Origin of the sequence: Amycolatopsis saalfeldensis, from assembly GCF_900110575.1 — a bacterium.
Taxonomy (GTDB): Bacteria; Actinomycetota; Actinomycetes; order Mycobacteriales; family Pseudonocardiaceae; genus Amycolatopsis; species Amycolatopsis saalfeldensis.
The window spans coordinates 1-113,100 of the sequence record NZ_FOEF01000003.1 but is presented as its reverse complement, the minus strand read 5'-3'; the positions used below and the strand labels follow the sequence as shown (position 1 = coordinate 113,100).

The following is a 113,100-nucleotide window of genomic DNA, read 5'->3' as shown; positions in this document are numbered from 1 at the left end:
TCCCGTGCGGCGCCCCTCCTTGCCGGAGTGATCAGCCGTAGATCTGGAACCCGAACGTCACAGAACCGTGGGCTCCGTTGGCCTCGGTCGCGGTGGCGGTCACCGAGTAGGCGCCGGCCTTGGTCGGTGTGCCGGTGATGGTGCCCGAAGCGCTGATCGACAGGCCCGGGGGCAGGCCGGTCGCCGAGAAGGTGACCGGGCCGTTGTCACTGGCGGTGGCGGTCAGCTGGACCGTCTGGAACAGCGGGAAGTTCACAAAACCCCACTGGCTGCCGGGGTCGGCGACCGAGACGGTGCCGGTCGGCGGGGTGCCGACCGTCCACTTGAACGCGGTGTTCCCGGACGCCTTGGTGTCGTCGGTGGCCGTCACGGTCACGTTCGAAACCGCTTGGGTGGTCGGCTTCCCGGTGATCACGCCGGTGGCCGGGTCGATGGCCAGCCCGGCGGGCAGCCCGGAGGCGGCGTAGGTCAGCTTGGCCGACGCGGCCGAGTCGGTCGCCTTGATCGGCAGACTGACCGTGTCGCCCGGCTGGCTCGACTGGTCACCCGGGTTGGTCACCGAAACCGTGTCGCCGGTGGGCGGGGTGCTGTTGCCGAGCGCGGTGAACAGGCCGTTGCCGTCGTAGGTGCCCCAGCCGGTCACCTGGTCGTAGCCGGTCTTCGCGGAGAAGTCGCCGTTGCTGCCGGAGGTGATGTCGTGGAACGCCGAGGCGTACGAGCTGCCGTTGCCGACGCCGTAGATCGCCGCGTCCGGGTTGCCGAGCTTGGCACTGGCCTTCTGGTTGTACAGCGTCGCCCAGCCCGCCCACATCGGCGCGGCGCAGCTGGTGCCGCCGTACTGCGCCCAGCCGCCGTTGGTGTAGACCGCGTAGCCGGTCTGCGGGTCGGCGTCGAGGGCCACGTCCGGTTCGGTGCGCTTGCCGCCGACGCCGGTCTGCCAGCTCGGCGCCGGGAACTGCGTGGACGTGCCGCCGCCGGAGCCGCTCCAGCCGCGCTCGGAGCCGTAGGTGTTGTTGCTGCCCACGGTGAGCGTGGTGCCGCCGACGCCGGTGACGTTCGGCGACGTGCCCGGCCAGCCCGCGGAGACGACCCCCGAGCCCGACGTGCTGCGGGTGCAGCCGCGCGAGCCGTCGTCGCCGGTGGCCACGAAGAAGCTCTGGCCCTGCGCCGCGCCCTGCTTGTAGCCGTTGTCCACATTGGTCATCTGCGAGCTGGAGATGTCCTTTTCGCAGATGCCCCAGGAGATCGACACGACCGGCGCCTTGTTCTCCTGCACGATCTGGTTGACCATGTTCAGCTCGCCGCCGTCGTCGTTGGCGGCCTCGTACACCAGGGTGGCGGCCTTCGGCGCCATCGCCTGCACCAGCTCGATGTCGAGGTCGACCTCGGCCTCGCCGCCGCCCGGGTTCGAGTCGTAGTTCTGGCCGTTGACCGGCACCGTCACCGGCGCCGACGAGCCGAGGTTGTAATTCTGGTCATAAGCGGCGATATCGGACTTCTTGTACCCGTCGAATTCGTACAAAGCGACCGTCTGCCCGGTTCCGTCGGCGCCGATCGGGTTCGTGTTGTAGATCGACCGCAACGCCGTCGGCCCGAGGCCGGAAATGTTCGGATTCGCCTTCGGCACGGAAACCGCGTCGTGCTGCCGGACGGCATAATTGTCCAGCCCGGAAATACCCTGGACGACGCCGGCGACCACGGCGGGCAGCGAGGGCGCGCCGTCGTTCGCGAAGAACCGGCGGTGCTGGGCCGGGTCGTCGTAGACTCCGATGGACGTCGAGAACGCGCTCGCCAGCTGCGCCTCGGTGCCGGTCGCGTCGACCACCTGGCCGGACACCCCGGTGACCCGCAGCCCCTTGCCCCGCAGGTAGGTGGTGACGCGGTCCTGGTCGGTCTTCGTCGGGCCGTAGGCGGCGCCGAACTGCTGCGGCGTCAGGTAATGGCCGTACGCCGGCGACGCCGGGTTCGCGACGTCGGCGAGGAACTTGTCCAGCCCCGCGGAGTTGTGGAGCTTCAGCGCCACGGCGACCGGAACCTGCTGGGCGGCGGGCAGGTCGCCGACGCGCTGGCTGTGCGCGAGGGCGGGGCTGACGCTGCCGGGCAGCGCGACCTGCGCGTCCGCGGCATAGGCCGTTCCGGTGAAGGCGGCGGCCAATATGGGTAATGGCGCGATTCCGAGCCCGAGCGCGCGGAGTCTTTTGTTCATGGTGGTCTCTCCCGATGGGGTTGAACGGGCACAACGCATTCCCCGCCGAGCTGGTCCGCGACGGGAAGGGGTGTTCGGGGAGTAGCGCATCATTCGAGTTGACTAGTGTTAACCAACTTGATGCATACGCAGTAAAGGTCATACCGGCCGAAGCCGTCAACAGACCTTCGGAGGGTTCCGGTCAGGCGCGGGTCTGCGAGGCCACGCTGCGGGCGCCGCGGCGCAGCACCTCCAGGGCCTCGGCCGTCTTTCCGTTGCGCAGCAGCAGATCGCCGTACAGCCGGCAGGTCCGGCCGAGGTCGTAGACGATCCCGGCCCGGGCGTAGCGCTCGAGGGCGCGCTCCAGCAGGCGCCCCGCCTCGGTCAGGTCGCCGTCCGCCCCGGCCTGCAGGCCCAGGATCCGGTCCGCCTCGGCCATCCCCGCGGGCAGGTCGAACCGGGCGTACGCTGCACCCGCGCGGGTGGCCAGCGCGACCGCGCGGTCCCGGTCCCCGCGGCGGCGGCAGACGTCGGCCAGCTCGAGCGCGACCCCGGCCGCGTCGTGGAGCCGGCCCACCGCGTCGAAGATCTCCAGCGCCAGGCCCAGCTCGGTGCCGGCCTCGTCGAGGCGCTCGGCCTGGCTCAGCGCATACCCCCGCGACCAGTGCACGCTGCCGGACTCGCTGTCGAGGCCGAGTTCGGCGAAGGTGCGCCGCGCGATCCCCCACCAGCGGTCGACCTCGGCGAACCCCTTGGTCTCCAGCACCCGCTGCCCGGCTAGGTCGTAGAAGGTCGCGATCCACTCGCGCCGCGACGCCCGCCGCGCGACCGCGAGCCCCTCCTCGATGGTCTCGTGCATCCGGCCGAGCGCGCCCAGCTCGTGGTACGGCGTGATCAGGCCGGCCAGCAGCCACAGCTCGGCGTCGGGGTCGGCCGGCGTCTCGGCGCGGACCTCGGCGAGCCCCTCTTCGAGGTGCGTGATCGCGGCGGCCGCGGACTCGACGTTGAGCAGGCACTGCGCCCGCCGCCGGACGATCCAGGCCCGCACGGATGCCGGGGCGCCGCCGGCGAGTTCGCCCGCGCGCTCGTACGCGAGCTGCGCCGCCCGCATCCGGCCCTGGTGCAGCTCGACCTCGCCGAGGCAGATCCGCGCGCGGCATTCGACGATCGGCAGCCGGTAGCGCCGCGCCGTGCGCTCGACCGTCGCGAACACCTCGACCGCCGCGTCGACCTCCCCCCGCGACAGCGACCGGCGGCCGCGCTCGAGTTCGACCGTCAGCTCTTCGGCGGCGCCCGGGGGCCGCCCGTGGCGCAGATCGTCGGGCTCGACGCCGAGCCGGGTGGCGAAATAGCCCAGCGCCTCGGCCGACGGCTCCCGGCCGCCGGCCTCGACGGTCGCGAGGAATCCGCGGGTGTACCGGGGCGCGGCGAGCTGCTGCTGGGTGAGCCCCAGCTCGACCCGCAGTCGCTGGAGCCGCTGCCCCACGCCCTCCATGGTCATCACCGTTATCCTGGCCGCGGTCGGAAACACCAAGGCTAGCCGGGACGGGGCCGAAGATGGCGCAGCGGGACGAGGAGACGGTGGGCCGCCGGATCCACCGGCTGCGCACCGGGCTCGGCCTGACCCAGCGTGAACTCGCAACGCCCAGCTACACCCCCGGCTACGTCTCGGCGGTCGAGAGCGACCGCCGCAAGCCCTCGGCCGAAGCCATGCGGCACTTCGCCTTCCGGCTCGGGCTGGACCTGGAGGAGCTGGCCACCGGCCGCACCGCGGACCCCGTCGCCGGCCAGGAACTGGCCCTGCTGGAAGCCCTGATAGCCGGCGACCGGCAACGGCTCGCCGCACTCGCGACCGGCCCGGTGAAAGCGCGGGCCCTCACGGACCTCGCCACCCTGACCCCCGAGGCGGCCCCGCTGCGCGAAGGGGCCACCGCCCTACTCACCAACGAGCCGCCTCACCTGCGGGTCGAGGCAGCCCCACCACACGAAGAAACCACCACCCCGCTCACCAACGAACCACCCCGCCTACCGGTCGAGACAGCACCACCACACGAAGAAGCCGCAACCCAGCTCGCCGACGAACCACCCCAGCTACGGGCCGAGGCAGCCCCACCACACGAAGAAACCACCACCCCGCTCACCAACGAACCACCCCGCCTACCGGTCGAGACAGCACCACCACACGAAGAAGCCGCAACCCAGCTCGCCGACGAACCACCCCAGCTACGGGTCGAGGCAGCCCCGCTGCACGAAGAAACCACCGCCTCCCTCGCTGACGAACCACCCCACCTACCAGCCGAGACAGCCCCGCTGCACGAAGAAGCCACCACCCTCCTCGCCGACGAGCCGCCTCACCTGCGGGTCGAGGCGAGTGCGGGCCGGGCCGTGCGGTTGCGGCGGTCCGGGGAGTTCCGGTATGCGCGGCACCTGCTGCGCACGATTCGCGACGAGCTGCACGAGTCGGGCCATCCCGACCCGGCCGCGCTCGTTTTCGTCGACGCGCACCTCGCCGCCTGCGACGTCCAGGTCGGGGACGACAGTTCCCCGGCCGCGGCGGAGGCCCTCGCGCTGGCCCTGCCGAGCCCGGAGCTCAGCCGCGACCTGAACCTGCGGCTCGCGCGCACCCTCCTGGCGGCCGGCCGGTTCGACGACGCCCGCGTGGCCGTGGCGCAGGCACGCGCGGCCCACCGTCAGCTGGGCTTGCGAGCCGAACTCGCGCTGTGCCACCAGGCCAGGGCCCGCACCCGGCAGGCCGCGGGCGACCTTTCCGGCGCCGCCGCCGATCTCGGCCAGGCCCGCGCGATGCTCACTGCGGGCGGGGAGTACCAGGCGGCCGCCGACGTCGGCACGGAGCTGGCGGGGGTGCACCGCGAGCTGGGCAACCTCGCGGGCGCCCGGGCCCTGCTCGAAAACGTGCTCGCCACGGCGGAACCGGACACAAGCACAGCCGCGCGGGCACACCGTCAGCTCGGGCTGCTTTTGCTGCCGGGCGGAGAAAACACGGCCGCCGAACAGTCCCTCCGCACCGCAGTGTCGATCTTCGAACGGACCGGCCCCGGCCACGACCTGGCCCGGGCGCTGCTCGACCTGGCCGACGTACTGGCCGCCCACGGCGACCCCGGCGCCGCGGCCGAGGCGTTGAGCGCGGGCCTGCGCAGCGCGGAACGCATAGCCCGGTCCGCGACCGGCTGAACCGGATTCGACCACTGTGGACACTGGAATGCCCCGCGGTTTCAGGCTTCCGGCCTCAGCATCGACAGCAGCAGGTCGGCGAAGTGGTCCCCCACCTCACGGGCGCCCAGCGGCCCGCCGCGCCGGTACCAGCTGCCCAGGTGGTGCACGGAGCCGAAGAAGAAGTCCACCACCAGATCCGCCGGCTTGTCCGCCCGGAAGTCCCCGCCGGACTGGCCCTCTTCGATCAGGCGGCGGAAACGCTCGTGGTACCGGCGGCGTTCCGCCCGCACCGCCTTGCGCTTCTCCGTGCTCAGCTGGTGCATGGACTGCAGGAAAATCGTGTTGTCGTCCAGGTTTTCGATGCTGCTGACGACCACATCGGACGCCGCGGTGGCGAGGCGGGCGCGCAGCGGGGCGTCGCTGTCGGCGACCTTTTCCAGCTGGGCCGTCTGCTCGCGCAGCACGCGGGCGTAGATCTCGTAGAGCAGGTCGTCCTTGGAGCCGAAGTAGTGGTACATCGCGCCTTTGGTGACGCCCGCCGCCTCCACGATCTCCTGCACCGACGTGCGGTCGAAGCCCTTCTTCGCGAACAGTTTCGTCGCCTGCTGAAGGAGACGGCGCGGGACCGCGGCCTGCTCGCTCACCATCAGTAGCCGCTCCCCCGGGTCAGGAACCGCTGCGGGTTGTCGACCAGCATCTTGGTCAGATCGGCTTCGGCGACGCCGCGGGCGCGCAGGGCCGGCAGCACGTCGTTGACGATGTGCAGATAGTGCCAATTGGGTAGCACCGCCTCGCGCACCGGCGCCTCCAGCCAGTCCATGTAGCACGACGCGTCCTGCGAAAGCACCATGCTGCCCGCATAACCGCGCTCGCACAGCGCCGCGACCGTCGCCACGCGTTCCTCGAACGGCAGGAACGAGTCGATCCCGAACCGGTCCATGCCGAGCAGCGAGCCGCGGTCGGCCAGGGCCGTCAGGTAGTCCAGGTCCGTCGTGTCACCGCTGTGCCCGATCAGCACCTGAGCCAGATCGACGCCTTCGGACTCGAAGATCTCCTGCTGCTCCAGCCCGCGCCGGGTGCCCGCGTGGGTGTGCGTCATGATCGGCGCGCCGGTGGCCCGGTGCGCCTTCGCGACGGCCCGCAGCACCCGCTCGACGCCCGGTGTCACCCCCGGTTCGTCGGTGGCGCACTTGAGGATCCCGGCTTTCACCCCCGTGCCGGCGATGCCCTCGGTGAGGTCGCCGACGAACATCGCGACCATCGGGTCCTCGCCGCCCAGCATCGTGCCGGGCCCGCGCAGCGAGAGGTAGTGCGGCAGCTCGTTGTAGGTGTACAAACCCGTCGCCACCACGATGTTCAGCTCGACCTCGGCGGCGATCCGCTGCACCCGAGGGAGGTAGCGGCCCAGCCCGATCACCGTCGGGTCGACGATCGTGTCGATCCCCGCGGCCTTGAGCGCCCGCAGCTTCCCGATCGCCTCCGGCACGTGCACCGCCTCGTCGAACCCGTCGTGCTCGGGATAGTTGGCGACGAATTCCGGGCTCAGCACGAAGATGTGCTCGTGCATCAGCACCTTGCCCAGGTTCTCGGGCGCCACCTCGCCACGCACAGTGTCGACCACCGTCACGCTCCTTCCGCACCGCGGGCACGCAGTTCGCGCCGCAGGATCTTGCCGCTGGCGGTCTTCGGCAGCTCGGGCAGCACCTCGACCGTGCGCGGGTATTTGTAGGCGGCCAGCCGTTCCTTGCAGTACGCCACCAGCTCCGCGGGATCCGCCCGCTCGCCCGGCGCCGGGCTGACGTACGCCTTCACGGTCTCGCCGCGGTATTCGTCCGGCACGCCCACCACGGCGGCCTCGCGCACCGCGGGATGGCTGTACAGCACGTCTTCCACCTCACGCGGCCACACCTTGAACCCGGCCGCGTTGATCATGTCCTTCTTGCGGTCCACGACGTAGACCCAGCCGCGCTCGTCCATGAAGCCGATGTCGCCGGTGAGCAGGCGGCCACCGGGCAGCGCCGCGGCCGTGGCGTCCGGGGCGTTCCAGTAGCCGGGCACCACCATCGGCCCCTCGACGGCGATCTCGATCGGCCTGGCCCGGCGGCAGCTCGGCGCCGTCGTCGGTGAGGATCCGCACGATCGTGCCGGGCACGGGCAGGCCGATCGAGATGGTGCCGGACGCCGGGTCGACGGGCGCCTCCAGGCCGCGCGGCACGACGACGCAGCCCGCGGTGGTCTCGGTGAGGCCGTAGCCATTGTGGATATAGCGCCCGAAACGCGAACGGAACGCCTCCACCACCGCCGGCGGCAACGCCGCGCCACCGGAATACAGCGCATCGAACGACTCGAAGTGCGCGGGCGACGCCGCCGGGTGCGCCATCAACGCCATGTACGCGGTCGACGGGCCGACCATGTACACCGGCCGGTGCTCCAGCAGCGCGTCGAGGACCACGCCGGGCTCGAACCGGTAGGCGAGTGCGAGAGTCCCCGCGACCTCGATCGCGTACGCGACTTCGCACACCATGCCCGTGATGTGAAACAGCGGCGCCAACGCGAAGAGCGCCACGCCTGTTTCGCTCCCCGAGGAGCCGGCAAGCAGCGCCGCGTTGGTGCCGACGTTGCCGTGGGTGTTGGTGGCGCCCTTGGGTTTCCCGCTGGTGCCGGAGGTGTAGCTGATCAACGCGACGTCGTCGAGCGCGGGGCGGGCCTCCTCCACCGCGCCGGTCGCCGAGCGGGCGGCCACGAGCAGATCGGCCGCGCCGGGCGTCTCCTGCCGCGTGGCCCCGCCGAGCACCCGCTGGTCGTCCCGGGTCTGGAAGTCCAGCTCGCTGGTGGTCAACGCGATCTCGACCGGGCTGCCCGGGACCAGCGCGCCGATGTAGTCGTGCCAGCCGCGCTGCGAGCAGACGATCGCCTTGACGCCGGCGTCGGCGAGCACGTGGGTCAGCTCGCCCGAGCGGTACATCGGGTTGACCGGCACCACGATGCCGCCGGCCTTCCACGCGCCGAGCAGCGCGAGCACGAACTGCGGGATGTTCTGCAGCACCAGGGCGAGCCGGTCGCCGGGGCCGAAGCCGGCCGAGCGCAGGTGGCGGGCGACGCCGTCGGACAGCTCGTCCACCTCGCGATAGCTGAGGCGGGCGTCGAAGTACGCGATGGCCGTGGTGTCCGGCACCTGCGCGACGGTCCGCCGGAAGGTGCCGAGCAGCGTGGTCGGCGTGACCTCCGGGACGGGTTCGTCGCCGTAGCTCGCCAGCCACGGTTTCGTGTCGTACCAGCCCATCGCGTGACCTCCTTTGGACACCGACCAGTCGGTATGGAGACGCTAGAGAGCCGCCGGAGGTCCGTCAAGCACGGAAGTCAGTGGTGGCTCAGCACCATCAGCACCACGATGACGGCCAGCCCGGCCAGCATCGCCACGACCACCCGGCCCGAGCCGGGCGGGCCGCCACGACGGCGGCCGGTGGGGATGTAGCCGCCGTCCGCGGGCGTGTAGTGGTGATGGTGCCCGCCGCCGTGATGCCCGTGATGCCCGCCGCCGTAGTGTCCGCTAGCATGATGCCCGCCCCCGGGATGCCCGCCGCCGGCGCCGCCGTCGTGGCCCATCAGTCCTTCTCCGGCCAGGTGCCGTTCGCGGACGCCGCGACCAGCTCGCGCGCCTCTTCGTCGGTCTCCACCGTCGGGCCGGAGCCGGCCAGCGACCGGCGCGCGGTCTCCCGCATGAAGAACGTGCAGACCGCGCCGATCACCCCGGCGATGATCAGGTAGTAGGCGGGCCAGTTCAGGTCGCCGGTGCCGGAGACGAGCGCGCTCATCACCGTCGCGGTCGTGCCGCCGAACAGCGAAACCGAGATGTTGAACGCGATGGACAGCCCGCCCGCCCGGATGTGCGTCGGGAACAGCGCGGGCAGCGTGGACGGCAGCACCGCGGAGAACAGCACCAGCACCAGGCCCATCAGCAGCAGGCCGAAGAACGTGGCGACGTCGCCGCCGGCCCGCACCAGCAGCACGGACGGGAGCGAAAGCACCACCAGCCCGGCGCAACCGGCCATCACGACCGGGCGACGGCCCACCTTGTCCGACAGCCGTCCCACGAACGTGATCACCACCATCAGCACCACCAGCACGACGATCTGCAGGATCTCCGAAGACGTGGTGCCGACGCCGGCGCCGTGCGCGGGCAGGGCGTCGGTGAGGTAGGTCGGCATGTAGCTGGTCAGCATGTAGTTCGTGACGTTCCAGGTGAGCACCAGGCCGCCGCACAGCAGCATCGCGGGCCAGTACTTGGTGAACACCGCGCGCAGCTCGCTGCCCAGCGACTGCACCGGTTTGCGCTCTTCCGAGTTCTGCAGCTGGGCGAACGCGGGCGACTCCTCCAGCCGCTGCCGCAGGTACAGCCCGACCGCGCCGAGCGGCAGCGCGATCAGGAACGGGATCCGCCAGCCCCAGGTGAGCAGCTGCTGCTCGGTGAGCACCGCGCTCAGCACGGTCGCGATCGTCGCGCCGAAGGCGTAGCCGGTGAGCGTGCCGAACTCCAGCCAGCTGCCGAAGAACCCGCGGCGGCGGTCCGGCGCGTACTCCGCGATGAACGTCATCGCGTTGCCGTACTCGCCGCCGGTCGAGATGCCCTGCAGCAGCCGGGCCAGCAGCACCAGCATGGGCGCGGCGATGCCGATCGCGCCGTAGCTCGGGATGACGCCGAGCAGCAGCGTGCCCAGCGCCATCAGGATGACCGTGAGCGACAGCACGCGCTTGCGGCCGATCCGGTCCCCCAGCGGCCCGAAGATCAGCCCGCCGAACGGCCGGATCAGGAACGAGACCGCGAACACCCCGAACGTCGCGATCTGCCCGGTCGCGGGCGGCAGGTCGGTGAAGAAGACCTTCTGGATGGTCGTGGCCAGGTACCCGTAGACGCCGAAGTCGTACCACTCGGTGATGTTGCCGACCGCGGCCGCGCCGACGGCTCGTCTGATCACCGAGGGATCGGTGACGTGGACGTCCTCCACCGTCAGTTTTCCGGCTGTGTCTCCCGCGTCGGACATCAAGTCTGCCTTTCGGTACCGCTGATCGATTCGAAGATGACTACCCACGGTCCGCCCCGGTTACACCTTCGAATCCGATGACTTCGCAGCGTGATCTTGCCGGTACCGGACGGAACCCGCTGAGCCAGCTCGCCCGATTCACCCCTTTTATGGACTTATGCCGGGAAAGTCTGCCCGTTGTCACTCGGCCCGGAAGGCCGCCGCGCGTACGCTCGGCCGGGCCCGCGAACCGCCGGGAGCGCCGCGTCGAGGAGGCAGTGTTGCCCGCTGAAGAGTCCACTGTGGATGGTGTCCGGCACGGCACGGACGGGCCGGTCGCCACGATCACCTTCGACCGGCCGGAGCGCAGCAACGCGATGGACCGGGCCATGCAGGTGCGCTACGGCGCCCGGCTGCGCGAGGCCGACGCCGACCCGGCCGTCCGCGCGGTGGTGGTGACCGGGGCCGGGCGCGCCTTCTGCCCCGGCGCGGACCTCGGCCTGCTGGACAACACGCCCGATGCCCCGCCGGTGACCGAGGACGACCGGGAGGGCTACCGCGACGTGCTCGCCGCCGCGTTCGTGCGGGTCCCGGTCGTCGCCGCGATCAACGGCGGCTGCGCGGGCCTCGGTTTCGTCATCGCGTGCGCCGCCGACGTGCGCTTCGCCGCCGCGGGCGCGAAGTTCACCACGGCGTTCGCGCGCCGCGGGCTGATCGCCGAGTACGGCGTCGCGAAGCTGCTGCCGGAACTCGTCGGCCGCGGTCGCGCGCTGGACCTGCTGCTGTCGGCCCGCACGTTCACCGCCGAACAGGCGCTGGAGTACGGGCTGGTGCAGGAGGTCGTGCCCGCGGGCGAGCTGGCGTCGCGCGCGCACGCCTACGCCACCGAACTCGCCGCGTACAGCGCCCCGCGCTCGATGGCGACGATCAAGGACCAGGTCGCCCGCGAACCGGCGATGCCGCTGGAACGCTCCGCCGTGACGTCGACCAGCCTGATGCTGGAATCCTTTGCCCACCCGGAAGTCGTCGAGGGCGTGGCCAGCTGGAACGAACGGCGGCCGCCGCGGTTCCCGCCCTGCCCCGGAGCGTGAAAGTCCCCGTCACCCCGGAAAGCCCGGGGTGACGGGGACCGTTTCGGCGGCGGGGGTCAGCCGTGCGCCCAGCTCTGCGCCGCGGTGCCGTTGCAGGTGTGGATCTGCAGCTGGGTGCCGTCGACCGTGCTGGACTGCGGATCGTCGAGGCAGCGCCCGGAATTCGGGTTCACCAGCGAGCCGTTGGCCCCGGGCTGCCACACCTGCGCGACGCTGCCGTTGCAGTGCCACCGCTGGACCGGGGTGTCCTCGGCGGTGCCGCTGTTGGACACGTCGAGGCAGCCGCCCTCGGCCTGCAGGGAACCGTCCGGCGCGGCGTACCACTGCTGGGCGCCGGTGGGATTGCAGGTGTAGACCTGCACCTTGGTGGGACTCGCCGTGCCGCTGTTGGAAACGTCGGCGCACTTGCCGGCGATCCCGGACTTCAGCGTACCCAGGTGCGGCAGGCTCCCGCTCTCGTACGAGGGCGGCGGGCCGGAAGCCGCCCACCCCGTGTTGGCCGTGGTGCCCAAGGTGAACGCGAGCGTGCCGCCCGCCGTGATCGCCGAGGTCGGGACGTACGCGTTGTTCCACGCCCCGCCGTTCCAGGTGGCGCTTTGCACGTACGGCGCGTTGTCGGCGGCGGTCGGCGCGTTGACCGTCAGCGTTTTCCCGCTGGGCAGCGTGGTCACGGACTGCGTGAACAGCGGGCTGCCGAGCGCGAGGTCCGCCGTGCCCGGTGTCATCGGGTAGAACCCGAGCGCGGAGAAGACGTACCACGCGCTCATCGCGCCGAGGTCGTCATTGCCGGCCAGGCCACCGGGGGCGTCGGTCCAGATCTGGTCCTGGGCCTGGCGCACGACCTTCTGCGTTTTGTACGGCTGCCCGACGTAGTCGTACTCCCACGGCAGCTCCAGGCTCGGCTCGTTGCCGAGGTCGGACTTGCTGCCGTCGCCGTAGTGGAAGTCCGAGAGCACGCTGTCGAGGTAGCTGATCAGCGAAGCGTTGCCGCCGCGTGCTTTCGCGAGACCGGCCACGTCGAACGGCACCATGCCGGTGTACTGCCACGAGGTGCCCTCGACGAAGCCCGACTGGCTCTTCGGGTCGAATCCGCCGCTCCACGCGCCGCTGGAGTCCTTCGGCTGCATGAAACCGCTGGCCGGGTTGAAGGTGTTCTTCCAGTTCTGCGCGCGGCCGGCGTAGAACGCCTGGTTCGCCGTGTCCCCCAGCGCCCCGGCGAACGCCGAGACCGCGAAGTCCGCGGAGTCGTACTCCAGCTGGGTGGAGACCGGGCCGTAGGCATTGCAGCATTCGTAGTTGCTGTCGACGTTGCCCGGGATGTAGCCGGGCGAATTCAGGTCGGTGAGCCAGGGCCGGTCGTTGTTCGGCTCGCTCGCCTGGTGCTCCATCGCGGCCAGTGCCGCGGCGGTGTCGAACCCGCGGGCGCCGAACGCGTAGTAGTTCGCGAGGATCGGCGCGGCCGGGTCCCCGACCATCACGTCGGTCTCGCCGTTGTTCTGCGCCCACTTGGGCAGCGTGCCGCCCTGGTCGTAGTCGGTGATCATGGACTGCGCGATGTCGCCGGTCTCGGCCGGCGCGACCAGCGCCGAAAGCTGCGCCTGGGTCCGGTAGATGTCCCAGCCGGAGAAGTTGGCGTACTGCGCCTTGTGTCCACTCGCGACGGTGTGCACCTTGGTGTCGAAGCCGATGTACTGGCCGTTGGAGTCGGAGAACACGTTGGGGTGCAACAGGGAGTGGTACAGCGCGGTGTAGAAGATCCGCTGCTGCGCCGCCGTGCCGCCGCCCACCTGGATGCGCCCGAGCATCGAGTTCCACGACTCGTGCGCGGCCTGCTTGGTGCCGGCGAAGTCGAACGACGGGAGGTCGGCCGCCCGGTTCGCCACCGCGTTGGCCACCGACACGTAGGACACGCCGACCTGCGCCTGCACGGTGGGGTTGGAGGTGGTGTCGAACCGCACGTAGGAGCTGGCGGGCCCGGCCGCCGGAGCCGCGGGCTTCGCCGCCGCGGCCTGGCCGTGCAGCTTGCCCGGCTCGGCCTTCGGCGTGACGGCGGGCGCCGCGGCGGTGCCGCTGGTCGCGAACGGCCGGTCGAAGACCAGGTCGAAGTAGAGCGTGTAGGTGAAGCCGGCGCCGCAGAAGTGCCCGGAGGTCACCGAGCCGGACACCTCCGTCGGGCTGACGACGTTCCAGGTCTGGTCCGAGGTGCCGTTCTGGCTGCCGTTGAGCTTGAAGACCAGATTGGACTGGGTGCTCGACGGGAAGGTGAACTTGGCCATGCCGGACCGCAGCGCGGCAGTCAGCTCGGTTTTCACGCCATTGTCGAGTCCGACGGAGTAATACCCGGCGGTCCCGGACTCATTGGCGTGCGAAAACGAATCCTTGGCCCCGGCGTCCACGCCGCCGACGGTGGGCAGAATGGGGACATCGCCGTCCGCGCCACACCCCGGACCGGACAAATGCGTCAAACTGAATCCGGTGATGGAATTATCGTTGTATTCGTAGCCGCCGCCGCTGGGGCGGCTGGGGGTGTCCGGGCTCCACTGGACCATGCCGAACGGCACGTCCGCGCCCGGGAAGTCGTCCGCCTGGTTGGAAGTGCCGATGAACGGGTTCACCAGCGAAGCCGGATCGGAGACCAGGGTCGCGGCCCCGGCCGGGGCGGAAACGGGAATCGCGAGCGCGGCGGCCAGCAGGCCCGCGCCGGACAATCTCAGTAATAGTCGACGCTTGCCCATGTCTGCTCGTCCTTCGCTCCGGAGCCGAGTTGTTTCGCCGAAGTGCGATCGAAACGGTCCTCGGGGCGCGCGGGCGGTGTCAAGATCAGCCCGGTTTCCTGTCGTGTTCCGGACAGCAGTGGATCAACGCGTCTGCGCTGCCCGGCCGAAGGCGAAGGAATGAATTCCGGCAGCGGCCGGGAATCGGCCGGCGGGCGCCGTGAGACGCCCGCCGGCCGCCGTGATCAGCCGTGTTCGGGCAGCTCTTCCATCTTGCGCTGCAACTTGTTCATACCACCCAGCCAGCGGTCGGTCTGGGTGGCGCGCGCCGCGTAGTACTGGGCGACCTCCTCGTGCGGCAGCACCAGGAAACGCTCCTCGCCGATCGCGGTGAACAACGCGTCGGCCACCTGCGCCGGCTCGATCGCCGACGCCTCCATCAGCAGCTTGCCGCGCTCGCCGGTGCTCTCCAGCATCGCCGTGCGCACCCCCTGCGGGCAGATCGCCTGCACGGTCAGGCCACGATGGCGGTAGGTCGCGGAAAGCCATTCGGCGAAGGCCAGCGCGCCGTGCTTGGTCACCGAGTACGGCGCGGAGCCGAGGCTGGTCAGCAGGCCCGCGGCGGACACCGTCGCGATGAAGTGCCCCTTGCCGCGCTCAAGCCAGGCCGGCAGCAGCAGCCGGGCCGCGCGGACGTGCGACATCACGTTGACTTCCCAGGTGCGCGCCCAGTCCGCCTCGGTCGACTGCTCGCCGCCGAACGGCGCGATGCCCGCGTTCGCGCAGAAGACGTCGATCCCGCCCAGCGTCTCGCGCGCGGCGGCGATGAGCTTCGCGACGCCGTCCTCGCTCGCCACGTCACCGGCGAACGCGGTCCCGCCGACCTCGGCCGCCACTTCGGCGGCGGCGTCCCCGTTGAGGTCCGCGACCACGACCCGGGCGCCGTCGGCGGCGAACCGCCGGGCCAGCGCCGCACCGATCCCGCCGCCGCCACCGGTGACGACGACCCCGGCGCTCACAGGCCGCCGACCAGGGTCACGCCACCGTCGAGCACGATGGTCTGGCCGGTGATCCAGCCCGCGTCGGCGGACAGCAGGAACGCCACCGCGCCGGCGATGTCGGCGGGCACGCCGAGCCGTTTCATCGGGTACGCCGAGGCGACCTCCTCCTCGCGGCCCTCGTACAGGGCCGTCGCGAATTTGGTCTTGACCACTGCGGGCGCCACGGCGTTCACGCGGATCTTCGGCCCCAGCTCGGCGCCGAGCTCCTGGGTGAGCCGGATCAGCGCGGCCTTGCTGACGCCGTACATCCCGATGCCGGGCGAGGCCCGGATGCCGGCGATCGAGGCGATGTTGACCACCGAGCCGCCGTGCTCGCCCATCCAGGCGTCGCGGGCGTGCTTGATCCAGGACAGCGGCGCGAGCACGTTGACGCCGAGGATCTTGGCCGCGGCCGCCGGGTCGATGTCCAGGGTGGCGCCGAGGACGGGGTTGATCCCGGTGTTGTTGACCAGCATGTCGACCCGGCCGAACCGCTCGACGGTTTTCGCCACCGCCTCGCCCTGGTGCTCGACGTCGTCGGCCTTGCCGGGCACGGCGATGGCGAAGTCGCCGCCCCCCAGCTCCGCGACGGCCTCGGCCAGCGGCTCCGGCTTGCGCGCGGTGATGCACACCTTCGCACCCCGCTCGACCAGCTCCTTCGCGATGCCGAGCCCGATCCCCCGGCTGGCCCCGGTGACAATCGCCACGCGATCCTTGAACGAGTTCACAACACTGGTCTCCTGTCCTCTCGCGGCTGACGGCTAAGCGCTCGCTTAGGCGCCATTATGCAGGACGCGTCGTTTCTCGCTCCGCCAGTTCTCGTCACATTCAGGCGACACTGTAAGTGACTGTGAAAACTACGTAGGGTGTCCATTTTGCGGTGCGGCGAGCCCACTCAGCGTTCCGCCGCTCCCGTTTTCCGAGCTCGCACCGGTACCGCAGACGGCAACGCGGCAGCTTGGACCCATCACCGACCATTGTAGACAGTCATGAACGGCACCATGGTGCGCCGGCTGGTGTCGGGTGAGGTCGGACAAGACCTTGGGCTGACGTTCCGCCCCGGGTTCCGCGGCATTTTCGGAACTTGACAGCCACGTGTACGACGAACGCGGCGCTGAACACCGAGCCGAATCGGTTTTGGTGACGAATACCCGTTGACATCTCGGCCAGGACCACGCCGGGTCACGTGAGTCAAGGAGCTGAGAATGAAGCTGACACGACGAGGGGCCGCGCTGATCGCCGGCGCCGCGATCCTGACCCTGACCGGGCTCGGCAGTGGCATGGCGACGGCCTCCGCGGCGACGCCGGTGGCGACGATTCCGAGCCTGACCGGGGAGTCCACCTCGGTGGCGCTGGACGCCGGGTTCGTGAGCGCGTTGCAATCGCTGGGGGTCGCGCCGTCGCCTTCGGGCACCGCGAGCGTCAAGGGCGGGGTGGCGTCGTTCCCGATCACCGGCGGCAATGTGACCGTCTACAAGCCAGGCGAAGTGGACCCGTACGTCCAGGGCAGCATCGAGCACCAGGGCAGCGGGTTGAAGCTCACCAAGGGTGACACGGTGGTGCAGCTGGACAACTTCGTCGTCGACCCGGGCAAGCCGGCCACGCTGAGCGGCCGGGTGCAGGCGGGCGGGCAGGTCGTCGCGCCGAGCACGGTGCTGTTCGACCTGGACGGCTCGACGCTCAAGCCGATCACCACCGACGCGGCGGCCGGCACCGCGACCTTGACCGGCACCACGGTCAAGCTGTCCGACGGCGCCGCGAAGGCGTTGAACGGCGCGTTCAAGACCGACGCGTTGAAGGGCGGCATCACCATCGGGATCGCGACGATCGTGGTCGACCTGCCGGGCCACATGAAGCAGATGCCCGCCGGCAGCGTGGCCACCGGCGGCGGCAGCACGGCCGGGATGCAGCACACCGGACTGCTCGCCGGTGGCGCGGCGGCGGTGCTGATCGCGGGTGCGGTGGGGTTCGTGGCGATCCGGCGGCGTTCCGCTGTCAACGCCGGCAGTGACACCCGAAGTGACACCGAAACCCGCTGAGTCGCGCCTGAGGACTCCTGGTCCCGCGAGTCAGGTCAACGGCTGGCTCGCGGGGCCGCCCTACGCCCGGAACGAGTGTTCCCATGTCAGAGACGATCAGCAAAAGCCCCCGCGGCCGGAGACTGGCGGTGGTCGTGGCCGCCGCGGTCCTCGGCCTGGCGGGGGTGTCCGCCATCGGGTACGCGCTCGGCGACCAGCACAGCGCCCCCGAACCGTCACCGGCCATGGCCGCCCCGAACCCGGCGGCCCCCACAGCCGCGCCCCCGGTGGCCCCGGTGGCCCCGGCCGGCCTGTCCGCGTCCCCGCCGGTCTCCATCGACATCCCGGCGATCGGGGTGTCCTCGGTGGTCAACCAGGTCGGCCTCAACCCGGACGGCACCGTCGGAGTGCCCCAGGAGGGGCCGTTGTACGACCAGCCGGCCTGGTTCCGCGGCTCGCCCGCCCCCGGTGAGCCGGGGCCGTCGGTGATCCTCGGCCACATCGACTCCGCCCGTAACGGGCCTTCGGTGTTCTTCGACCTCGGCGGCCTGAAACCCGGCCAGCGAGTCCGGGTCTCCCGCGCCGACCACACGGCCGCCACCTTCGAGATCGACACGGTGCAGTCCTACCCGAAATCCGCCTTCCCGCAGCAGACCGTCTACGGCTACACCCCACAGCCATCCCTGCGGCTGATCACCTGCGGCGGCAGTTTCGACCACAGCACCCGGCAATACCGCGACAACACCGTCGTGTTCGCGCACCTGCTCACCAATGCCTGACCGGGCGGGCGTTCGCGGACCGTTCGACGAGGTGGCCGAATCCCCCGACGACCTGGAAGCCCGCCTGTGCTGCCCTGTGGTGCACGTCGATCCGGGTACCGTCCTGTCTCGGGCGCTCGATGACCACCTGGCGGCGGGGTTCGACATCGAGAGCGCTTCAGACGGCTGGGTGTTGCTGCGCAAGGCCGACGTCCGGTTCGTCCTCGCCATTACCGCACCTTTGGCGGGGAGTTCGCGGAAGACCTGACGCGGATTCGGCTTGGTCACCCGGTCTCGCCGGCTTGGGCGTGGTCCACTTCGCCTCGATGTGGCCGAAGTGCCATACGGCCAGCGCGCCGAGCCAGGTGGCGACGAAGAGCCCGGCGATGACGAAGCCGACGTGGTCCAGGCTGAGGCCGGCGATCGCTGCCAGCGGCCCGCTGGTGATGCCGGCTTCGTCGACGAGCAGGGCGACCAGTTCGATGGTGCCGACGATCAGCGCGATGGCGACGGACAGCGCGGTGATGGTGAGGTTGTAGAAGATCTTCCTGGCCGGTTTCGCGAACGCCCAGGCGTACGCGAAGTTCATGAAGAACCCGTCGGCGGCGTCGAACAGGGTCATGCCGGCGGCGAAGAGGATCGGCAGCACCAGGATGGCGTACCAGGGCAGGGCGAACGCCGCGGCACCGGCGGCGAGGACGAGCAGGCCGACCTCGGTCGCGGTGTCGAAGCCGAGTCCGAACAGGACACCGACCGGGTAGATGTGCCACGGCTCGCGGATCGCCTTGGTCGCTCCGCCCAGGACCCGGTTGAGCAGGCCGCGCTTGTCCAATTGCTGTTCCAGTGCCGTCTCGTCGAGCTTGCCCTCGCGCATTCCGTTGAGTGCCTTCAGGATTCCTTTCAGGACGACGAGGTTCAGGATCGCGATCAGGTACAGGAAGACGCCGGAGACCGAAGTGCCGATCAGGCCGGTTGTGCGGTGCAGGGCCGAGCCGCCGTCGGTCACCTGCCCGGCGAGCGCGCGGATGCCGAGCGACAACAGCAGGCACAGCAGGAAAACCACGGTGGAATGACCGAGGGAGAACCAGAACCCGACCGACAGCGGACGTTTTCCTTCGGCGATCAGCTTGCGCGTGGTGTTGTCGATGGCCGCGATGTGGTCGGCGTCGAAGGCGTGCCGCATGCCGAGGGTGAACGCGGTGACTCCGAGGCCGGTCCCGAAGAAGCCGGTCGCGCCGAGCGTGTAGTGCCGGGGCGCGACGACGAGCCCGAGCAGCCCCCAGCCGAGCAGGTTCAGCAGCAGGACGACGGCGGCCATGCCGGCGACGGAAGTCCGTTCCCGGCGGGAAAGCCGTTGCCGGGCAACGGTGTTCGGGATCGTGCTCATGGCCGCCTCGATTCCGTAAGGCCCAGGCGAGCGGAGAATGACTGCGACACTAGACAGATGAGCAGGCCAAGAGCAATAGCCCATTAAAGCATGTTCAGCTACGCAGATACGCAGTTAAAAACCGGGCAAAGCATTCACCGGTTCGGGGGTGAACCGGGCCGTGGTCGGCTCCGAATGCAATCGTGCTTGCCCGCCTTGCGGGCCCAGTGGCTGTTCCCGCGCATCAGCGGGAAGGGCCTTCAACGCCGCCGGTGACGGTGGTGTCGGCGAAAGGTCTGCAGCATGTCCGCACTGCTCCCGTCGCGGCGGTCCCGTCGCGTCGGACTCTCGCTCTTCGCCGTGGGGAGCGTCCTGCTCGCCAGCGCGCTCGCCGGCCTGGGAACAACCGGCCCCGCGGCCGCGTCGAGCCACCGCGAAGCGCCGTTGATCGCGGCCGACCCGCCGGTGGACAACACCGACGTGTACGCGTTCGTCAGCCCCGACAAGCCGGACACGGTCACGCTGGTCGCGAACTGGTACCCGTTCGAGGAGCCCAACGGCGGCCCGAACTTCTATCCCTGGGCGACCGACGCCCACTACGACATCAAGATCGACAGCGACGGCGACGGGAAACCGGACCTGACCTACCGCTGGACGTTCAAGACCGACGACCGCCGAGGGAAGTCGACGTTCCTCTACGACAACGGCCCGGTCACCTCGCTCACCGACGAGAACCTGCTGTTCCGCCAGACCTACAGCCTCGACGTGATCGACAGGTACGGCCGGTCCGAGAACCTGGTGCGCTCGGCCAACGCCGCGCCGTCGAACACCGGCGCCGCCTCGATGCCGAACTACGGCGCGCTGCGAGACCAGGCGATCACGAACCTCCCCGGCGGCGGCAAGACCTTCGCCGGCCAGGCCGACGACCCGTTCTTCCTCGACCTGCGGGTGTTCGACCTCCTCTACGGCGGGAACCTGTCGGAGGTCGGGCAGGACACGCTGCGCGGCTACAACGTCAACACGATCGCCTTGCAGGTGCCGAAGTCCGCGCTGGCGTTGAACCGCGATGCGACCCGCAATCCGGTCATCGGCGTGTGGAGCGACACCGAGCGGCAGTCGCTGACGATCAAGACCCCGGGCCGGCAGAACCAGCTCGGCCCGTACGTGCAGGTCTCAAGGCTGGGCAATCCGCTGGTCAACGAGGTCGTCGTGCCGGCCGGGCTGAAGGACAGGTTCAACTCCCTCACCCCCGACCAGGACCACACCATCCCGGACCTGGTCAACCGCGTCACCTCGCCCGAGGTACCCCGGCTGATCCAGAGCATCTACGGCCTGCCCGCCCCGGCGACCCCGCGCAACGACCTGGCCGAGATCTTCCTGACCGGCATCACCACGAAGGCGGGCGGCCCGATCAAGGCCGACCTGAACTCGCAGCTGAACAACGCCGACGTCAACGCGAAACGGTTCACCCCGTCGGAGATGCTGCGCCTGAACACCGCGGTCCCGGTCGCGGCGAACCCGAACCGCCTCGGCGTGCTGGCCGGTGACCTGCAAGGGTTCCCGAACGGGCGCAGGCTCACCGACGACGTGGTGGACATCGAAGTACAGGCGCTCGAAGGCGCCGCGCAGACCGGCGTCATCGTTCCCGCGCTCGCCGCGGGAGACAAGGTGAACGCCAACGACGTGCCGTTCGGGAGCGCCTTCCCGTACGTCGCGCTGCCGCACAACTCCGCGGTGAACGCGGGCTCGGCCGGCGGCGGTGCCACCGGTGGCGGGGCCGCGGCCGGTGGGGCCGGGACCGGGGCCGGCCCGAGCGCCGGCGGAACGCTCCCGGTCAAGCCGGCGCTCGGCGGCCTGACCGCCGCCGTGCTGCTGGGCTCCGGCGCGTGGCTGCTGCGCCGCCGCCCCCGGGCCGCGGCTGAATGAGTCCACCGGTGCCGGTGGCGGGTGTCCCCCACGTCCGAGGACACCCGCTGCCGGCACCCGGCCGTGAGGTGCTGCTCCATGCCTGAACGCTCCATCCGCCCGCGCCGGGTCCTGGCGGTCGTCGTCCTGGTCGCCGGTGCGGTGGCGCTCGTCGTCAGCGTGTCCGCGGGGGCTTCCGCGCCCGCGGTCGCCCCCGTCGCGAGTGTCCCGGCCGCTCACCCACCCGACACGCTCGCCCACAGCATCAGCGTCGCGCAGGACAAGCTCCGCCGGACGCCGCAGGATCCGCTGACGTGGGCCCAGCTCGGTTCCGCCTACGTCGAGCAGGCGCGGATCACCGCGGACCCCGCCTACTACCCGAAAGCCCAGGGCGCGCTGGAGAAGTCGCTGGCACAGCAGCCCCAGGGCAACGGCCCGGCCCTGATCGGCATGGGCGCGCTGGCGAACGCGCGCCACGACTTCGCCGGCGCGAAGACCTGGGGCGAACGCGCCGCGGCCGTGCTGCCCGACACCGCCGAGGTCTACGGCGTGCTCGCCGACGCGTTCACCCAGCTCGGCGACGCCGACGCCGCCACCGACGCGATCCAGCGGATGCTGGATCACAAGCCCGGCGTCTCCTCGTTCACCCGAGCCTCCTACGACTTCGAACTCCACGGCCGCGTCGACGACGCCCGGCAGGCCCTGCAACGCGCGCTCGCGGACTCCACCAGCTCGAGTGACATCGCGTTCTGCCGGTACTACCTCGGGGAACTGGCCTTCAATTCCGGCCAGGTCGACGAGGCCTCCGCCGAGTACGAGCAAGGCCTCGCGGCGGATCCGCAGAACGTCGCCCTGCTCGAGGGCCGGGCCAAGGTCGCGGCGGCGACCGGCCGGGTCGACGACGCGCTCGCGGGCTATCGCGACGTCGTCACGCGGGTGCCGCTGCCGCAGTACCTGCAGGAGTACGCCGAGTTGCTGCTCTCGGCCGGTCGCCAGGCCGAGGCGAACCAGCAATTCGCCGTGCTGGACGGGCAGCAGCGGCTCTTCGCGGCCGCCGGGGTCACCGACGACCTGACCGCTTCGTCGATCGCGGCCGACCGCGGCGATCGTGCCGGCGCGCTGAGCCACGCGCAGGCGGAGTGGGGCCGCCGCCAGAACGTCCTCGCCGCCGACGCGCTGGGCTGGGCCCTGCACCTCAACGGCCGCGACCCGGAAGCGCTCACCTACCTCGACCGTGCCGGCGCGCTGGGCTGGCGCAACGCGACCTTCGCCTACCACCGGGGAACGGTCCTCGCCGCGCTGGGCCGTCACGCCGAGGCCGTGACGGCACTTTCCGAGGCCTTGGCGACGAACCCGCACTTCTCGCCGCTGGCCGCGCCCGGCGCCCGCACGGCGCTGGACCGGCTCAAGGGGGGCCGGTGAAACGGCTGCTGGCGCTCGTCCCGATCGCGTTCGGGCTGATGCTGGCCACCCCGGCGACGGCGTCCGCGCACCCCCTCGGAAATTTCACGGTCAACCACTACGACGGGCTGACCCTGCACTCCGGCGCGCTCGATCTGCTGTCCGTTGTGGACGCCGCGGAGATCCCGACCGTCCAGGAAAAGCCTTTGGTCGACACGAATCACGATGGCGTGGTCAGTGCCGGCGAGGCCGCCGCCTATGCCGCGAGCGAGTGCGCCGCGCTCATGGCGGCCGTCCCGGCGACGGTCGACGGCCGGCCCGTGCCGTGGACGCTGCGGTCCGGCACGCTGGGGTTCCCGCCCGGTCAGGCCGGGCTGGCCACGAGCAGGCTCACCTGCTCGATGTCCGGTCCCGCGCGGCTCGACCGCGCCGCGACCCTGACGATCCGTGACGGCTTCCGCTCCGACCGCATCGGCTGGCACGAGATGACGGCCGTCGGCGACGGGGTTCGGCTGCCGGCGTCCGGGCTGCCGAGCACCAGCGTCAGCAACGAGCTGCGGGCCTATCCCGACGACCTGCTGGCCAACCCGCTCGACGTCCGCGAGGCCACGCTGCGGGTCGAGCCGGGAGCCGGCGGTGGTGGCGCCGCCGACGTCGCGCCGCACCTGGGCCCGCTGGACGCCGTGGTCGGCGCGGTCACGAGGACGTTCACCGACCTGGTCGGCAGCAAGGACCTGACGCTCACCGTGGGTGTGCTCGCCGTCCTGCTCTCGCTGGTGCTGGGCGCCTCGCATGCGGCGCTGCCGGGACACGGCAAGACGCTGATCGCCGCCTACCTGGCCGGGAAGCGCGGGTCCACGAGGGACGCGCTCGTCGTCGGAGCGACGGTCACGGTGACGCACACTGCCGGCGTCCTGGTGCTGGGGCTGGTCATCAGCGGGTCGAGTGCGCTGGCCGGCGAGAGCGTGCTGAGCTGGCTGGGGGTGGCGAGCGGATTGCTCGTGACCGGGATCGGCGCCTGGCTGCTGTGGTCCGCGCTGCGTAATCGGGCGCGCGCGGAGTCCGCGGAACGGGTCCTCGTCACGCCTGGGGGCGAGGTCGTCGAAACGCAACCCCACGGCCACGGCCACGGTCATGGGCACGGACATGGGCACGGGCACGGGCACGGTCATCCGCATGGCGGCGGTCGCGGGTTCGGGCGTGGTGGCCTCATCGGGATGGGCGTCGCGGGTGGCTTGGTGCCGAGTCCGTCGGCGCTCGTGGTCCTGCTCGGCGCGGTCGCGCTCGGGCGGACCTGGTTCGGCGTGCTGCTGGTGTTCGGCTACGGCTTCGGCATGGCCGCCACGCTGACAGCGGTGGGGTTGATCCTGGTGCGGCTGCGCGACCGGCTGGAGACGATGCGCCGCGTGGACCGGTTGCGCGCCCGCCTGGCCCGGCTCTCCGGCTGGATGCCGGTACTCACCGCGACACTGGTGCTGGTGGTCGGCCTCGGGCTGGCCGTCCGCGCCGCGACGGGAAGCGGATGACCATGCGTGCATTACCTGTCCTGGCGGCTGTCTGCTTACTGGCGGCCGGGTGCTCGGCCGCCCCGCCGGATCCCGGCCCGGTGTTCGACAACGAGGCCAGCCAAGCGGTCGGCTGCATGAAACACCAGACCACGGCGCCGGGGGCCCGGTACACCGACCCTTCGCAGGTCCGTACCGACGAAACCCTGCCGCTGCTCCGGTACTACACCGCCAACGGGCGCAAGCGGTACTGCGACGGCGCCGCACCGTCCGATGTGGACCGAGCGTGGGCGGGCCTGTACGTGCGCCTGGGTGCCCAGCGGGCGAACGTCGCCGGGATCCTCCGCTGAGCAGGACGTTTCACGGCGGCACCAGTGCCCGGAGCCGGGCGAGGGCCAGCCGGACGCGGGACTTGACCGTGTTGACCGGGATCCCCATGGCCGCGGCGATTTCGCGGTACGGGACGCCGCGGATGTACGCCTGGACCAGCAGTTCCCTTTGTTCCGCGGGAAGCGCGGCGAGCGCTGCCTGGATCTGGCGGGTTTCGGCATCGCCGAGCACGTACTCGATCGGGTCCGGCTCGGTCGGGATCGGTGCCTGGTGTGCGATGAGGTTGTCGCGCTCGCGCGCGGCCTGAGCCGCCCGGACCCGGTCGACCGCGCGCCGCCGCGCGATCATGATGACCCAGCCCGCACCGTTGCCCTGCGTTCTCTTGAAGCGGGACGCGGTCGACCACAGTTCCAGGAACGTCTCCTGGGCGACTTCCTCCGTCTGCGCGTGATCCTGCAGGACGGCGAACACCGTGTGGAACACCAGCCCGGAGAAGTCCCGGTACAGCCGTTCGAACGCGGCCGCATCCCCCTCGGCCACCCGCGCGAGCAAGTCCTCCATCGTCGTGTTTCCCAGCGTCCGCAGTGTCAGGGCGTGAAGCCGGTGCACGCAGCGGGATCTGGGCCGCGGGACCCATCGGGGATTCGTCGCCCGCGGACGTGCGGCTTGGTGTGGAGGGAAAACCGGCCGGGGTCAGGACGGGGGAATGACTTCGACGACGCCGTTCGCGGTGCCCGTGACGTACCGGGTGCCGGTCGCGGGGTCGACGGCGACGGTGTTCGGCTGCCGGACGGTCGGGATCGTCGAGATCACCCGGGGCGCGGGCCCGGTGAGATCGATGCCCACCAGCTGGTTCTTCGCGGTCAAGGTGACCCAGAGGCGGTCGCGGGTCGCGTCGTAGGCGACGCCGTACGGGGTTCCGGGCAGCGCGAGGCGGCCGAGGGCGTGCGCGGGGGCGGCCGGGTCGAAGGTCAGTACCCCGCCGCCGCGGGTGTCGATCACCACGAAGTGACCGCGCCGGTCGGCGACGACGTGCGTCGGGCCGGCGCCGGCGGGCAGGCGCGCGACGCGGGTCAGGGTGGCGGCGTCGTAGACAGAGAGGTCGTTCTGCCGCACGTCGACCAGCCCGACGAGGTTTCCGACGGGCGCGAGGCCGGCGGGCTGCGTGACGTCGGTGAAGGTGTGCAGCACCTTGCCGTTCTCGACGACGGCGACGCTGCCGCCGGCCTCGTTCGCGGCGAACACCCTGCCGTCGGCGGCCCGGGTGGCGTCGTGCGGAGAGGCGCCCGTCGGCACGGACGACGTGATCTTCCCGGACGGCAGCGCGACGGTGAGCAGCCGCCCGGAGTCCTCGTCCGGCACCAGCACCGGGCCGCCGGGCGCGGCGAGCTGGAGGTGCCGCAGGTGCCCGGGCAGCGGGACGGTGGTGACGACCGCGCCCGACGCGGCGTCCAGCAGCCCCAGCCGATCCGGGTTCCGCAGGCCCACGGCGACCCGCCGGCTGACGCCGTCGGCGACGATGCCCTCCGGCTCGTCGCCGACCTGGACGATCACCCCGGCCGGTGTCGCGGTAAGGCCCGGTGCGACGGCAGGCTCCGCCGCGGGCGGCAACTGCGGCGGCGGCTGCGGCGCGGGTGTGCTGCAGGCCGTCGCCAGAAGCCCGATGCCCAGCAGAGCGAACAGTCGTCGCATACACGTCCTCGGCCTCGAAATCAGTTTCCTGTGAACCCTAGTGCCGGAGCACTTCCAGACAGCGCTGCGTAAGAATTCCGTAAGACGATCAATTCACGGTCAGGGCATTGATAATCGAATGCCGGGCCGGTCCGCTCGATTTCGGTCAGATCGGGATGGTGAAGCCGGAGATCGGGCCGCGCAGCCAGGCGATGGCTTCGCCCCAGAGGCCGGTGGCCAGCGCGGTGCCGATGAGCATGACAGATCGGCGTGGGCATCACGGCCGCCGAAGGCCGGCTCGTGGTGCGCCTGGCCACGCCCCGCCGCGGTGACTACTACGCACCCCAGGACTACACCCTGTCCGGTCAGCTCGCCGCCGATCGGGCCGGCGCAACCCCGCTGGACTTCGCCGGCTGCGGAGACGGCTGCTTTGTGTCCACAGTGGACTGGACGCGCGGTGACAACGTCCTGTCCCTGCGCGCGGAAGCGCCCGGCTGCACGGTGGCACCGTCAGCCTGCTCGTCCCCTGGCCCGCCTCGCGCTCGGCTACCCCGCCACCGCTTCGTCCATCCCGGCCACGGGCAGTGGCGGAACTGCGCTAGTTTATAAACTGTATCGTACAGTATACAAACTCGGCGGAGGGTGTGACCAGTCATGACAGTGCTGATCGTCGGTGCGGGTCCGACCGGGCTGACCGCGGCCTGCGGGCTGCTGGCCCGCGGTGTCGCGGTGCGCGTGGTGGACAGCGCTTCGCGTCCCGCGACCTCGTCTCGCGCGCTCGGGTTGCAACCACGCGGGCAGGAGGTGCTGGAGCGGGCCGGGGCGCTCGGTGACCTGCGGGAGCGGGCGCTCGACGTGCGGGCGACCGGGATCCACGTGGACGGGCGGAAGGTCGTCGACGTGGGTGCGGCGCTGAAGCCCGGCGAACCGCGGATGATGTGGATCCCGCAGACGGAGATCGAGGCGCAGCTGCGGGCGCGGCTGGCCGCCCTCGGCGGCCGCATCGAGTGGGACACCCCGTTGCACGGGCTGACGCAGGACGCCGACCAGGTGCACGCCGAGTTCGACGGCGGTGAGCGGGCTTCCGCGGACTGGGTGATCGGCTGCGACGGCGCGCACAGCCAGGTCCGCAAGAGTGCCGGGATCGGGTTCCCCGGATCGCCGCTGCCCGAACGGTTCGTGCTCGCCGACGTGCACGCCGAACTGCCCGGCCCGGGCGCCGGCATCGGGATGTTCCTCAGCGCCAAGGGCCAGTTCGTGGTGATGCCGCTGCCGCACCCGGACGGTGACCTGTGGCGGCTGATGGCGCCGATTTCGGCCGAGCAGGACGGCGAGCTGAGCGAGGCCGAGATCCTGGAGCTGCTGCGCCGGTTCGCCGCGGAACGCGCGGGATTCACGGATCTGCGCGTCAAGAGCGCGGAGTGGACCTCGATGTTCCGGTTCAACCGCAGGCTGGGCGATTCCTATCGCAACGGGCGGATCCTGCTGGCCGGGGACGCCGTGCACATCCACTCGCCGCTGGGCGGACAGGGGCTGAACACCGGCATCGGGGACGCCGAGAACCTGGCGTTCAAACTGGCGCTGGTGAGCTCCGGGCGGGCCGGCGCGGCGCTGCTGGACACCTACGCCGGCGAGCGCCGGCCGGTCGCGGAATCCGTGCTGTCCGCGACCAGTTTCGGCACCAGGATCGGCTTCTCCGGGAGTTCTGTGGGCCGGCGGGTGTTCGCCGCACTGGCTCCGGCACTGGGCTTGCCCCCGGTGCAGCGGCTGCTGCTGCGCGCCACCTCACAACTCGACGTGAGCTACCGCGACGGGCCGCTGGCCGGCCCCGCGGCCCGGTGCCTCCCCCGGCACTCCGGCCCGCGGCCGGGCGATCGCGTGCCGAACATCCCCACTCGCGACGCCGAGGGCCGGCGCGCCCCGCTGCACAACCAGCTCGGTACCGGCTGGGCCGTCCTGACCAGCGGTTCTGCCGACAGCCACCTCCAGGAAGCGGCCAAACGGCTCGGCTCGGACGACGTCCGGGCGCTGAGCCCGGAGACCGGCGCGCTGCCGGGCGTCTTCCTGGTGCGCCCCGACGCCCACCTCGCCTGGCGGGGCACGGACGCCGAGGACCTGGGCCGCTGGTTGGACACAGCCTGGTTGAATACAGCACTGTGCCATCAGGAAAAAAGCCGCGGGTGAGCGAGCCGCCGGAGGCGGGACCGCGCGGACGCCCACGCGATCCCCGGGCGGACGAGGCGATCCTGCGCGCCGCCCTGGAACTGTTCATCGAGCACGGCCCGGACGGGATGAGCATCGAGCAGGTCACCGAACGCGCCGGCGTCGCGCGGCTGACCGTGTACCGGCGCTGGCCGAGCAAGAAGGAGCTGCTCATCGCCGCCCTCGACCAGGCGCGCGGGCTCGACGATGTCACGCTCTACCAGCCATTCCTCAACGCCGGCGCCGAGCCCACCGAGCGCGAACTGCGCGTGGCGGTCGCCCGGCTGTTCGAGACCATCGCCACGGTGGTCACCCGCAGCGACCTGCGCGGGCTGATGGCCCGGCTGATCGGCACCGCGTCCAGCCACCCCGAGCTGCTGAGCACGTTCTGGGACAGCTACCTGCGCCCGCGCCGGGAACTCGCGCATGCCGCCATCCGCCGGGCGGTCGAACTCGGCGGGCTGCCCGCCACCCTCGACCCCGAGCTGCTCATCGACACCGTCGTCGGCGCCACCCTCTTCCCGGCACTGCTCGACCCCACGCCGCCGAGCGAGGAGGAACTACGCGGCCGGATGCGCGCGGTGTGCCGCCAGATCGGCATCGAGATACCGGAACCCGGCGCGGGCACAAGCCCTGAGTGAGGTTGCCGGGGCTTTCGGCGGAGTCGCCGTCCGCCGAACCGGCACCGGAGTCGTTGCGGCGCAAGCCTGGTGAGCCGGCCTCGCCTGACCTCGGGATGGAACGGCGGCCGGTGCTCACCCTGCCGCCCGTCACGGCGCGGGTGAGCGCGCATCAGCTCATCGTGTGCCGCTGCGGGTGCGGGATCGTCACCCGATGCGGCGTCCCCACCGGCTCGCACTTCGGTGCCGAGCCGGCCGGCCCGGCACCGGGCGTGTCCGGCCCGGCCACCTGGACGTTGTCCGGCGCCGGCGTGCTCTGGACTGGAGCGGTGGCCGCAGCCGTGACCGCCACTGCCGACCCCACGCCCAGCGCCGCGATCAACACGGCCAGCGCGCCGCCTACGGCCAGTTTGGTCGTGAGCTTCATGTATTCAGCCCTCCGTCGCCGTGCCGGCCCGGTTGCCGGCGCGAGTCCCCCACCCTGCCCGGAGAACGCTTAAGGCTTGCTGAACGACGCTGTGTACCGCCTGAGACCCGCATGCGAATGACTCCGTCGCGAACCAGGACCACTGATCGAGCGGGTCGCATCAGGTCTCGCGGATGTGCGGTCACCCGCGCGAGCCGGCAGCCGGTTCTCGATCGCCGTCCGGTCCGGAACCGGCTTGCTCGAGGCGATAGCCGTAGCCCCGCACCGTGGTGATGACCGGCATCGCGGCGGAGCCTGCCGCGGCGGCGGCCAGCTTGCGGCGGAGCGCGACGATGTGCACGTCCAGCGTCTTCGTCGAACCGTGCCAGTGGGTGTCCCACACGTCCGCCATCAGCGCGTCCCTGCTGATCGCCGAGCCCGGTTCCCGCGCCATGCGCAGCAGCAGGTCGAACTCCTTGGGGCGCAGCGAAATCTCCTCACCCGCCAGCACCACGCGGCGAGCGGCGACCTGCACCACCAGCTCCCCCACCCGAAGCGGCCTCGGGCTCGGCGAATGCCCCCGGCGCAGGTGGGCGTCGAGCCGGGCCAGCAATTCCCGCAGCCGGATCGGCTTCGTCAGGTAGTCGTCGGCACCGATTTCCAGGCCCACGACGACGTCCATTTCCTGCGTCCGCGCCGTGATCATGATGATCACGGCACCCGGCGTGATCATCCGCGCCCGCCGGCACACCTCGACCCCGTCGAGGTCCGGCAGCCCCAGGTCGAGAAGCACCAGGTCGTACTCGTCGAGCTTCATCCGGCGAAGCGCTTCGCCACCGGTGTGGGACCACATCACGTCGTAGTCGTGCATTCGCAGGGCCGACTCGAGCAGGCTGCCGATGGTTTCGTCGTCCTCTACCAGCAGAACCGCCGCCATGGCCGAATGGTACCCCGATTCCGAACCCGCTGATTTTCCCGCGAGGACCGGCATTCGATCAGGCAATTAACCGAATTCGGGGTAACCGCTGGCCTCGGGCTAACCTTTTCCCTTCGCCGGCATTTCGCGATCAGCGGGTCGTCACGGCAGACTGCCATCATGCGCAGACGCATCATTCTGCTCGCCGCTGCCGCCGCGCTGCTGGCCACCAGTCTTTTCGGGATCCCGCTCGCGGTCGCCGTCGCGAACTACTTCACCCAGGACGAGCGCACCGAACTCGAACGCACCGCCGACGCCGCGGCGCTGTCGATCGCCGACGACGTGCTCGCGCACCGCAGCCTGCCGGAGTTTCCCGGGTCCGAAGAGGACACAACCGGCCTCTACGCCCCGGCCGGAGCGCTCCTGACCGGCGGCGGCCCGGCGAGCGCCGATCCCGTGGTTTCGCAGGCCCGCGACGGCCAGGTCGCCACCGGTGAGGTCGGCGCGGAACTCGTCGTCGCCGTGCCGATCCTGCAGGACGGCCGGCTGAGCGGCATCGTGCGCACCTCGGCTCCCCTGTCCGACGGGTACCAGAAGATCGCGATCTCCTGGCTGGCCATGGCCGGCCTCGCGACCGCCGCGATAGTCCTGACGGGTCTGCTCGCCGCGCGGCTGGCCGCTCGGATCGCCCGCCCGCTGGAGAAGCTGTCCGCGGCGGCCGGGCAGCTCGGGGACGGCGACTTCAGCGTCCGCGCCCCGGTCAGCGGCATCGCGGAGATCGACCGGCTGGGCGGGGCCTTGGACCGGTCCGCGGCCCGGATCGCCGACGCCTTGCACCGCCAGCGCGCACTGGCGGCGGACGCTTCGCACCAGCTGCGCACTCCGCTGGCCGGTCTGCGCCTCCAGCTGGAATCGGCCCTGGATCCGCCCGGGCAGAACCTGGCGGCGGCCGTCGAGGCCGCGATCACCACCACGGATCGGCTGGAGACGACGATCGACGACGTGGTCACCCTCGCCAACCGGCCGCCGGAGGATCGCGGGGTGATCGAGCCCGAGGCGCTGCTGCGGGACGTCGTGGCCAGCTGGCGGGACCTGCTCACGAACCAGGGCCGGCGACTGGTGATCTCCCCCGGGGCCGACGGGCGGCCCAGAGCCGCCGAAGCCGCGGTGCGGCAGATCATCGGCGTCCTGCTGGACAATGCCGTCGTCCACGGCGAAGGGAGGGTGACGATCACGACCCGCGACAGCGCGGACGCGTTCGCGATCGACGTGGCCGACGAGGGACACGGCACCGGGGACGGCCAGGACCTGTTCATCCGCGGGCACAGTGGCGCCGGGAGTACCGGAATAGGCTTGGCGCTGGCCCGGGAGCTCGCGGAGGCCGAGGGCGGCCGGCTGTGGCTGAGCCGGCCCGCGCCGACGACGTTCACCCTGGTGCTGCCGCCCGCGCGCGCCGGGCAGCAGATCGTGCGGTGACCGTGAAGTCCTTACGCGGCAATCATCTCAGGGCGTCGTGGCGTTGCCGCCCAAGTGTGCCAAGGCGCGCTCCCACAGCCGGGCCCGGTGCTTGTCCAGCAGGCGGCGGCTGACCAGGTAACCGCCGCCCAGCACGGCGAGAGCGGCAGATTCCGCCAGCGCCCCGCCGACGACGGCCGTGATGAACGCGTCGGAGCCACTCAACGGCGGGGCGACCCGGCGTCCCGACTGATCGGTCCACACGGGAACCTGCGTCGGGAGCGCCGGACCGCGCGCCACTTGCACGACACCACGGCGAGGCCGCCCGTCCGGCGCGCTCCAGTCCGCCGTCACCGACCTCAGGCCGGCAATCCCCGCTCCGCCACCCGGCGCCTCCCCGGGCGGTGCGGGGACGTCGGGCCGGAGTTTCGCGACCGTCAGGTGGTGCGAACGGGCTTCCGCGGCCGCCGTGGCCGCGAGCCTGCCGTACTCGGCCGCGCTGAGCACGCCGACCACCGCGATCGACACGGCCGCCAGCAGCCCCAGCAGAACGATCGCCCAGGCCTCGAGCCGGTCGGGAACGCGGCCGGAACGGGAAACGATCGGCTTCAGCAGCCGCAAGTGCCGCGGCAACGCACCTGAACTCCGCACAGCCTTCATGACCCCAGAGTGCGCCCTTGATCCAGTTCGGGAAATGCCTTTAACCAGGCCTTTGCCCGGCGCTGGCACACCACTGCCCGGCACCGGGAAAAACCGGCGAGGTTAACGAGGCTTAGCCCGCCGCGAACCGGTCGCTGACCGCGCTCCCCCTAGCTTGACCTCGAGTCCGCCGAGTCACACCGCTTCAGGACTTCCGGGCGGAGCAGAGAGGATGTCATGTCCACAACCACCACGGCCCGCCTCACCATCGCGGCGATCGCGGCGTCGGTGCTCACCGCCTGCTCCGGAAATCCGGCGCCCGCAACGAATCCGGCTTCGAGCCCGGTATCGGGAGGTGCACCGGCGACCGGCACCGCGGCGACGGAAGTCAACCCCGCGGGCGACATCCCCGACAACCAGGCCTACATCCCCTTCGCCCCACCGGGAGCCGGCTTCACCGTCAAAATCCCGGAGGGCTGGGCGTCGTCGGCGGCGGGCGCGACGACGACGTTCACCGACAAGCTGAACCAGGTGCAGGTGACCCCGTCGCGCGGCGCGGCTGCCCCGACGCCGGCGTCGGTGACCGCGACGGACGTCCCGGCGCTGAAGACCCGGACCCCGAACTTCGCCATGGGCCGGGTCTCCACCGTGTCCCGCCACGCGGGCCAGGCGATTCTCCTGACCTACCAGGGCGATTCCGCGCCGAGTCCCGTCACCGGAAAGGTGGTCCGCGACGCGTTCGAGCGCTACAGCTTCTTCCGAGCCGGGGTCCGCGTCGACCTGACGCTGTCCGGCCCGGCCAACGCCGACAACGTCGACCCATGGCGCACCGTCACCGACTCGCTGAGCTGGTCGTGATGACCACACCCGAGTGGTCCACGCCGGCGCTGCACGCTCGCGAGCTCTACCGCTTCTTCCGCACCGGTGACGACGAAACGCTGGCCCTGCGCGGTGTTTCCCTCACCGTCGCACGAGGCGAGACGGTCGCGGTCGTCGGGCCGTCGGGGTCGGGAAAATCGACGCTGCTGGCCTGCCTGGCCGGGCTGGACGAACCGGCGGGCGGCAGCGTCGAAGTCGGGGGCGAGCAGATCAGCCACCGCCCCGAAGCCGTCCGCGCGAAGATCCGCGCCCACCGCATCGGCGTCCTCCTGCAGTCCCGCAACCTCCTCCCCCACCTCGACGTACGGGCCAATATCCGGCTGGCCCGCAAAGCCTGGCGCCACAACGGAACCCGGCCCCCGGTGGACGAGCTGCTGGAACAGGTCGGCCTCGACCGCCGTGGCCGGGCGACGCCCGCGCAGCTCTCCGGCGGCGAACTTGCCCGAGCCGGTCTCGCCGTCGCACTGGCCAACAACCCCGACGTGCTGCTCGCCGACGAGCCGACCGGCGAACTCGACGGGTCCACCGAGCAGCACATCCTCGAACTGCTCCGCGCGCACGCCGGTCAGGGTGCGGGCCTGCTGATCGTCACCCACAGCTCCGAAGTCGTGGCGATCGCCGACCGGGTCGTCACGATCCAGGACGGCGAGGTGGCGGCATGACCGCCGAACCGCTGGTCGTGTGCGAGGACGTGGCCCGCACGTTCGGCACCGGGCCGGCGGCGGTCACCGCCGTCCGCGATTCCCGCTGTAGTGTCCACAGTGGAGCGAGGATCGCGATCGCCGGGCCGTCCGGCTCGGGGAAGTCGACGCTGCTGCACCTGATGGCCGGGATGGAGCAGCCGACCCGCGGCAGCGTCAGCTGGCCCGCGCTCGGCGCGCGCACCCGCGACATCGGCGTCGTCTTCCAGAGCCCCAGCCTGGTCCCGACGCTGGACGTCGGCGAGAACGCGGGCCTCCCCCTCGTCATCGCCGGCGTCGAAGAACCCGAGCTGGCCCAGCGCGTGGCTGAAGCACTGGCCCTGGTCGGAGTCGACGACCTGGCCGCCAAACTGCCCGAGGAGATCTCGGGCGGCCAGGCCCAGCGGGTGGCTGTCGCGCGGGTGCTCGCGCAACGGCCGCGGCTCCTGCTCGCGGACGAACCCACCGGCCAGCTCGACCGCGCCGCGGGACAGCGGTTGCTGGACGCGCTGCTCGACGCGACCGAGCACCTCGGCGCCGCGCTCGTCGTGACCTCCCACGACCGGGCCGTCATCGAGCGCCTGGACACGCACTGGACCATGCACGAAGGCACGCTCCGCACCACCGAATCCCGGGCGGTGACGTCGTGATCGGCCTCTGGCTCGGCGGTCTGCTCCGCCGGCGCACGGGAAGTCTGCTGGCGACCGCCGCCGGCATCGCGCTCGCGGTCGCGCTGATCGCGGCGCTCGGCTCGTTCCTGGCGTCTTCCCAAGCCACGATGACCGCCCGCGCACTGCGGTCGGTCGCCGTCGGCTGGCAGGTCGAGGTCCAGCCCGGCGGGGACCCCGCCGCCGTGCTGCATCAGCTGCAGAACCTGCCGGGCACCGCCGCGGTCCGCACCGTCCACATCGAACACACCGGCGGGCTGCTCGCCACCACCGGGGGCACCACGCAGACCACCGGCCCCGGCGTCGTGCTGGGCATGGCACCCGGCTACGCGGCCGCCTTCCCGGACCAGGTCCGGCAGCTCAGCGGATCCCCCGACGGTGCGCTCATCGCCCAGCAGACCGCTTCGAACCTGCACGTCCGACCGGGAGACCAGGTCTCGATCAGCCTGCCGGGCACCTCGCCGCAGCCGGTCACCATCGCCGGCGTCGTCGACCTGCCCCAAGCCAACTCCCTCTTCCAGAAGGTCGGCGCACCGGCACAGACCCAGCCTTCCGCACCGCCGGACAACGTGCTCCTGCTGCCCGAAACCGCTTTCACCGCACTGACCGGGACCGGTGGCCCGGCGCCGGTCACGCAGTTCCACGTGGCCCGGGCGGCACCCGCGTCCCACGACCCGGCGACCGCGTACCAAAGCGAAATCGCCGCCGCGCACAACTTCGAAGCCCAGGTCGCCGGCGCCGCGCTGGTCGGCAACAACGTCGGCGCCGCACTCGACGCGGCTCGCAGCGACGCCGCGTACGCCCAGATGCTGTTCCTGTTCCTCGGCCTTCCCGGAGTCGTGCTCGCCGCTCTGCTGACCAGCACGCTCGTGCAAGCCGGCGCCGACCGGCGACGCGCGGAGCAGGCGCTCCTGCGCACCCGCGGCCACACACCACGGACGGTCGCGTGGATCGCGGTCACCGAAGCCGCGTTCGTCGCGTTGGCCGGCGGAGCCGCGGGGCTGGCGATAGCCGTTTTGGCCGGCCGGCTCGCCTTCGGTCCCGCACCGGAAGGCCAGAGCACCGCGGCCACGGTGTGGTGGTTCGCGATCGCCTTCGCGGCCGGGCTGCTGATCACGACGCTCACGGTCCTCGTCCCGGCGGTCACGGGGCTGCGGAACCAGACCGTGGCCCAGACCCGGCAGCTGATCGGCGCCCACCGCACGCCGTGGTGGGCCAAGGCGGGGATCGACGTGCTGCTCATCGCGGCCGCGCTCGTCGTGTTCCTGGCCTCCGGCACCAACGACTACGCGCTGGTGCTGGCGCCGGAAGGCGTGCCGACCATCTCGGTGTCCTACTGGGCGTTCCTCGGCCCGGCCCTCCTCTGGCTCGGCGCCGCGGCCCTGCTGTGGCGGCTCGCCACGATCGCGCTCGGGCACGGCCGAGGTGCGCTGCGGCGGATCCTGCGGCCGCTGGCGGGCCGGCTGGCGCGCCCCGGCGCGGCCGGGATCGCCCGGCAACGCCGCCCGCTCGCCCGCGCGATCGTGCTCCTCGCGCTGGCGCTGTCGTTCGCCGCGTCGACGGCGGTGTTCAACAGCACCTACCAGCAGCAAGCCGAAGCCGACGCCCAGCTGACCAACGGCGCCGACGTCGCCGTCACCGAACCGCCCGCCGCCCAAGTCGCCCCGGCCGCCGGGGCACAGCTGCAGAGCGTCCCCGGTGTCCGGCACGTCGAGCCGATCCAGCACCGGTTCGCCTACGTCGGCGCCGACCTGCAGGACCTCTACGGCGTCCGGCCGGAAAGCATCAGGGACGTCACCGCGCTGCAGGACACCTACTTCCAAGGCGGCAGCGCGGCGGACCTGATGGCCACCCTCGCCCATCGCCCGGATGCCATCCTGGTCAGCGCCGAGACGGTCAAGGACTTCCAGCTCAACCCCGGTGACCTGATCAACCTCCGCGTGCAGGACGCCCGGACCAAGGCCCTGCGGACCGTGCCCTTCCACTACAGCGGAATCGTCAAGGAGTTCCCGACCGCGCCCAAGGACAGCTTCTTCGTGGCCAACGCCGCCTACCTCGCGCAAACCACCGGCTCCGACGCCGTCGGCGCGTTCCTGGTCGACACCGGCGGCGGCAACCAGCCCGCGGTCGCCGCCGACCTGCGAGCGCGGCTCGGCGCCGCGGCAGCCGTCACCGACATCACGCAGACCCGCGCGAACGTCGGCTCCAGCCTCACCTCGGTCAACCTCTCCGGGCTCACCCGCCTGGAACTGGCGTTCGCGGTGCTGATCGCCGCCGGCGCCGGCGGGATCGTGCTGGCGGTCGGACTGGCCGAACGACGCCGCGGCCTCGCGATCATGGCGGTGCTCGGCGCCGCCCGCCGGCACCTGCGCGGACTCGTCCTCGGCGAAGGCCTGGTGCTGATCGCCGGCGGCCTGCTCGGCGGCGGGCTCATCGCGTGGGGCGTCTCGCAGATGCTCGTCAAGGTCCTGACCGGTGTGTTCGACCCACCGCCGTCCTCGATCACCGTGCCATGGACCTACCTCGCCCTGACGGCCACAGCCTCGGCCGTCGCCGTGGCCCTCGCCGCCGTCACCAGCGCCCGCGCCTCCACCCGACCCGCGGTGGAGGAACTCCGCGACCTGTGACCCGGCCCGCTTGCGCTCGCACCACGCCCATCGCCAAGGCAGCGGTTCGCTCGTCGCATTGTCGATGGCCTCCCCGCCTCGGTCGGCCGACCGGCTTTCCTTCAGCGGACGGAGATCAGCCCGCCGTCGACCGGGAGCAGCTGGCCGGTGATGAAGCGGGAGGCGTCGCTGGCGAGGAAGACCAGGACGGGGGCGAGGTCTTCGGCCGGGTCGCCGAATTTTCCGCCCAGCGGGATCTGCGTCTTGGTCTCCTGGTCGTGGGTCGCGAGCTGCTCCGGTGAAAGCGCCTTCCGGAACGCGTCATACATGGGCGTCACGACATACGGCAGCACGGCGTTCACCCGGACCCCGGCCGGTCCCCAGTCGCGGGCCACGCTGCGGGTCCAGGTGTGCACCGCGCCCTTGGTGGCGCCGTAGAGCGAGTTGTTCGGTTCGGCGGTGAGCCCGGATTCGGAGCCGAAGTTGACGATCGCGCCGCCGCCGGTTTCGCGCATGATCCGGTAGGCCGCGGAGTTGGTGTGGATCGTGCCGAAGGTGTTGATCGCGAACAGCCGCTCGAGCAGGTCCTGCGGGATGTCCGCCACCGGCGAGTGCTGTTGCACCCCGGCCACGTTCACCAGCACGTCGAGCCCGCCCATCTCCCGGGCCGCCTCGGCGAACACCGACTCGACCTGCTCACGGTCGGACACGTCGCAGCGCCGGAACGCGGCCCCGGCCTCCCCGGCGACCTCCCGGCCCCGTGCCTCGTTCACGTCGAGCGAGGTGACCTTCGCTCCCGCGCCGACGTACGCCCGGACCACCGCCTCGCCGATGCCTTGGGCACCACCGGTGACGATGGCGCGCTTCCCGTTCAATTCCATGACTCTCCTCTGTTTCCACGACACAGCCAGGGCTCGTTCAGGCGAGGTCACGCAGGATGACCCGGCCGCTTCCGGTGCGGGGGAACTCCGCGTGCGTGCGGACGACGTCCGGGGTCCCGCGTTTGCCGGCGTTGTCGCGGCACCAGCGCAGAAAACCCGCCTCGGTGAATTCGGGCCGCGGGATCACGTGCGCGACGACAACGGTGTCGAGGGTGTCGTCGTCCTGTGCGGCGACCGCGACGTCGGTGATCAGCGGGCAGGAGCGCAGATCCGTCTCGAGCGTGTAAGTCGAGAGGTTCTCGCCGCCGCGGCGGATGATGTGCATGGCCCGCCCGCGGAACTCGAACCGGCCGGACGGGTGGCGGACCAGCTGGTCTCCGGTGCGCAGCCACCGCCCGTCGACCAGGGTTTCGGCGGTCGCGGCCGGGGCGTTGTGGTAGCCCCGCATGAGGGTGTGCCCCGGCTCGCCCCGGACCCACAGCTCGCCCGGCTCGCCGTCGGCGGCCTCGGCGCCGTCCGGCCGGACGAGCTTGACCCGGTCGACCCCGAGGAACGGGCGGCCGATGGTGACGCGGTCGTCCGCCTCCCACGGCGCGCCGCCGAGCACCCCGGTCACGGACTCGGTCTGCCCGTAGATCTGTCGCATGTGGACCTGCGGCACCAGGCGATCCCAGTCCTGCCAATCCTTCACCGACAGGGTCATGCCGTAGTGGACCGCGCGCAGCGGGCCAGGGTCGACGGTGCCGCCGCGCTCCAGTGCCCGGTGCAGCGCCATGCGCATCGGCGGGGCGACCATCGACGCGACCGTCGCCCCGAGCTCGCGGGCGTCGTCGAACCAGCGCGAGGCGCTGAAGCGGGGAACCAGGGCGATGGAGCCGCCGGTGACGAACGGCGGCGCGCACAGGTAGGCCTGGGCGTTGGTGTGGAACAACGGCGAGCACAGATAGTGCCGGTCGGACGGCAGGTAACCGCCGTTGCGGGCGAGCCGTTCGGCCGACGTGACGAAAGTGCGGTGGGTGAGTTCGACGAGCTTCGGCGCCCCGCTGGTGCCGGAGGTGGGCAGCAGGGCGGCGACCTGATCCGCGGACGCGTCGGAGGGAGTGGCGGGACGGCCGAGGGCGGGCAGCCGCAACGCCGTGGTGTCCTCGACCACGACCAGGCGCGCGGCGGCTCCGGTCCGCACGACGGCGTCCCGGTACAACGGCGCGCCGGCCTCGGTCGTGATCACCAGCCGCGGCCCGGTGGCCAGCAGCGCCCGCTCGACGGCCAGCGCGCCCGAGCCGGGGTCGAGGACCTGGACGATGGCACCGTTGGCGGGCACGGCCAGCCACAGGGCGATGGCCAGCGGCGAGTTGGGCAGGGCGACCGCCACGGTGACCCCGTGGGTCACCCCCGCGCCGGCCAGCCGGCGGCGCAGCGCGTCCACCTCGGTGGCCAGCCGCTCCCAGCTGATCGTTTCCTGGTGGCTGACCAGGACCGGGTGCGACGGGCGGGCTCCGGCCCACTGACCCAGCAGCGCGGCGAGGGTCCGGTCGCCGGTGACGTCGGTGCTCATCTGTTACCCCTGCTCCTCACCGAGGTGGGCGCCGCTCAGGCCGCCGATACCGTGACGTCCTTGATGTTCGGGACGACCTCTTCGGCGATCCGGTGCATCGACTCGACCCAGGGCGCGGGGTCGTCGGCGTAGTCGTGGGTGTTCATCACGATCTCGCCCATGCCGCCCACGGCGTCGTTCATCTTCTGCAGCTTCTCGATCACGGTCTCGGGCGAGCCGCAGATCCAGACGTGCTCGGCGATCCAGTCCATGTCGAGGTCGGCGAGGTCGACGCCGGTGCCGGAGTCGTCGATGTAGCCCTGCAGGATCTTGAACTGCTTGTAGACCGGGACCAGGTAGTTCTCCCAGCAGGTCCCGAGCCCGCCCCGCAGCGCGATCTTCTTGGCCTCGGCGTCGGTGTCGGCGACGACGATGTCGCGGCACATGCGGAAACGCATGCGGTCCGGGGTGTAGCCGTTCTCCTGCTGTCCCTCGACGTACTTGTCCCAGTGCGACCGGCCGACCTCCAGCCCGCCGAAGAAGGAGATCGGCGAGAAGTCGTTCGCACCGCAGTACTTCATCGAAGCCGAGCCGTAGGACAACGCGGTCATCGCGATCTCCAGGTTCTCCGCGCCCTGCCACGGCGAGAAGTCCGGCATCATGTGGTACTCGCCGCCGGCGTCGTCGGCCTCGGCCTCTTCCGGGAAGCCGCCCTTGAAGAACTCCCCCTCGTGGTGGAACGGCTTGCGCTCCCACACTTTCTGCATGATCTTCAGTGCTTCGTCACGGCGCGGCCGGGCCTCGGACAGGTCTTCCGGCTGGCCGCGGAGGATCGCGTCGCGGGGATAAGCACCCGGGCCGACACCGAGGAAGTAGCGGCCCTCCAGCACCTGCGACAGCCAGCCGGTCTGGATGGCCAGCGAGCCCGGGTTGTGCAGCCCCAGCAGGTGCGCCATCGGGGCGAACCGCAGCCGCTCGGTCTCCCGGGCGCACGCCCCGATCACGATCTCCGGGTTCGGCACGCTTTCCCAGGCCTGCGTCGCGTGCTCGCCGATCATGAAATCGGCGAATCCGGCCTGGTCCGCTTCCCGGGCGATCAGCACCGAATAGTCGAACACCTCCCGCGGCGAGCGGCTCGGCTTCATATAGGGGACGTGAAAGATTCCACTCTTCATGATATCGGGTCCTCCGGTGATCGTCGGTGCGGCGGGCGTATTTCGATTGCTAGACGAGCGTTCCGGCCTCGTCCTTGGTGGAGAAACGCGGGGCGACCTCCTCGGCGAACCGGATCAGCTCCTCGTTCTGCCGGCCGGGCTCGAGGTGGCCCTGGCCGAACATCAGGAAGCACTCGTCGAACCCGAGCCGGTCGTGGGCCTGCTCGATCTGCCGGGAGATGTCGTCGGGGGTCCCGATCAGCACGTTGGGGAACTGCTGGCCGTGCGGGATGAACCACTTGTCCCAGAACCAGCGGTGCTCGGCCTCCAGCGCCTGGGCCTCCTCCCGGGAGTTGGTCAGGATGAGGAATCCGCCCCAGGCGCCGACGTCCGCACGGGAAACGTCACGGCCCACCTTTCTGGCCGACTCGGTATAGCGATTCCACAGTGCTTCGCAGAAATCGAGGTCGTTGGCGAAGACGATCTGCTTGCCGCCCTCCCGGGCCCACATGTCCACGGTGCGCATGGAATAGGCGAAAGCCCCGTAGAGCTTGGGATGGGGATTCGTGTACGGCCGCGGGGCGATGCCGATCTCGCGCACGATCCCGTCTTCGTCCTGCCCGGCGCCGAACTCCGCGTACCCCGGGTGCCCGGCCGAACCACCCGCCGGCGGGTACTCCCAGTACTTCCCCTTGAAGGAGAAGGTCGAATGCTCCCAGGCCTTCTTCACGATCCGGACGGACTCCTCGAAGATCTCGCGGTTGACCGCGTCCTGCTCGTTCTTGGCCTTGGCGTGCCGCACGTTGGTCGCGCCGATGCCGCGGACGGCGGCGTAGGCGTCGACCCAGCGGGCGTGGTAGCCGCGGGTGAACCCGACGATCAGCCGGCCTTCCAGCATGTGGTCCAGGGTCGCGATCTCTTCGGCGACGCGCACCGGGTTGTGCGTCGGCAGCACGTATCCGAGCAGCCCGGCCTTGAGCCGCTTGGCGTGCAGGCCGACGTAGGCGCCGAGCATGCCGGGGTGGTTGGTGATCTCGAAGCCCTCGATCTGCAGGTGGTGCTCGGGAGAGCAGTAGGCGTCGTACCCCAGCTCGTCGGCGAGCTGGATGTAGCCCCGCATCTCTTCGAGGAACCGTTGGTAGAGCTCAGGTCGCTGGCCTGCCATACCAGCCTCGAGTTCGTGCCGGCGGCCGATGACACCGGTCTGCATGAGGCTGAATTTCACGAGAGGGACTCCTTGCTGGTTGGAGGTTCGGGCGCGGTGACCACTCAGGCGACCGCGCCGCGCGGTGCGGCGCCGGGCGCGGCCGCGAGCGCCGCGTCCAGGGCGCCGCGCGTGGCCGCCGGGTTGTGCAGGTGCCGGATCGAAGTCACCCCGAGGTCGGCCAGGATCGAGGCCGCGACGGCCGGGTCGGCCCGGCCGCAACCCGCGCCGGCGTCGCCGAGCAGGGCCCGCAGCGGGCTCCCCCCGGCGGGCCGCAGGTAGACGATCACCCCGCGGTGCGCGGCGTTGATCTCACGCAGGGCGGTCTCGAGGCGCCGGGCGCACCCGCACTGCCGCGAGCCGAAGACGTCGCCCGGCACGCATTCGACGTGCACGTGGACCGGCACGTCCGCGCCACGGGCCTCGCCGGCGACCAGCGCGACGTGCTCCGCTCCGTCCGGCACACCGCGGTAGCCGACGGTCCGGAGGGTGCCGCCCTCGGTCGGCAGCCGGACGCTGGCGACCCGCTCCGCGGCGGCCTCCGTGGCCCGGCGGTAAGCGATGAGATCTTCGATGGTGATCATCGCCAGGCCCCGTTCCCCCGCGAAGTCGGACAGTTCCGGGCGGCGCGCCATCCGGCTCGGCTCGCGGGCGCTGACGACCTCGCACAGCACGCCGGCCGGGCGAAGTCCGGCCAATCGGGTCAGGTCGACCGCGGCCTCGGTGTGACCGGCGCGTTCGAGCACGCCGCCCGGCCGGGCGGCCAGCGGGACCACGTGTCCCGGACGGTTCAGGTCGGCGGGCCGGGTCGTCGAAGCGGCCAGCAGCCGCGCCGTGCAGGCCCGGTCGCGCGCCGAGATACCGGTGCCGATCCCGGCGGCGGCGTCAACGGTGACCCGGTAGGCGGTGCCGAAACGGTCGTCGTTGCGGTGGTGCATCGGAGGCAGCGCCAGCCGCTCGCACTCCGGCTGGGGAAGCGCGACGCACACGAACCCGCTGCTGTGGCGGACGACGAAGGCCATCGTCGCCGGGGTGACCCGGTCCGCGGCGACGATCAGGTCGCCCTCGTTCTCCCGGTCCGGCCCGTCGAGGACCACGACCGGCCGCCCCGCGGCGATTTCGGCCAGTGCCTGTTCGACCGTGTCCACTTCAGACCACCGCCAGCCGGCGGAACCGGCTGCCGTGGAACACCAGTGGCGCGTCTTCGGGCGACGCGCGCAGGGCGTGGACCCACAGCAGGACGATCGCGTGGTCCCCCGCGGGGACCTCGGCGTGGACGGAGCAGTCCAGCCAGGCGACCGCGCCGTGCACGAGCACCCCGCCGTCGTCGGTGCGGGTCAGCCCGAGTTCCGCGAACCGGTCCCCGTCCTTGGCCGCCAGCCGCCGCGCGGCGGCGTTCTGGTCCTGGCCGAGCACGCTGACGCCCAGCCGGGGCAGCGGCCGCAGCCGCGGCCAGGTGGCCGAGGTGTTCTGCACACACAGCGAGACCAGCGGCGGGTCCATCGAAACGGGGGTGAAGGAACTCGCGGCGATCCCGACCGGCACGCCGTCCTCCAGCGCGCACACGGCCGTCACCCCGCTCGGGAAGCATCCGTAGGCCTGGCGCAGCTGCACCGGATCGCCGGTGACTGACTCCAGCTCGATCATGCGGGCCCCTCTCCGTCGCCTGAGCGGAGGCTCACGCTATCTACATGAACGTAAACTGTCAACGCTCGTGTAAACGAACCACTGGACGCAGACCTCGGCCCTGCGAAGAGCCGGTCGGCAACCGTTGACCGTTTACATTCATGTAGATACGATCCGGGTCGACTGCTCCCAGGGAGGTGGCGGCCGCACCGGCGCCCGCCCTCCCGCGACGAACCGGAGGAAACGCGTCGTGACGACGACCCAGGAATCGGCCAGCGCGGCGGTCGCGGAGCTGCTCGAGATCGAGCAGGTGCGCCGGCTGCTGTTCGACTACGCCTTCCACCTCGACATGAACCATCCGGACGAGATCGCCGCGCTGTTCACCGAGGACTGCTACGTCTCTTACGGCCCCGATTTCGGCGCCGAGGGCCGGCCGGCCTACCGCGAAACCCTCGGCGGGATCGGCAGCTTCTTCGCGGCCACCAGCCACCACGTGTCGAACATCGTGGTGGACTTCGGCCCGGATCTGGCCACCGCGAAGGTGCGTTCGGTGCTGTACGCCTGGCACAAGTACACAAAGGACCGTCCGGACGGGCACTTCTTCGGCCAGTACCACGACGAGCTGGTCAAGACCGCGGACGGCTGGCGGTTCGCCCGCCGTGAGCTGCGGGCCGCCGGCGTCGTGGACTTCCACGTCAAGAAGCAGATTCCGATCGGCCGGTCATGACCGCGACCGCGTACCGCGACGTCCGGGTCGAGCACCACGGCCCGATCTCGTGGATCGTGCTGGCCCGCCCGGACAAGGCGAACGCCCTGTCCGACGCCATGCTCGACGAGTTCTCCGACGCGCTGGCGGGGCTGGCCGGCACCGGCGGCCCGGTCATCGGGATCCGCGGCGAGGGGCGCGGTTTCTGCGCCGGTTACGACGTCGACCAGGTGGGCAGGCCCCAGGCGGCCGACCCCGTCGCCGATCGGGAACGGCTGGCCCGCAACGTCGGCCGGTACCTGGCGATCTGGGACCACCCCAAGCCGGTGATCGCGGCGGTGCACGGCTACTGCATCGCCGGGGCCACCCAGCTGTGCGTGTTCTGCGATCTGACGATCGTCGCCGAGGACGCCCGGATCGGCGAGCCGGCCCTGCCGCTGGGCGGCGGTTACATCGCCCCGCTGTGGGCCCCGCTCGTCGGCCCCAAGCGGGCCAAGGAACTCGCGTTCCTGCCCGGGAACGCCATCGACGGCCGCACCGCCGCGGAGTGGGGCTGGGCCAACCGCGCGGTGCCCGCCGGAGAAGTCGTGCGCACCGTCGAAGACCTGGCCGCGCGCATGGCGCGAATCCCCTCCGACGTGTTGCGGATCAAGAAGCTGGCGATCAACCGGACGATGGACGCGATGGGCGTGCGCACCGCCGCCGCGCAGGTCCCCGAGATGGACGCGCTGCTGCACCTGTCGCCCTCGGTGCTGCAGCTCCGTGAATGGATCGGCGAGGTCGGGCTCAAGGCCGCCATCGCCGAGTTCCGGAAACCGACTGGAGGAACGCAGTGAGCTCCGGAATCGAGTTCGCCAAGGACGGGCACGTCGCCCGGGTGAAACTGAACAACCCCAAGGCCCTCAACGCGATCAGCCCCGAGATGGACGACGCGCTGCTGGCCGCCTGGACCGAGATCGACGCCGATCCCGGCATCTGGGTCGCCGTCCTGTCCGCCTCCCCCGGAAAGGCGTTCTGCGCGGGCGCCGACGTCTCCGCCGGCACCGACCGGGACGGCCGGATGGCGCTCGGCGGCGGGCTGACCGGGGTCGGCGGCCCGCAGTACCACCTGCGCACCCCGTTGATCGCGGCGGTGCACGGCTACGTCATCGGCGGCGGGTTCGAGCTGGCCATGTGCGCGGACGTCATCGTGGCCGCGGACGACGCCCAGTTCTTCATCCCCGAGGTCAAGGCCGGGATCATCGGTGAGGCCGGCATCATCCACCGGGCCGTCCGGCAGCTGCCGCACCACGTCGCGATGGGGATGATCCTCACCGGCGAGCGGCTCCCCGCGGCGAAAGCCGGGCAGTACGGCCTGGTCAACGAGGTGGTCGGCGCCGGCGAGCTCGACGCGGCCGCCGACCGCTGGGCGGCGAAGATCCTCGCCGGCGCGCCGGCGGCGGTCCGGGCCGCGAAGGACGCCGCGCTGCGGGGCCTCGGCATGCCGCTGGACCAGGCGCTGACCACCCGTTACGAGCCGATCGAGGCCTACGCGGGCACCAAGGACCAGCTCGAAGGTGTCGCCGCCTTCGCCGGGAAGCGCAAGCCGGTCTGGACCGGACGCTGACCGAGGATGACCATGGCGAGCACCGTCGGCTCCTCGCCGACGCGGAGAAAGGTGTGCACATGCCAGATCTGGAAGCACGGATCCGCCGCCTCGAAGACCGGGCGGAAATCGGGGATCTCGTCCTGAGGTACTTCCTGGCCGCCGATGACGACGACTGGGCGGCGCTCGGCGCCACGTTCGCCGAGGACGGCTCGTTCTCCGCAGGCGCTTTTCCCGGTGGCGACGACCGCGCGTCGGTGGTGGAGTTCATCCGGGCCGACCGGCAGCACATGGGCGTCACGGTGCACACCCGGAACACCACGCTGCTCACGTTCACCGACGAGGACCACGCCGACGGGGTGGTCGGGGCCCATCTCGAACTCGCCCGCGGCGGGACCACCGTCTACGGCGCGGTGCGCTACTACGACACCTACGAGCGCACCGCGGACGGCTGGAAGATCAAGAGCCGCAAGATGGCCGTCATCCACGTGGGCCCCTGGGACCAGGTCGGCACGTCGCTGACCGCGCCCGACCGGGCTCGCTGGCCCGGGGCCGAGCCGGCGCCCGCCGATCTGCCGGGCCGGCGGCCGTGACCCGCTCAGGCCGGGCGGCGGAGCCCGTCGAAGAAAATCGCCGAGAAGGTGTCGACGGTCTGCTGAGCGGTGTACTTGCGGTCCCCCGGCTTGAACCAGCGGTGCGTCCAGTTGACCATTCCGAAAAGGGTTTTCACCACCAGGGGAACGACCAGATCGTCCCGGAACTCGCCGGCACGGATTCCCGCGGTGATGACGTCGGTGACGATGGACTCGAAACGGCGGGTCTTGCGCACCATCTCCTTGGCCCACGAAGTGGACTGGAACGCCACCTTCCCCATGTCCTCCTGGATATAGACATAGACGTAAGGGTAGTTCGCCTCGTATGAGGTGATCTGCACCTCGATCAGCTTCCGGAGCTTCTCTTGAGCGGTCATGTCGAGGCCCGCGATGCGGGTGGCCTGGGCGAGGTTCTCGTCGAGGACCATCTTCGCCGTGGCGTGGAAGACCTCCTGGAACAGCTCGTCCTTACCGGCGAAGTAGTAGTAGATGGCGGCGCGATCGGTCCCGAACCGGGTCGCGATGTCATTGAGGGTCGCGGCCTCGAAACCCTTCTCCTTGAAGACGTCGCCCGCGATTTGCAGCAATTCGCTCCGTTTCGCCTGATAAGCCGCACTGCCCTCGACCTGGGCGCTGCGCCGGCGTTTGGAGAGCCCGCTCCCGGAGGTCGCCGGCGGGCGTTGTTCCGGAGAGACCATAAGTTGACCCTAGCACCGGATTTACCCCAAAACGCGCATGGGCCCGGCCACCGGCATCCCGGTCCGGCACCGTTTCCTTCCCGCAGCGACGCGTGAACCCAGGAGGCTGTTTTGACCCCCGACCCGCGGCCGGAGGCCGGCTTCACCACCGAGGTGTCCACCATCGCCGACCTGCTGATCCGTTCGGCCCGCCGCCACCCCGGCCGTGACGCCTTCGTCCTCCCCGGAGCCCGGTACAGCTTCGCCGAGCTGGAACGGCGCGCCCGCGACGTCGCGCGTGGCCTCCACGGTCTGGGCGTACAGCGCGGCGACCGCGTCGGGCTGCTCGCGGCCAACTCCGTCGAGTACGTCGAGGCGTTCTTCGGCATCGCGTGCCTCGGCGCGGTGATCGTTCCGCTCAACGCCCGCCACAAGGCGGCCGAACTGGGCTACATCGTCGAAAACGCCGACCTCGTCGCGGTGCTGACCACCGCGGAGCCCGACCAGTACGTGGACTTCGTCGACATCCTCCACGAAGGACTGCCGACGCTCGCCACCGCGGCGGACCCCGCTTCCCTCCAGCTCGCCGAGGCGCCGCTCCTGCGGTCGATCGTCCTGCTGGCCGGCGCCGGGCGGCCCGGCTGCCTCGACCGCCGCCGGTTCGACGAGATCGCCAGGGCGAGCGGAGACCGGCTCGTGGAACAGCTGCGGACCCGGGTTCGGGTCCGCGACATCGGCGCGATGCTCTACACCTCCGGCACCACGGCCAGCCCGAAGGGCTGCATGCTCACCCACGAAGCCATCACCCGGGGACCGGTGGAGCGGGCCCGGTACCGGCTCGGCACGGGCGGCCACGACGTCACCTGGGCGCCCGGGCCGCTGTTCCACATCGCCGCGCTGGCCTCGTTCCTCGGCTCCGTCGGCAGCGGCGGCACCTTCCTCACCGACCGGCACTTCGACCCCGGGCGCACGCTCGCACTGCTGGCCGCCGAGCGCGCCACCGTCGCGTTCCCCTGGTTCCCCGCCGTGATGCAGCCGCTGCTCGACGATCCCGGCTGGGATCCGGCCGCACTCGCCGGGCTGCGCTCGATGTTCCTGATCGGCCCGGGCGTGCTGCTCGAACGCGTCCAGGCCGCACTGCCGGCCTGCGAACTCGTCGCCGCCTGCGGCATGACCGAGACCGCCGGCATCTACGCGATCAGCAGCCGCGCCGATTCCACCGAGCTGCGCTCGCGGGCGCAGGGCCAGGCCTGCCCGGGCGTGGAGATCAGGATCATCGACGTCGACACCGGCGCGGAAGCCGGCCCCGGGGCCACCGGCGAGATCCTCGTCCGCGGCTACAACGTCATGGAGGGCTACCACAAGGACCCGGTCAAGACGGCCGAGTCCCTCGACGCCGACGGGTGGCTGCACACCGGCGACCTCTACAGCTTCACCCCGGAGGGCCAGGTCGTCTTCCACGGCCGGCTCAAGGACATGCTCAAGGTCGGCGGGGAGAACGTGGCCGCGGTCGAGATCGAGGCCTTCCTCGCCCGTCACCCGGCGGTCGAATGGGTCGAGATCGTCGGCCGCCCCGATCCCCGGCTCGACGAGGTGCCGGTCGCGTTCGTCGAGCTCAAGGCCGGGCACCTGTGCACCGAGGCCGAGCTGATCGGGTTCTGCACCGGCCGCATCGCCCGGTACAAGATCCCCCACGCGGTGCACTTCGTGACGTCCGGCGACTGGCCGAGATCCGCGACGAAGATCAACAAGCAAGAGCTGCGAGCCCGCCTCGCCCGGCTCGCCGCGGAGGTGCCCGCCCCATGACGGCCCAGCACGACGAAACCCGCGCGGCGGTCGCCCTCGCCGAGGTACGCGAGCACGCCGTCGGCCTGCTCACCGAGGCGCCCGACGGCGAAGACCTCGACGAGCTCGCCGTCGCGCTGATCCAGCTCGCCGTGCACGCGTCGGTCACCGCCCTCGACGGCGCCGGCATCGACCGCGCGGTTCACGACGCCCTCGACGCCGGCGCCACCGCCGCGCAGGTCCACGAAACTCTTGTCGTCGTTTCCGGTCTCGGCGTGCACACCCTGATGGAAGGCTCCCACCGCGTCGCCCGAGCACTCCACGAGCGCGGTCAAGCCCTCGACGGCCCGCTCGACGCCGAACGCACCGCGCTGCGCGAGCGCCGGCAGGGCGCTGATCCCTACTGGGCCGATTTCGACCGCGAGGTCCCGGGTTTCCTCGACTCCCTGCTGCGCCTGTCCCCCGAGGCCTACGACGCGTTTTTCGCCTACTGCGCCGTGCCTTGGCAGACCCGCGCCGTACGCGGCCTCACCAAGGAACTGATGTCCCTGGCCGCCGACGCCACGCCGACCCACCGCTATCTGCCCGGAATGCGGCTGCACCTGAGGAACGCGCTCCGCCTCGGCGCCGGCCGCACCGCGATCCTGCACGCCCTCCACATCGCCGCCGCCGCGCCGGCCCACCCGGGCACCCCCGCGCACGACGAATGACCACCACGGCCCGTTCCACTGTGGAGACTCTTCGCTGGTCTACATGCATGTAAACGGTGCTTGATTGCGCCTTCAGGACCTTCATGAACCCCGACTGGGTCTACAGAGTTCGCCGCCGGTCATTGACAGTTTACACGAGTGTAGATACCGTCGATGACACCGATCACACCGCCGTACGGTTCCGACGGGAGAACCATGTCGAGCACTGATGAGAACAAGAAAACGGTGGCCCGGTTCCTCGAGGTCTTCTCGACCGGGCACGTCGGGAACATCCTCGACCTGCTCGCCGCCGACGTCACCTGGTGGGTTTCGGGACGGCTCGAGGGAATGTCGGGCACCTACGACAAAGCGGGCTTCGGCCGGCTGATCGGCGGTGTCGCCGACCTGTATGTCGCGCCTTTGAAGATCACCCCCGTCGGCCTGGTCGCGGAAGGGGACAAGGTGACCGTCGAGGCGAAATCCCACGCCGAGCTCAAGGACGGCCGGATCTACGACCCCGACTGCCACTTCTTCTTCGAAGTGGGCTCGGACGGACTGATCCGGCGAGTGCACGAATACCTCGACACCCAGCTCGCGAAAGAGCTCTTCTTCGCCAATTAGTCAATCGTCAAGGAAGGAAGAACATGGACTCGGGACTCATTCACATCCCGTACATGCGTCCGGAGCGCACGAGCCGCCAGACGTTCGAATGGGCGCTGGAGAACGCCCGGCAGGCCGACCAGGCCGGGCTCACCGAGTTCATGGTCGCCGAGCACGCGACCCAGAAGTGGGAGTGCATCCCGACTCCGGAACTGGTGATCGCGGCCGCGGCGATGGAGACCGAACGGATCAAGTTCGCGCCGATGGCGCACTTGCTGCCGCACCACCACCCCGCGGACCTGGCGATCCAGGTCGGCTGGCTCTCGCAGATCCTCGAAGGCCGCTACTTCCTCGGCGTCGGCGCGGGGGCCTACCCCCAGGCGTCCTACCTCCACGGCATCACGGACCTTTCGGCCAATCCGGCGCGGGTCCGCGAGTCGCTGGAAATCATGGAGAAGATCTGGAAGCGCGAGCCGTTCTTCCACGAGGGCGAGTTCTGGAGCGCGGGCTACCCCGAAGAGGCCGACGACGGCGAGGGCCACGACGACCACAAGCTGGCCGACTTCAGCCCATGGGGCGGAAAGCTCGACATCGCGGTCACCGGGCTTTCGGTGAACTCGCCGTCCATCCGGTTCGCCGGGGAGCGCGGCTTCATGCCGGTGTCGATCTATTCCGGCTCGTCGATCCTCAAAACGCACTGGGAGACCTACGAGAAGGCCGCGCTCGAAAACGGCCACACCCCGGACCGCTCGAAATACCACGTGTCCCAGACGGTTTTCGTCGCCGAAACGGACAAGGAAGCCAAGAAGCTCGCCATGGAAGGCGGTGTCGGGTACGCGTTCGAGCGCTACCTCTGGCCGATCTGGAAGCGCTTCGGGATGCTCGAGGGCTACATCAAGGACGCCGGCGCCCAACCCTCCGATGTGGACCTCGAGTGGATCTGCGACAACGTCTGGGTCGTCGGCTCCCCCGAGACGGTGATCGAGAAGCTCAACAAGCTCTACGAGTTCACCGGCGGCTGGGGCACGCTCCAGGTCGAGTCCCACGACTACCTGGACGACCCCTCGCCCTGGTTCCAGTCCCTGCGGCTGATCGCCCAGGAGGTCGCGCCCAAGATCCAGCTGCCGTTCAGCTCGAGCGCCGCCGGCTGACCGGCCGGGGCGGCCGGTGCCGGATCACGCACCGGCCGCCTCGACCGGCCCGGCGGGCACGATCGTCCACATCGGAGAGTGCGAAGATGAGCGCGGAGAACGAATCCGGCTGGGTCGTCGAAGGCCGGGTGGTCCGGGGACGGCAACGGGGGCGCCTGCTCGGCTATCCCACGGTCAACGTGGGCCGCCGGCTCGGCGCGTCGTTGCCCGAGGACGGTGTTTACGCCGGCCTCGTCGAGCTGGAGGGCGGGGTGACCCGGGCGGCGGCGATCTCGGTCGGCACGAATCCGACGTTCGAGGCCGAGCACCGGACGCTGGAGGCGCATCTGCTGGACTTCGACGACGACGTGTACGGGATGCGGGTCCGGGTGACCGCGGTCCGGCGTCTTCGCGGCATGACGAAGTTCGGGAGCGTGGCCGAGCTGACCGAGGCGATCGCCGACGACGTCGCCCGGACCCGCGGTTGCGTCGGCCACCTCGTCACGGAGGTGCTGACCGGACGGCTTGGCGAACGGCACGGATGAGCGAGCCGGCCGCGAGCTGGCCGAAGTCACGATGGGCGGCGGAGCCCGTCGAAGAAGATGGCGGAGAACGTGTCGATCGTCTGCTCGGCGGTGTACCTCCGGTCGCCCGGTTTGAGCCAGCGATGAGTCCAGTTCACCATGCCGAACAGCGACTTCACCACCAGGGGGACGACCAGGTCGTCCCGGAACTCGCCGTCGCGGATCCCTCCGGTGATGACGTCGGTGACGATCGATTCGAAGCGGCGGGTCTTGCGGACCATTTCCTTGGCCCACGGCGTCGACTGGAAGGCCACCTTCCCCATGTCTTCCTGAATGTAGATATGCACGTAGGGGTAGTTCGCCTTGTAGGAGGTGACCTGCAGGTCGATCAGCTTCCGGAGCTTCTCTCGAGCGGTCAGGCCAAGGCCCGCGATGCGAGTCGCCTCGGCGAGATTGTCTTCGAGAACGGTTTTCGCGGTGGCTTGGAAGACCTCTTGAAACAGTTCGTCCTTGCCGGCGAAGTAGTAGTAGATCGCCGCGCGATCGGTGCCGAACCGAGCCGCGATGTCGTTCAGGGTCGCGGCCTCGAAACCCTTTTCCTTGAAGACGTCACCAGCGATCTGCAGCAGCTCGCTCCGCTTGGCCAGATACGCGGCACTCCCCTCGACCTGAGCTGTGCGCCGGCGTCTGGAAAGCCCGCTCCCGGCCGATGCCGATGGTCGGCGTCTTCCGGGAGCAGTCACGTGGTCAGTTTACCATCGTGTAGACGGCACGCCGGCCAGGGAAGCACGGTCAAGGTGGGCCACTGCCGGCGCCAGCGCTCGGTTTTGGTCTCGTAGACGTGGCGTGGTGCTTGAACCGGGTTCGGGCGCACGACGAGGTTGAACACGTCGGACAGGCCGTGCGGCGCATAGACCCGCCACCGTCCACCGGCCTCGGCCCGGATGCCGAGACAGCAGGTGGTGGCGGCGAACGAGTCGATGGCGGCTTCGGTCGAGGAGTAGGGCCGGCACGGCACCCCGAACTTCTGCTCGTACCACAGGTGCACACGCGCCTCGTTTCGGATTTCGACCTCGGCCGGGACGCCGGCGAACACTTCGCGGCCGGCGCGGATGACGGTGTCCTCGGCTTCCCAGGACAGGTCGGCGCGGTCGAAGTAGAACAGGTCGTAGTCCAGGATGCCGTCGGTGGCAGGGCATCCGGTGACCACGTTCCACACGGTCTGGAACACGCAGCCGGAGGTCAGGTACCAGCCGGGCAGGTTCAGCTCGGCGGCACGGGCGAGCACGTCGATCAGAACGGTGTTGCGGCTGAGGATCTCGCGCAGGGCATCGATCTGCTCGTCGATGGGCAGTCGGCTGATCGGCATGCCGGTTGTCTACCACGCACAACGCCGACGCCTTGTCCGTTCAACGGGATTGCTCATCATGGCTGGCTGCACTGCCGGAATACGCGAGAAACCTGCCAAGGTCCCTGGCCGACGGCTGGAGTCGTCGATCGCAGCCGGGTCCGAACTCGTCGGCTGCTGGTCGTCACCACCGTGAACGCGGTACCGGAGGCGTCGTTGATCTTGCCGCGCCGCATCTCACTGAGTTGTTGGTTGACGCTGGTGTTGACGTCGCGGAAGTAGTTGTCCGGGAACGTGCGCACTTGCGGGGCGCGGTCGACCTGGGCCACGGCCTGGCCTCCCGCCGGGACCAGGTTCGCCTGGGCGGTGTCGAGTGCGCCGGAGCCGCGGTGCCCAGCCAGGACGGTGAGGGTGTCTCGTCGTCGGTCCGGCCCCACAGTCAAGGAACGCTCCGGGGACGGCGCCCGAATAAACCCGTTTTCGATCGCCGCCGGAGGCGTTAACGTCGCTGGAATGCCGGGCGCGCCGATAAGGGACCTCGTAGTCGTCGGGGCCGGGGTCGTCGGCGCTTCGGTGGCCTATCACGCCGCGCGGGCGGGCGCGGCCGTGACGCTGGTCGACGCCGGGCGGCCGGGCAGCGGGGTGACGGTGAATTCCTTCGCGTGGATCGGATCTTCCGGGGTACGCACCGGTCCCGCCGCCGGGCTGCGGGTGGCGGCGACCGACGAGTACCACCGGCTCGAGGCCGAGCTGCCCGGCCTTCCCGTGACGTGGTCCGGCTCGCTGTCGTGGCGCACGGGAGGCAGTACGCCGGAAGCCGGGCCCGGGCAGAAGATCATCGACGCGGCCACCCTTGAACCCCACCTGCGCCATCCCCCGGACTGGGCCGTCTGGGCACCCGGCGACGGCGCCGTCGACCCGGTGGGCGTGACCGAGCGGCTGATCGCGGGCGCCCGTGCCCACGGCGCGCGAATACATCCCGACGTCCCGGTCACCGCCATCCGCCGAGACGCCGCGGGCCGGATCGCCGGGGTCGAGACGGCCGCCGGTCCCCTCTCCGCCGCGACTGTGGTGCTCGCGGCCGGAGTGGCGACGGCCGCGCTGGCCGCGCCGCTGGGCATAGCCGTCCCGGTCGCCCCGTCACCGGCGACGCTCTTCCGGTTCCGCGCCCCGGCCGGCCTGGTCCGCACGGTGGTCAACACCGAGGACTTCGATCTCCGGCAGGTCGCCGCGGACCGGGTCATCGCCGCGGCGGATTCGCCGGACCGGACCCTGGCCGCCATCCGGTCCACCTTCCGCGGCACCAGAAACGTCAAGCTGCTCAGCGCCCACGTCGGCGCCCGCCCCATGCCGGCCGACGGCGAGCCCGTCATCGGCCCGGTCGCCGAGGTTCCCGGCCTGTACCTGGCAGTGATGCACGCGGCAGTCACCCTCGCCCCGGCCGTCGGCCGGCTTGCCGCCAGGGAACTGGTCGACCGCACCGTCGAGCCGGCACTGGCGGGCTGCCGCCTCGACCGCTTCCAACCGTCCCGGCCTCCATCCGGCGGCAGCGTGCACGACCCCGCCATGTTCACCTCCGAGAAAAGGCGATGAGATGCATTGCCACAGCGGCGCGCCGTTGATCAGCCGCCGGATTTGCCGGCGGCTGCTTCGAGCACCGCGCGGATGAGCGCTGGACATGGCGGCGAGCGCCGAGCGCATCCGGTCGGCGAACCATGGGCTCCCCCGGCGGCCCAGCAGCGCGCCGTAGAGCCGGTGATAGGTGTCGATGTGGCCGAAGAATCCGGCGAAGCGCCGGCCGGGTGAGCGAGTGTCGTTCCCGGTGCCGGCGGTCATCTCGGCCATCGCCTCGTCGAAGATCTGTTCGACGAGTTCGTACTTGTCACGGTAGTTGCGGTAGAACGCGGCCCGGCTGACCATGGCCCTGGAACAGAGCTCGCCGACCGTGACGCGATCGAAACCGCGGTCCTCGATCAGGTCCACCAGCGCTTCCCGCAGCAGCGCCCGCGTGCGGCGGACCCGGACGTTCGGCGCCGAGACGGTCGCCGACCCGGAACCGGCCGCCGGTCAGGTACTGGTCGATGTCCGGGTGGCGGGGGTCGCCTACGGGGACGTGATCGTCCGCTCCGGCCGTTACCCTCTGCCGTTGCCGTGGATTCCTGGCATCGAGGTCGGCGGGCGGGTCGTGGCGGTCGGCCCCGAAGTGGACGGGTCGCTGCTCGGCGCGACGGTCGTCGCCACCACGGCCGGGCAGGCCGGCGGCTATGCCGAACGGGCGGTGGCCACCGCCGCGTACGCCTTCCCGGTGCCCGACGGGCTGGCCCTCGATGTCGCCCTGACCGTGTTCCAGGCCGGCGCCCTGGCCCGCGGCCTGCTTTCCGCCATGCGGCTGCGCGCCGAGGACACGGTGCTGATCACGGCGGCAGCGGGCCGGATCGGATCGCTGCTGGTGCAGACGGCCAAGTCGGCGGGCGCGACGGTCATCGGCGCCGCGAGCAGCGCCAAGCTGACCGCCGTCTCGGAGTTCGGCGCCGATCACGCGGTCGGCTACGGTGCCGCCGGCTGGGCCGAGCAGGTGCGCGAGCTGACCGGCGGGCGCGGGGTGACGCTGGCGCTCGATGCCGTGGGCGGCCGGACCACCGTCTCCGCTCTCGCCGCGATCGCGGACGGTGAAGGCCGGCTCGGCCTCTACGGATACGCCTCCGGCGACTGGCCACCATTGCCGGTCGAGGCCATCACCAGGCGCGGCCTGACCTTGTCCGGACCACTGGGCACGGTCATCCGCAAGCCCGACGCCGACCAACGTGACGACGCCGGACAGGCGCTTGCCGCCGCGGCGCGCGGGGAGCTGGTACCCCGGATCCACGCCCGGTTCGAGCTGGAACGCGCCGCCGAGGCCCATCGCGAACTCGAAACGCGTCGATCGGTCGGGGCGCTCGTGCTCACGACTTGACGCATACCGATATGGGAATATGATAGCGCCCATGGCACGAGCAGCGACGACGTCGGACGTGTTCAACGCGATCGCCGAGCCGCAGCGGCGGGAGATTCTGGTGCTGTTGCGGGCGGGTGAGCGGGCGGTCACCGAGTTGGCCCAGGAGCTGGGGATGAGCCAGCCGGGGGCCTCCAAGCACCTGCGGGTGCTGCGGGAGGTCGGGCTGGTGCGGGACCGGCAGGCGGGCAAGCAGCGCCTGTACGGCCTCGACGCCCGCGGGCTGCGGCCGGTCCACGAGTGGACCGGCGGGTTCGAGCGGTTCTGGAACGAGACCTTCGACCGGCTCGACGCGTACGTGCAGGACCTGAAGCAGGCAAAACAGGAGGAGAGCTGATGGGGCAGGGAGCGCAGTCCGTGACCGCAGACCGCGAGATCGTCATCTCACGGGTCATCGACGCCCCGCGCGAGCTGGTGTTCGAGGCGTTCACCGAGGTCCGGCACCTGTCGAGGTGGTGGGGGCCCGCGGGGTTCCGGACCACCACGCGGGCGTTCGAGTTCCACGTCGGCGGCGAGTGGGTCTTCGTGCTGCACGGACCGGACGGGACGGACTACTCCGAGTGGATCTCCTGGACCGAGATCACCCCGCCGGAGCGGATCGCGCTGCGGCACGGTGAATCCCGCGACGACCCGAACGCCTTCGAATCGGTCCTCACGTTCGCGGCCGACGGTGCGGGGACCCGGATCGAGATGCAAACCGTGTTCCCCACCAGGCAATTGCGCGACGAGGCAGCCGAGAAGTACCACGCGATCGAAGCCGGCGAGCAGACCCTGGGCAACCTGGCCGCATACGTCGGCGAGATCGTCCGAAAAGGAGCGGAGGACTGATGGCCGGGAAAGTGTTCTTCAGTGTGTCGATGTCGCTGGACGGGTTCATCGCACCCGAATCGCCCGACGAGCTGATGGGTCCACAGTGGATGGAGCTGCAGCAGTGGATCTTCGCGCAGCGGTTCTTCCGGGAGAACCTGGGCCTCGGCGAGGGCGGCGAAGAAGGGCCGGACAACGACATCCTGCGGGAGACGTTCGAACGCACCGGCGTGAGCGTGATGGGCAAGCGCATGTTCGACGCCGGCGAGCAAGCGTGGCCGGAGGACGCGCCGTTCCACACCCCGGTTTTCGTGGTGACACACGAGAAACGTGACCCCTGGGAGCGGGCGGGCGGGACCACCTTCCACTTCGTCGACGACGGCATCGAGTCCGCGCTCGACCAGGCCCGCGAGGCCGCCGGCGAACGCGACGTGCGCATCGCCGGCGGCGGCGCGGCGATCCTGCAGTACCTGAACGCCGGCCTGGTCGACGAGTTCACGATCGCGCTCTCACCCGTGCTGTTCGGCTCCGGAATCCGCCTGTTCGAGGGCGTGGACGCGAGCCGCGTGGCCCTGGAGCCGATCCGCTCGGTGCCGACGCCGCGGGTGACCCACCTGACCTACGCGGTCCGGAAGCGGTAGCCGCCGGGCACCGCGGTCAGACGGTGGGCCGGTCGTTGGGCCGGTTCAGCAGGGCCAGCTCGTTGTCGGGGTTGTTGCCCGTGTCCCGGTACGAGTTGCTCTTCGTCCCCCAGTCGTGGGCCAGCTCGTCACGGTACGGGCCGACCTTGACGTCGTTGCCCGCCCGCAGATCCTCGATGACGGACTTGGCGTAGGAGTTGGACCGGCCGCCCTCCGCGATGGTCGCGGCGAGGGTCTTCAGCGAGCCCATCTCCCCCTTGCTGCTGTCCATCATGTTGGTCACCGCCCCGCTCACACCCTTGGGCCCGATCTCCATGTTGCCCATGTTCTTGTAGGTCAGGGTTTCGTCGGGGTGGAAGGGCTTCGAGACCGCGCCCGGCGCGACCTTGTTCGGGTCCACCTCGGCGACGTGGTGGATCTCGTCGGGCGCGCCGTCGGCGCCCTTCTTGATGTAGCCCACCAGGTAGCCGTTGGCCTTGTCCACGACGATCTTGAGATCGTCCTTCTCGCCGTAGGCCAGCTTGCCGACGCCGACGGTCGTCCAGTCCTTGTTCAGTTCCCCGCTCAGCTGGTGCGGGCTGTTCTCCTTGGTCCAGCCCAGTGCCGTCCGGTAGTCCTTGACCGCTTCGGCGTAGTTCTTGGCATCGCACGGGGCCAGGCCGAGCGGGTCGGTCCAGCCGGTCGGGTTGCGCACGTAGCTGCGCGAGTTCGGGCCCGGGGAAAGGCCCAGCCGGTCGTGCGTGCAGTAGCGGCCGGTGGCCGGGTCGTAGTACCGGTGGAAGTTCTGGTGCAGCCCGGTTTCCGGGTCGTGGTACTGCCCGGGGAAACGCAGCGGCGTCGTGGCCGGGCCCGAACCCGCCGGCGCGGTGCCCCAGAGCGTGGCGCGGGCGGGCTGCCCGACGATGCCGTGGGCGTCCAGCAGTTCGGCCGGCGAGCCGACCAGATCGGTCACGATCGCGAAGAACCGCCGGTCCAGCCACTGGTCCGAGCCGGGCTCGGCGGTCCGCTCGGTCTGCCCGAGCACCCGCATCCCGTCCGGCGACCAGTCCCACACGAGCGCGTGCCGCCCGTCGCTGACCTGCTCGACGAGGTCGGTCCCGTCCCAGCAGAACCACACCTCCTCGGCGACCCGGCCGTCGCCGCCGAGCCGCTGCTTGGCCACCCGGCGGCCGAGGCCGTCGTGCAGATACCGCCACGGCGTCCCGTCCGGGGTCGTCACGCCGACGAGCCGGTCCTCGGCGTCCCAGGCGTAGGACCACGAGTCGAGCACGCCCGGGGCCCGTTCCACCTGCCGCTGCACGATCCGGCCCTCGCCGTCGTGCCGGTAGTGCACGTTCCCGGCGCGCTCCAGCAGCGTCCCGGCGTACTGACGGGCGCCCTGAGCCTGGTGCGCCGCCCAGGTTTCCGCGTTCGTCGCGGGCGCGCTCGGCCAGGTGGCCTGCAGGAGGTCCCCGGTCGGCGCGTAGGCGTACCGCTCGGTCCAGCCCGGCCCGGTCACCCCCGTGACCCGACCGGTCACGTCCAGGTCGAACCGCCGCGGCCCGCTCAGCCGGTCGTGCACCTCGGTGAGGTGCCCGTCCGCGCGGTACTCGTAGCTGCGCTGCTGCAGCACGCGGCCCGGGCCGGCCTCGATGGTCTGCCCGCGCATCTGGTGCGTCTCGTCCCAGGTCTGGGTGAGCCGCACCGACTGGCCGAGCTGGCGCTGGACCTCACGCCCGGCGGCGTCGTAGCCGAACCGGAGCAGCCCGCTGCCGGTGCGCAGCGAAAGCGGCCGCCCGCGCTGGTCGTACTGCCAGGTGCTTTCCGCCCCGGACGGGGTCCGCCGCCAGACCCGGTTGCCCGCGGCGTCGTAACGCGAGGCCAGCACCCGGCCGTTCAGGGATTCGGACAGCACCCGCCCGGACGGGTCGTACTGCAGCACCAGGTCGGTGTGCGGGGTGACGGCGCGGACGACCCGGCCCGCGGCGTCGTAGGAGTAACGGGTGAGCACGCCTTCGCTGTGCCGTTCCACGATGTTGCCCAGCACGTCCCGGACCAGCCGGACGGTCTGGCCCGCGCCGTTGGTGTAGCCGGTCAGATCACCGGCCGCGTCGTAGGCGAACGTGGTGGTCCGGCCGTCGTAGTCGGTCTCCTCGGCCAGCCGCCCCGCGGGATCGAAGGTGTAGCGCCAAACCCGGCCTTGCTCGTTGGTGACCGAGGTCAGCCGCAGCTCGGTGTCGTAGCCGAAGGCCAGCCGGCTGCCGTCCGGCGCGGTGCGGGACACGGGCAGGTCGAAGTGCGCGATGCCGGTGCTGGTCCCCGCTTCCGAGTCGCCGGCCCGCCGGAGGTTGCCCTCGCCGTCGTAGGCCCGCAGCTGTCTGCTGCCGTCCGGCCGGACCTGCTCGGCCAGGGTGCCCTCGACGCTCCAGGCCAGCCGGGTGGTGCCGCCCAGCGGATCGGTGATCTCGGCCGGCCGGCCGAGCGGGTCGTACCGGTAGCGGGTCACCGCGCCGAGCGGATCGGTGACCGCGACCGGCAGCCCGGCGGCGTCGTGCTCGAACCGGGTGGTGCGGCCCAGCGCGTCGGTGACCGCCGTGGTCCGGGCGTCGCGCGCGTAGCCGGTGCGGGCCCCAGCAGGGTCGATCTCCGCGGTGAGCAGGCCGTCCGGCGAGTACTCCCGCCGCCACACCCCGCCGTCGAAGTCCACCAGGGTGACCGGGCGGCCGAAGGCGTTGTACTCGGTGCGGGCCCGGCTGCCGTCCGGCCGGGTCGTCTCGACCATCCGGCCGGCGTCGTCGTAGGCGTAGCGGGTCGTCCGCCCGAGCGGGTCGGTGCGGGACAGCAGCAGGCCCGTCTCGTCCCAAGTGGACAGTGTCACGTGGCCGAGCGGGTCGGTCGCCCGGATCACCCGGAAGTCCTCGCCCAGCTCGAAAACCCTTACGTGGCCGAGGGAATCGGTGACCCGCGTGACGAGGTGCCCGTAGTCGAACCGGTAGCTGAGGTAGCCGTCCGCGCCCTCGGTCTCGACGCAGCGGCCTTCGGCGTCGTAACGGTAGCGGTAGGACATGCCGTTGCGGTCCTCCCAGCCGACCAGGTGGCCTTCGGCGTCGTAGCGGAACCGCTGCGCCAAGCCGGAGGAGTTCACCACCTCGGTGAGCCGGCGGTGCTCGTCGTAGCCGAAGACCACGAGCGACACGTCACCCTCGGCGGTCAGCAGGCGGAACTGCAGGATCAGGCCGTCCTCGGTGTCCACGGCGACGCGGTACCCCGCCGAATGCACGATGCCTTCCGGCGTGCCGTTTTCGTCGCGCTGGAAGTCGAACTGGTTCCCGTCGCCGTCGGTCACGCCGCTGATCGGCAGCCGTCCGGAGCCGTCGTCCACGAAGTGCAGCAGGCTCTCGGAATCCGTGCGCCGGATCGCGAAACCCCGGTCGGTGCGCCGCAACGGCCACCTCGGGCCGGACACCGGCAGCACCCCGGCGCCCGCATCCGGCACGGACGGATACCGCAGCAGCAAACCGTCCTCGGCGGCGAAGTGCACCATCCCGTCCGGCGCCAGCTCGATCCGCTGGTCCACAGTGGACGCCCAGCCGGGCCCGAAGGAGCGCCCGAGCCGGTAGGTCGAAACGTGCGTTCGGGAGAGCACGAGCGGGAGCAGGCCGGCCAGTTCGACGTCCACCTGGCTCAGGATCATCTGCCCGGTGGCGATGTCGATCGGGTCGCCGCAGTCCTCCCGTTCCTCGGCCTTCTTGTCGTCGGCCCGCGGGCGGTCGTTCTCGCTCTCGATCGACCGGTCCTGCTCCGGCGGCTTCTTGTCGCCGTCCCCGGGCCGGTTCTCGGGCGGCGGCGCTTCGGCGTCGTCCTTCGGCGCATGAGGGTCGCCGGACTTGCCGCCGGAATCGTCCTTCGGCGGATTGTGGTCGCCGGACGGCTTGGTCGAATCGTCCTTGGGCGGGGTGTGATCGCCGGACGGGCTGGTCGAGTCGTCCTTCGGCGGGGTGTGGTCACCGGAAGGGGTGGTCGAGTCCCCGCCCTTGCCCGGCTCCCCTTTCGGGGTGGTGATGTCCTTGGGCTTCGGGGGCGCCTTGACCTCGCCGCCCTTGATGCCCTTCAACGCCTTCCCGGCGTCCTCGAACAGGGTCCCGGCCTTCTTCAGCAGCGGCACCAGCGCCTTGATCGCCTTCACCAGCTTCGTGGTGACCTGAGTGATCTTCGACGCGGTTTTCGTCACCGCGGCGATGACCTGCGGCACCACCCAGGTCATGCCGATGCCGAGGGTGAACACCACCTGCAACGCCCACGAGATCAGGTGCCCCACCAGCTGGGCGATGGTGTCGCGCACCAGGGTGCGGACTGCGGCGACGACCTCGCCCGCGGTCTTGACGCCGCTTCCGGCGCCCTCGCAGCCTTTCTGCGCGCTGGCGATCAACGCCGAGGTGTCCGCCGCCTTCTGGCGATACGCGTCCGCCGCTTCGCCCGTCCAGCTCTGCAGGTCCTTTTTGACCAGATCCGCCAGCTCCGCCGAGACGCTCTCGAGTTCCTTGGCGACGTTCGCCCACGTCTCCGACTGCGCCGCGATCTGGTCCGCGTCCCCGGTCAGCGCGTTCAACGCCTCCTTCAAGGGGCCCACGTGCTCGATCAACCAGCCCACCCCAGCGGCGAAGATCGCGCCGAACGGGTCCATCACCGCGGTCAAAGCGTCCAGCGCGGTCCCCACCGCACCCATCGCGACCCCGGCCCAGTCCTTGCTCTCGATCGCCGACTTCAGCCCCGTCGCATCCTCCAGCAAGGGAACGCCGGACACCCCCGTCGTCGAATCCTTCACCGGCGCAACCAGCGGATTACTCACGACTCGAAACTCCACCCAGGTAAACCGGCAGCGCCGGCGATCATCGGCCGCCGTCGAAATTAGCAGCCGCCGCGGGCCGGTCCCGACGCAGCCCGCCGGCGATCCAGCGGCTGAGTTCGATCAGGACGATGCCCGCCGCGGCGCAGGCCAGCGCGGTCAGCGTGTACGCGCCGTTGCCCGGGTCCAGCAGGAAAAGGCGCCGGCTCAGCGGCACCACGAACATCAGCCCGGAGATCAGGACCATCGCCGCGACCAGCCCGGCCTTCCACCAGGTGTACGGCCGGGCGACGACACCCAGCACCCACAGCGCGAGCGCCATCACCGTGATCAGCGCGGTCGTGCTCGCCTGGACCTGGTCGGTCGCGCCGGAATGCACCAGGACGTACGCGGTGAAGGAGGCGGCCCCGATCACGATCCCGGCCGGCACCGCCGTCCGCAGCACCCGGCCCACGAACCCGCCGCGGGCCCGATCGTTGTTGGGCGCCAGCGACAGCACGAAGGCGGGCAGGCCGATGGTGAACCAGCCGACGATCGTGACGTGCCGGGGCAGGAACGGGTACGGCACCGCGTCGTAGCCGATCAGGCCGGGGACGCCCACGATCAGGGCCAGCAGCACCGAATAGACCGTCTTGGTGAGGAACAGGCTGGCGACCCGCTCGATGTTGCCGATCACCCGCCGTCCTTCGCCCACGACGTACGGCAAGGTCGCGAAAGCGTTGTCCAGCAAGACTATCTGCGCCACCGAGCGGGTGGCCGGGCTGCCCGCGCCCATCGCCACACCGACGTCCGCGTCCTTGAGCGCGAGCACGTCGTTGACGCCGTCGCCGGTCATCGCGACCGTGTGCCCGCGCGATTGCAGGGCCGCGACCATGGCCCGTTTCTGGGCCGGGGTGACGCGGCCGAACACGGCGGCGCCTTCCAGCTCCCCGGCCAGCTGTCCGGGGTCTTCGGGCAGCGTCCGGGCGTCCACCGGAGTGTCGGCACCGGGCAGCCCCAGCGTGCGGGCGACCGCGCCGACGGAAACGGCGTTGTCACCGGAGATCACCTTGACCGCGACACCCTGCTCGGCGAAGTAGTCCAACGTCTCGCGCGCGTCGTCGCGGATCTTCTGCTCCAGCACGACCAGCGCCACCGGGGTCACGCCGCCCGGCGCGCCGGCCGCCGGGCCGGCCCGGCCGAGCAACAGCACCCGCAGCCCGCGCGCGCCGATCCGCTCCGCCTCCGCGCGCTCCGCCGAGCCCGCGTCCAGCAGCACGTCGGGCGCGCCGAGCACCCAGTCGCCGTGCTCGCCGAAGCTCGCGCCGCTCCATTTGCGCGCGGAGGAGAACGGCGTCACCGACCCCGCGGTCCAGCCGGGCGCGGGCGGGCTCGCCTCCGCGATCGCCAGCAGGCTGGCGTTCGGGCGGGGGTCCGCGGCGGCCAGCGCGGCCAGCACGGTCTCGGGGGCGACGTCCGGCTCGCCGAGCGGCCGCACCTCCGCCAGCCGCATCGCGTTCTCCGTGAGCGTGCCGGTCTTGTCGGCGCACACGACGTCCACCCGCGCCAGCCCCTCGATCGCGGGCAGCTCGTTGACCAGGCACTGCCGCCCGCCCAGCCGCACGACGCCGACCGCGAACGCGACCGAGGTCAGCAGGATCAGGCCCTCCGGCACCATCGGGACCAGCGCGGCCACCATTCCGCGGAGCGCGTCGGGCAGGGCCTGCGAGCCGGAAAGCTGGTTGTAGATCGACAGCGCGCCGGCGGGCACCAGCACGTAGGTGACGACCTTCAGGATCTTGTCGATCCCCCGCCGCAGCTCGGAATCGACGAGGGTGAACTGCCCGGCCTCCTCGGCCAGCCGCACCGCGTAGGACTCCCGGCCCACCTTCGTCGCCCGGTACGCCCCGCTGCCCGCCACCACGAAGCTGCCCGACATGACCTCTTCGCCCGGATGCTTGACGACCGGGTCCGACTCGCCGGTGAGCAGCGACTCGTCCACCTCGAGGGCTTCCGCCGCCAGCACCTCGCCGTCCACCACGATCTGGTCCCCCGCGCCGACCTCGACCACGTCGTCGACGACCAGCTCCCCCGGCGGCACCTCCCGGCTCACGCCGTCCCGCCGCACGGTCGGGCGCACCTGCCCGACGATCACCAGCCGGTCCAGCGTCCGCTTCGCCCGCAGCTCCTGCACGATCCCGACCACGCTGTTGGCCACGATCAGCCCGGCGAACAACCCGTCGAGCAGGTACCCGGTGGAAAAGATGATCACCGCCAGCACCCCGAAGATCGCGTTGATCCGGGTGAACACGTTCGCCCGCACGATCTCCCAGCTGCCGCGGCTCACCCGCGAGGGCACGTCGTTGGTCCGCCCCCCGGCGATCCGCTCCGCCACTTCGGCGGCGCTCAGCCCCTGCGTGACACCCTCGGTGAACAGGCCTTCTTCCCCTGGCATGGGCCTGACTCTACGCACGGTGACGGCAGGCCCGCCTGTTCTGAGGCGGGGGGCGGGCCCCGAACCGCTACCGGCTGACCCGGAGGTCGGAAATCCACAGTGGACAGCTGTCGCTCACCCTGAGCCCGGGCTTGCAGGCCTACTCCTTCACCTTCGACTGATCGGCGCGCAGACGAAACGAAGCGGGGCAACGGGTGCGAAACCCGTTGCCCCGCTTCGTGAACCGCCATTGGGGAGGGAGCCGTGCGGTGTCGTCAGTCGTCGAGGTAACAGCCGAGCAGGCCGCAGTGCCCGCCGTGCCAGTGCCCGCCGAGGCCGAGGTGGAGGCCGAGCAGGATGCTCAGGTCCAGGCCCGAGCCGCGGTGGTGGCCGTGGCCGGTGACGGATTCGGCCGCCGGCGGCGCGGCCGTGGTCGAGGCGAACGCCGGGCCGGGCACGGCGAACAGCAAACCGAGTGCCGCGGCCGGCACGACGGCCCCCGCGAGAAAACGACGGCGAAGTGTGCTCACAGTGGTGCTCCTTCTCCTCGGTCGAACAGCGGACCGATCCCCGGCGCGGGCCGGCCGGCCCGTGCTCGTGGATCACCGGTCATTCGCCGCGGCGGGCGCCGCCGATGGGCGGCCCGCCGCCGTCCACGCCTGTGGGTGACCGGCCGGGGCGCTGACCAGCGGAACGTCCGAGATCCGCCAACCGATCCACCGATCGCTCCTGAACCGCTTGGCTCACCGATCGCGGGCGGCGGCCTCCCGCCGCAGGATCACGAGCCCCGCGATCGCCCGCGGGACGAGCGTCAGGGAGCACACCAGCGCCACCCCGAACGGGACGCCGGTCTGCCAGCGCCCGTCGTAGCTGACGATGAACGAGGCGGCGATGAAGCCGACCGCGGCGACGGCCAGCGCGACGTTGAACCAGGCCCGGCCGACCGTTCGCGGGACCAGGCGATTCCAGGACACTTCGGTTTTGTCACGCAACACACGGGACATGGGATGGGCCTCCTTCGGCTTGTCCGCCCAGTCTCCGCAACCGGGCGCCGGCGGTGATCGGCCTCGAGGACGAACTCGCGGGCCCGGCCTCGACCGCGCGAACGAGGGGGCTCATCGGCCGTGGGCGAATCGCCTATTATGCAAGTGTGCTCTCATTGTCGGAGTCGACCCGCTAAACTGGCCGCAGACGGAAGGGGCGAGCGATGACCGAGCCGACCACCAGTGGCCGCGTGAACCAGAAGCTGCGCACGCACCGCGCGATCGTGTCGGCCGCGGCCGAGCTGAGCCGCACCGGCCGCGAGGTGACCATGCCCGAGATCGCCAAGGCGGCCCTGGTTTCCGAAGCGACCGCGTACCGCTACTTCCCGGACCTGGCCAGCCTGCTGAAGGAGGCGATCGCCGGCCAGCTGCCCACGTCGGCCGAAGCGCTGGCGTCGGTCGAGGGCTCCGAAGACCCGGTCGAACGGGTGGCGGCCGCGGCCGAGTTCCTGCTGCGGCACGTGCTCGCGCGCCAGGGCGTGGTGCGCGCGATGATCGCCGCCACCGTCGCCCGGCCGGGCCCCGCCGCCCGCCCGGGCCTGCGGTTCGGCCTGATCGAAGACGCGCTGGCCCCGCTGGCCGCGACCCACGACCCGGACAGCCCCGCGCTGACGCAGTTGCACCGCAGCCTGGCGGTGGTCGTCAGCGCCGAGGCGCTGTTCACCCTGATCGACCTGGCCGGGCTGGCCCCAGAGGACGCGATCGCCAGCGCCGTCGCCACGGCGGCCACGCTCACCCGGGCCTTCGCCCAGGAGAACCCGGGACGGCGTAAGCGAAAGAAGTGAGGCCTCGGGGCGGCGGTTTCCTTGCCTGGACACGAAAACGCCGCGCCGGGGCGGCACAGCCCCCGGCGCGGCGAGACGGGTGATCAGGCGTTCTCGTCCGGCTTCACCACGGTGTCGACGAAATCGCCGATGGCACCGAGGGTGGCGCCGAGCTGCTCGATCTGCGGGAAGTGCCCGGCGCCCTCGACCGGCACGAAGCGGCTGTTCGGGAACGCGTCCGCGTACGTGCGGCCGTAGCGGGCGGTGAAGATGCCGTCCTGCTCGCCCCAGACCACCAGCACCGGCATCGTGACGCGGTGCAGGCGGCGGCGGATCTTCGGGTCGTAGAGGAAGTTTTCGCCCGCGTACCGGGCCTGGGTCTTCTGGTTCGCGGCCAGGCCGGCCCGCTGCTCGTCGGTCAGCTTCGTCATGTCCGGACGGAACGCCGCGTTCGCGAAGGACAGCCCGCCGATTTCCAGCGGCGGAATGGTCCGGATGTCGACGATGTCAGCCTCGTCGTCAGGCTGCGGTCCCGACGCGTTGAGCAGGACCAGGCAGCCCACGCGGCCGCGGGTGTCGCGCAGCGCCATCTCGGTGGCGATCTGGCCGCCGAGGGAGTTGCCGATCACCATGACCCCGTTCAGGTCGAGCCGGTCGAGCAGGTCCAGGTAAGCCCAGGCCAGGTCTTCGTAGCTGTCCGCCCACTCCGGCCGCGGCGTGCCGTCGAAACCGGGGTGGATCGGGGCGACGGTGTACACGTGCTCGGACATCGCGGTCGCGAGACCGGCCACCGAGCGGGGCCCGGCGCCGCCGTGCAGCACGAGCACGGCCTGCCCGTCGGTGTTCTCGCCGAACTCGTGGACGGTGACGGACAAGCCGTCAGCCAGGTCGATGGTCCGGGTACGGCTGGTGGTGGCTGAGGCGGTCATCGGTGAATCCCCTTCGTAAGAGCTGACTCGCATGACTGTAGATGACTCGCACACGTTCATGCAAGTGCGCTCTCACGAAGACGCGAAATCCCGCTGCCGGCCGGGGAAACCGGGCGGCAGCGGGATCTCGGTGGTACAGCGGGGAAACCGGGCGGTCAGGCCTTCTGCTGGCCGGAATCGGCCGGGGCGGGCCCGGCCGGGTCCGGGTGCTGCTCGCGCCACTGCTTGTCCGAATCCGCCCAGGCGGCGTCGGCCTGCATCTGGATGTCGGTGAGCGCCTTGTCGATGTTCACGAAGTCCTTGCCGACCCAGCCGACGAAGTTCTTACTGCTCTTGGCATCCGACAGGCCCTTGAGCACCGGGTAGTACTGCTGGAGCTTCGGGTTGTTCTTGAACTGGTTCTCGACCCACTTGACCTTGTCCCAGCTCGCGCCCTTCAGCCAGTCCTCGTGCGCCTTCATCTTCTTGATTTCCCACGGCTTGAGCGGCGACTGCGGTTCCGGGGGCTTCGCCGGCGGGGTCTCGGTGTGGTCCCCGGAGGTGTTCGTGCCCTCGTCGTGCGGGTTCGGCGTGTCGTCGTGGGGAGTCGGCGCGTCCTCGTGCGGAGTCGGCGGCGGGCCGTCGTGGGTGCCGGAGGTGTCGTCGTGGGGGTTGGGCGTGTCCTCGTGCGGCGGGTTGTGCTGACCCGGCGGCGGGTCGTGCGGGCCGTTGAAGTGGTTGTCCGCGTTCACCCAGTCGTTCAGCACGTCGTCTTCGTCGTTGTGCGGGGTGCCCGGCGGGGTCTTGTCGTGCGGGGTGGGCGGCGGGGTCTCGTCGTGCGGCGTCGGCGGCGGGGTGCCCTCCGGCGTCTCGCCGTGGGGAGCCGGCGTCCCGGGCGGGGTCTCGGTGTGCGGCGTGCCCGTGCCCCCCGGGTGCGGGGTGATCGAGGTCAGCTCGTGGCCCGCCGCCCCGCCGGTCTTCGGGACCGGCTTGATCGAGGCGGAAAGCTTGACCAGCCGTCCGACGGTGCGCTCCCCCAGGCCCATCAGCTTGGCCAGCTTCGCGGCGAACGACACCGCCTGCGCCGCCGCCAGCGCGACGCTCGTGCCCACCGCCGCGACCAGCGAAGCGCCGAAAGTGAACGCCGCCATGGCCAGCCCGACCAGCACCGTGGCGATGATGTCGCCCAGCACCGTGGTGATCAGGTCGCGCAACAGCGAGCGGACCGCGGTGACCAGCGCCATCGTGGTCTCGACCACGTAGCCGGCGATGTCGACGGAGTGGCCGGAGTCGTCGATCTGCCCGCGCCGGGTTTCGACCTCCTTCTTGAAGGCCTCGTAGCCGTCGCCCTTCCAGTTGGCGACCTGGGCGGCGAGCGTGGCGTCCAGGTCCTTCGCCGCGTTGCGGAGCGTCTCGCCGATCTTGTGCAGCTCGTCGGCCAGCTTCTTGATCTCCGCCGGGTCGCCGGCCACTTGGTCGAGCGGCTCCTTGAGGAACGAGATGTGCTCGATCAGCCAGCCGAGGCCGGCCGACACCAGCTTCGCCAGCGGGTCCAGCACCAGCGCGGCGGTGTCGGCGATCGCGCCGATCACCGTCACGCCGATCTCGACGCCGATCGCCGCCGCGTCGGCCCCGTGCGCGGTCTTGATCTCGGTGATCGCCGAGGCCACGCTGTGCCAGCTGTCGATCGCGCCGGCCCCGGTCGTCGAATTCGAGGACGTGATGGGGACTGTCATTGTTTCAGTTCCGCCTTGAAGGTCCCGAGCCCTTTCGAAGCGGCTTCGTCCTGGTTGGTGTAGGCGTCCGCGGCCTTTTTCGTGGCGTCCGCGGTCGCGTTGACGTCGTCCGAGATCTTGTCCAGGTTGCCGGCGACGACCCCCATCGCGATCCGCGCCGGGACGGCGAGGATCTGCGCGAGGAGGATGCCGAACGCCTGGTTGTCGAAGCCGTTCGCGCCGTGCACGCCGCTGGCGGCCTCCTTCACCGCGGGCGCGGTGGTGCCGGTGAGGTACCCGCTGAATTTGTGCAGCTCGTCCGGGATAACCGAGAAACCGTTGCCTGCCACCGGTTTTGCCTTTCTACCAAGGATTGTTGTCGAGGTCGTCCTCGACCGGGGCCGACCGGGGCGGGCGGCGCGGCGAGGCCGACGGGGGGCTCTCCTGCTGACGGGGCGATGCGGCCGCGGGAGGTGGCGGCGGCTGGTGCGGCGGCGGAGGAGGTGGCGGTGCGGGCGCGGGCGGCGCCGGCTCGTCCTCCTCCTCGTCCGGCTGGGGCAGGAACTCCTGCAGGATCGACATCGCCTCGGAGTCCGGGCCGCCGACCAGTCCGCCGAACGCGCCGTAGACCTCGGCCGAAACCTGCTTCTGCGCGGTCGCGATCAGCTGCATCACCGTCGCGGAGAGCGCCTCCGGCGGCCGGTGGTAAGCCTTGGCGCCGAACGTGATCCCCTGCAGGACCCCGGCCGCGCCGACCGTCACGGACACGGCGCCGTCCGGCGTCCGGGCCGTCCCGGTGGCGGTGCGCAGCCGCTCGGACATCTCCTCGGCCTTGGCCCTGATGTCCTCGACCTCGGCGGTGAACGAGGCCAGCGGGTCACCATCCCCGCCTTGTGCGAATTGTGTCACTTCGTCCTCTACGAGCGAGCCGGTCAGGAACGCCGTTCAGTCGACCAGCACCGCCTGAACCCCAGACGACGCCGGAGGGGACGGAAGTTGAACTCGGCCGGCAACTGCCCTGGTTGCTCCGCGCTTCTGCCCGAACCACCCGCGCCGATTGCCGAAGGCGAAGCGAAAACCGCCCGGATTCTCTTCCACACCACGCCGATGATTCGTGAATGTCAACCGGGACTCCACGGCAAAGTCCGGCCGTCACGCACGAGCTGCCCGTACTGAGCGGGGTCGGCCGGGCCGGACGCGAGCTTCAGCAGCGCGGCCGCGGCCTGCGCCGGAGTCGGGGCGCCGGCGACGTCCCACCACAGGGCGGAGGTGGGGGTGTTCATCATGCCGGGGCAGACGGCGGCCAGCAGGATGCCGCGAGCGAGGTCCCGCTCGCGGCGCTGGTGCGCCAGCGCGCGCACGGCGGCGACCTGGCCGATCTTGGACGGGATGTTGACGAACCCCGGCCAGGCCCCGGCCCGGGCGCTGCCGTCGCGCACCGCGTCGCGCCAGGCGGCGACCTGCCGGTCGACTTCGTCCAATGAGGACAGTCCGGCGAACCGGTCGTGCAGCACGGGCGCGAGCTGGTGCAGGGTGCCGAGGGAGCTCGCCACGACGAGCAGCCGGCCGTTGTCCCGCAGCAGCGGGGCGAACGCCCGCAGCAGCCGGGTGGTGCCGAAGTTGTTGACCTCGGCGTAGGCGTCGACGATCGTGCGCGGGTCGTCGCCGGGGCCGACCCGCATGACGGCGTTGCCGAACACGATGTCGACCCCGCCGTGCCGGTCGGCCAGCTGCGCGGCGAGGCGTCCGGCGGCCTCGGGGTGGGCGACGTCGAGGATCTCGCCGCGGACCCGGGCGCCGCCCCCGGGCAGGGCGGCGACCGCCTGGGTGACGCGGCCGAGGTCGCGTCCGGTGAGGTAGACGGTGTCCTCGGGGGTCAGCCGCTGGGCCAGCCCTTCGGCCAGGGCCAGGCCCAGCCCCTGGGTGGCGCCGGTGACCAGGGCGACTTTCGCGGTCATGACCGTCCTCCGGCGGTCGCGAGCAGGCGCTCGGAAACGGTCCACAAGCGACGGGCGTTGTCCGGGTCCAGTGCGTAGCGGGCCACCCCGTGCAATGGCGGCGCGGCACCACGGCGGTCGATGGTCCCGGTCTCGTTGCTGTCGGCGAAATACCGGCCGCCGACCCCGTCCAGCAACGGCGAGGTGGCCAGCACGACCGAGGTCGCCGCGCCCTGCTCCGGGGTCTTGATCAGCTCGGGCGGAACGGCGCCGCTGCCCCGGCCGCCGGTGTGGCGTTGCAGGTTGGTGCGGATCGCGCCGGGCATCAGCGCGTTCGCCGTCTTGGACTGACCGTAGGCCAGCCACGGATCGTACGGGCGGAAGGCGAAGTGGACGTCGTCGAAGACCACCGGCGAAAGCTGGTGGCCGCTGGAGCTGACCATCACGAAGCGGGCGGCCCCGTCGGCGGCCAGCGCCGCGTGCAGACCGGTGGCCAGTGCGAAGTGATCGAGGTGGTTGGTGGCGAACTGCCACTCCCAGCCCTGCTCGGTGTGCTGCTCGGGGCAGGCCATCACGCCGGCGTTGGCGACCAGCACGTGCAGCGGCCCGTCCCACGCCGCGGTGAACGCCGTGAGGGAAGCGGGCTCGGTGAGGTCGAGCCGGGCGACGCGCAGCGCGGTGCTGCCGGTGGTCGCGGTGATGTCCTCGGCGGCGCGCTCGCCCGCCTCGACGTCCCGGACCGCCGGGGTGACTTCCGCGCCGGTCGCCACCGCCCGCCGGCCGGTCAGGTCGATGCCCGCGGCGGCTTCGGCGGCGGTGGCGGCGAAAACGAAAGGAGTGTGGATCAGTTTCATGCCACCACGCTAGGTCGCCCGCGGGCATGCCACCAACGAGAAAAACTCAAGCGAGGTATGCTCAAACGTCATGGCCTTCGCCGACGCGTCGCTGACCGCACTGCGGGTGTTCCGCGAGGTGGCCGAGCGGGGCACGCTCACCGCCGCGGCCACCGCGCTCGGCTACACCCAGTCCGCGGTGTCCCGGCAGATCGCCGCGCTGGAGCGCGCGGCGGGCTCGTCGCTGCTGGAGCGCCGCCACGACGGGGTCCGCCTGACCGCGGCCGGCCGGATCGTGCTGCGCCGCGCCGCCACCGTGATCGACCAGATCGACGCCACCGCGCGGGAACTGGCCGGGGCGCCCGGCGAACCCGCCACGGTGCGGCTGGGCTGGTTCACCAGTGCCGGGGCCGTGCTGGTGCCCCGGGCGCTGGCCGCGCTGCAGCGCACCCATCCGGCCATCACCGTGACCACCCGCGAAGGCAGCACGCCCGCGCTGGTCCGGGCGTTGCGCGCCGGCACCGTCGACCTGGCGCTGCTGGCCTCGGCCCCGCCGTTTCGCCCGCCCGACACCGAAACGCCGGCCCTGCGGCTGCGGACGCTGACCGAACGCAGCCTGCGCGTCGCCGTGCCGGCCGGGCATCCGCTGGCCAAGGGCGAGTTCGTCGACGTGGCCGATCTGCACGGTCAGCGCTGGATCGCCGGTTCGGCCTCGGGCGACGAACGGGCGATGGGGACCTGGCCCGGTCTGGACGAGCGGCCCGTGATCGCGCACACCGCCCGCGACTGGCTGGCCAAGCTGAACCTGGTCGCCGCCGGCTGCGGCATCACCACCGTGCCCACCGCGCTCACCTCCGTGGTGCCCGGCGGGGTGCGGATCCTGCCCGTGCGCGGCGGGCCGGCCGAACAACGCCGCATCGTGCTCGCCCGGCTGCCCGGGGCACTGCCCGAGCCGACCGCGCGGCTGGCCGACGCGCTGCGCGCCGCCGCGATCGAGACGGACGCACTGCGCTGACGGCCTGGTCCCCGCTCGTGGATTCCCGCGGTGGCAAGGCTTTCCGGATCAGACGCCCGCGCGCGGCTTCCGGACGATCGCGGTCACCGAGCCCACCGTCCGGCACGGGACCCGCGCACGGACGCGCTGCACCAACGACCCGGCTCCAGTCGCGGACCCCCACGGCAGCAAGGCCATCACGGCCAGACACCCACACGCGACTCCCGCGCAATCGCAGCCACCGAACTCACCGCCCAGCACGAGGCCCGCACACGGACGCACCGCTCCGACGGCCCAGCCCCGGTCACGAACTCCCGCAGCGGCAAGGCTTTCCGGATCAGACGCCCGCGCGCGGCTTCCGGACGATCGCGGTCACCGAGCCCACCGTCCGGCGCGGCGCCCGCGTGAGGTCGCGCTCCGGGTCGAGCACCCGGCGGCCGGCGAGCCAGACCACGGCGCCGAGCACGAATCCGTACGCCGCCACCAGCCCGTGCCCGTTCTCCTGGGCGAACCACAGCGCCAGGCCGAGCACCGGGACGCTCGCCCCGAGCAGCCGCTCCTTGACCACGCGGCTGCGCAGCAGCAGGGCGGCGGCCAGGGTCGCGCCGAGGAAGTACGTCGCGCCGGAGCTGCCAGCGAAGTTGCGCGGGTCGGTGCTGCCGCCGGTCGCGCCGAACAGCGTGTCGACGAGCTGGGGCAGGAAGATCCCGCCGGCGAACAGCGCCAGCATCAGCGGGCCGCGCCAGAACCACTCGGCCAGCGCTGCGATCACGGCGAGCGTGACCAGGTTGAAGGCGTCCCCGAGCAGACCGCCGTTCTGCATGAACACCGACGTGACGATCCGCCACCAGCCCGACTTGGCCGGGTCGGAGTCGAAGAAGTCCATCGCGCCGCTCCAGCACAGCTGCGTGACGATCCCGGCGACCGCCACCACGGTCAGCCCCACGGCGAACCACGGGATGCGCCGTCTCGTCACCGTCTCGACGCCGACCACCGTCCGGCCGCCGAGGAAGATCAGCACCATCAGTGCGCCCGTGGTCAGGTTGAACAGCACCGCGTCCATGTGAGCCCCCAGTTTTCGAACACCGTTTGAATCTGCTGAGGACGACCGTAACAGCTGTCGCGGCCAGTTTCAAACACTGTTTGAAAGATGCGCTACGCTGGCGGTGTGAAGCTGACCACGGACCGGATCATCGACGCGGGCATGACCGCCTTCGCCGAGGTGGGGTATCAGGCCCTGTCCATGCGGCAGGTGGCCGAGCGGCTCGACGTGCACGCCGGGAGCCTCTACTACCACGTGCGGAGCAAGGGCGTCCTGCTCCAGCTGATGGCCGACCGGGTCGCCCGGCAGGCCTACGACGCCGGGACCGCCGCGCTGGCCGGGCTCGCCGAAGACGCGGACTGGACGGCGCGCGTCGAAGCGCAGGCCTCGACGTTGCGCGAAAGCATCAAACGGCACCCCGGCGGCGCGATCCTGCTCGCCGACAGCCCGAAAGTGCTGAGCACCGGCGCCTTGTCGGTGATGGAACGCCTGCTGCGGACCCTGGCCGACGCCGGAGTGCCCGAACCGCACCGGATCATCGGCGCGGACGCGCTGCTCAGCTACGTCACCGGTTTCGTGCTGCAGGAGCAGAGCGAATCGGCCGCCCCGGCCGTCGACGCCGCCGCGTTCGCGGACCTCGGCGAACGGTTCCCCCTGACCATCGCGAGCGCGTCGTTGCACGAGCCGGACGAGACGTTCGCGCAGAGCGTCCGGCTGCTCTGCGCGGGCATCGAGGGACTTCGCCAGGCGGGCCCCGGTGCGTAGCGGGGACCAGGTCCTGCGCCCCGCGGCGGGGCTGGCCACCTCGGTGGAGATCCGCGGCGGCCAGGCGGTCTACGAGGTTCGCACCGACGATCCGCTTTACCGGGAAAGGCTGCGGCACATGGGTTTCACGCCCACCTCCGCCGGCCGGTTCACCCGCCGCCTGTCCGCGACCGGGGATATCCGGCGCACGCACGCCAACTTCGCCCGCCGGCTGCCGGAGATGCTGTTGCAGAGCGCCCGGCGGCGCCCCGTGCCGTGGCGCGAGGGACTGGAGGTCTTCCTGGAACGGGCCGAGGGCAGCCGGCTGCGCTGGTTCCTCTACGGCTCCGGCGCCCTGGCCGTGCGCGGGATCGAGGTCGGGCCCGGCGATCTGGACTTCCGGGTCGACGACGCCCAGCTCGCCGGAACCCTCCTCGAAGACCTCCTGGTCGAGCCGGTCACCACCATGACCGGCTGGATCGCCGACCGCGGTGGCCGGGCCTTCGCCGGCTGCCTGCTCGAATGGATCGCGGGGGTGCACGCCGACGTGGACGAGCCCGAGCCACACGAACAGGGCCCGGCCGCCGCCGCCCGGCTCGAACACGTGCGCTGGCAAGGACACGACGTACCGGTCGCCCCCCTGGACCTGCAACTCGCTGTGAACCGTCGACGCGGCCTCACCGCCCGCGTCGCGAAAATCCAGGCCCACCAGGATCGACGGGGCACCTGAAGCCCGGCTGGTTCGTGCGTCCTCGCGACCCACCAGACCCCGGTCCGGCCACGGCCTGCTGATCGCCGCCCGAGGACCCGCAGCACAGCATCATCCGGAAAGTCGGCGACCAGAGCGATCCGGCCGACTCCGAATCGAGCCGCGGACCGTCCCCGCCCAGCCGAGCAAGCGCCAAGTGGGGCCGGCGACGACACGAGTAGCCGCGCGCGGTATGGCGACGGACGGCGTGGCTGCGACTACCGCGCTGCCGATGGCGGGCGTCGCGTCCGCGCACGGCCCAACCAGCCCGCCAAGGTGGTGACGCGGAGATTGCATTCCGAGCGCCGAACGAAGCCGAAGACGACGCGACGACCAGGATCGAGATCGACTTTCCGTTGGCCACGCCGATCCCGGGCACCGACGCCGGGCACGTGCCCGGCCGGACCAGCCAGGTCACCATGGCGGAGCTGGCCAAGCCGGTGGACATGGGCAAGAACAGCGTGCAGACCGCCGCCACCGCGGCCCATCCGGGCATCGCCAGCACCGAGATGTCCCGCAAGGACGCCCCGCCGATCGTGGACAGGTTCTTCAGCGGCGTACTGGGGCGCACCCCCGCGCAGGGGGCTCTGCCCACCCTGCGTGCCGCGACCGATCCGGCGGCCGTCAACGGTGATTTCTTCGGCCCCGGCGGCTTCCTCGGAATCGTCGGCGCTCCCGCCAAGACCCGCTCCGGGGGTGCCTCCCACGACGAGGACCTTCAGCGGCAGCTATGGAAGGTCTCCGAGGAGTCCACGGGAGTGACCTACCACTTTCCACCGGCCTGAGGGCCGAGATATTCGCCGCCAAGCAGCAGATCACCAGGAGACGCACAATGACCACGCAGATTCATCGGGCATCCTCTCAATCCGACAAAGCGGCAACCGCCGGTTTGGAGGTCATCGGCGCCGCGCTGTACCAAGGCAAGGCGTACCGCCTGATCCACGAGAGCGCTCGCGAACTGATCTGGCTCGACTATTCGACCGACCACCTCACCTGGGCGCAGGCCGACGCCTGGGCGGCCGGCCTGAACGACTCGGGCACTCTCGTCTACCAGCTGGAACCCGGCATCCACGTGAGCTGGGAAGGAGACTGGCGGCTGCCCGCCACACCGCATGCCGCCTACGAATTCGGATATGACGGGGCCTCGAGCGCCGGATTCAACGTGACCACCACCGAATTGGCCACTTGTTCTACACGTCGCTGGGCAACGTGGGCAACCAGGGACTCGACGGTTCCTTCCCATTGCGAGCCGCAGGTCTGAAGAACACCGGGCCGTTCGAGAACCTCAAGACCGACTTCTACTGGCTCAACGAATACGCCGAACACCCCGCCCTCGCCTGGTTCTTCGGCACACACATCGGATATCACGGCGATGACGAGAAGGACTGGCCCTTCAATTACGCGATCGCCGTACGCGGTGGGCAAGTCCCAGAACCTTGTCTGGCTGGACTACACCTCGGGCTTCGCCAACTGGTTCAAGCAGACCGCATGGGCCGGCGGACTGAACGCCGAGGGAACCCTCACCTACCACCTCGACCGGCGTACGAGATCGCCTGGACCGGGAGACTGGCGCCTGCCTGCGACCGAAGACGGACCAGCCCACTACGGATACGACGGCACCAGCCTGTGCGGCTACAACACCGGCAACAGTGAGTGGACCAGGCTCTATTACCACGCGTTGGGCAACAAGGCCCTGCAAGCCACCGACGGCACGCTGCCCGAACTGCCGGCCCCTTCCGACAGCCCGGTGGACGACGACGGCGCCTTCGACTTCGCCGCGGCTTTCGGCCCGATCTTCGCAAACTAAGGCCCGTTCGAAAACCTCAAGGCGGAGCACTACTGGTCCAGCACCGAGTACGGCAGCGACCGGCGAGGCCTGGTACGTCATCACCGCGGTCGGCTACCTCGGCGCCATCAACAAGCAGTTCCACTTCAGCTACGCCATGGCGGTGCGTCCGGCGGAGATTCGGCGCAGGGCGGCATAATCCTCGCCAGACGCCCGGCCTGGCGGTACGACATTGAGGGGTTCGGAACGCGGCAGACTCCGCCGAGCACGGCACGGTCGGAATCTCGAACTCATTGCAGCTCTTCTACCAAGGGCTGCCGGCTACGGTTGGAGTCTGCATCTCATGGCGGGCACGGAGGTCATCTGCCTCTTCATCGTCGCCTTCCTCATGCGCGAGACGACCGGCAAGCATCGGGGCCGCGACTTCGGCCTCGTATCGGCCGCCAAATGCAACATCACCTGAAACCGCTGGCTGCATGGGCGGCTCTCACAATCCGCTGTCCCCCTCGTCTCCGAGGCGCACCTCCGCCTGTGCCACTCCGGCGCGCGGATGGCTCGCTCGCACTGTGATCGTGGTTCCGCGAGGAGCTTCGACCGCCCACTCCACCGCGGTGAGATCAGGCGTGCCGGGCTGGTGGCCCCACCACGTGGTCGTCGAGCGTGCGCCGCTTCGGCCTTCCAGCTGCCCCAGGGGCACCGCACGGTCTCCGGTGACCAGCCGGCTCCCCTCCGGCAGCCGGATCTCGGCGGTGAGGTCCGCCACGAGGCTGCGGTCGAGCGCTTTCTGTGTGACGTAAGTGGGCAGCCAGCCTGCGTTGGCCACCACGGCGTGGACGCGGTAGATGCCCTCCCCCACCTCATCCGCGCGGATCGAGCGGATGCGCAGCAACGGCGAAGAAAGCGCCTGGAAGACGATCCACTCGGTGTGCGGCGCGACCTCGGCCTCGATCCGGTCGAGCGGCGGGTTGTACCAGTAGTTGATCTTGTCCCAGCCGCCGAGTTCGACCGGGCCGAGCTGCGGGTGTTCGAAGGGGTACCAGTCGACGTAGCCGCGCCCGCCGAGCTCGGTGTCGCTCCACTCGATGAGCTTCAGCGCGTCGTCCAGCGGAGGATCGATCAGCCAGCTGGAGTTTCCGCGGGTCGTGATGCCCGCCGCGCGTTTCGGGTTCCAGAACTCGGTGATCCAGGCGAACAGCCCGAGTTGGTGGTAGTACCAGCCGAGCTGTCCGCCGCGGAACTCGAGGTCGGGGTCGTGCTTCAGGTCGTGGAACGACATCACGTCGTAGCCGGTCAACGCTTCCGCCTTCTCCCCGAAGACGCCGTAGACCCTTTGGTCGGCGTAAGGGAAGTCCTCGGACCGGTTCAACGGCGGCCGCAGGTGCAGCGCACCGAACGTGTGACACGTGACGAAGCCGCAGATGTTCTTGCGGTCCACCACCGCGTGCAGGACCGCCTGGGTCTCGGGCTCCGAGCCGGGGAATGGGCCGGCATTGTCCGGGGTACGCGGCGCGGCTGCCCAGTCGGTGGGCAGATTCTGCCCGAGATCGATTCCCTCGAGCGGGTCCGCGACGGTGACCACGTCGTCCCCGGCGTAGTCCTCGATCTCCCCTTCTCGGAGGAGCCGGTAGTACTCGCCACCGGCCTCGTCCGGTTCCCGCCGGACGAGCAGCCGCGGGTCGCGCTCGCACTTCTTCCACGGTCCGTCCGGATCAGGGATCCGCATGAACAGCGTGCGCCCGTCACCGTCCACATCGCACAGCCGAAGTCCCGGGCCGGGCCGGTCGGCCGGATGCGGGCGCACGGTGGAGCGGATGAACCGGCCCTCGGCGCGGGTCCGCTCGTAACCGTCCGGGCCCAGGCGCGGGACCACGTAGATCGTGCGCGTGTCCAGGAGCCGGGTGACGCGCTCGTCCACGCCGTAGCCCAGCAGCAGCCGGTTCACCAGATGCAACGCGGCGAACCCACCCGTCCATTCGGTCGCGTGAATCCCGGCCTCGACGAAGAACCCCGGCTTTTCGTTGTCCGGGCCGGTTTTCCGGTTGGTCAGGGTCAGCAGCCACACGTCCCGGCCTTCCCAGGACGAGCCCACGCTCTCCAGCGTGACCAGCTCCGGGCAGGCGGCCACCCACTCCCGCAGGAGCCGGGTGAGCGCGGCGAAATCGGGGAACTCGGTGAAATCCAGCGGTTTGACGGTCACTTCTTTCCCTCACCGTGAGTCGGTCCGGCAATTTCCGTCGACGCGGGCGGCATCAGCTCACCGTGATCCGGGCCAGATCGGGCTCGCCGAGATAGTCGATCCGCACATCGCCGAGTCGCTTGGCGTGGACCACCGCGTTGACCGGGTAGTACAGCGGAGACAGCGGAAGGTCCTTGAGCGCGGTCGCCGCGGCCTGCTGTGCCAGCCCGACTGCCTGCGTGTCGGTGGCCGCCTTCCCGGACTGATCGAGCAGGTCGACGACCGCGGGGTTGCGGTATCCGGTCACGTTCGTCGCCGACTCCGGCGAGAACAGCTGCTCCACCTGCGAGTAGATGGTCGGGTACGAAGCGCCCATCAGGAGCAGGAACGGACCGTCGGTCTTGTGACCGGACAGATTCGGGTACAGCTGCGCGGTCGGCTGCGACTGGATCGAGATGTCGGCGATGCCCAGATTGGTGCGCAGCTGGTTCGCGATCGCCTCGACGACGGTCTGCATGGTCGGATCCTGTTTCGTCCACAGGGTCAGCGGTCCGTTCCAGCCGCCGGCCGCGGTCAGCAGCCGCTTGGCCTGCGCCGGGTCGTAACCGCAGCTCGTGCAGTTGTCGGCGCCGCCGCCGGTGATCGCCGCCGGGGCCACATCCGTCGCCGGCTGTCCCACGCCGTGCAGGAGCGAGCTGATCACCGTCTTGCGGTCGACGGCCAAGGAGAACGCCTGCCGCACCCGGAGATCAGCGAATCGCTTGTCCCACAACGGGAATCCGAAGTAGACGACGGACCCCGACGGCGCGGTGACGACCTGGTCCGGATACGTGCGCTGCGCCGTGGCGAGGTCGTTCCCACTGGCCACAGTGAGATCGACCGAACCTGCGCGGAAACTCGTGAGTGAGGTCTGATCGTTCTGGAACACCTTCACCGTGATCGAGGCGGCGTGCCCCTTGGTCCCGGCGTAGCCGTCGTAGCGCTTCAGCGTGATCTGCTGGGTGCCGGGCCCGACGCCCGGCGCGGCCACCTGGTAGGGGCCGTTGCCGATCGGCAGTTTGTCGAAGGCGCCCAGGTCCCCGAACGCCGCTTTGGGCATCGGCGCGAAGATGGTGCTGGCCAGGATGTACGGGAACGTCGACAGTGGTTTCGTGAGTGTTACGTCGAGTGTCTTGTCGTCGACGGCCTTGACGCCGGAGAGTTTGTCGGCCGAGGGCTTGCCCGAAGTCGGGTTGAGCGCGGCGTACCCGTCGATGTCGGCCATCAGGTAGCCGAACGCCATCGCATTGGGCCCGTACGCGGTGGCACTCCACGAATCGGCGAACGACTGCGCGGTGACCGGCTCGCCGTTCTGGAACTTCCACCCGCTCTTCAAGGTGATCTTCCAGTGTTGCTGGTCGGTCGACTGCACGCTCTGCGCGACCTGGTCCACGACCTTGCCGTCCGGGCCGATGGAGGTCAGCGGAGTCCAGATCGCGTTCGCCACGTCGCTGAACCCCGCCTGTCCGGGCATCAGGTGGGCCAGATAGGAGCTGGACACCGCCACGGAAAAGGTGCCCGCCGCGTCGCCGGCTCCCGCGCCCTGTCCGCATGCGGCGGAAACCGCCAAGGCGGAAAGGGACAACACGAGCGCGGCCGGGCGCGGAACACGTCGTCGGGTTCGCTGGGCTGCCATGCGGCTACCTCCGGGGGAAGCGGTTGTCGGGCGAGCACGATAGACAATCGTCGGTCCCGGGCCTCCGCGGTTTGTCGGATCGCGAGAACTCGCGGACGCCGGTTCATGGGACGGCACAGCCGCGGCGGTGAAGCGGCTCGGTGCCGACCGTCGACTTAGGATGTCAAAATGATGACCCCGGAAGCGAGCGAGAGCGGCACGGCGCCCGGCTCGGACGGCGTGACGCTCGATCGGCTGCGCCAGATCCTGGGGCCGCTCGTCCTGGAAATCCTCTGCGCCCCACGCGGCGCCACCGGCCAAGTCGGCCCCCAGGTGATCTACGGGCCGGGTGAGCCGGTGCCCAGCGAGGTCGACGGACTGCTGCTGATGGTCGGCATGGCGCCGGACGACGATGCGACGTTCGACGCCATCCGCCGGGCGGGCGAGGCCCGGTACTGCGCGGTCGCGCTCAAGGCGCGCGGCGCCGATCTCACCGCGGCGGTCGCGGCGGCGAAGGAGGCCACCGTGGCGCTGCTCGTCGTGCCCGACGACATGGCGTGGCGGCGCTTCGACAGCCTCATCACCGCCGCGACGAGCGCGTCGTCCCCGGCGATGAACAGTTACTCCACCATCGGCATCGGCGATCTGTTCTCGCTGGCGAACGCGATCGCCTACCAGGTCGGCGGTGCGATCAGCATCGAGGACCCGACCGGCCGGGTCCTCGCCTACTCGAACCTGCCGCACCAGCTGATCGACGAGATCCGCCGGCAGGGCATCCTCGGCAGGCAGACCCCCGCGCGGCCCACGAACGTCGACGAATACCAGCTCGTGCTCCGCGCTGAAGAACCGATCTATTTCGACGTTCCGGAACCCGACCACATGAGCCGGCTCGCCGTCGCCGTCCGGGTGGGTCCGCAAGTGCTCGGCTTGATCTGGGCGCTGGACGACACCCCGCGGCTCGGGGAAGGTGCCCGCGCCGCGATCGAAGAGGCCGCGAAGGTCACCGCGCTGCACCTGCTGAGGGCGCGCAGCCACCGCGATCCGGACCGCTGGAGCAAGAGCGAGGCACTCGTTTCGCTGCTCAACGGCTCGTCCTCGGCCGAAGTGGCCGCAGCGCAGCTGGGCATCGGCGCCGCCACGCCCACCGCGGTCCTCGCCATCGCGAGGACGGAACCCGAGGAGATCCCGGGGCTGAGCGCGGCCCGGGTGCTCGACCTCGTCGGCCTCTACTGCGAAGCGTGGCACCCGCAATCGGTGTGTGCGGCCATCGACGACACCGTCTACGCGCTGCTGCCGCTGCGCACCGATTCCGGGGTCGACCAGCGGATCAAGGCGTTTGCCGACAACATCGTGGCCACCGTCGGCCGCACTATGGACCTGGCCCTGCGCGTCGGCATCGGCGTGTCGGCACAGCGGCACGAGGAGGTCCCCGAATGCCGCCGCACTGCCGACCACGTCCTGCGGGCACTGTCCGAATCGGACGGACAGCTGCGCGTCGCCACCGCGACCGACCTGCGGAGCATGGTCATGCTGCTGGAATGGGCCGACAGCGCACGGGTCATGCGCCGGCTGCCGCCGGGTCCGGTCGAAGCGATGTCCGCACACGACCAGCAGAACTCGACCCAGTATGCCCACACCGTGCTGACCTACCTCGCGCATTTCGGGGAGACCATTCCCGCCGCGGCCGCGTTGCGCGTCCATGAGAACACCCTGCGCTACCGCATCCGCCGCGTGCACGAGCTGTTCGGCATCGACCTGAGGAACCCGGACACCCGGCTCGTGACCTGGCTGCAGCTGCGGCTGAGCCAGCTGGGCGACTGACGGTCCTGTCCACGCCCACAAACGCATGACCGTCAACTTGCATGAATTCCATGAAGCCGCGGCCCCGGTGCCCGGCCTAGCGTTTCGGCGGACCGACCGCCGACCGCGAGGACATCCATGCGAGCAGACAACGACCACCGCACCGACCCGCCGGCGCTCCCGGCACCCGTCCGGCGACCCGTGCTCCTGCGCGACGTCCGGCTCGGCCTGCGTGGGCCGCTGCGCAGCGTCCGGCTCGCCGAAGGCCGGATCGCCGCGATCGACGAGGACCTCGACGCCGCACCGGCCGACGAGGTCGTCGACGCCGGCGGGCGCACGGTGCTGCCCGGGCTGCACGACGCCCACGTGCACATGGTCCAGTGGGCCAGCGCCCGGCAGCGGGTCGACCTGTCCGCGACCGCGTCGGCCCTGGCGGCCGCAGCCGCGATGGGAGCCGCGGCCGCCCGCGCGAATTCCGCGATTCCCTTGCTCGGCTACGGTTTCCGCGACGGCCTGTGGCCCGACCGGCCCGAGCGTTGGATGCTCGACGAGAGGTGCCCGCCGGACCGGCCGATCGCCCTGATCAGTAACGACCTGCACACCGCATGGCTCAACCGGGCGGCGCTGCACCAGGTCGGGCTCGGCGGCCACCCGACCGGCCTGCTGCGCGAACACGAGTGCTTCGGCGCGGTGAACCAGCTGTCCACAGTGGATCCCGCGGTGACCGATCGCTGGGTGGCCGCCGCGGTCCGGGCGGCCGCGGCCCGCGGGGTGACCGGCTTCCTCGATTTCGAGAGCGGTGGCAATCTCGACGATTGGCAGCGCCGCGCCGCCGACGCTCCGCTGCAGGCGCGGGTGACCGGTGCCGTCTACCCCGCGCAGCTGGCGCAGACGATCGAGCGCGGGCTGCGCACCGGATCCGCGATTCCCGGCACCGACGGCCTGGTCACTACCGGTCCGCTGAAGATGTTCCTCGACGGCTCGCTCAACACCCGCACCGCGTTGTGCCAGCACCCGTATCCGGACCGGATGCCGGCCGACCAGCAATACGGCCTGCTGGAGACCGAACCCGGCGAACTCGAAGCGCTGATGCGCCACGCCTGGGCACACGGCCTGCAGACGGCCGTGCACGCGATCGGCGACCGTGCCAACCGGATCGCGCTGGACGTGTTCGACACGGTCGGCGGCGCCGGCCGCATCGAACACGCACAGCTCGTCGACCTCGCCGACCTGCCCCGCTTCGCACGCCCTGGGCTGACTCTCGGAGTCCAGCCCGCTCATGCCACCGACGATCGTGACGTGGCCGATCGCCACTGGGCCGGCCATACCCATCGCGCGTTCGCCTACGCCGATCTCCTGAAGGCCGGCGCCCGGCTGGAGATCGGCTCGGACGCGCCGGTGTCGCCGATGGATCCATGGCTGGGCATCGCCGCGGCCGTCACCCGGACCGGCGCGGACGAGCGCGCACCGTGGCATCCGGAACAGGCGATCAGCCTCGCCGCGGCGCTGACCGCGGCGAGCGGCGGGCGGCACGCCGTCCGAGTCGGGGACGTGGCGGATCTGCTGCTGTGCGACGAGGACCCCGCCGGGCTCGATCCGCGCGAGCTCCGCGAGCTGCCGGTCGCCGCGACGCTGCTCGGCGGCACCTGGACCCACCGGAATTTCTGATCCGGGCGGCATCGGCCGGCCCGGCACCGAGAAAGGACCGCATCGTGAACGCCGCAGAATGGGGACTGCTCACCGCAACGTTCCTCGCCTGCTTTGTCGAGATGGTCGAGGCGACGACCATCGTCATGGCCATGGGCTTCACCCGCGGCTGGCGCTCGGCGCTGCTCGGCACCGCCGCGGCACTGGTCGCGCTCGCCGTGGCGACGCTCTTCGCCGGCTACGCACTGGCCACCTGGCTCCCGGAGGCCGCGCTGCAGCTGATCATCGGCGGACTGTTGCTGAGTTTCGGGCTTCAGTGGCTGCGCAAGGCGATCCTGCGCTCGTCCGGCCGAAAGGCGATCCACGACGAGGACAAGATCTATCGGACCGAGGTCGAAGCCGCGGAACGCGCCGGGACCGCCGGAGGTGGCTTCGACCTGTTCTCCTTCATGGTGTCCTTCAAAGGTGTGTTCCTCGAAGGACTGGAAGTCGTCTTCATCGTCATCACGTTCGGCCTGAACGCGGGCAATGTGCCCGCCGCCGGCGTCGGCGCCGCGGCCGCCGTGGTCGTGGTGCTCGCGCTCGCCGCGGTGATGCGCAAACCGTTGTCGATGATCAACGAGAACCTGCTCAAGTACGGCGTGGGCCTGCTGCTCGCCTCGTTCGGCACCTACTGGTCGATCGAAGGACTCGGCATCTTCCGCGCCGGCGCGGAGAGCATCGCTTGGCCGGGACACGACCTCGCGATCCTCGGTCTGCTGGTGTGCTGGTTCGTGCTCAGCCGCGTCGCCATCGCGTGCCTCCGGCCCGCGCGGGCGGTCGCGGAAATCCCGGTGAAGGAGTGATGTCCGTGCGTGCGCTGAAGGCATTCGCGAAGTTCTGGTACGACTTCGTGGTCGGAGACGACTGGAAGACCGCTGTCCTTGTCCTCCTGCCACTGGCTGCCGCGGCTCTGTTGCTGCGTCTCGGCGACCCGGCGGACCCGGTACTCGCGGTCGTCGGCGGAATCCTGGTGCTGGCGGGGTTCTCCCTGAGCATGGCGCTGGAGGCACGCCGGGGCCGAGCCGGCGGATGACGGCCCGCCGGCCCGGCCCGGGTCACACCGGTGGGTCAAGCGGGCAGGGCCGGGGCCGCCCGGTCCTCGCCCGTGCCCGCCCGCTGGGCGAACTCGACGGCGAGCAGCGGGGCGATTGTCCGCCAGTCCGCGACGATGCCGAGATCGGCCTGCGCGAAGATCGGGGCGGACGGGTCATGGTTGACCGCGATCACCGTCCCCGCCCTCGCCACTCCGGCCATGTGATACCCGCTCCCGGACACGCCCAGCGCCAGATAGCAGCGCGGGGCGATACCGCGCGCGGTCACGCCGACCTGGCGGCCATGCGGAAGCCGCCCGGCGTCGGTGACCTTGCGCGTCGCGGCGAATTGCGCCCCCATCAAGGAGCGCAGTCCTTCCAGCACCCGATAGTCGGCCGGGTCGACGCCCGCGCCGACGCCGATCACGACCTCCGCGCGCTCGACAGCGTCGGCGTCGTCCTCCACGGTGCGGCCGAGGCGGCGCACCCGTGCGTCCGCCGAGACCGCCAGCACCTCCCCCGCATCGTCCGGGGCGAATCCGGCCGGCGCGGGCAGCTGTCCGGTCCGGACGGTCGCGAGCTGAGGCGTGCCAACGCATTCGACCTGCGCCAGCACCCCGTTCCCGGCCGGCTTCAGCCCGAGCAGCCTAAGTGCTCCGCCACCGCTCGCGCGTACGCTCAGCCCGGTCAGATCGGACAACAGCCCGGTGCCGAACCGGACACCCAGCCGGCCCAGCACCTCGCGCTCCCATTCGCCGGCGCCGCCCAGGACCGCCCACGGCGGTGTTCCGGCGGCGCCGAGCCAGTGCTCGACCGCGGCGGCGACCCGGCGCGGTTCGGTGCCGCCGAGCACGACGCCCGGTCCGGCCACGCCTCGCGGCACCGGCCCGGCGCCGAGCACCACCGCGACGTGCCCGCCGATCTCGCCGGCCAGCCGGTCGGCCTCGGCGCACAACGCCCGCGCCCCGTGGTCGTGGCCGTCCTCCGCCAGCACCACGATCCGGGGACCGTCCGACCAGGACAGTCCGGCCGTGGCCCGGGATTGCCGCGGGGGCTCCGGATTCCGCTGCCGCAGCACGTCGACGAGCGCGCTCACCTGCGTGCCGAGATCGCCGCGCAGCACCACGCCACGCCGGGTACGCGAGACCCCGACCGTGCCGGTCACCCTGGTCGGGCTGTCCGCGCCGTTCACCTCGCAGCCCAGCTGCCCGGCGGTCACTGTGCGGACGTTCCCGGGCGTCGGCCAGTCTTCGACCGGCGCGCGGGCGGCCCGGCAGGACCGTTCCGCCACCGCCACCACGGCAGGCAGCGCGACTGCCATCTCCTCCTGCCCACTCTCCAGCTGGAGCCGGGCGTGCAGCCACCGACCGTCCCCGTCCGGCCGGAACTCCAGGTCCAGCGCCGGACCGGTGAACGGGACCGAAAGCAGCTCCGCGACCATCGGGCCGATCGCACCGGTGCTGCCGTCCACGGAACTCCGGCCGACGAGTACCACGTCCGCGCCACCCGCCTGCCGGATCGCCGCGGCCAGCGCTTGAGCCGTCACCAGGCAATCCGCGCCGGCCAGACGGCGATCGGTGACGTGCACGGCCGCGTCGGCGCCGCAGGCGAGCGCCTCCCGCAGCACGTCCCGGGCCGAGGCCGGGCCCATCGTCACCGCGGTGCTGTGGCCTCCACCGGCGGCCAGTTCGACCGCGCGCGTGACCGCACGACGGCACCACGGGTTCATCTCCGCCGCGCCACCGTCCCGGCGCAGGCGGCCTCGTTCGTCGAGACCGCTGTCCTGCTCCGCGGCGGGGACCTGCTTGATCAGCACAACTGTCCGCAGACCTGCCATCGGTCAGCCCACCCCCGCCCCGACCAGCAGCCCGATCCCGTAGGTCACGGCCGCCGACAGGCCACCGAGCAGGAGCTGGCGCCCGCCGCCGAACCACATCGGCTTGGCCGTCAGCTTGGCGATGATCGCGCCGGTGACCAGCAGCGCCACCGCGCTGGCCAGCAGGGTCGGCAGGATCGACGACGCGCCGAGCAGGAACGGCAGCAGCGGGATCAGCGCGCCGACCGTGAACGCCAGGAACGACGAACCGGCCGCCACCCATGGCGAGGGCAGGTCGTCCGGGTCCACGCCCAGCTCTTCACGCGCGTGGACCCGCCACGCCACCTCCGGGTCCGCGCTCAGCTCGCGCGCGACCTCCGCCGCGAGCTCCGGCCGGAGTCCCTTGGCCTCGTAGACCGCGGTCAGCTCCCGCAGCTCGTCTTCGGGGTGCGCGGCCAGTTCGTTCTTCTCCACCGCGATCTCCGCCTGCATGAGCTCCGTCTGCGACGACACGGAGGCGAATTCGCCGGTGGCCATCGAGCACGCACCGGCCACCAGCCCGGCCAGCCCGGTGATGAGCACGGTGGTCCCGCTCGCGCCGCCGCCCACCACCCCGGCCACCAGCGCGAAATTCGACACGAGGCCGTCCATCACACCGAACGTCGCCGGGCGCAGCGACCCGCCGGTCACGTCCCGGTGGTGCTGGTGCAGCTCCGGTGGGGCCACGTCTGCTTGCGAGGTCATCGAATTACCGTTCTCCCCGGAAGGAAACAGGTAAGGCAACCCAAAATGAGGCTTGCATTACCTGAACCCGCCATTGTTACCATTGCTTTCCTGCATACGGTAACCGCCGGAAAAATCGGTTCTCCTCGTTCTCTTCCACAGTTTCCGGGGCGACCGTTTGTGCCGCCCGCCAGACCGGTCGTGAAATCAGGCGAGCCGACTGCGCCGGGTGGGATGCAGAACCGCACCGAAATGCGCGGCCAGTTCCCGGATATCGGCTGGTTGCAGCGAAGCCACGGTCACCCGCACGAACGGCGGACTCTGCAGCCGGTGCGGTTCGCCGGCCCGCACGAGCCAGCCCCGGTCCCGCAGCAGCCGTACGGTCTGCACCTCCTCCGCAACCGGGACCAGCACGTTCATCCCCGAACGACCCATGGCGGGCACCCCGTGCCCCGCCAAGGCGTCGACGAAGCCGCTGCGCCGGTCGGCGTAGGTCTGCTCGGCCTCGGCGACCAGCCGCTGCACCCCACGATCCGACAGCAGCTGGTGCACCAGGCGCTGCAGCACGTGGCTGACCCAGCCGGCCGCCATCCGCTGCCTGCCCTCGACCCGGCTGATCGTCATCGCGTCCCCTGCGACGAAGGAGAACCGCAGGTCCGGGCCCAGCGATTTGCTGACCGAGCGGATCACCGCCCAGGAGGCACGGCCGGGCGCGAGGCTGTGGTACCCGGCCCCGGCCGTCGCGCCCGCGTGGTCGTTCTCGACGACGAGCACGTCCGGGTGCCGCTTCAGCACGCGGCGCAGCTCCGCCGCACGGCCTTCATCCAGCGCCGCACCGGTTGGATTGTGCGCGCGGGGCGTGACCACGCACGCCCCGGGCCGGGTTTGCAGGGCCTCTCGCAACGCACCGGGGACCGGGCCGCGGTCGTCGACGGCCACCGGGACCGGGCGCAGGCCGAGCATGCGCACGAGATCGAGGACGCCGGTGTAGCAGGGGTCCTCCACGCACACCGCGTCACCCGGCTTGAGCCGGCCGCTCAGCACGCGTTCGACCCCGTCCATCGCCCCGCTGACGAAACACACCTCGTCCTCGCCGAGCCCGAACCCGGTGAACTGCCCGCGCGCCAGCCGGACCAGTTCAGGCATCATCGTCACGTCCCCGTAGCGATATTGCTCGAACCCGCAGCGGTGCGCGGCGTCGGTGAGCGACGGCAGCAACCGCGGGTCCGGGTTACCGTCGCTGACGTCCCGCACGCCCTCCGGCAGCCGGTCCCCGGCCCGGCTCGCCAGCGGCGGCCGCGGGCTGACCCGCGTGTCCCGGCCGACCGAGCCGATCAGCACACCCCGGTTCCGCAATTCCCGGTACGCGGCGGCCACGGTCGCGGAACTGATCTTCAGCTCCGCCGCGAGACTCCGCACCGACGGCACGACGGCACTCGGCGCCAATCGTCCGGATTGCACTGCTCGTTCGATACTGCTGACCACTTCCCGGGCGGTCCTGCCTTCAATCCGCACTCGCATCGTTCCTCTCCGTGCCGACCACCGGAAAGGGCAGGCTAACCATTCCTGCCGGCAATCGTGAACTGCCTCTTGCGTACAACTTCAATCCTGCTTACCGTTGCACAACAAAATTGTGAGTGTAGTAATACACCTCAGGCGGCGCGCCGACCACCGATCCGGCGCCATCGCCCTGCCGCACCGCCCACCAGCACGGCCGGCACCGAGCCCCCGCACCGAATTACCCGAGGTGACTTCCCCTCATGCTCCACATCAGACAGACCGGAGCGGGCGCCCGCCCGCAGCCGGCCCCGTCCGCCGAACGAACGCAGGGACTCCATGACTGATCAGGAAACGGAACGGACGGTCACCGCGGGCGACGACCACCGCCTTCGCCGCGCGATGGGCCCGGTCGGGATGATGTTCGTGTCCCTGGGCTCGATCATCGGGTCCGGCTGGTTGTTCGGCGCGCTCTACGGCGCCCAGATCGCGGGTCCCGCGGCCATCGTGTCGTGGCTCATCGGCATGGTGATGGCGATGGTCGTCGGGCTCACCTACGCCGAAGTCGGCACCATGTTCCCGCACAGCGGCGGGATCGGGCGGTACCCGCACTACTCCTTCGGCTCGTTCGCCAGCTTCAACCTCGGCTGGGCGAACTGGCTCGGCCTCGCCTCCGTGGCCCCGATCGAAGTCCTCGCGTGCGTCCAGTACGCGGCGAGCTACTTCCCGTGGCTGCAGAAGACCCAGGACGGCGTCTCGGTGCTCACGCCCGCCGGCCTGCTGGTCTCGATCGTGCTGATGGCCGTCTTCGTGGTCGTCAACGCACTCGGGGTCGGCGTCTTCGCCCGGGTCAACAACGTCCTCGTGTGGTGGAAGCTGGCCGTGATCACGGTACTGACCGTGGCGCTCGTGCTCGCCTCCTTCCACGCCGACCACTTCACCTCTTTCGGCGGCTTCGCCCCCTACGGTGCGAGCGGAATCTTCGGCGCCATCACCGGCGGCGGCATCGCGGTCGCCTACGGCGGATTCCAGCAGGCGATCAGCCTCGCCGGCGAAAGCAGGCGCCCGCAACGCGACGTGCCGCTGACCATCATCGGCTCTTTGCTGATCGCAGGGGTGCTCTACGTCGCCTTGCAGGTGGCGTTCATCGGCGCGGTGCCGGCCTCGGCGCTGCGAGCCGGCGGCTGGTCGGCTGTCGGCGACAACTTCACCTCGGCCGGGCACGTGGTGGCCCAGTTCGGGCCGCTGGCCGCGCTCGCGTCCGCGCTGGGCATGGGCTGGCTCGCGATGACGCTCTACGTCGACGCGGTCATCTCCCCCGGCGACACCGGGATGATCTACGCGGGCACGACCGCACGCCTGTCCTACGCCATGGCCCGCAACGCCAATGCCCCCGCCCGGCTGGGTGCGATCAGCCGCACCGGCGTGCCCTGGGTCGGTCTGGTCCTGGCCTTCGTCGTCGGATGCATCTTCTTCCTGCCGTTCCCGGGCTGGCAGAAGCTGATCGGGTTCCAGGTATCGGCAACGGTGATCTCGTTCGGGTCCGGGCCGATCGTGTTGCTGGCCATGCGCAAACAGCTGCCCGCCTTCCCGCGGCCGTTCCGGCTGCGCGGAGCTCGGTTCGTTTCGTTCCTCGCGCTGTGGGTCTGCAACCTGACGATCTACTGGACCGGCTGGGCCACCACCTGGAAGGTCATGGCCGTCACGCTTATCGGGTTCGCGCTTTTCGGCTTGTCCCAATGGAATGCGCGCCGGCGTGGGATCGACGCACCCGCCGGCTTCCGCTACGGCTGGTGGCTGCTCGTCTGGTACGCCGGGCTGACCCTGATCGGCTTCCTCGGCAACTACCCGGCGGTGTCCGAGCACGCGGGCAACCGCGGCCTGCTGGGCGACCTGACCGGGGCGGTGGCAGGCGCAGCGCTGGCGGTCCTCGTCCTGGTGCTCTCGACCAGGACCGCGCCGGACACCGTCCGGGCCGAGCTCACCGACCCCGCATCGTCCACTGTGGAGGAACTCCATGCTTGAGCAACAGCTCTTCCGGCGCGACGACCTGGCCTCGGTGCGCGCCCTGATCCGGGATTCGGGCTGGGCCACGATGGTCAGCGCGACCTCCGGAAACGGCCTGGTCACGTCACACCTGCCGATCATCGTCGACCCGGACCGGGACGACGACACCATCCTCGGGCACCTGGCCCGGGCCGACGCGGCCGAACACGACCTGGGGGCGCACGACGTCGTCGTGATCGTGGCCGGCCCGCACGGCTACGTGTCGCCGGCCTTCTACGACGACGGCCCCCACGTGCCGACCTGGAACTTCCAGGTGCTGCACCTGCACGGCACGCCGGAGGTGCTGTCCGCCGAGGACACCTACGGCGTGCTCGAACGCACTGTCGACCACTTCGAATCGGTGCGCCCGCAGCCGTGGCAGCTGGCCACGGTAGCCGGTTACGCGCACCGGATCGCCCCGTACACCACCGGTTTCCGGCTGACCCCCGCTCGCCGCGCCGGCAAGGCCAAGTTCAGCCAGGACGAACAGGCCGCGACCGTCAGGCACGTCATCACGGCACTGGAGGATCGCTCCGAGGTGCACGCCAACCCGGAGCTGGCGGCCGCGATGCGGGCGACGCTGGCTGCCTCGATCCCCCCGGCCGAGACGGCCGGCGACCACCGGGAGACCCGCAGCGCATGACCACAACAGACATCGGCGAACTGCTCCGGACCACCCCACTGGTGGACGGGCACAACGACCTGCCGTGGGCGCTCTGGCACCACGCGGACCGCGACCTCGGCAAACTCGACATCGCGCACGATCAGCCACGGCTGCAGACCGATCTGCCCCGGCTGCGCGCCGGCCGCCTCGGCGCGCAGTTCTGGTCCGTCTACGTGGCCGCCGAACTCACCGGCGCGGAGGCGACTTCCGCGGTCCTGGAACAGATCTTCCTCGTCCGCCGGCTGTGCGAGCGCTACCCCGCCGACCTCGCACCGGCGACCACGGCCGAGGAAGCCCGGCAGGCGTTCGAGCGGGGCCGGATCGCCTCGCTGCTGGGCGCCGAGGGCGGCAACTGCCTCGGCGATTCCCTCGCCACCCTGGCCGTGCTGCGGAACCTCGGCGTGCGTTACCTGACGCTGACCCATGCCAAGAACGTCGGCTGGGCGGATTCGGCCACCGACGTCCCGGATGCCCGAGGGCTCACCGGATTCGGCCGGGACGTGGTGCGGGAGATGAACCGGATCGGCATGATCGTCGATCTTTCGCACGTGTCCACCGAGACGATGGAAGCAGCGCTGGACGTCACGACCCGGCCCGTGCTCTTCACCCACTCCTCGTGCCGGGCGCTTGTCGACAACCCGCGCAATGTGCCCGACGCGACGCTGAAGCGATTGGCGGGCAACGGCGGTGTCTGCATGATCACCTTCGTGCCCCCGTTCGTCTCCCAGGATGTCTCGGACTGGTTCGCCGAGGCCGGCCAGGCGTTCCGCGATTCCGCTTTCGAGCCCGGCAGCCCCGAGGAGAGCGCGTTCTGGCCGCAATGGCGCGATGCGCACCCCGAGCCGGAGGCCACCGTCGACGACGTGGTCCGGCACGTCGAGCACGCCCGCGAAGTCGCGGGCATCGACCACATCGGACTCGGCGGTGACTTCGACGGCGCCGGCACCATGCCCACCGGCCTCGACGACGTCTCGTGCTACCCGGCGTTGCTCGCCCGGCTCGCCGAACGCGGCTGGAGCGCGACGGAATTACGCGCGCTGATGGGGGAAAACGTCCTGCAGGTGCTCGCCGAAGCCGACGCCGGCCGCACACAACGGGCTGCCCGGCCGTGACCTGTCCGTCGCCGCACGGAGGAAAGGAGCCCCCATGGGGCGATACCTGTTACGCCGACTGGTCCTGATGGTGCCGGTCCTGCTCGGGACCACGTTCATCATCTACGCCGCGGTCTTCGCCCTGCCCGGGGATCCGGTCCAGGCGCTGGCCGGGCCGAACACCGTCGTGACCGAGGCGTTCCGCAACGCGGTGGACCAGAAGTACCACCTCGACGATCCGTTCCTGCTGCAGTACTGGCACTACCTCGTCGGGCTGACGCACGGGGACTTCGGGATCGATCTGAACAACGTCGAGGTGTCCTCGATCATCACCGCGAGCCTGCCGGTCACCGCCACCCTGGCGCTGACCACCTGGGTGCTGGAAGCGTTCGCCGGCGTCGCACTCGGCATCGTCGCGGCCGTGCGGGCCGGGAAGACCACGGACTACGCCATCCTCGGCGGTTCGATGGTGGTGCTCGGCGTGCCGTACTTCATCATCGCCTACATCGCGCAGCTCGCGGTGGGCGTGTGGCTGGGCTGGCTGCCCGCTTCCGGCGCGGCCGACGGCTGGCCGGCGAGCTACCTGCTCCCGGCGGCCTGCCTGGCGCTGTTCGGCCTGCCGGAGATCTCGCGGCTGACGCGCGCCAGCGTGCTGGAGAACCTCCACTCCGGCTACGTCGACACCGCGGCGGTGAAGGGTCTCGGCCCGGCCCGCACGCTGTTCCGGCACGTGGTGCGGAACTCGCTGATCCCGGTGACGTCGATGCTCGGGGTCAACCTCGGCCTGCTGCTGAGCGGCACGATCCTGATCGAGGGCATCTTCAACCTGCCCGGTCTCGGCTACCAGATCTTCCAAGGGGTCCAGCAGCACAACGGCCCGATCGTCGTCGGCATCAGCACGCTGCTGGTGCTGATCTTCCTGCTCGTCAACCTGGCCGTCGACCTCGTGTACGGCGCGCTCGACCCGAGGATCCGCCTTGCCTAGCCCCGAAGCGTCCGGCGCGCTCGCCGTCCGCCCGGCCGAAGCCCCCGCACCCGCCCGCACCACAACGCTGCGGCGGCTGCTGGCCCGGCCCCGGTTCACCATTCCCCTCGCCCTCGTCCTCCTCGTGTGCCTGATGGCCGCCTTCCCGTCGTGGTTCAGCGGCTGGTTCGGCCACGGTGATCCCCACGCCTGCACGCTGGCCGACAGCGGCCGCGGCCCGGCCGGCGGGCATCCGTTCGGCTTCGACATCCAGGGCTGCGACCTCTACGCGAACGTCGTCCACGGCGCCCGCAACTCGATCACCATCGGCCTGCTCACCACGGCCTGCACCCTCGTGCTCGCGGTGGCGCTCGGCGCACTCGCCGGATACTTCGGCGGCGTGGTGGACATGCTCATCAGCCGCATCATGGACGTCTTCTTCGGTTTCCCCACGCTGATCGGCATGATCGTGGTGCTGGAGACCTTCCCGGTGCACAGCCCGCTGAGCGTGTCACTGGTGCTGACGCTGTTCTCGTGGACGATCCTGACCCGGGTGATGCGATCCTCGGTGCTGGCCAACAAGAATCTCGCCTACATCACCGCCGCGCGCGGCATCGGGGCCGGCCCGTTCCGGATCCTGCTGCGGCACGTCCTGCCGAATTCGCTCGCGCCGACGGCGGTGCTCGCGAGCCTCAACATCGGCGCGGTGATCACCGCCGAGTCGGCGCTGACGTTCCTCGGGGTCGGCCTCAAGTCGCCGTCGATCTCGTGGGGCGTGCAGCTCAACACCGCCCAGCAGTACTTCACCACGAACCTGAACCTGCTCGTGTTCCCGTCGCTGTTCCTCACCATCACGGTGCTCGCCTTCGTGCTGCTCGGCGATTTCCTCCGTGACGAGTTCGACCCGGAGGTCGGATGATCCGGATCAACCCCGCGGCCGCGGCCACACCCGTGCCGCCGGCCCCGCACGTACTCGGCAGGTACCCCGGTTACGACGCCTCGGCGCCGGCGCTGGAGATCACCGGCCTGTCCGTCGTCTTCCCCGGCGATCACGGCCCCACCGCTGTGGTCGACGACGTCGGTTATTCCGTCGATGCCGGAAAATCCCTTGCCGTGATCGGTGAATCCGGCTCGGGCAAGAGCATCACTGTGCGCGCGGTGATGGGCATCCTGCCCCGGCAGGCGCGCGTCACCAGCGGCACCGTCCGGCTGAGCGGGGTCGACGTCGGCACGCTCGGCGACGCCGTGTTCCGGCGGCTGCGCGGTTCGGCGATCGGGATGGTGTTCCAGGATTCGCTGTCCGCGCTCAATCCGGTGCTTCCGGTCGGCTACCAGATCGCCGAGGTCTTCCGCGTGCACCGCGGGATGGGCCGCAAGGTTTCGAACCGGCGCGCGATCGAGATGCTCGACCGCGTCCGCATCCCGTCGCCGGAGCACCGCGCCCGGCAGTACCCGCACGAGTTCTCCGGCGGGATGCGGCAACGCGTGATGATCGCGATGGCCCTCTCACTGGACCCGGCCGTGCTCATCGCGGACGAACCGACCACCGCGCTGGACGTGACCGTGCAGGCCCAGATCATGGAGCTGCTGGCCGACCTGCGGGCCGAACGGAACATGGCCCTGGTGCTGATCAGTCACGACCTCGGCGTCGTCGCCGACACCGCGGACGAGATCGCGGTGATGTACGGCGGGCGGATCGTCGAACGCGCGCCCGCCGACGAGCTCTACCGCAAGCCGCGCCACCCCTACACCCGGGCGTTGCTGGCCGCCATCCCCGGCCGGCACACCCGGGGGCGGCGGCTGGCCGTGCTGCCCGGCTCGCCGCCGGACCCGAGCCGGCTGCCCGCCGGCTGCGCGTTCCGTCCGCGCTGCGCGGACAGCGACGACGACTGCCTGGCCCGGCCTGCGCTGCGGCAGGTCGGGCCCAGCCGGCTCAGTGCGTGCCACCGGAACGAGGAGGTCGTCGAGAATGAACGCTGACGCCGTGCTGCAGGCCCGCGAACTCGTCCGGCACATCCCGGTCACCCGCGGGGTCCTGTTCAAGCGCACGATCGGCACGATCAAGGTCGTCGACGGGGTCGATCTCGAGGTGTGCCGCGGCGAAACCCTCGGGCTGGTCGGCGAATCCGGCTGTGGCAAGTCGACACTGGCGAACCTCCTCGTCGCGCTCGACAAGCCGACCGCGGGCCGGATCACCCTGCTCGGCGAGCGGCTGGACACCAAGCGGGGCCGGCGATTGGCCGCCGCGCGCAAGCACATCCAGCTGGTCTTCCAGGATCCGTTCAGCTCGCTCGACCCGCGGATGAGGGTCGGCGAGATCATCCGCGAGCCGCTGGTCGTGCACCCGGAACTGGTGCCGAAAGCGGACCGGCCGGCCCGGGTGCGGGAGCTGATGCGGCTGGTCGGGCTGAATCCCGAGCACGCCGACCGCCGGCCGCACCAGTTTTCCGGCGGGCAGCGGCAGCGGATCGGCATCGCGCGGGCCCTCGCGGTGCAGCCGGACGTGCTCGTGTGCGACGAATCGGTGTCGGCGCTGGACGTGTCGGTGCAGGGCCAGATCCTCAACCTGCTGGAGGACCTGCAGGAGCGGCTCGGCATCGCCTGTGTCTTCATCTCGCACGACCTCGCGGTCGTCGAACACATCGCCGACCGGATCGCGGTGATGTACCTGGGCAAGATCATCGAACACGGCACCGCACAGGAGGTCTACGACCACCCACGGCACCCGTACACGCAGGCACTCCTGTCGGCAGGCCCGGGCGCCACGGCACCCGGGACCGCGCCCCGGGACCGGATCAAGCTGACCGGTGAGGTGCCGAGCCCACTGGATCCGCCGTCCGGCTGCACGTTCCGCACGCGGTGCTGGAAGGCCGCGGAGATCTGCGCACGGGAGACTCCGCCGCTGCGGGCGCCGGACGGCCCCGCCGGGCACGAAGTGGCCTGCCACTTCGCCTGACCTCCCGGCCCGCCCGAATCCAGCCGCCCAAGCGCGGCCAGGACATGTGGAACGGCCCCGGTGCGGTGCACCGGGGCCGTCTGTTCGGCCGGCTACAGCTGAATGGCTTTGGCTTCCAGGAATTCCGCCAACCCGTGCACGCCGAGCTCACGCCCGATCCCGGACTGCTTGTACCCGCCGAACGGGGCCAGCGGGTTGAACCGGCCGCCGTTGATGTCGACCGCTCCGGTGCGCAGCCTCCGAGCGAAGGCCATCGCGCGCTCCTCGTCCGCCGACCACACCGCGCCGGCGAGGCCGTACTTCGAGTTGTTCGCGATCTCCAGTGCCTCGCACTCGTCGGAGTACCGCAGGATCGACAGCACCGGCCCGAAGATCTCCTCCTGCGCCACCGTCGAATCCGGCTTGACGTCGGCGAGGATCGTGGCGTTGACGTAATGGCCGCGGTCGATCCCGTCCGGCTGCCCGGCGCCGCCGGCGGCGAGCCGGGCACCTTCGGCGACGCCGGTCCGGATGAAGCCGCGGACCTTTTCCCGTTGGGCGGCCGAAACCAGCGGGCCGAGCCGCGTCGCCGGATCGGCCGGGTCTCCCGGCTGGTACCCGGCCGCCGCCTGGGCCGCGAGCTCCACCACGTCGTCGTGGATCTCGTCGGGCACGAGCATGCGTGACCACGCGGTGCAGGTCTGGCCGGCGTTGAGGAACGCGTTGGCCACGCCGACCTTCACCGCCTTGGCGACGTCCGCGTCCGCGAGGAGCACGTTCGCCGATTTGCCGCCCAGTTCGAGTGTCACCCGGGCGAGGGTGCCCGCGGCGGCACGGGCGACCTGTTTCCCGGCGGCCACCGAGCCGGTGAAGGAAACGACGTCGAGCCCCGGGTCCGTGGCGAGCGCCGTCCCCACGACCTTCCCGTGTCCCGGCACCAGGTTCACCACCCCGGCCGGAACGCCGGCCCGGTCGAGGATTTCCACGAACAGGTAAGCGGTCAACGGCGCCAGCTCGCTCGGTTTCAGGACGACGGTGCACCCGGCCGCGAGCGCGGGCAGTACCTTGCTCACGATCTGGTGGAGCGGATAGTTCCACGGGGTGATCGCGCCGACCACCCCGGCGGCTTCCCTGACCACCAGCGAATTGCCGATGTTCTCGCTGAACGGGTACGCCTCGAGGACGTCCGCGCACTGGCCCGCGATCAGCTGCGGCAGCCCGACCTGAATCTTCTGCGACGTGCGGATCGGACAGCCCATCTCGGCCGTCACGGTGGCCGCCAGCTCGTCCGCCCGCTCGGCCAAGCCGCGGGCGATCTCCCGCAGCACACCGGCCCGGACAGGGACGGGCGTCGCCGACCACCCCGGAAATGCCCGGCGGGCGGCCGAAATCGCCTTCCGCACATCCGTTCCGGTGCCCACCGGCACCCTGGCGAGCCGCTCCTCGGTGGCGGGGTTCTCCACGACGAGCGCGATGCCCGACTGCGGCGCCACCCACTCGCCGTCGACGTAGATCTTGTCCCTATCCCGCATGGGTTTCCTCCTGCTCGCCGGCTCTGCTGAACCATTCGCGGACCTCCCGCTTGAGGACCTTGCCGGTGACCGTCCTCGGGAGCGGCTCGGTGCGGAGCACGATCCTGCCCGGCTGCTTGAATTTCGATAGCTCGCGTGCGCAGCGATCGCGCACTTGCCGCTCGTCCACGGCGCCCCGCGCCCGTTCGACCACCACCGCGGCCGGACGTTCTCCCCACCGTTCGTCGGGGATCCCGACCACAGCCGCCTCGGCGACGCCGGCGCACGAGAGAATGACCTCCTCGATCTCGGCCGGATAGATGTTGATCCCGCCGCTGATGACCAGGTCCTTCACCCGGCCGGAGACGGTGAGGAACCCCTCGGCGTCGAGCGTCCCCTCGTCTCCGGTGTGGAACCAGCCGGTCCGGCGGGAATCCTCGTCCGCCCCGGAGCCGGGCCCGTGCCCGTACGCGAGCGCGGGCGACTTCAGGAGAATTTCCCCTTCGCCGGTGGGCGAAATCGTGCCGTCCCGCTTCTTCACCGCCAGCGTCGTAACAGCGCTCGCCCGGCCGGTGCTCGCCGGCCGAACCGAGACCTCTTCGGGCCGGATGGCCGCTGCGATGAGCGGCATCTCCGTCATCCCGTACGCCTGCGTCACCGCACAACCCGGCACGGCAGCCGCCAATCGGCCGGGAACGTTGGCGGGCAACGGTTCCGCGCCGGTGGTGACGCGCGTGAGCGAACTGCCGCGCAACCGTTCGAGCAGATCCGGCCGTGCGAGCAGCTGCTTCAGCACGGTGGGCGCGAGGAACGCGCGGGTGATGCCGGCCCGGCCGACCGCGTCGACGACCCGGGCCAGCGTGTCCGGCCCGGTCGGCAGGATCTCCGAGCGCCCGCCGTGCCACAGATGTGCCAGGGTGAGGTGGTGCCAGCCCGCCGCCCACGAGAACGACGGGACGACCAGGTAGACGTCGTCCGGCGAAAGCTGCAGATCGGCGATCTGGTGCTGGGTGTTCCACAGCACGCCCTGGTGGGTGTGCACGATCGCCTTCGGCGGCCCCGTGGTGCCCGACGTGTAGTACCGCAGCACGGGATCGCCCGGCTTCACGGCGGCGGCGGGCCGGTCCGGATCGCCGGCCGCGAGCAGCTCCGCGTAGGCGAGCTCACCCGTGCCGCCGACGGTGATCACCGGGCACCGCAGCCCGGCGATGTCTCCCGCCCCGAGACCGGCGGAGTCGTCCAGGATCAGCGCACGGGCGTCCGCCTGTGCCAGCACCGCGCGGATCTCGGTTCCGGCCAGCAGCACGTTGACCGGCACGCAGACCGCGCCGGCCGCGACCACGCCGAACAGGACCCCGGCCCAGGCGAGCCGGTTTCCCATCAGCACGGCAACCCGATCGCCCGCGCCAATCCCCCAGCGCCGCAACGAATCGGCGAGGCGGAGCGCATCCTGATGCAGCTGCGCGAAACTCGTGCCCTCCGTGCTCTGGGTGAACGCGGGCCTCGACGCGATCCGGGGATCGAACGCACACCGCTGGAGCACCGACAGCAGGGTGAAACTCAGTTCCACGGTGCCCGCTCCCCGGCTCCGCGCGCGTACCCGGCGAACCGCGGGCTTCGCTTCTCCCGGTAGCTGCGGATCCCCTCGGCGTAGTCCGGATGCCGGAAAGCCGCCCGCAGCAACGGTTCCGCATTGTCCGCCGCCCGGTGGAACTCCCCGAGGAAGCTCTCCTGGACCTGCTTCTTGATCACTGGCACCGAAGCCGGGGAGCAGTTCCGTGCGATCTCGCCGGCGTACTCGAGCGCTGTCCGGACGACCTCCTCTCGTGGCACGGACCGCGTCGCCAACCCGAGTCGGACGGCTTCCGGGCCTCGCACGATACGGCCGGAGAGCAGCAGGTCCATCGCCGTTCCCACACCGGCGAGCCGGGACAACAGCACGGACAAGCCGTGCTCGGCGACGACGCCACGCTGCGCGAACGCCGTGCCGAGCTTGGCCTCGTCGGCCACGAACCGCACATCACAGCACAGGGCGGTGACCAAGCCCAGCCCCACGCAACCACCGTTGATCGCGGCGATCAACGGCTTCGAAAACGTCAGCGGCGTCCGGAAGGCAGCTCCGAAATGCGGCCGCTCGGGATCCTCCGCCAGCGCTTCCAGCGCGGCCAGGTCCGCACCGGCGCAGAACGCCCGGCCCGCGCCGGTCACGACCACGGCGCGGATCTCCGGGTCCGCCTCCGCGGCGGCCAGCACCTGCCGATACCGGGCGTCCATGTCCAGCGTCAGCGAGTTGAGCGCTTCCGGCCGGTTCAACGTCACCAGCAACACGCCGGCGTGGCGCTCGCTGAGCACCGCTTCCTCGCTCATCGCGGCACCAGCCAGCGACGCGCCCGGCCACAACTCCACTCACTCATGCCCACACTCCCTCTTGAACTGGCAAAATAACTAAGCGCATAATCACTTCTCGCATGGTTCCGGCGCCTGCCGCGAATGTCAAGGACGCTAGGCTGCGCGCAGGAGAGGACGGCACGTGATGGCGAAACGACAACCCGGGGCTTTCGACGCGCTCCGCCCCGACGGCCCCGAGCTGAGCGACTTCTCGGCGGACCTGTGGGACCCGGTCAACGGGGCGGTCCCGAAGAAGCTGCTCACCTCGGCCGTGCGCTGCTTCGCGAGCAAAGGCTTCCAAGCGACCACCACCCGCGACATCAGCGGCGGGGCCGGGCTGAGCCCGGCCGCGATGTATGTCCACTTTCCCTCGAAGGAGGACATGCTGTTCGAGATCTCCCGGACCGGACACCGGCACGTTCTACGCACCCTTCGCGACGCCGATCCCGCGGAGCCGGTCGAGCACTTGCGCGGCCTGGTGTTCCGGCACGTCGTCTGGCATGCCCGCCACCACGTCGCCGCCCGCGTGAACCAGTACGAGATCGCCAACCTGACGCCCGGGCACTACGAGATCATCCGCGGGCTCCGCCAGGAGGACACCGGCACCTTCCGGGCCGCCGTCGAACGAGGCATCGAGGAAGGCCACTTCTCGCCGACCGATGTGGACCGGGTCGTCCGCGCGATCATGGCGCTGTCGATCGACCTCGTACGGTGGTACCGGCTCGACGGCGCGGACACGCCGGAGGAGCTCGGCGCGTTCTACGGCGACCTCGCGATCGCAATGCTCACCCGCGGTTGACGACCGCACGTCACAACCCCAGCCCGCGGCCGATGATCTCCTTCATGATCTCGTTGGACCCGGCCCAGATCTTGGTCACCCTGGCATCCGTCCACGCTTTCGCCACGCGGTACTCCACCATGTAGCCGTATCCACCGAAGACCTGCACGCAGGCGTCCAGCAGCTCGTTCTGCACCTGGGCCGTCCACCACTTCGCCTTGGCCGCTTTGACCCCGTCGAGCCGGCCCGCCACATGGTCCACGATGCACTCATCCACAAAGGACTGCGTGACGTCCACTTTGGTGGCCAGTTCGGCCAGCAGGAACTTGGTGTTCTGGAACGATCCGATCGGCTTGCCGAACGCGGTCCGCTCCCGCGCGTAGGCGATGGTGTCCGTGAGCACCGGACGCGCGTGCGCGAGGTTGCCGATCGCGTTGCTGAGCCGTTCCTGCGGTAGCCGGTCCATCATGTAGCCGAACCCGCCGCCGACTTCGCCGAGCAGGCACGCGCTGGGGAGCTCGAGATCGTCGAAGAACAACTCGGCGGTGTCGGACTCCGGCTGCCCGACCTTGTCCAGCTTGCGGCCACGCCGGAATCCGGGCGAGCTCGCATCCACCAGGAACAGGCTGATGCCCTTGCTGCCCGCACCCGGACCGGTGCGCGCGGCCACCACGACCAGATCAGCGCTGCTGCCGTTGGTGATGAACGTCTTCGACCCGTTGAGCAGCCAGCCGGAATCCGTCCGCGCCGCAGTGGTACGCAACGCGGCGAGGTCCGATCCACCGGACGGCTCGGTCATCCCGATCGCCGTGACCACCGCACCGGAGCAGAACGCGGGCAGCCACCGAGCACGCTGGTCGTCCGTCGTCAGCCCGACCAGATATGGGGCGACGACGTCGTAGTGGATGCTGAAGCTCGACGCAGCGGCGGCACTGAGCGCCGACAACTCCTGCGTGAGAACCGCGTTGAACCGGAAGTCCTCCGCCGCGCCGCCGCCGTAGGCTTCGGGGACGTCCAGTCCGAGGAAGCCCTGCCGGCCGGCTTCGCGCCACAGCTCCCGCGCGAAGCGCCGGTTCTCGATCGACTCCTTCTGCGCGGGTGCCAAGCGCCGCGTGACGAACTGCCGCACAGCGTCGCGGAACTCGTCGTGCTCGCGCTCGTAGATGGTGCTCATCACCTGTTCACCTCGTGTCCGATCGGGGCAGCCTGCTCGCTCCGGATGCGGCGCGCTCCAGCCCTTGACTGTTCTACCAAGGTATATAACTATGCGCTTAGTCATTCTCCGTCAATACCGGATTTGCGCGGGCGGCGGGGACCAGAGCTGAACGACCTTGAAGGACGATGATCGATGCCTCCGACCCAACGCACTGTGGCGGCCGTGACCGGAGCGGCGCGCGGCCTGGGCGCCGCGACCGCCCGGCGCCTTGCCCAGGACGGTCTCGCCGTCGCGGTCCTGGACCTCGACGAACCCGCTGCGACCGCCGTTGCCGACGAAATCCGCACGGCGGGCGGCGATGCATTGCCGGTGGCTGTGGACGTCGCCGACCCCGATGCGGTCGAAGCGGCCATCGAGCGCACCGCGACTGAGCTGGGCCCACCCACCGTCCTGGTCAGCAACGCCGGCATCACCCGGGACAACCTGCTCTTCAAGATGTCCGGCACAGACTGGGACTCGGTGCTGGACGTCCACTTGAAGGGTGCCTTCCTGCTGGCCCGCGCCACTCAGAAGTACATGGTCGAGGCGGGATTCGGCCGCATCGTCACCCTCTCGTCGACCTCGGCGCTCGGCAACCGCGGGCAGGCGAACTACTCTGCCGCGAAAGCCGGTCTGCAGGGCTTCACGAAGACGCTCGCGATCGAACTCGGGAAGTTCGGCATCACCGCGAATTCGGTGGCCCCCGGCTTCATCCACACCGACATGAACCGCGCGGTGGCGAAACGGCTGAAGGTGCCGTGGGAGGAGTACTCCGCGTCCCTCGTCCGGACCATCCCGGCCGGGCGCCCCGGGCAACCCGAAGACGTCGCGAACGCGGTGTCGTTCTTCGTCAGCGAAGCCGCCGGGTTCGTCTCCGGACAGGTCCTCTACGTAGCCGGTGGCCCGGTCGGCTGACCTCCGTTTTCCAGCGTCCCAGGAGACTCCATTGCAGACTTTCACCACCGTCGAGGAGCTCGGCACCGTAGTCGGGCAGCACCTCGGCTACAGCCGATGGCACACGATCACCCAGCAGCACATCGACGGATTCGCCGACGCGACCGATGATCACCAGTGGATCCACGTGGACCCGCGCCGCGCGGCCGGCGGCCCGTTCGGCACGCCCATCGCGCACGGATTCCTTACCCTGTCACTGCTGTCCGCATTGCTGTGGCAGATCTACTCGGTCGAGGAGGCGGAGCTGACCGTGAACTACGGGCTGGACCGCGTCCGGTTCCCGGCGCCCGTGCCGGTGCGGTCAGAAGTCCGCGCCGGCGCCCGGCTGCTGTCGCTGGAGCGCCACGAAACCCACGCACAGGCCAGATTCGCCGTGACCGTCGAAATCCGTGGCCACGACAAGCCCGCCTGCGTCGCGGAATGGATCACACGGCTGAACCGCCGAACCTGACGCCCGGACCGCAGACACTCAGCAAACCCGCTCCCCGGCGCCGGCGAAGTGGCCGTCCCGGTCGCATACCGGCCATCGTCCGACGCCAGGCAAAGCACGGCGTTGGAGATGTCCGGCAGCCGGACCACCGGAACGGCAGAGCCGTCAGAGCCGTCGGGTCGAGGCACACCTTCTCGAGGTTCGCGCCGGGCTTGGCGGCGATGCAGTGTCCGATGTGTTCGGTGGCAACCGCCGTAGCCGCCGAACACGTGACAGGCACAGCTCTGCCGTCAACTCGCCCTATAACCAAGCAACCATTCCGCGCACCAATTTACGATCGAGCAAGAACAGGAACGAGGCACGTGGGCGACGCGGACCGGCCGAACGGGCACTCGCCGCCGCGGCCGCCCTCCAGCCGGGCTGAACTAGACTCCCAGGCGTGAGCCCGTTCGAGATCGCCGCCAAGCCGCCGCCGGCCTACACGTTGGTGGCCGACCAGCTCCGTATGGCGATCCAGATCGGCCACTACCTTCCCGGTGAACAGTTCCCTCCCGAGCGAACGCTCGCCGAGCAGCTGGGGGTGTCCCGGACGACGATCCGCGAGGCCGCCCGGCTGCTCGAGGGCGAAGGTCTCGTCGAAACCCGCTACGGCCGCACGGGCGGGCTCCGGGTGCTGGACCGCCGGCTCACGGCCGCGGAGGTTCGCCGGCTTCTTCGGGAACGTGAAGCCCACATCGAGACCGTCTTCGACTTCCGGCTTCCCGTCGAGCGGGCCGCTGCCGGTCTTGCCGCACGCAAGCGAACGAAGACGGAACTCGGCAAGCTGTACTCACTTCTGCAGCAGATGCGTGCGATTATCGCCGAGCGGGACGAGCCCGAGGACGGCAGCCAGAGTGCGGTCGCTCGATGGAAAGCCGTCGACACCGAATTCCATCTCACCATCGCGCGAGCAGCTCGCAATCCCCTGCTCGAGGAAGCCGTGCTCAAGGGCCGTGCGGAGATGTTCCATCCGATCAACGCGGTGTTCACGAAGATTCATCCGTATATGGAGGAATCACACGAGCGTATCGTGGCGGCGATCGGCGATAAGGACGCCGACGAAGCCGATCGGCTCATGGCCGAGCACATCGAGGAGACCCGCGCTTCCGTGCTGTACTACGTGAAGACCGGACGTCCCTATTTGCCCTGATGCCGAACACGAGCCTCGTTCCGCAAGAGGTATTTCCGGACTTTCCCCGTGGAGGTTTTGGGCAGCGGTCCGAAGTAGACCCGTTTCGGGGCCTTGAACCGGGCGAGCCGCTCACGCACGAACTCGATCAGCTCCGCCTCGGTGGCGACCGCACCATCGTGGAGGGTGACGTAGGCGATCGGCACTTCGCCCCAGCGTTCGTCCGGCATCGCCACCACCGCGGCATCGAGGACCGCGGGACTCTCCGCGAGCGCCTGCTCGACCTCGACCGACGCGATGTTCTCTCCCCCGGAGATGATGACGTCCTTGCTGCGGTCCCGCAGCTCGACGTAGCCGTCGGCATGCAGCACGCCCAGGTCGCCGGTCCGGAACCACCCGTCCTCGGTCACGGCCCGCCGGGTTTCCTCCTCGTCCTCGAAGTAGCCGAGCATCACGTTGTTGCCCCGCAGAACGATCTCGCCCACCGCGGTTCCGTCGGGCGGAACATCGCGCCCATCCGCGGCCACCACGCGGGCGCGACAGGAAATCATGTTGCCGACGCCTTGCCGCGCCTTCAGTCGAGCCTGCTCGACACGCGGCAGCGCATCCCACTCCGGGCGCCAGTCACAGATCATCGCCGGCCCGAACGTCTCGGTCAGCCCGTAGAGGTGGGTCACATCGAACCCCAGGCCTTCCATCCGCCGCAGGATCGCGGGGCTCGGCGGCGCGCCGCCCGTGGCCACCCGGACCCGGCCTTCGACCGGGCCCGCATCGGGTGCGTAGGCCAGCATCGACAACACCGTCGGCGCGCCGTTGAGGTGTGTGACGCCCTCCTCGCGGATCAGTCGCCACACCTCGCCGGGGTCGACCTTGGGAAGGCACACGTGGGTCGCTGCCGCCGCAGTGACCGCCCACGGGAAACACCAGCCGTTGCAGTGGAACATCGGCAAGGTCCACAGGTGCACCGACGACGGGGACAGCCCCGTGTGGCCCACCATCGCCAGCGCCTGCAGGTAGGCGCCCCGGTGGTGGTACATCACGCCCTTGGCGTTCCCCGTCGTGCCGGACGTGTAGTTGATGGACAACAGCGAACGTTCGTCGAGCGGCTTGACGGCGCGAGGCTCGGCCCGGCTCAGCAACCCCTCGTAGTCGTCACCGGCTTCGACCACGACGAGTTCCTGATCGAGCTGGGCGAGCGCCTTCGCCAGCAGGTCGGCGAGGCTGGGATCCACGATGGCCACAGCGGCCCCGGAGTGCCGGAGGATGTGCGCCACCTCCCGCGCCGACAGGCGGGTGTTCACCGCGACGAGCGGAACACCCGCCCACGGCACACCGAAATGCGCTTCGAGGAGCACGTGGGTGTTCGGCGCGAGGACCGCCACCGGGCGGCCGGAAGCCAGCGGTGCGAGCGCACCGGCCAACCGCAGGCATCGCTCGTGGAGCTCCGCGTACGTCCAGCGTCGTGGTCCGTCGACGACCGCGACCCGATCCCCGTGGGCGCAGGCCGCTCGCTCGAGGTAGGACGTGGGAGTCAACGGCTCGAATGACAGCGCATCCACTCCGGGGCCGAACTCGTCGTGCATCGTGTCCTCCTTGACGTTGAACAATCGTCCGCACCGGACTACGCGGTCGCGCGCACCTGCGACCACGTCCGGCGGCACGCCGCACAGGATGTCGAGCTGCGCGGCTGTGGCGGCCTTGTCCTGGCGAGCATCCAGGCGACGGTGGCCCTCAGATAGCCGCACGCAACCGCCTCCAGATCAGCACCCTCGACCTCGGCCGCGGCACGGGCGAACTCGTCGCTCAGCTTCCGGAACACCTCGAGGTACAAGTCCTCCTTGCGCCGGAAGCAGTAATGCACGGTCGCGAGGGGCGCGCCGGCGCGGTCGGCGATCCGGCGGGTCGTCGCCGCGCCGACACCTGCCTCCCCGATCACCTGGACCGCCGCGTCGACGAGCATCGCCCTGCGTTGCGCAGTCGACACGTTCGGCACGACCCTCACCTCCCCACCTATAGTTGGTCATTTGACCATATAGGCCCCGTCCGGCAGGCGCACCGTGTCGCGCGCACCACAGTCACCCATGTGTGAAGACCGGCGGCCGTTTGCCTGCGAACGCCGCCATTCCCTCCTTCTGATCGGCGGTGGCGAACGCCGCGTGGAATGCACGCCGCTCGAACCGGACCCCTTCCGCAAGCGGCGTCTCGAAGGCGCGGTTGACGCATTCCTTGATCGTGAGCAGGGCCGCCAGCGAGGCCGCGGCCATGGCCTCGGCCAGCTCCCCGACCTCGCGGCCGAGCTCGTCGTCGGGCACCACGCGGGCGACCAGGCCACCGCGCTCCGCCTCGTGCGCGTCCATCATCCGGCCGGTCAGGCACAGCTCCATCGCCTTGGCCTTCCCGACCGCCCGGGTGAGCCGCTGCGAACCGCCGATGCCGGGCGGTATCCCGAGCTTCACCTCCGGCTGGCCGAACCGGGCCGACTGCGCCGCGACGATGACGTCGCAGAGCATCGCCAGCTCGCAGCCCCCACCGAGCGCGTAGCCGGCGACCGCGGCGATCATCGGTTTGCGGATCGCCGTGAGCCGGTCCCAGGCGGTGAACCAATCCGCGAGGTACATCTCGCTGTACGAGCGATCCGCCATCTCCTTGATGTCGGCTCCGGCGGCGAAAGCCCTGGCCGAACCCTCGAGGATGAGGACGGAGATCGCACGGTCGTCGTCGAGCCGGTGCGCGGCCTCGACCAGCTCGCGCATCATCCGCAGGTTCAGCGCGTTGAGCGCCTCGGGCCGCCGCAACGTGATCGTCGCGACCCGCCCGGCAATGCGGACCGCGATCGTTTCATAGTCCGCGTCCACGATCACGCCTCGCCTCCGGTACCGGGTTCACTCGCCCCGACCAGCGCGGCGACGTTCCCGAAAACCTCCTCGCCCCGGCCCATCGCGGCGTGCGCGGCGGGGATCGCGGACAACGGGATCGTGCGTCCCAGCGCGGGATCGATCTTTCCGTCGACCACCAGCCGGTTGTAGGCGATCGCCTGCTCGTCGTTGGTGCCGTGCGAACCCTGCAGCCGCTTCTGGCGCGTCCAGTGGTAGCGCAGATCGACCATCGCGTCGTAGCCCGTGGTGCCGGCACAGATGACGACCATTCCTCCCGGCTCGCAGACGAAGACGCTCGTCGGGACAGTCGCGGCGCCGGGGTGTTCGAAGACGATCGCCGGATCACGCCGGTCTCCCGCGATGTCCCAGATCCGCTTGCCGAATGCCCGGGCCCCGGCGGTCCACGCCCGCTGGCCTTCCGTGTCGTCGATCAGCGGGGGCACACCCCAGTGGTCGAACTCCCGGCGGTCGATCCAGCCCGCGGCCCCGAACTTCTCGGCGTACGCTCCCCGCTCCGGCGCGGAAACGACCGCCACAGGCACGGCGCCCGCGAGACGCGCGAGCTGGATGGCCTGCGTCCCGAGCCCGCCCGAACCGCCCCACACCAGCACTACGTCGTCACGCGCGACGGTGTTGCCGGCCCAGCCGTGCAACATGCGGTAAGCGGTGGTGCCGACCAGCGTCGGCGCTGCTGCCTCCTCCCAGGTCAGGTGAGCGGCCTTCGGCAGCACCTGGTGCGACTGCACCCGGGTGAACTGCCCGAACGAGCCGTAGTTCGTGTCGTAGCCGTAGATGCGGGCCGACGGAGCGATCATCGGGTCTTTGCCACGGGCGATCCACGGGTCGCCGGACTCCCACCACCCCGGGTGGGTCACGACGTGGTCGCCCACCTCGACGTTCGTGACGGCGGCCCCCACCGCGTAGACGATTCCCGCGCAGTCGGATCCACCGACGTGGAAATCCTCAGGCTCACCGCGGCGTTGCCGGACGGCGACCTGGTCGACCGGAAACCCGCGGGCGGCCCAGACGTTGTTGTAGTTGATCCCGGCTGCCATCACGGCAATGAGGACCTCGTCCGGCCCGAGCTCGGGCGTCGGCACGATCTCCGGCACGAACGCGGACGCGGGATCGCCGTACCGGGCCGGCCGCACGACCTGTGCGTGCATCACGGGCGGCACCACCCCGAGCGGCGGTAGCACACCGACCGGAACAGGATCGGCGCCCTGGGTCACCACGCTGGTCCGGTTTTCTGCGCGCCCTGTACTCATCAAGATCCTCCATGAACGGATAGTCAGGTCACCGGAGCCGGTCCGACCGGCCCGGGACGGGTCAAGCTGCGGAGACGCCGGGCGGCGCGGCCACCCGGCCCCGGTCCTCGGCCACGGGCGGGCACAGCTGCCCTCGGTCGAGCCCTTCGACCTCGGCCCGCAAGCCGCGCGGGGTGGTACCGAAGTGCCGGCGGAACTCCCGGGTGAAATGGCTGGCGTCGGCGAAACCCCACCTCATCGCGATCGTCTGGCACGAATCCTGTCCTTCGATGACGTCACGCCGGGCCCGGGCGACCCGCGCCGAGCGGACGAGGGAGCTGAATGACTCGCCGGATCCCTCGAAAATGCGGTAGAGGGACCGGACGGAGATCCCGTGGGCCGCGGCGGCGTCGACGGGTGAGACCGTGCCGAGGTGCAGCCGCCGGTCGATCCACGCCTCGACGCTGCGCCTCATCGCGCGGCTCACCGCGGCGCCGCTCGGTGGCTCGTCCTCGCGGAAGACTCTGGCCGCCAGCTCGAGCAGGCTGTTGCGGATCGCCACGGCTTCGCCGGGCTCGATCAGGTCCGGCTCCTCGCACAGTGCTTCGAGCATCACCCGCAGCATCCGCGCGGAGGGACCCCTGAGCTCGGGCGACAGGTCGACCTGCTCGGCGAGGTGCCCTCCCGTGGACCGGATCGCGTCTCGGGGCAGATACAGGATGAGCGACCGGCCAGTGCCGATGAGCTCGTAGTCGCGAATCTTGGCATTGGCCCACAAGTAGGACGCACCCCACACGGTGTGGACCTGCGAGTCCCGGGCGGTCACACGCTCACCGTAGCTGTCGGCTGACACTCCGAAACCGAGATAGTCGTTGGCGAGGGAATTCACGCCATAGCATCCGCCAAAGCCACTCGATTCGAACTCGACGAACAGCAGGTCGTCGATCCAGCGATGACGAACGGCTCCGCTGAACGTCGTATCGACGTGCGGAACCGGCCACACGCGATCGGCCAGCAACGCCTCGCGGCACGCTTCCTGCCATGCATCGACGCGATCGGATTCGTCGACCGCTGCCAGCGAGGTCTCCGATACCCGCGAGCACTTCATGTCACCACCTCGATTCTCCGGCCGCCTCGGGTCCGGCCTGGTCGACAGGCACCCACGGCTGCTCACCTATTACGGTCGCCCTGCGGCCGGACCACCGCTTGCACCACCGCGCCAAACTCTGAGAGGACTGCGTCAGGACGAACCCGTCATGCCGGGCGCCGCCGGCTTGCACGCGATCTGCCGGACCGTGAGGTCGGCCATGGTGCGCAGGCCCGGGGCCAGCGACGGAAGGGCCCGGGCGCTGTTGGCTGCCATCGCCACCGTCGACAGGAAACTCTCGTACCCGCGAGGGACTTCGAGCCGCACTGTCTGGTCCGTCCCGGTCAAGGTCAGCGTGTCCCCGCGGGGCACGTCGTCCTCTGGGCCGAATACCCCGAAGTAGGTCCGGATGTCGACCCGCACCGAGCCGTCGACGACGCCGCGTGCGCAGTGCCGCACGACGTTCACCGAACCGCGACGGAGCCGCAGGTGCGTCCCCGCCAGGTCGGACGCGGCGACCCCCACCCGGGTGACCGGGTCCAGCTCGATGCGATCGAGCCGCCACCCGAAGACGTCCGCCAGCGCGCTGATCGACTGCGCGAAGCCGATGTGCCCGATCACCCGCCCCTGCGCCACCTGTTCGTCGAATTCCGCCGGGGTCAGCGCGAGCCCGAATTTGGCCAGGATGCCGCCGTACCGCGACATGTCCGCCGACCTCGTGATTTCAACGCCGCGCACCTGGGACACGAGCCCGCTCAGCACCGCCGGAAGCGTGTCCATGATCATCCCCGGGTTACAGCCGGTGCCCAGCACGCTGACCCCACGGCCCACGGCGAGGCTGTCGAGGTGCCTCGCCAGCTCCCCGTCCGACCACCGGGGGAAGCCCATCTCCTCGGCGATGGTGAGGACGTGGCACCCCTGTTCGATCAGGAACTCGATCGTCGGCGCGATCTCCTCGAGCCGGGACGACGTGCAGACGACTGCGACGTCGGCCGTCACTTCGACGGCGACGTCCTCACCGACCGCGAGGTCGCCGGCGTAGCCGGCCACCACCTCGCGCAGTGGTCGGCCGTGCAACCGCTCCGATCGGTCGACCGCGTCGACGATTTCGCAGCCGGGATCGCCGACGATGATCGAGGCGATCGCCGCCCCCGTGGCGCCGAGCCCGACGAACCGGAAACGCATTCGTCGTGGCTGTGCGCCCGAGGAACCCGTGTGCAGCGCCACCGGTCAGCCGATCTCGCGGAAACGCCACACCGTGGCCTCCGCACCATCCGACCGCGACTCCTCCACCGTCACCTCAACCTCCTCACCCACCACACGCGACACCACACACCACGCCCGCGCAAACGCCTCCTCAATCACCCGCGGCAACACCGCCCAATTCTCATACTGCGGCACTGCCAACCGCGAAAAACGATGCACCACCAAACGATCAACACCATCCTCCACCACCTCCAACCGATCCCCCACCAAACCAAACGTCTCCACAAACAACCGCACAAAACGCGTCAACGAATCCCCCACCAAACCCAACCCCAACTCCCGCACCAAATGCCGCGCCCACGACACAAAAACACTCCGATGCGACCCCTCCGCAATCAACACCGCCTCAGCCATACCCCGCGCACGCTCAATCTCCGCCAAACCACCCACCGCATACTCCGCATTATACTTCCGCAACGCCGTATCCCTCCGCGCCTGCGGCCACTCCACCGGCCCCAACGCCGGCGGCGGACCCGGCCGGCCCTTCTCCTCCCCCAACCGCACCACCAACCGCTCCTCCACCGACAACGGCCGATCCGCCAACTCAAAATACCCCGCATCAAACGGACCACCCGCAAAAACCAAATCCGTCGCCACAAACCGCAACCGCTCATCACCCAACAACACACCATTGTT

The 113,100-nt window shown here is 70.6% G+C and carries 103 protein-coding genes and 3 pseudogenes; 52 read left to right on the top strand and 54 right to left on the bottom strand.

What is annotated here, in order from left to right; genetic code table 11:
- Positions 1–31: 31 nt before the first annotated feature.
- Positions 32–2,206, bottom strand: a complete 2,175-nt coding sequence (locus BMY97_RS08225; protein WP_177231239.1) for a protease pro-enzyme activation domain-containing protein — start codon at positions 2,204–2,206, stop codon at positions 32–34.
- A 181-nt stretch (positions 2,207–2,387) separates the two neighbouring features.
- Positions 2,388–3,686 (bottom strand): helix-turn-helix domain-containing protein, encoded by a 1,299-nt coding sequence (locus tag BMY97_RS08220; protein WP_091614970.1) that lies wholly within the window; start codon positions 3,684–3,686, stop codon positions 2,388–2,390.
- A 56-nt stretch (positions 3,687–3,742) separates the two neighbouring features.
- Between BMY97_RS08220 and BMY97_RS46935 the strand changes: the two genes are divergently transcribed.
- On the top strand, positions 3,743–5,377 hold the full coding sequence (locus BMY97_RS46935; RefSeq protein WP_091614967.1) for a helix-turn-helix domain-containing protein: 1,635 nt from the start codon (positions 3,743–3,745) through the stop codon (positions 5,375–5,377).
- A gap of 41 nt (positions 5,378–5,418) precedes the next feature.
- Here BMY97_RS46935 and BMY97_RS08210 read toward each other — a convergent pair whose 3' ends face one another.
- The 5 genes and pseudogenes from BMY97_RS08210 to BMY97_RS08190 all read right to left on the bottom strand — a co-directional run bounded on the left by BMY97_RS08210 (position 5,419) and on the right by BMY97_RS08190 (position 10,401).
- The gene (locus BMY97_RS08210) at positions 5,419–6,006 is read right to left on the bottom strand and encodes a TetR/AcrR family transcriptional regulator (protein ID WP_091614964.1); all 588 of its coding nucleotides are present in this window, start codon (positions 6,004–6,006) and stop codon (positions 5,419–5,421) included.
- Positions 6,006–6,980 (bottom strand): phosphotriesterase family protein, encoded by a 975-nt coding sequence (locus BMY97_RS08205; protein WP_091614961.1) that lies wholly within the window; start codon positions 6,978–6,980, stop codon positions 6,006–6,008. The genes BMY97_RS08210 and BMY97_RS08205 overlap by 1 nt, the downstream gene beginning before the upstream one ends.
- Before the next feature lie 2 nt (positions 6,981–6,982).
- Positions 6,983–8,642 (bottom strand): annotated as a pseudogene (locus tag BMY97_RS46930) (AMP-binding protein).
- 77 nt (positions 8,643–8,719) lie between these two features.
- Positions 8,720–8,965 (bottom strand): hypothetical protein, encoded by a 246-nt coding sequence (locus tag BMY97_RS46925; protein WP_091614959.1) that lies wholly within the window; start codon positions 8,963–8,965, stop codon positions 8,720–8,722.
- Positions 8,965–10,401, bottom strand: coding sequence for an MFS transporter (locus BMY97_RS08190; protein WP_091614956.1), 1,437 nt, complete (start codon positions 10,399–10,401; stop codon positions 8,965–8,967). Before BMY97_RS08190 ends, BMY97_RS46925 begins: the two co-directional genes overlap by 1 nt.
- Before the next feature lie 260 nt (positions 10,402–10,661).
- Here BMY97_RS08190 and BMY97_RS08185 point away from each other — a divergent pair, with 260 nt between their 5' ends.
- Entirely contained in the window at positions 10,662–11,471 is an 810-nt protein-coding gene (locus tag BMY97_RS08185; RefSeq protein ID WP_245787215.1) for an enoyl-CoA hydratase-related protein, read from the top strand.
- A 56-nt stretch (positions 11,472–11,527) separates the two neighbouring features.
- Here BMY97_RS08185 and BMY97_RS08180 read toward each other — a convergent pair whose 3' ends face one another.
- The 3 genes from BMY97_RS08180 to BMY97_RS08170 form a co-directional block, all read right to left on the bottom strand.
- Entirely contained in the window at positions 11,528–14,206 is a 2,679-nt protein-coding gene (locus tag BMY97_RS08180) for a lectin (protein WP_091614950.1), read from the bottom strand.
- 224 nt (positions 14,207–14,430) lie between these two features.
- Positions 14,431–15,204, bottom strand: a complete 774-nt coding sequence (locus BMY97_RS08175; protein ID WP_091614948.1) for an SDR family oxidoreductase — start codon at positions 15,202–15,204, stop codon at positions 14,431–14,433.
- Positions 15,201–15,953: an SDR family oxidoreductase gene (locus tag BMY97_RS08170; protein ID WP_091614944.1), complete on the bottom strand. Its 753-nt coding sequence runs from the start codon at positions 15,951–15,953 to the stop codon at positions 15,201–15,203. Before BMY97_RS08170 ends, BMY97_RS08175 begins: the two co-directional genes overlap by 4 nt.
- 477 nt (positions 15,954–16,430) lie before the next feature.
- Between BMY97_RS08170 and BMY97_RS08165 the strand changes: the two genes are divergently transcribed.
- A complete protein-coding gene (locus BMY97_RS08165; RefSeq protein WP_091614941.1) occupies positions 16,431–17,264 on the top strand; it encodes a hypothetical protein in 834 nt (277 codons plus the stop codon).
- Between the two features lie 83 nt (positions 17,265–17,347).
- Positions 17,348–18,022, top strand: a complete 675-nt coding sequence (locus BMY97_RS08160) for a class F sortase (RefSeq protein WP_091614938.1) — start codon at positions 17,348–17,350, stop codon at positions 18,020–18,022.
- 157 nt (positions 18,023–18,179) lie between these two features.
- Here BMY97_RS08160 and nicT read toward each other — a convergent pair whose 3' ends face one another.
- Positions 18,180–19,388: a Nickel transporter NicT gene (gene nicT / locus BMY97_RS08155; protein ID WP_091614936.1), complete on the bottom strand. Its 1,209-nt coding sequence runs from the start codon at positions 19,386–19,388 to the stop codon at positions 18,180–18,182.
- Positions 19,389–19,670: 282 nt separating this feature from the next.
- Between nicT and BMY97_RS08150 the strand changes: the two genes are divergently transcribed.
- From BMY97_RS08150 to BMY97_RS08135, 4 genes are all read left to right on the top strand, one after another.
- Positions 19,671–21,293 carry a DUF4331 domain-containing protein gene (locus BMY97_RS08150; RefSeq protein WP_091614933.1) on the top strand — a complete coding sequence of 541 codons (1,623 nt, stop codon included), beginning with the start codon at positions 19,671–19,673 and terminating at the stop codon, positions 21,291–21,293.
- A gap of 78 nt (positions 21,294–21,371) precedes the next feature.
- On the top strand, positions 21,372–22,694 hold the full coding sequence (locus tag BMY97_RS08145) for a tetratricopeptide repeat protein (RefSeq protein WP_091614930.1): 1,323 nt from the start codon (positions 21,372–21,374) through the stop codon (positions 22,692–22,694).
- Positions 22,691–24,199, top strand: a complete 1,509-nt coding sequence (locus tag BMY97_RS08140; RefSeq protein ID WP_245787214.1) for a nickel/cobalt transporter — start codon at positions 22,691–22,693, stop codon at positions 24,197–24,199. Before BMY97_RS08145 ends, BMY97_RS08140 begins: the two co-directional genes overlap by 4 nt.
- 2 nt (positions 24,200–24,201) lie before the next feature.
- Positions 24,202–24,528: a hypothetical protein gene (locus tag BMY97_RS08135; RefSeq protein ID WP_091614927.1), complete on the top strand. Its 327-nt coding sequence runs from the start codon at positions 24,202–24,204 to the stop codon at positions 24,526–24,528.
- 10 nt (positions 24,529–24,538) lie between these two features.
- Here the strand turns inward: BMY97_RS08135 and BMY97_RS08130 are convergent, their stop codons facing one another.
- Together BMY97_RS08130 and BMY97_RS08125 are read right to left on the bottom strand one after the other, a co-directional pair.
- Positions 24,539–25,069, bottom strand: a complete 531-nt coding sequence (locus BMY97_RS08130; RefSeq protein ID WP_143086159.1) for a sigma-70 family RNA polymerase sigma factor — start codon at positions 25,067–25,069, stop codon at positions 24,539–24,541.
- Positions 25,070–25,201: 132 nt separating this feature from the next.
- On the bottom strand, positions 25,202–26,200 hold the full coding sequence (locus BMY97_RS08125; RefSeq protein WP_091614922.1) for an NHL repeat-containing protein: 999 nt from the start codon (positions 26,198–26,200) through the stop codon (positions 25,202–25,204).
- Positions 26,201–26,833: 633 nt separating this feature from the next.
- On the opposite strand from BMY97_RS08125, the gene BMY97_RS08120 reads away from it, so the two are divergent.
- Together BMY97_RS08120 and BMY97_RS08115 are read left to right on the top strand one after the other, a co-directional pair.
- A complete protein-coding gene (locus BMY97_RS08120) occupies positions 26,834–28,363 on the top strand; it encodes an FAD-dependent monooxygenase (protein ID WP_091614920.1) in 1,530 nt (509 codons plus the stop codon).
- On the top strand, positions 28,360–29,022 hold the full coding sequence (locus BMY97_RS08115; protein WP_091614917.1) for a TetR/AcrR family transcriptional regulator: 663 nt from the start codon (positions 28,360–28,362) through the stop codon (positions 29,020–29,022). Before BMY97_RS08120 ends, BMY97_RS08115 begins: the two co-directional genes overlap by 4 nt.
- Positions 29,023–29,173: 151 nt before the next feature.
- Here the strand turns inward: BMY97_RS08115 and BMY97_RS08110 are convergent, their stop codons facing one another.
- Positions 29,174–29,428 (bottom strand): hypothetical protein, encoded by a 255-nt coding sequence (locus tag BMY97_RS08110; RefSeq protein WP_091614915.1) that lies wholly within the window; start codon positions 29,426–29,428, stop codon positions 29,174–29,176.
- A gap of 181 nt (positions 29,429–29,609) precedes the next feature.
- Complete coding sequence (locus BMY97_RS08105) at positions 29,610–30,344, bottom strand: response regulator transcription factor (protein WP_091614912.1); 735 nt, start codon at positions 30,342–30,344, stop codon at positions 29,610–29,612.
- A gap of 159 nt (positions 30,345–30,503) precedes the next feature.
- Between BMY97_RS08105 and BMY97_RS08100 the strand changes: the two genes are divergently transcribed.
- Positions 30,504–31,799 carry a HAMP domain-containing sensor histidine kinase gene (locus tag BMY97_RS08100; RefSeq protein WP_091614909.1) on the top strand — a complete coding sequence of 432 codons (1,296 nt, stop codon included), beginning with the start codon at positions 30,504–30,506 and terminating at the stop codon, positions 31,797–31,799.
- 27 nt (positions 31,800–31,826) lie between these two features.
- Here the strand turns inward: BMY97_RS08100 and BMY97_RS08095 are convergent, their stop codons facing one another.
- The gene (locus tag BMY97_RS08095) at positions 31,827–32,438 is read right to left on the bottom strand and encodes an Rv1733c family protein (protein ID WP_143086158.1); all 612 of its coding nucleotides are present in this window, start codon (positions 32,436–32,438) and stop codon (positions 31,827–31,829) included.
- Positions 32,439–32,654: 216 nt separating this feature from the next.
- On the opposite strand from BMY97_RS08095, the gene BMY97_RS08090 reads away from it, so the two are divergent.
- The 4 genes from BMY97_RS08090 to BMY97_RS08075 are packed head-to-tail and all read left to right on the top strand — an operon-like array spanning position 32,655 to position 37,271.
- Complete coding sequence (locus BMY97_RS08090; protein ID WP_091614904.1) at positions 32,655–33,275, top strand: hypothetical protein; 621 nt, start codon at positions 32,655–32,657, stop codon at positions 33,273–33,275.
- Positions 33,275–33,958 carry an ABC transporter ATP-binding protein gene (locus BMY97_RS08085; RefSeq protein ID WP_091614901.1) on the top strand — a complete coding sequence of 228 codons (684 nt, stop codon included), beginning with the start codon at positions 33,275–33,277 and terminating at the stop codon, positions 33,956–33,958. The genes BMY97_RS08090 and BMY97_RS08085 overlap by 1 nt, the downstream gene beginning before the upstream one ends.
- Positions 33,955–34,626, top strand: coding sequence for an ABC transporter ATP-binding protein (locus BMY97_RS08080; RefSeq protein WP_091614898.1), 672 nt, complete (start codon positions 33,955–33,957; stop codon positions 34,624–34,626). The genes BMY97_RS08085 and BMY97_RS08080 overlap by 4 nt, the downstream gene beginning before the upstream one ends.
- The gene (locus BMY97_RS08075) at positions 34,623–37,271 is read left to right on the top strand and encodes an FtsX-like permease family protein (RefSeq protein WP_091614894.1); all 2,649 of its coding nucleotides are present in this window, start codon (positions 34,623–34,625) and stop codon (positions 37,269–37,271) included. Before BMY97_RS08080 ends, BMY97_RS08075 begins: the two co-directional genes overlap by 4 nt.
- A 101-nt stretch (positions 37,272–37,372) precedes the next feature.
- Here the strand turns inward: BMY97_RS08075 and BMY97_RS08070 are convergent, their stop codons facing one another.
- Genes BMY97_RS08070 through BMY97_RS08045 form a run of 6 tightly spaced genes read right to left on the bottom strand, consistent with a single transcriptional unit; the run spans position 37,373 to position 43,670 of the window.
- Positions 37,373–38,131, bottom strand: coding sequence for an SDR family NAD(P)-dependent oxidoreductase (locus BMY97_RS08070; RefSeq protein WP_091614891.1), 759 nt, complete (start codon positions 38,129–38,131; stop codon positions 37,373–37,375).
- Positions 38,132–38,168: 37 nt separating this feature from the next.
- Positions 38,169–39,686, bottom strand: coding sequence for a class I adenylate-forming enzyme family protein (locus tag BMY97_RS08065; protein WP_091614888.1), 1,518 nt, complete (start codon positions 39,684–39,686; stop codon positions 38,169–38,171).
- Positions 39,687–39,721: 35 nt separating this feature from the next.
- Positions 39,722–40,840 (bottom strand): LLM class flavin-dependent oxidoreductase, encoded by a 1,119-nt coding sequence (locus BMY97_RS08060; protein WP_091614886.1) that lies wholly within the window; start codon positions 40,838–40,840, stop codon positions 39,722–39,724.
- A 49-nt stretch (positions 40,841–40,889) separates the two neighbouring features.
- On the bottom strand, positions 40,890–42,044 hold the full coding sequence (locus tag BMY97_RS08055; protein ID WP_091614883.1) for an LLM class flavin-dependent oxidoreductase: 1,155 nt from the start codon (positions 42,042–42,044) through the stop codon (positions 40,890–40,892).
- Positions 42,045–42,088: 44 nt separating this feature from the next.
- Positions 42,089–43,171 carry a 3,4-dihydroxy-2-butanone-4-phosphate synthase gene (gene ribB, locus BMY97_RS08050; protein WP_091614880.1) on the bottom strand — a complete coding sequence of 361 codons (1,083 nt, stop codon included), beginning with the start codon at positions 43,169–43,171 and terminating at the stop codon, positions 42,089–42,091.
- Between the two features lies 1 nt (position 43,172).
- The gene (locus BMY97_RS08045) at positions 43,173–43,670 is read right to left on the bottom strand and encodes a flavin reductase family protein (protein WP_091614878.1); all 498 of its coding nucleotides are present in this window, start codon (positions 43,668–43,670) and stop codon (positions 43,173–43,175) included.
- A 229-nt stretch (positions 43,671–43,899) separates the two neighbouring features.
- On the opposite strand from BMY97_RS08045, the gene BMY97_RS08040 reads away from it, so the two are divergent.
- Genes BMY97_RS08040 through BMY97_RS08025 form a run of 4 tightly spaced genes read left to right on the top strand, consistent with a single transcriptional unit; the run spans position 43,900 to position 46,533 of the window.
- Entirely contained in the window at positions 43,900–44,376 is a 477-nt protein-coding gene (locus BMY97_RS08040; protein ID WP_091614875.1) for a nuclear transport factor 2 family protein, read from the top strand.
- The gene (locus BMY97_RS08035; RefSeq protein ID WP_091614872.1) at positions 44,373–45,191 is read left to right on the top strand and encodes an enoyl-CoA hydratase-related protein; all 819 of its coding nucleotides are present in this window, start codon (positions 44,373–44,375) and stop codon (positions 45,189–45,191) included. Before BMY97_RS08040 ends, BMY97_RS08035 begins: the two co-directional genes overlap by 4 nt.
- Entirely contained in the window at positions 45,188–45,961 is a 774-nt protein-coding gene (locus BMY97_RS08030) for an enoyl-CoA hydratase-related protein (RefSeq protein ID WP_091614870.1), read from the top strand. The genes BMY97_RS08035 and BMY97_RS08030 overlap by 4 nt, the downstream gene beginning before the upstream one ends.
- 59 nt (positions 45,962–46,020) lie before the next feature.
- Entirely contained in the window at positions 46,021–46,533 is a 513-nt protein-coding gene (locus BMY97_RS08025; RefSeq protein ID WP_091614867.1) for a nuclear transport factor 2 family protein, read from the top strand.
- 5 nt (positions 46,534–46,538) lie between these two features.
- Here the strand turns inward: BMY97_RS08025 and BMY97_RS08020 are convergent, their stop codons facing one another.
- Positions 46,539–47,231 (bottom strand): TetR/AcrR family transcriptional regulator, encoded by a 693-nt coding sequence (locus tag BMY97_RS08020; RefSeq protein ID WP_091614864.1) that lies wholly within the window; start codon positions 47,229–47,231, stop codon positions 46,539–46,541.
- A 111-nt stretch (positions 47,232–47,342) separates the two neighbouring features.
- Here BMY97_RS08020 and BMY97_RS08015 point away from each other — a divergent pair, with 111 nt between their 5' ends.
- The 5 genes from BMY97_RS08015 (at position 47,343) to BMY97_RS07995 (ending at position 51,959) form a co-directional block, all read left to right on the top strand.
- Complete coding sequence (locus tag BMY97_RS08015) at positions 47,343–49,016, top strand: class I adenylate-forming enzyme family protein (RefSeq protein WP_177231237.1); 1,674 nt, start codon at positions 47,343–47,345, stop codon at positions 49,014–49,016.
- Positions 49,013–49,705, top strand: coding sequence for a carboxymuconolactone decarboxylase family protein (locus tag BMY97_RS08010; protein ID WP_245787213.1), 693 nt, complete (start codon positions 49,013–49,015; stop codon positions 49,703–49,705). Before BMY97_RS08015 ends, BMY97_RS08010 begins: the two co-directional genes overlap by 4 nt.
- 195 nt (positions 49,706–49,900) lie before the next feature.
- The gene (locus BMY97_RS08005; RefSeq protein ID WP_091614861.1) at positions 49,901–50,305 is read left to right on the top strand and encodes a nuclear transport factor 2 family protein; all 405 of its coding nucleotides are present in this window, start codon (positions 49,901–49,903) and stop codon (positions 50,303–50,305) included.
- A gap of 23 nt (positions 50,306–50,328) precedes the next feature.
- Positions 50,329–51,435, top strand: coding sequence for an LLM class flavin-dependent oxidoreductase (locus BMY97_RS08000; protein ID WP_091614859.1), 1,107 nt, complete (start codon positions 50,329–50,331; stop codon positions 51,433–51,435).
- A gap of 86 nt (positions 51,436–51,521) precedes the next feature.
- Complete coding sequence (locus tag BMY97_RS07995) at positions 51,522–51,959, top strand: riboflavin kinase (RefSeq protein ID WP_091614856.1); 438 nt, start codon at positions 51,522–51,524, stop codon at positions 51,957–51,959.
- A 26-nt stretch (positions 51,960–51,985) separates the two neighbouring features.
- Here BMY97_RS07995 and BMY97_RS07990 read toward each other — a convergent pair whose 3' ends face one another.
- From BMY97_RS07990 to BMY97_RS07980, 3 genes are read right to left on the bottom strand one after another with little or no spacing between them, the layout of a single operon-like run.
- Positions 51,986–52,681: a TetR/AcrR family transcriptional regulator gene (locus BMY97_RS07990; protein WP_091614854.1), complete on the bottom strand. Its 696-nt coding sequence runs from the start codon at positions 52,679–52,681 to the stop codon at positions 51,986–51,988.
- Entirely contained in the window at positions 52,678–53,307 is a 630-nt protein-coding gene (locus BMY97_RS07985) for a nucleotidyltransferase family protein (protein WP_091614851.1), read from the bottom strand. The genes BMY97_RS07990 and BMY97_RS07985 overlap by 4 nt, the downstream gene beginning before the upstream one ends.
- Positions 53,308–53,363: 56 nt before the next feature.
- On the bottom strand, positions 53,364–53,615 hold the full coding sequence (locus BMY97_RS07980) for a hypothetical protein (RefSeq protein WP_143086157.1): 252 nt from the start codon (positions 53,613–53,615) through the stop codon (positions 53,364–53,366).
- A 184-nt stretch (positions 53,616–53,799) separates the two neighbouring features.
- On the opposite strand from BMY97_RS07980, the gene BMY97_RS07975 reads away from it, so the two are divergent.
- Positions 53,800–54,879: an NAD(P)/FAD-dependent oxidoreductase gene (locus BMY97_RS07975; RefSeq protein ID WP_091614846.1), complete on the top strand. Its 1,080-nt coding sequence runs from the start codon at positions 53,800–53,802 to the stop codon at positions 54,877–54,879.
- Positions 54,880–55,155: 276 nt separating this feature from the next.
- Here the strand turns inward: BMY97_RS07975 and BMY97_RS49525 are convergent.
- Positions 55,156–55,269, bottom strand: a pseudogene (locus BMY97_RS49525) (helix-turn-helix domain-containing protein); the annotation flags it as partial.
- A 25-nt stretch (positions 55,270–55,294) separates the two neighbouring features.
- Here BMY97_RS49525 and BMY97_RS07965 point away from each other — a divergent pair.
- From BMY97_RS07965 to BMY97_RS07950, 4 genes are read left to right on the top strand one after another with little or no spacing between them, the layout of a single operon-like run.
- Complete coding sequence (locus BMY97_RS07965) at positions 55,295–56,239, top strand: zinc-binding dehydrogenase (RefSeq protein WP_218156720.1); 945 nt, start codon at positions 55,295–55,297, stop codon at positions 56,237–56,239.
- Positions 56,240–56,270: 31 nt separating this feature from the next.
- On the top strand, positions 56,271–56,615 hold the full coding sequence (locus BMY97_RS07960) for an ArsR/SmtB family transcription factor (protein WP_091614840.1): 345 nt from the start codon (positions 56,271–56,273) through the stop codon (positions 56,613–56,615).
- Between the two features lie 20 nt (positions 56,616–56,635).
- A complete protein-coding gene (locus BMY97_RS07955; protein ID WP_245787212.1) occupies positions 56,636–57,106 on the top strand; it encodes an SRPBCC family protein in 471 nt (156 codons plus the stop codon).
- Positions 57,106–57,726 (top strand): dihydrofolate reductase family protein, encoded by a 621-nt coding sequence (locus BMY97_RS07950; protein ID WP_091614834.1) that lies wholly within the window; start codon positions 57,106–57,108, stop codon positions 57,724–57,726. Before BMY97_RS07955 ends, BMY97_RS07950 begins: the two co-directional genes overlap by 1 nt.
- A gap of 16 nt (positions 57,727–57,742) precedes the next feature.
- Here BMY97_RS07950 and BMY97_RS07945 read toward each other — a convergent pair whose 3' ends face one another.
- Both BMY97_RS07945 and BMY97_RS07940 read right to left on the bottom strand, forming a co-directional pair.
- A complete protein-coding gene (locus BMY97_RS07945; protein ID WP_143086156.1) occupies positions 57,743–62,554 on the bottom strand; it encodes a DUF6531 domain-containing protein in 4,812 nt (1,603 codons plus the stop codon).
- Between the two features lie 40 nt (positions 62,555–62,594).
- Positions 62,595–64,985, bottom strand: a complete 2,391-nt coding sequence (locus BMY97_RS07940; protein ID WP_091614829.1) for an HAD-IC family P-type ATPase — start codon at positions 64,983–64,985, stop codon at positions 62,595–62,597.
- Positions 64,986–65,056: 71 nt separating this feature from the next.
- On the opposite strand from BMY97_RS07940, the pseudogene BMY97_RS49520 reads away from it, so the two are divergent.
- Positions 65,057–65,146 (top strand): annotated as a pseudogene (locus BMY97_RS49520) (hypothetical protein); the annotation flags it as partial.
- Positions 65,147–65,239: 93 nt separating this feature from the next.
- Here BMY97_RS49520 and BMY97_RS07935 read toward each other — a convergent pair.
- Positions 65,240–65,494, bottom strand: a complete 255-nt coding sequence (locus BMY97_RS07935; protein WP_091614826.1) for a hypothetical protein — start codon at positions 65,492–65,494, stop codon at positions 65,240–65,242.
- A 213-nt stretch (positions 65,495–65,707) separates the two neighbouring features.
- Positions 65,708–65,968: a hypothetical protein gene (locus BMY97_RS07930; protein ID WP_091614823.1), complete on the bottom strand. Its 261-nt coding sequence runs from the start codon at positions 65,966–65,968 to the stop codon at positions 65,708–65,710.
- A 203-nt stretch (positions 65,969–66,171) separates the two neighbouring features.
- Between BMY97_RS07930 and BMY97_RS07925 the strand changes: the two genes are divergently transcribed.
- Positions 66,172–66,792 carry a TetR/AcrR family transcriptional regulator gene (locus BMY97_RS07925; RefSeq protein ID WP_091614820.1) on the top strand — a complete coding sequence of 207 codons (621 nt, stop codon included), beginning with the start codon at positions 66,172–66,174 and terminating at the stop codon, positions 66,790–66,792.
- Positions 66,793–66,875: 83 nt separating this feature from the next.
- Here BMY97_RS07925 and BMY97_RS07920 read toward each other — a convergent pair whose 3' ends face one another.
- The 6 genes from BMY97_RS07920 to BMY97_RS07895 all read right to left on the bottom strand — a co-directional run bounded on the left by BMY97_RS07920 (position 66,876) and on the right by BMY97_RS07895 (position 72,185).
- Complete coding sequence (locus tag BMY97_RS07920; RefSeq protein WP_091614818.1) at positions 66,876–67,700, bottom strand: alpha/beta fold hydrolase; 825 nt, start codon at positions 67,698–67,700, stop codon at positions 66,876–66,878.
- A gap of 155 nt (positions 67,701–67,855) precedes the next feature.
- Positions 67,856–69,415, bottom strand: a complete 1,560-nt coding sequence (locus BMY97_RS07915) for a WXG100 family type VII secretion target (protein ID WP_091614815.1) — start codon at positions 69,413–69,415, stop codon at positions 67,856–67,858.
- The gene (locus BMY97_RS07910) at positions 69,412–69,744 is read right to left on the bottom strand and encodes a hypothetical protein (protein WP_091614813.1); all 333 of its coding nucleotides are present in this window, start codon (positions 69,742–69,744) and stop codon (positions 69,412–69,414) included. Before BMY97_RS07910 ends, BMY97_RS07915 begins: the two co-directional genes overlap by 4 nt.
- Before the next feature lie 13 nt (positions 69,745–69,757).
- Complete coding sequence (locus BMY97_RS07905) at positions 69,758–70,303, bottom strand: YbaB/EbfC family nucleoid-associated protein (protein WP_245787211.1); 546 nt, start codon at positions 70,301–70,303, stop codon at positions 69,758–69,760.
- A gap of 212 nt (positions 70,304–70,515) precedes the next feature.
- Positions 70,516–71,352, bottom strand: coding sequence for an SDR family NAD(P)-dependent oxidoreductase (locus tag BMY97_RS07900; RefSeq protein ID WP_091614810.1), 837 nt, complete (start codon positions 71,350–71,352; stop codon positions 70,516–70,518).
- Positions 71,349–72,185: an SDR family NAD(P)-dependent oxidoreductase gene (locus tag BMY97_RS07895; protein WP_091614808.1), complete on the bottom strand. Its 837-nt coding sequence runs from the start codon at positions 72,183–72,185 to the stop codon at positions 71,349–71,351. Before BMY97_RS07895 ends, BMY97_RS07900 begins: the two co-directional genes overlap by 4 nt.
- Before the next feature lie 70 nt (positions 72,186–72,255).
- Between BMY97_RS07895 and BMY97_RS07890 the strand changes: the two genes are divergently transcribed.
- Complete coding sequence (locus tag BMY97_RS07890) at positions 72,256–73,179, top strand: LysR family transcriptional regulator (RefSeq protein WP_091614805.1); 924 nt, start codon at positions 72,256–72,258, stop codon at positions 73,177–73,179.
- A gap of 316 nt (positions 73,180–73,495) precedes the next feature.
- Here the strand turns inward: BMY97_RS07890 and BMY97_RS07885 are convergent, their stop codons facing one another.
- A complete protein-coding gene (locus BMY97_RS07885) occupies positions 73,496–74,221 on the bottom strand; it encodes a hypothetical protein (RefSeq protein WP_091614803.1) in 726 nt (241 codons plus the stop codon).
- Between the two features lie 105 nt (positions 74,222–74,326).
- On the opposite strand from BMY97_RS07885, the gene BMY97_RS07880 reads away from it, so the two are divergent.
- The 5 genes from BMY97_RS07880 to BMY97_RS07860 all read left to right on the top strand — a co-directional run bounded on the left by BMY97_RS07880 (position 74,327) and on the right by BMY97_RS07860 (position 77,499).
- Positions 74,327–74,965 (top strand): TetR/AcrR family transcriptional regulator, encoded by a 639-nt coding sequence (locus tag BMY97_RS07880; RefSeq protein WP_091616138.1) that lies wholly within the window; start codon positions 74,327–74,329, stop codon positions 74,963–74,965.
- Positions 74,958–75,674 (top strand): nucleotidyltransferase family protein, encoded by a 717-nt coding sequence (locus BMY97_RS07875; protein WP_091614800.1) that lies wholly within the window; start codon positions 74,958–74,960, stop codon positions 75,672–75,674. Before BMY97_RS07880 ends, BMY97_RS07875 begins: the two co-directional genes overlap by 8 nt.
- A gap of 230 nt (positions 75,675–75,904) precedes the next feature.
- Entirely contained in the window at positions 75,905–76,477 is a 573-nt protein-coding gene (locus BMY97_RS07870; RefSeq protein WP_143086155.1) for a DUF1775 domain-containing protein, read from the top strand.
- Between the two features lie 47 nt (positions 76,478–76,524).
- Positions 76,525–76,953, top strand: coding sequence for a hypothetical protein (locus BMY97_RS07865; RefSeq protein ID WP_091614794.1), 429 nt, complete (start codon positions 76,525–76,527; stop codon positions 76,951–76,953).
- A gap of 156 nt (positions 76,954–77,109) precedes the next feature.
- Complete coding sequence (locus BMY97_RS07860; protein WP_091614791.1) at positions 77,110–77,499, top strand: hypothetical protein; 390 nt, start codon at positions 77,110–77,112, stop codon at positions 77,497–77,499.
- Positions 77,500–77,965: 466 nt separating this feature from the next.
- Here BMY97_RS07860 and BMY97_RS07855 read toward each other — a convergent pair whose 3' ends face one another.
- Together BMY97_RS07855 and BMY97_RS46915 are read right to left on the bottom strand one after the other, a co-directional pair.
- Positions 77,966–79,675, bottom strand: a complete 1,710-nt coding sequence (locus BMY97_RS07855) for a M14 family metallopeptidase (RefSeq protein ID WP_091614788.1) — start codon at positions 79,673–79,675, stop codon at positions 77,966–77,968.
- Positions 79,676–79,727: 52 nt separating this feature from the next.
- Positions 79,728–81,329, bottom strand: a complete 1,602-nt coding sequence (locus BMY97_RS46915; RefSeq protein ID WP_177231236.1) for a peptide ABC transporter substrate-binding protein — start codon at positions 81,327–81,329, stop codon at positions 79,728–79,730.
- A gap of 168 nt (positions 81,330–81,497) precedes the next feature.
- Here BMY97_RS46915 and BMY97_RS07840 point away from each other — a divergent pair, with 168 nt between their 5' ends.
- From BMY97_RS07840 to BMY97_RS07825, 4 genes are all read left to right on the top strand, one after another.
- Positions 81,498–83,129 (top strand): PucR family transcriptional regulator, encoded by a 1,632-nt coding sequence (locus tag BMY97_RS07840; protein ID WP_091614782.1) that lies wholly within the window; start codon positions 81,498–81,500, stop codon positions 83,127–83,129.
- A 117-nt stretch (positions 83,130–83,246) separates the two neighbouring features.
- Positions 83,247–84,776, top strand: a complete 1,530-nt coding sequence (locus tag BMY97_RS07835; RefSeq protein WP_091614779.1) for an amidohydrolase — start codon at positions 83,247–83,249, stop codon at positions 84,774–84,776.
- A 44-nt stretch (positions 84,777–84,820) separates the two neighbouring features.
- On the top strand, positions 84,821–85,600 hold the full coding sequence (locus tag BMY97_RS07830; RefSeq protein ID WP_218156719.1) for a hypothetical protein: 780 nt from the start codon (positions 84,821–84,823) through the stop codon (positions 85,598–85,600).
- Positions 85,601–85,605: 5 nt separating this feature from the next.
- Positions 85,606–85,830, top strand: a complete 225-nt coding sequence (locus BMY97_RS07825; RefSeq protein ID WP_218156718.1) for a hypothetical protein — start codon at positions 85,606–85,608, stop codon at positions 85,828–85,830.
- 35 nt (positions 85,831–85,865) lie between these two features.
- Here BMY97_RS07825 and BMY97_RS07820 read toward each other — a convergent pair whose 3' ends face one another.
- The 3 genes from BMY97_RS07820 to BMY97_RS07810 form a co-directional block, all read right to left on the bottom strand.
- The gene (locus tag BMY97_RS07820) at positions 85,866–87,665 is read right to left on the bottom strand and encodes an FAD-binding protein (RefSeq protein WP_091614774.1); all 1,800 of its coding nucleotides are present in this window, start codon (positions 87,663–87,665) and stop codon (positions 85,866–85,868) included.
- Between the two features lie 3 nt (positions 87,666–87,668).
- Positions 87,669–88,388: a VIT1/CCC1 transporter family protein gene (locus BMY97_RS07815; protein WP_091614771.1), complete on the bottom strand. Its 720-nt coding sequence runs from the start codon at positions 88,386–88,388 to the stop codon at positions 87,669–87,671.
- A 186-nt stretch (positions 88,389–88,574) separates the two neighbouring features.
- On the bottom strand, positions 88,575–89,888 hold the full coding sequence (locus tag BMY97_RS07810) for an aminotransferase class I/II-fold pyridoxal phosphate-dependent enzyme (RefSeq protein WP_091614769.1): 1,314 nt from the start codon (positions 89,886–89,888) through the stop codon (positions 88,575–88,577).
- 315 nt (positions 89,889–90,203) lie between these two features.
- Here BMY97_RS07810 and BMY97_RS07805 point away from each other — a divergent pair, with 315 nt between their 5' ends.
- The 7 genes from BMY97_RS07805 to BMY97_RS07775 are packed head-to-tail and all read left to right on the top strand — an operon-like array spanning position 90,204 to position 97,585.
- Positions 90,204–91,889, top strand: coding sequence for an APC family permease (locus BMY97_RS07805; protein ID WP_091614766.1), 1,686 nt, complete (start codon positions 90,204–90,206; stop codon positions 91,887–91,889).
- Positions 91,882–92,553, top strand: coding sequence for an FMN-binding negative transcriptional regulator (locus tag BMY97_RS07800; RefSeq protein ID WP_091614764.1), 672 nt, complete (start codon positions 91,882–91,884; stop codon positions 92,551–92,553). The genes BMY97_RS07805 and BMY97_RS07800 overlap by 8 nt, the downstream gene beginning before the upstream one ends.
- On the top strand, positions 92,550–93,686 hold the full coding sequence (locus BMY97_RS07795) for a dipeptidase (protein WP_091614762.1): 1,137 nt from the start codon (positions 92,550–92,552) through the stop codon (positions 93,684–93,686). Before BMY97_RS07800 ends, BMY97_RS07795 begins: the two co-directional genes overlap by 4 nt.
- Before the next feature lie 34 nt (positions 93,687–93,720).
- Positions 93,721–94,650 carry an ABC transporter permease gene (locus BMY97_RS07790; protein ID WP_091614760.1) on the top strand — a complete coding sequence of 310 codons (930 nt, stop codon included), beginning with the start codon at positions 93,721–93,723 and terminating at the stop codon, positions 94,648–94,650.
- A complete protein-coding gene (locus tag BMY97_RS07785) occupies positions 94,643–95,548 on the top strand; it encodes an ABC transporter permease (protein ID WP_091614756.1) in 906 nt (301 codons plus the stop codon). The genes BMY97_RS07790 and BMY97_RS07785 overlap by 8 nt, the downstream gene beginning before the upstream one ends.
- On the top strand, positions 95,545–96,609 hold the full coding sequence (locus BMY97_RS07780; RefSeq protein ID WP_091614754.1) for an ABC transporter ATP-binding protein: 1,065 nt from the start codon (positions 95,545–95,547) through the stop codon (positions 96,607–96,609). The genes BMY97_RS07785 and BMY97_RS07780 overlap by 4 nt, the downstream gene beginning before the upstream one ends.
- A complete protein-coding gene (locus BMY97_RS07775; protein ID WP_091614752.1) occupies positions 96,599–97,585 on the top strand; it encodes an ABC transporter ATP-binding protein in 987 nt (328 codons plus the stop codon). Before BMY97_RS07780 ends, BMY97_RS07775 begins: the two co-directional genes overlap by 11 nt.
- A 92-nt stretch (positions 97,586–97,677) precedes the next feature.
- On the opposite strand, the gene BMY97_RS07770 is transcribed toward BMY97_RS07775, so the two are convergent.
- Genes BMY97_RS07770 through BMY97_RS07760 form a run of 3 tightly spaced genes read right to left on the bottom strand, consistent with a single transcriptional unit; the run spans position 97,678 to position 101,442 of the window.
- Positions 97,678–99,096, bottom strand: coding sequence for an aldehyde dehydrogenase family protein (locus BMY97_RS07770; protein WP_091614749.1), 1,419 nt, complete (start codon positions 99,094–99,096; stop codon positions 97,678–97,680).
- Complete coding sequence (locus BMY97_RS07765) at positions 99,086–100,645, bottom strand: class I adenylate-forming enzyme family protein (RefSeq protein ID WP_091614747.1); 1,560 nt, start codon at positions 100,643–100,645, stop codon at positions 99,086–99,088. Before BMY97_RS07765 ends, BMY97_RS07770 begins: the two co-directional genes overlap by 11 nt.
- Entirely contained in the window at positions 100,636–101,442 is an 807-nt protein-coding gene (locus BMY97_RS07760) for an enoyl-CoA hydratase-related protein (protein WP_091614744.1), read from the bottom strand. Before BMY97_RS07760 ends, BMY97_RS07765 begins: the two co-directional genes overlap by 10 nt.
- 166 nt (positions 101,443–101,608) lie before the next feature.
- Between BMY97_RS07760 and BMY97_RS07755 the strand changes: the two genes are divergently transcribed.
- On the top strand, positions 101,609–102,262 hold the full coding sequence (locus tag BMY97_RS07755; RefSeq protein ID WP_091614740.1) for a TetR/AcrR family transcriptional regulator: 654 nt from the start codon (positions 101,609–101,611) through the stop codon (positions 102,260–102,262).
- A 10-nt stretch (positions 102,263–102,272) separates the two neighbouring features.
- Here the strand turns inward: BMY97_RS07755 and BMY97_RS07750 are convergent, their stop codons facing one another.
- Entirely contained in the window at positions 102,273–103,415 is a 1,143-nt protein-coding gene (locus tag BMY97_RS07750) for an acyl-CoA dehydrogenase family protein (RefSeq protein ID WP_342744008.1), read from the bottom strand.
- A gap of 174 nt (positions 103,416–103,589) precedes the next feature.
- Here BMY97_RS07750 and BMY97_RS07745 point away from each other — a divergent pair, with 174 nt between their 5' ends.
- The 3 genes from BMY97_RS07745 to BMY97_RS07735 all read left to right on the top strand — a co-directional run bounded on the left by BMY97_RS07745 (position 103,590) and on the right by BMY97_RS07735 (position 106,009).
- Positions 103,590–104,351 (top strand): SDR family oxidoreductase, encoded by a 762-nt coding sequence (locus BMY97_RS07745; protein ID WP_091614734.1) that lies wholly within the window; start codon positions 103,590–103,592, stop codon positions 104,349–104,351.
- A 31-nt stretch (positions 104,352–104,382) separates the two neighbouring features.
- Positions 104,383–104,841, top strand: coding sequence for a MaoC family dehydratase (locus tag BMY97_RS07740; RefSeq protein WP_091614731.1), 459 nt, complete (start codon positions 104,383–104,385; stop codon positions 104,839–104,841).
- 418 nt (positions 104,842–105,259) lie between these two features.
- Positions 105,260–106,009: a FadR/GntR family transcriptional regulator gene (locus BMY97_RS07735; protein WP_091614729.1), complete on the top strand. Its 750-nt coding sequence runs from the start codon at positions 105,260–105,262 to the stop codon at positions 106,007–106,009.
- Here BMY97_RS07735 and BMY97_RS07730 read toward each other — a convergent pair.
- The 7 genes from BMY97_RS07730 to BMY97_RS46910 all read right to left on the bottom strand — a co-directional run.
- Positions 105,997–107,571, bottom strand: a complete 1,575-nt coding sequence (locus BMY97_RS07730; protein ID WP_177231235.1) for an AMP-binding protein — start codon at positions 107,569–107,571, stop codon at positions 105,997–105,999. The two genes, BMY97_RS07735 and BMY97_RS07730, sit on opposite strands and share 13 nt — an antisense overlap.
- 38 nt (positions 107,572–107,609) lie before the next feature.
- Positions 107,610–107,981 carry a TetR/AcrR family transcriptional regulator gene (locus tag BMY97_RS07725; RefSeq protein WP_218156716.1) on the bottom strand — a complete coding sequence of 124 codons (372 nt, stop codon included), beginning with the start codon at positions 107,979–107,981 and terminating at the stop codon, positions 107,610–107,612.
- Between the two features lie 82 nt (positions 107,982–108,063).
- Positions 108,064–108,843, bottom strand: coding sequence for an enoyl-CoA hydratase-related protein (locus BMY97_RS07720; protein WP_091616129.1), 780 nt, complete (start codon positions 108,841–108,843; stop codon positions 108,064–108,066).
- A gap of 2 nt (positions 108,844–108,845) precedes the next feature.
- Positions 108,846–110,132: a crotonyl-CoA carboxylase/reductase gene (ccrA, locus tag BMY97_RS07715; protein ID WP_091614724.1), complete on the bottom strand. Its 1,287-nt coding sequence runs from the start codon at positions 110,130–110,132 to the stop codon at positions 108,846–108,848.
- A gap of 61 nt (positions 110,133–110,193) precedes the next feature.
- Positions 110,194–111,219 carry a helix-turn-helix domain-containing protein gene (locus tag BMY97_RS07710; RefSeq protein WP_091614721.1) on the bottom strand — a complete coding sequence of 342 codons (1,026 nt, stop codon included), beginning with the start codon at positions 111,217–111,219 and terminating at the stop codon, positions 110,194–110,196.
- 132 nt (positions 111,220–111,351) lie between these two features.
- Positions 111,352–112,383: a hypothetical protein gene (locus tag BMY97_RS07705; protein ID WP_091614718.1), complete on the bottom strand. Its 1,032-nt coding sequence runs from the start codon at positions 112,381–112,383 to the stop codon at positions 111,352–111,354.
- A gap of 45 nt (positions 112,384–112,428) precedes the next feature.
- On the bottom strand, positions 112,429–113,100 hold a 672-nt coding region (locus BMY97_RS46910; RefSeq protein WP_177231234.1), incomplete at its 5' end, for a hypothetical protein.

Excerpts from the sequence above, each read along its gene's own strand:
- BMY97_RS07930 (WP_091614823.1), bottom strand. The coding sequence starts at position 65,968 with ATGTCCCGTGTGTTGCGTGACAAAACCGAAGTGTCCTGGAATCGCCTG.
- BMY97_RS07815 (WP_091614771.1), bottom strand. The coding sequence starts at position 88,388 with ATGACCTCGCAAGCAGACGTGGCCCCACCGGAGCTGCACCAGCACCAC.
- BMY97_RS07890 (WP_091614805.1), top strand. The coding sequence starts at position 72,256 with ATGGCCTTCGCCGACGCGTCGCTGACCGCACTGCGGGTGTTCCGCGAG.
- BMY97_RS08150 (WP_091614933.1), top strand. The coding sequence starts at position 19,671 with ATGTCCGCACTGCTCCCGTCGCGGCGGTCCCGTCGCGTCGGACTCTCG.
- BMY97_RS07925 (WP_091614820.1), top strand. The coding sequence starts at position 66,172 with ATGACCGAGCCGACCACCAGTGGCCGCGTGAACCAGAAGCTGCGCACG.
- BMY97_RS08095 (WP_143086158.1), bottom strand. The coding sequence starts at position 32,438 with ATGAAGGCTGTGCGGAGTTCAGGTGCGTTGCCGCGGCACTTGCGGCTG.
- BMY97_RS07810 (WP_091614769.1), bottom strand. The coding sequence starts at position 89,888 with ATGCGAGTGCGGATTGAAGGCAGGACCGCCCGGGAAGTGGTCAGCAGT.
- BMY97_RS08005 (WP_091614861.1), top strand. The coding sequence starts at position 49,901 with ATGTCGAGCACTGATGAGAACAAGAAAACGGTGGCCCGGTTCCTCGAG.
- BMY97_RS07865 (WP_091614794.1), top strand. The coding sequence starts at position 76,525 with ATGACCACGCAGATTCATCGGGCATCCTCTCAATCCGACAAAGCGGCA.
- BMY97_RS46935 (WP_091614967.1), top strand. The coding sequence starts at position 3,743 with ATGGCGCAGCGGGACGAGGAGACGGTGGGCCGCCGGATCCACCGGCTG.
- nicT (WP_091614936.1), bottom strand. The coding sequence starts at position 19,388 with ATGAGCACGATCCCGAACACCGTTGCCCGGCAACGGCTTTCCCGCCGG.
- BMY97_RS07985 (WP_091614851.1), bottom strand. The coding sequence starts at position 53,307 with ATGCCGATCAGCCGACTGCCCATCGACGAGCAGATCGATGCCCTGCGC.
- BMY97_RS08010 (WP_245787213.1), top strand. The coding sequence starts at position 49,013 with ATGACGGCCCAGCACGACGAAACCCGCGCGGCGGTCGCCCTCGCCGAG.
- BMY97_RS07840 (WP_091614782.1), top strand. The coding sequence starts at position 81,498 with ATGATGACCCCGGAAGCGAGCGAGAGCGGCACGGCGCCCGGCTCGGAC.
- BMY97_RS07745 (WP_091614734.1), top strand. The coding sequence starts at position 103,590 with ATGCCTCCGACCCAACGCACTGTGGCGGCCGTGACCGGAGCGGCGCGC.
- BMY97_RS08020 (WP_091614864.1), bottom strand. The coding sequence starts at position 47,231 with ATGGTCTCTCCGGAACAACGCCCGCCGGCGACCTCCGGGAGCGGGCTC.
- BMY97_RS08060 (WP_091614886.1), bottom strand. The coding sequence starts at position 40,840 with ATGAAGAGTGGAATCTTTCACGTCCCCTATATGAAGCCGAGCCGCTCG.
- BMY97_RS08180 (WP_091614950.1), bottom strand. The coding sequence starts at position 14,206 with ATGGGCAAGCGTCGACTATTACTGAGATTGTCCGGCGCGGGCCTGCTG.
- BMY97_RS46915 (WP_177231236.1), bottom strand. The coding sequence starts at position 81,329 with ATGGCAGCCCAGCGAACCCGACGACGTGTTCCGCGCCCGGCCGCGCTC.
- BMY97_RS08045 (WP_091614878.1), bottom strand. The coding sequence starts at position 43,670 with ATGATCGAGCTGGAGTCAGTCACCGGCGATCCGGTGCAGCTGCGCCAG.
- BMY97_RS07795 (WP_091614762.1), top strand. The coding sequence starts at position 92,550 with ATGACCACAACAGACATCGGCGAACTGCTCCGGACCACCCCACTGGTG.
- BMY97_RS08080 (WP_091614898.1), top strand. The coding sequence starts at position 33,955 with ATGACCGCCGAACCGCTGGTCGTGTGCGAGGACGTGGCCCGCACGTTC.
- BMY97_RS07920 (WP_091614818.1), bottom strand. The coding sequence starts at position 67,700 with ATGACCGCCTCAGCCACCACCAGCCGTACCCGGACCATCGACCTGGCT.
- BMY97_RS07975 (WP_091614846.1), top strand. The coding sequence starts at position 53,800 with ATGCCGGGCGCGCCGATAAGGGACCTCGTAGTCGTCGGGGCCGGGGTC.
- BMY97_RS08225 (WP_177231239.1), bottom strand. The coding sequence starts at position 2,206 with ATGAACAAAAGACTCCGCGCGCTCGGGCTCGGAATCGCGCCATTACCC.
- BMY97_RS08025 (WP_091614867.1), top strand. The coding sequence starts at position 46,021 with ATGCCAGATCTGGAAGCACGGATCCGCCGCCTCGAAGACCGGGCGGAA.
- BMY97_RS08085 (WP_091614901.1), top strand. The coding sequence starts at position 33,275 with ATGACCACACCCGAGTGGTCCACGCCGGCGCTGCACGCTCGCGAGCTC.
- BMY97_RS07755 (WP_091614740.1), top strand. The coding sequence starts at position 101,609 with ATGGCGAAACGACAACCCGGGGCTTTCGACGCGCTCCGCCCCGACGGC.
- BMY97_RS08190 (WP_091614956.1), bottom strand. The coding sequence starts at position 10,401 with ATGTCCGACGCGGGAGACACAGCCGGAAAACTGACGGTGGAGGACGTC.
- BMY97_RS08065 (WP_091614888.1), bottom strand. The coding sequence starts at position 39,686 with ATGAGCACCGACGTCACCGGCGACCGGACCCTCGCCGCGCTGCTGGGT.
- BMY97_RS08125 (WP_091614922.1), bottom strand. The coding sequence starts at position 26,200 with ATGCGACGACTGTTCGCTCTGCTGGGCATCGGGCTTCTGGCGACGGCC.
- BMY97_RS07760 (WP_091614744.1), bottom strand. The coding sequence starts at position 101,442 with ATGAGCGAGGAAGCGGTGCTCAGCGAGCGCCACGCCGGCGTGTTGCTG.
- BMY97_RS07800 (WP_091614764.1), top strand. The coding sequence starts at position 91,882 with ATGCTTGAGCAACAGCTCTTCCGGCGCGACGACCTGGCCTCGGTGCGC.
- BMY97_RS08035 (WP_091614872.1), top strand. The coding sequence starts at position 44,373 with ATGACCGCGACCGCGTACCGCGACGTCCGGGTCGAGCACCACGGCCCG.
- BMY97_RS08220 (WP_091614970.1), bottom strand. The coding sequence starts at position 3,686 with ATGACCATGGAGGGCGTGGGGCAGCGGCTCCAGCGACTGCGGGTCGAG.
- BMY97_RS07940 (WP_091614829.1), bottom strand. The coding sequence starts at position 64,985 with ATGCCAGGGGAAGAAGGCCTGTTCACCGAGGGTGTCACGCAGGGGCTG.
- BMY97_RS07790 (WP_091614760.1), top strand. The coding sequence starts at position 93,721 with ATGGGGCGATACCTGTTACGCCGACTGGTCCTGATGGTGCCGGTCCTG.
- BMY97_RS08130 (WP_143086159.1), bottom strand. The coding sequence starts at position 25,069 with ATGGAGGACTTGCTCGCGCGGGTGGCCGAGGGGGATGCGGCCGCGTTC.
- BMY97_RS08165 (WP_091614941.1), top strand. The coding sequence starts at position 16,431 with ATGAAGCTGACACGACGAGGGGCCGCGCTGATCGCCGGCGCCGCGATC.
- BMY97_RS07730 (WP_177231235.1), bottom strand. The coding sequence starts at position 107,571 with ATGCACGACGAGTTCGGCCCCGGAGTGGATGCGCTGTCATTCGAGCCG.
- BMY97_RS08090 (WP_091614904.1), top strand. The coding sequence starts at position 32,655 with ATGTCCACAACCACCACGGCCCGCCTCACCATCGCGGCGATCGCGGCG.
- BMY97_RS07775 (WP_091614752.1), top strand. The coding sequence starts at position 96,599 with ATGAACGCTGACGCCGTGCTGCAGGCCCGCGAACTCGTCCGGCACATC.
- BMY97_RS08135 (WP_091614927.1), top strand. The coding sequence starts at position 24,202 with ATGCGTGCATTACCTGTCCTGGCGGCTGTCTGCTTACTGGCGGCCGGG.
- BMY97_RS07820 (WP_091614774.1), bottom strand. The coding sequence starts at position 87,665 with ATGGCAGGTCTGCGGACAGTTGTGCTGATCAAGCAGGTCCCCGCCGCG.
- BMY97_RS08120 (WP_091614920.1), top strand. The coding sequence starts at position 26,834 with ATGACAGTGCTGATCGTCGGTGCGGGTCCGACCGGGCTGACCGCGGCC.
- BMY97_RS07950 (WP_091614834.1), top strand. The coding sequence starts at position 57,106 with ATGGCCGGGAAAGTGTTCTTCAGTGTGTCGATGTCGCTGGACGGGTTC.
- BMY97_RS07915 (WP_091614815.1), bottom strand. The coding sequence starts at position 69,415 with ATGACAGTCCCCATCACGTCCTCGAATTCGACGACCGGGGCCGGCGCG.
- BMY97_RS07995 (WP_091614856.1), top strand. The coding sequence starts at position 51,522 with ATGAGCGCGGAGAACGAATCCGGCTGGGTCGTCGAAGGCCGGGTGGTC.
- BMY97_RS07835 (WP_091614779.1), top strand. The coding sequence starts at position 83,247 with ATGCGAGCAGACAACGACCACCGCACCGACCCGCCGGCGCTCCCGGCA.
- BMY97_RS07780 (WP_091614754.1), top strand. The coding sequence starts at position 95,545 with ATGATCCGGATCAACCCCGCGGCCGCGGCCACACCCGTGCCGCCGGCC.
- BMY97_RS07895 (WP_091614808.1), bottom strand. The coding sequence starts at position 72,185 with ATGAAACTGATCCACACTCCTTTCGTTTTCGCCGCCACCGCCGCCGAA.
- BMY97_RS08145 (WP_091614930.1), top strand. The coding sequence starts at position 21,372 with ATGCCTGAACGCTCCATCCGCCCGCGCCGGGTCCTGGCGGTCGTCGTC.
- BMY97_RS08105 (WP_091614912.1), bottom strand. The coding sequence starts at position 30,344 with ATGGCGGCGGTTCTGCTGGTAGAGGACGACGAAACCATCGGCAGCCTG.
- BMY97_RS07805 (WP_091614766.1), top strand. The coding sequence starts at position 90,204 with ATGACTGATCAGGAAACGGAACGGACGGTCACCGCGGGCGACGACCAC.
- BMY97_RS08110 (WP_091614915.1), bottom strand. The coding sequence starts at position 29,428 with ATGAAGCTCACGACCAAACTGGCCGTAGGCGGCGCGCTGGCCGTGTTG.
- BMY97_RS07770 (WP_091614749.1), bottom strand. The coding sequence starts at position 99,096 with ATGCGGGATAGGGACAAGATCTACGTCGACGGCGAGTGGGTGGCGCCG.
- BMY97_RS07900 (WP_091614810.1), bottom strand. The coding sequence starts at position 71,352 with ATGACCGCGAAAGTCGCCCTGGTCACCGGCGCCACCCAGGGGCTGGGC.
- BMY97_RS08000 (WP_091614859.1), top strand. The coding sequence starts at position 50,329 with ATGGACTCGGGACTCATTCACATCCCGTACATGCGTCCGGAGCGCACG.
- BMY97_RS07705 (WP_091614718.1), bottom strand. The coding sequence starts at position 112,383 with ATGCGTTTCCGGTTCGTCGGGCTCGGCGCCACGGGGGCGGCGATCGCC.
- BMY97_RS08100 (WP_091614909.1), top strand. The coding sequence starts at position 30,504 with ATGCGCAGACGCATCATTCTGCTCGCCGCTGCCGCCGCGCTGCTGGCC.
- ccrA (WP_091614724.1), bottom strand. The coding sequence starts at position 110,132 with ATGAGTACAGGGCGCGCAGAAAACCGGACCAGCGTGGTGACCCAGGGC.
- BMY97_RS08160 (WP_091614938.1), top strand. The coding sequence starts at position 17,348 with ATGTCAGAGACGATCAGCAAAAGCCCCCGCGGCCGGAGACTGGCGGTG.
- BMY97_RS46925 (WP_091614959.1), bottom strand. The coding sequence starts at position 8,965 with ATGGGCCACGACGGCGGCGCCGGCGGCGGGCATCCCGGGGGCGGGCAT.
- BMY97_RS07750 (WP_342744008.1), bottom strand. The coding sequence starts at position 103,415 with ATGAGCACCATCTACGAGCGCGAGCACGACGAGTTCCGCGACGCTGTG.
- BMY97_RS08210 (WP_091614964.1), bottom strand. The coding sequence starts at position 6,006 with ATGGTGAGCGAGCAGGCCGCGGTCCCGCGCCGTCTCCTTCAGCAGGCG.
- BMY97_RS07960 (WP_091614840.1), top strand. The coding sequence starts at position 56,271 with ATGGCACGAGCAGCGACGACGTCGGACGTGTTCAACGCGATCGCCGAG.
- BMY97_RS07710 (WP_091614721.1), bottom strand. The coding sequence starts at position 111,219 with ATGAAGTGCTCGCGGGTATCGGAGACCTCGCTGGCAGCGGTCGACGAA.
- BMY97_RS08070 (WP_091614891.1), bottom strand. The coding sequence starts at position 38,131 with ATGGAATTGAACGGGAAGCGCGCCATCGTCACCGGTGGTGCCCAAGGC.
- BMY97_RS07885 (WP_091614803.1), bottom strand. The coding sequence starts at position 74,221 with ATGGACGCGGTGCTGTTCAACCTGACCACGGGCGCACTGATGGTGCTG.